The organism is Clostridium sp. UBA5988, assembly GCF_002435615.1.
In the GTDB taxonomy this organism is placed as follows: domain Bacteria; phylum Bacillota; class Clostridia; order Clostridiales; family Clostridiaceae; genus Clostridium_J; species Clostridium_J sulfidigenes.
Genome location: NZ_DJBA01000066.1, coordinates 1 through 111,554, shown reverse-complemented (window position 1 = coordinate 111,554; position 111,554 = coordinate 1). Strand labels below are relative to the sequence as shown.

Sequence of the window (111,554 nt, the reverse complement as noted above, 5' to 3'; positions counted from 1 at the left end):
TCGGTGAATAATTCAGGTTTATATAATTGATATGATTTAGGAGAAAAATATGAAGAAAATAAATAACTCAGAACTTATGAACACATATGTAGATAAATACAATATTAATGATATCTTTACCAATGATATGAGAGAATATATGGAATTATTTCACTTTAAGAGAAATGAATTTTTATGTAAGGAAGATGAGCCTATAGATTATTTATTCTTTTTTGTAGAAGGTAAGGCTAAAGTATATATTAGTTTAAAAAATGGTAAATCCCTTTTAATATGTTTTTATTATCCACTTATGGTACTAGGAGATTTAGAATTAATCAATTTTACAAAGGCAACTACAAATATGGAAGTTATAGAGGATGCTTATTGTATTGGGTTATCTTTTAAAAAGGTAAGAGAAAAGTTATTAAATGATGCTAAGTTTCTAAGATTTATATGCAGTTCCTTGGGAAATAAAATGGATACTTCATCTAGAAATGGATCAATCAATTTACTATATCCACTGGAAAACAGATTAGCAAGCTATATAATGGCAACAAGGGAAGAAGGAAATAGAGTTGTATTTAATGAAACATTAACAGAGATTGCTGAGTTGCTAGGAACTAGCTATAGACATCTATTAAGGACTATAAATAATTTAATAAATAGGGAAGTGTTAAAAAAAGACAATTACGGATATGAAATTATTAATGAAGAAATACTTAGTAGTTTAGCCGTGGATTTATATAAATAGGTAATAAAGATAGACATATAAGTATTTTAAATTATATAAAATTCTAAAAATGAAAAATATTTATAGGAATTTGTTATTTAATTATTTACAAATATGTATATTTGATGTATGCTTAATATATGTATTGATATTATAAATATATAAATCGAATTTGAGAGGAGTTGTTGTATTATGATGAACAGAGAAAGATTAATATTAGATGAAGTATATACAGCCGCTCCAAATTTAAGATTTAAATGTTAGTTTCAGTGGATTAATATTAATAATTATATTCAGTTTAAAACCTTAGAAATATAATAAGATTATAATCCTAATTTTATAACTATATTTAATTTGAACTTATGCCTTGGAGTAGCTTAATCCAAGGTTTTTTTGTATGCAAAAATAAAGTTTTTTAACCAGTAAGGTTATTATAAAAAAGCTAAAGGGCATAAGTTCAACGTTTTATTAAATGAAAATAAATTAAAGTATAAAGTTAGAAAGAGGGATTATATAGGTGAGAGAAAATAATATAAATCAACATCAAATAGGAAGAGTGTATGCTCAGCATAGAAATTTATATAAGATAATAATTGAAAAGGGAGAAATATCAGCTACCCTATCAGGGAAGTTACAATACGAATTAATTAATAAAAAGGACTATCCAGTTGTAGGGGATTGGGTTAATTATGAAGAGCTTGGTTATGGAGAAGGAATAATACATCAGATTCAAGAAAGAAAAACACTTATTTGTAGAAAGGTAGCAGGAGTAAAAAGTGAAGAACAGGCATTAGCTGCAAATATAGATAAGATTTTTATAACAATGTCTTTAAATAATAATTTTAACCTAAGAAGGTTAGAACGATATATTAATATAGCATGGGATAGTGGTGCTACACCTGTTATTTTATTAACTAAATTAGATTTATGTGAGGATTTAGAAGATAAGTTATTATCTTTAGACCAGGTGGCATTAGGTATAGATAAGATAAGTGTAAGTTCTTTAACTGGTGAAGGTGTAGAGGTAGTAAGAAATATTATAAAAAGCGATGATACTGTAGTTTTTATTGGGTCTTCAGGGGTTGGAAAATCTACTATAATAAATAAATTGTTAGAAAAAGAAGTACAAATTACTAAGGAAGTTGACGAATATGACAAAGGAAGGCATACTACAACCCATAGAGAATTATTTGTGTTGCCAACAGGGGGAGCTATAATAGACACTCCAGGAATGAGAGAACTTCAGCTAAGTCAGGGAGACGTAGAAGCCACCTTTAAGGATATAGAGGATCTTGCGTTGAAGTGTCACTTTTCAGATTGTAAGCATAAAAGTGAACCTAAATGTGCTGTTCAACAAGCCATTGAAAGAGGAGAATTATCTGAGGAGAGATTTATAAGTTATGAAAAAATAAAAAAAGAAATAGCTAATGAAGAAAAACGCAGAAGGGCTAAAGAAAGAATAAATGAAAGAAAAGCTAGAATAAGAAGATAGATGAAAATATGTATTTTGGAAGTTGATGAAATTTTCTAAGAGCATAAATAATTTTATTAATATATTCATAATAAAGAAATTTGCATTAATATATTTATTATTCTAAAATAACCATACATACCATGCACATTTGTAGAAATATGTATGGTTATTTTATATATGAAATATGGTATAATTATTTTATTAAATTGGATTAATACGGAGAATATTTATATGAAAATAACTACAGATAAGAAATTTTACAGATTACTTTTTAGTATATCAGTACCCATAGCTATACAGAACTTAATTACTTTTGCAGTAAGTATGATAGATACCTTAATGGTAGGATCTTTAGGGGAGGTCCAATTATCATCAGTAGCTTTAGCAAATAATTTATTTTTTATTTTGATGATTCTACTTTTTGGACTAGCTAGTGGATCAAATATTATGATATCTCAATATTGGGGGAAGAAAGATGTAAATTCTATTCATAAGATACTTGCAATTATGTATAGAGTTTGTACCGTTATAATAATTATATTTATATCCATAGCAGCTCTATTACCAACACAGTTTATGAGCATATTTTCTAATGATATGGCTGTTATACAAGGTGGGGCTAGCTATCTTAGAATAGTCTGCATAGGATACATATTCTATGGTTTAACAAACTGTACAATAATGATGCTTCGTTCTGTAAAAACAGTAAAAATTTCAATGTTAGTATATAGTGTGTCATTGTTAGTAAATGCTTTTTTTAACTGGGTATTTATTTTTGGAAAATTTGGATTCCCAGCCTTGGGCATAAGAGGTGCAGCTATTGCTACCGTTATGGCAAGAATCGCAGAGTTTATAATAGTTATAATATTTATGATTTATTTTGAGAAGAAGATAAAATTACGACCTAAGCATCTATTAAAGGTGGATAAGGTTATATTAAAGGACTATGTATCCACATGTACACCAGTACTATTTAATGAGTTGCTTTGGTCTACAGGATCCTCTATGATTTCAGTTATTGTAGCAAAAATGGGAACAAGTACAGTAGCAGCCAATAGTATAAATGGAGTTGCACAACAATTTGTAACAGTGTTTATATTTGGATTATCTAATGCTGCAGCTGTTATTATTGGTAATACCATAGGTGAAGGTAAAAAGAATAAAGCCATGGAATATGCCTTTACGATAGGTGTATTTAGTGTAGTTACAGGGCTTATTGCCAGCGGAATAATATATGTTATTAAGCCTATAATAGTAAACTTCTACAATGTTCCACAAAGTACAAAATTAATTGCTATGGAAATTATGAGTGTAACCTCTATTATTGTTATATTCCAAGCTTTAGGAAGTAATATGATGATGGGAGTTCTAAGAGGTGGAGGAGACGCAAGATTTGTATTATTAAATGACATTATATTTATGTGGTGTGTAGCTATTCCAGGAGGATTCATAGCAGTAGATATATTAGGGTTACCAATAGTAGCTGTATTTTTTATAATTAGGTGTGATGAGATAATAAAATCTTTGGTTAGTATAGTAAGAGTAAGTAGTGGGAAATGGGTAAGAGATGTTACTAGAGATTTTGCTATAAAAGAAGAGGAGTAATTAATACCTTATAACATAATAAAAATAGGGGGTTATGAAATCTATGTACAAAGATTCAAAAGAAGATGTACTAAATAGACTTAGGGAAGATTCAAATTACATAGACCAATTTATAGAGCATGTTAACGAACAGCTAGTAAGTAACCTAGACAATGCTAAAAGTATATTAGATGAAGGGTTAAAAATATGTACTGAAAATCAAAATATAAGAGGAATAGCTTGGTGTAGTGGAACTATAGGGTGGTATTTTAATTATTCAGGTACATACGAAAAGGGAGTACAGTGGTTATTAAAAGCTAATACATTATTTCAAAGCATAAGTGATGAAAAAGGGAAATTATATGTATCAAATGGTCTTATGAGTGCCTACTTTCAATTAGGATTATGTGAATTGAGTACAAAATGGGGAAAGATTGCATTAAAAATAGCAAAAAAATTAAAGAATGATAAGTTTTTTTTAGTAATATTAAATAATATTTGTGTTAATTATTTGAGTTTGGGAAAATACAATGAAGCTAAAAAAATTATAGATTCATTACAAGACATACCTTATGGTGATAATGATAATATGAAAATAAATATGTATCAAGTTATTGCTGAAATTGAATGTGAACTTGGAAATTTAGAAAAGGCCATGAATTTTATTAATGAGTCTATTGAAATTGGAGAAAAGCTAAATTATGAAATTATAAAAAGTGAAGCTTTAAGAATAAGGGGAAAAATAAATTTTAAGGCCGGTAAGCAAAAGGAAGCAGAAGAAGATTATTCAGCTGCATTAGAGCATGCCACTAAGAGGGATTATTATGAAGTTCAAGCTAGTATATTAGAGGCTTGGGCTCAGAGTGATTTAATTAATAATAAATATGATGAAGCTATTAATAAGCAAGTAAAGGCATTAGAAATATCTGAAAAAAATAAATGCGTACTAATTAATAGAAATATATATAAGCAACTGTATTTATCTAACAAGGAGATTAATAAGTATAAGGAAGCACTAGTGTATTATGAGAAGTATGTTGAAATAAATGATGAATTGAACTGTATAACTAGTGAATTAAGTCTTGCTGACTTAGAAAATGAAAAGAATAAGCAAGAAGCAGCTATATTTAAGTCATTATATGATGACATTAAAGTAATATCAACTATAGGGCAAAAAATAACTTCAGATCTTAATTTTGAGAATATATTAGAAAACATACATAAAGAAATATCAATGATTATTGATGCAGAAGTAGTTGGTGTTTCTACCCTTAAGGAGTCAGAAGGAATTTTAGATTATGCACTATTTATAGATAGAGGAAATAAGCTGAATTTAAAGAATGTTCATATAGAAGATGAAACTAGCATAGGAGCTTATTGTGTTAGAAATAGAAGCACTATTTTAATTAATGATCTGTATAAAGAATATAAAAAGTATGTACCAACCCTTAAGGTAAAAGTAAGTGATAATAATACTCAATCAGCAATGTATTGTCCTTTAATTCTAGAGGATAAGGTTAGAGGATTTTTAAATGTACAAAGTTATAAGAAAAATGCATATACAGAAAATGATTTAAACAAATTAAAGATATTAGCATCCTATGTCGCTATAGCTTTAGAGAATTCTTGCCTTTATAATAGAACTAAATATTTTTCTTCTCATGATTTTTTAACAGGATTACTGTCCAGAATGGAAATTTTTGAAAAAGGAGAAAAAGTATTTAAGGATTGTCAAAGAGAACGAAAGAAATTAGCTGTCATAATGATAGATATTGATGATTTTAAATTAATTAATGATAAGTATGGACATAGTTATGGAGATAGTGTATTAAAAATGGTTGGAGGCATAATTAGAAATAATGTTAAAAAGCATGGAATTGCAGGGAGATATGGTGGGGAAGAATTTTTAGTGATTTTACAAGGTATAAGTGAAAGAAAGATTTATTCAATCTGTGACAATATAAGAACATCAATGGAAAGAGCTAATATATATTATGGAGAAAAGTTTAAATTAAAAGTGACATCTAGCCTAGGTGTATTTATCTATTCAGGTAAAGAGAAAAATATTGATCAATGTATTAATTTTGCAGATGAAGCATTATATATAGCTAAAGCGGAAGGGAAAAATAAACTTGTAAAATATGAAAATTATTCTTAGTTATATAAATTTATATAAAGTTAGTTAATTAGAAAATGTACATAAAAATAAAAAAGTTATTCTATAATGATAAAAGGAATTATTATAGAATAACTTTTTATATTAAATAAATTTTGCACTAATGTAAAAAATGATTTTCTATAAATTTAAAGGTATCGGAAAGATCTAGATTGTCCACAGCATTTTTAAGTAATGGAACTTTTGAATAGTCATCAAGAGGAATTTTATATTTCAGTATAGGATTTATTCTAAAGTAGTTTGGACCGATAAGTTCTTTGCAATATAAGTCTTCTAGAGGTGTATCATTTAGTAGAATTGAAACCAAAGGTGTTTTAACATTACATTTCGGTCTGAGCATCCACTGGAGAGCACCCCAAGAAGATGTATCTGATTTTATTTGGTTAAGTGTGGAGCCGGTACCAATAGATAATATACGAAAATCAGATAGTGAATGTTTAGGTTTAAGGAGCTTCATTACGGAAATCATAGAGGCGGCTGTAGGATTATTTACAATTACACCTCCATCTATAAAGTTCTTGTATGAAGGAAAATAAGTAGGAGCGGCAGAGCTAGCTAAAGCCACATCTACAACCTTAGATGTGTATGTTGAACCACGAGAAAGGTTATTAAAAAATACAGATTGCCAGTTATCAGATGAAAAACCTTTTACATTAAAAGATGGGATGAATACATACTTTTCAAGATCTCCAAGGGTAAGGTCTTCTGTAAATACAGATAATATGACTTCTCTTAAGTTTTTATTATTAAATTTAGGTCTGAAAAGGTTAAGATGAGAAGGATAAAATATACTTTTTACAGTCTCATAGTTGTATAAGTTATCAACATAATTTCCATCCTTTCCAGAAGCTAGAGCTAAGGCTATTAAAGCACCTGTAGAAGTACCAGCAAATAAGTTTGTATACTTTAAGATATCAGGATATTTATTATAAATGCGTTTTAATATACGTGTGGATAGAGCACCACGAATTCCTCCACCATCAAATACAATAATTCTGAATGTAGACATTAGACACCTCCATTGTAGCTTATATGATTATTGTATTAATGATTATGTAGGTATGTGAATATGTTATTATCTGTTTTAAAATATCTTTGACTTATGAAGAAGCTAAGAACTCTGTTTATCCGATGACTACCAGCTCTAATACTCCCACCTTTTTCAAAGTGGGAGTAAAAGACCTGCTATGTCCCTGGATAACGATTTCTAAGCATCAAGAAGCTAAGAACTCTGTTTATGAAGGTTTTTGAGATTACCTGGGGAATATTTAAATATGCTAGATAATAATCAGATTAAATGAAAATAGTGAAGGATGGTGAAGATTAGCTATGTTAAGTATATATATAGTACATAGCTAGAAGAAATATGGAAGAAAGAAAAGTAAAAAATGTATTATTACCTAAAATTACAGCAATAAATGAAGAGGTATATTCTTTAGAGAAGAATATAGATGATGAAGATTATTTTAATAATGTAATGATGCTTAATTGTGACTTAAGTAATGAGAGTGCATCACATGTTGAATTTTCGGAAGTTATATTTAAAAATGTAGATTTTAGAAATATAAAATTTCCTCATATTGAATTAATAGATGTAAAATTTGAAAACTGTGATTTATCAAATTCTAATTTTAATAATGGAATTCTGCATAGGGTAGAAATGATAAACTGTAAGCTTATGGGTATAGACTTGACAGATACAAATATTCAAAATGTCACATTAAATCAGTGTAACGGTGACTATAGTAACATATCTTTCTCTACTCTTAAAAATGTAAACTTTATAGATTCATCATTTAATAATGTGATTTTTGAAAATAGTAAGCTTAATAAAGTAAACTTTGAAAATGTAAATATGAGACAAATTGACATATCTAAGGCTATGGTGAAAGGTATTGATTTTAGAAATAGTGATATAGAAGGACTTATTGGAGATGTAAGAGATTTATATGGAATAGTAGTTACTCCAATGCAAGCACTATCACTTTCGAGAATTTTAGGGATTGTAATTAAGGAATGAGTGTATTAATCAATGTGATATTACAAACGTAATTAATGGTGCATTAATTATAAAAAGTAGGGGATTACTAAAATATATAAAATAAAAACTTGTATTTTAAATACAAGTTTTTTTATTTAAAAATATTACAAGATGATAATAGGAGCAAATTATGATAATAGCTAATATATTAATTGTAATGACAGTACTTTTTATAATATTTATCAAAACCATAAATTGTTTATTTTATCATGCTACTCTTGGTAAAAAGCGTGATAAGATAGAAACCTTTAATAGTCTTTACACCATGGGATTATATTCTCTTGATGAGTATGAAAAGTTAAAATTGGAAGAGCTAATTGTACAAAGTAAAGATGGATATAAGTTAAAAGGATATTATCTAAACTGTAATTTACCTTCAAAAAAAATAATAATATTATTGCATGGATACTTGGTTGGCCATTACAGGTCTTGCCAATATATAAAGTTTTTTATAAAAGAAGGATTTAATATTCTTTTAGTAGATCAAAGAGGTCATGGTAATAGTGAAGGAACTTATGCTACCTATGGAAGATATGAGTGTGAAGATTTAGATTTATGGGTAAGCTGTATAAGACAAAAAGTTGGGGAAAAGTGCTTTATAGGTGTACATGGCCATTCTATGGGAGCTGCTACTGGTCTTATGTATTCAGTTTTAGGAAAGAATAAAATAGATTTTATAATATCGGAATCAGCTTATGCAAATGCAATAGAGGTTATAAAAAGAAAGTTAAATAAATACAAGATTCCTTTTTTCCCTTTCTATAATCTCACTAATCATAAAATAAAAAAAGTATGTGGCTTTTCTTTAGGAGAAATAAGTCCAATGGATATGGTAAATGAAAGCAAAGTACCAATTATGTTCATTCATGGAGATCAAGATGAATTAATACCATGTTATATGTCCATGGAAATGTATGAAATTAAAAAGGGAATAAAAAGCTTGTGTATAATTCCAAGAGCTAAGCATAATACTTGTTATGCCACTAATCAAGAGAAATATGAAAATGAAGTAAAAAACTTTCTTAAAATGATATAATAATAAAAAGTGATTAATAAATATTATAAAATCAAGATAATATTTTAATGGGGGATGAAGGGGAATGAGAGTAGGATTAGTATTATCTGGTGGAGGCGGAAAAGGAGCTTATGAGATAGGAGTATGGAAAGCTATAAAAGAGTTAAATATAGATAAATACATAAAAGTAGTTTCAGGTACTTCTATAGGTGCTATAAATGCAGCTTTATTTGCTCAAGATGATTTTGAAGAAGCTAAGAAAATGTGGCAAGAGGTTACTATAGAGAAGTTGTTACCAGTAAATAGTAAAGTCCTAATAAGGAAAGGCGTAACCCTTGCTATAGGTAGTAAAAATATGAATTTGGTAAAAAAGTATATGACAAAGAAATTAGAGCAGGGTGATATTCCTAGAGATGGAGCTAAGGATATAATTGAGAAATATATAAATTTTAATAAATTAAAGAAATCTGAAAAAATATTATATGTATCATGTACCGAAATGCCGGATTTCACTGCTAAATATTTTAGAATAAATGACTATGAAGAAGAAATAGCAAAAAGTATATTATTGGCAACGGCTTGCCTTCCTATGATATATGAAAGTGAAGAAATTGGTGGAAAGACATATTTAGATGGTGGATTAGTAGATAATACTCCTATAAAACCAGTATATGAAGAAGGTTGTGATATAATAATAGCGGTACTATTATCTAAGGAAGCTAAAATAAGAAGAGAAGATTTTCCAGATGCAAAAATCATAGAACTAATTCCTTCAGACATAGAAACAAAAATATTAGATGGATTATTAAATCTAGATGAAGAGTCTAAAAACAAGAGAATTCTAAGAGGTTACTATGACACTAAAAATCTTTTAGAACCTATTTTTGAAATGGCAAGATATCAATTAAAAGAAGAATTAGAAAGACAGGCTATGGAAAAGGAATTACAAGAACTTGAAGAAAAAAATAAGGAAAGTTGGATAGCTAGAAATACAAGAAGAATAAAGAGAAAACTTGGAATAAATAAATTTTAATAAATATTATGTAAAGTAAAAATATATAGATAAAAAGATAGATTCCTATAGGAGTCTATTTATTTTTAGTGGAAATAATATATAAATAAGTGTTATTATATATTAGTAAAATTTAATTAATGTATATAGATAATTTAGAAAAGGGTGAATTGCAGTGAATGAAATAGAGCAATGTAGAAAAGAAATCGATGAGATTGATAAAGAACTTGTAAATCTATTTGAGAGAAGAATGGATGTTGCTATAAGAGTAGCTAATTTTAAAAAAGAAAATGATTTACCGATATATGATGAGGAAAGAGAATCAAAGGTTATTAAAAAAAATGTAGACAATTTAAAAAATAAGAACTATGATTTATTAGCAAGAAGATTTTTCTTAAGTATAATGGAGTTAAGTAGAAGTTTGCAAGAGAGCATTATAAAAAAGCATAAGTAAAGTTATTTAAATTAATCATATATAAAGGAGTAATGTTATGGAATTTTACGGCATACTAGGTGAGAAATTAGGACATAGCTTATCACCGAGAATACATAAAATAATATTTCAGGCTATGGAAGTAGAAGGTGCATACAAACTATTTGAAATACCTAAAGGAAATTTAGAAAAATTCATAGATGCACTTAAACTTTTAAAAATTAAAGGAGCCAGTGTAACTATTCCTTACAAGGAAGAAATTATTAAGTATTTAGATGAGATATCACCAGAAGCACAAAGAATAGGCGCTGTTAATACAATATCACTAGAGGATAATAAACTATATGGTTATAACACAGATTACTATGGCTTTGGATATATGTTAAAGGTACATAATGTTAAGATACAAGACTCAATAGCTGTAATTTTGGGCAATGGTGGAGCTACAAAGGCTGCTATGTGTTATTTATTAGACAATGGAGCTAAAAATGTTTATATAGTAAGTAGGACACCAGAAAAAAATAAAGGAATAAATCATGAAAAAGTTGAACTAATAAGTTATGAGCAGTTAAAAGAAATTCAAGGAGATATGATAATTAATACAACTCCAGTAGGTATGTTTCCTAATGAAGATGCCACTCCTGTTAATGATACTATCATAAATAATTTTCAAACCGTTGTAGATATAGTATATAACCCATCAGAGACAAAATTTTTATCAAAGGGAAAAGAATTAGGAAAAAAAGTTGTAGGGGGATTATCTATGCTCATAGGACAAGGCGTAAAAGCACAGGAAATATGGCAAAAGAATTCTATTGATGACCAAGCAATTAAAGACATATATGAAATTTTAAATAGAGAGTTTAGTTAATTATAAGAGGTGATTGCTATGAAAATTATGGTTATAAATGGACCTAACCTGAATTTTTTGGGCATAAGGGAAAAACATATATATGGCTCAAAAAGCTTTGAGAAGATTGAAAATTACATAAAGGAATGCTCTAAATCCTTAGGACATGACATAGAGATGTTACAAAGCAATATAGAGGGAGAAATTATTAATTTCATCCAAAGGGCATACTATGAAAAATATGATGGAATAATAGTTAATCCAGGTGCCTTTACCCATTATAGCTATGCAATCTATGATGCTATAAAAAGTGTAAATATAGATACTGTGGAAGTTCATTTATCACAGATTTATGATAGAGAAGATTTTAGACAAAAATCAGTTACAGCCCCAGCATGTATAGGTCAGATATGTGGTTTTGGAGAATATGGATATATAATGGCTATGAATGCTCTAGAAAATAAAATGAAGATTTCTAGCTAAAGTAGGTTATAATACTAATTAAACAGTTGTAACCTAGGAGGAAGGGAAACTTATGGATGAGCTTAATAATAGGATAATAGACATCTATACAAGTCTTGCTGAAAGTGGAGTTAGATTTTATTATGAGGATGATGTTAATCCTTTTAGCGAAATAAAAGAATTGAGTTCTTGTAATGAAAAACACCTATGGTTCACAACTGAGGGAGAAAATGAAGTTAAAGTATCCATAGAAGATTTCAGAGTATATCATTCAAAGGAAAACATTAATCTTTATGATTGGGTTGAAATAAGAGAATTTGATAGGCTTTTGGAAGAATTAAGTGAGAACTAGTAGAATCAAATGAAAAATAAACAACTAAGGTGTTAATTGCTTAGTTGTTTATTATTTTTTTTAAAATTTATAAATTGTGGATAAAATAAAGTAAATTTTCAGAAAAAAGGGTGATAATCTAATATTTATCCACTTAGTGTTAATTATATTGTGGATAGAGTTGTGGAAAATGTTAATAATTACATTATTTTACAATAAGAAATATATAGTGTTTATAAAGTATTTTTTTTAAATAGTTAAAGTAAATTGTCTTTCTAGTATTTAGTTGAAGGTTAGTACAATTAATACTAGAAAGCTTTTATTATGGAATATACTTAGTATTACTAAACATGAAGAATATTAATATAAACATATTTTCATAAACATAAGGTATATTCAAAGGTTCATTATGAAAAAAAAATCATGAAAATATAAAAAAAATTTAATAAATCTATTGATTTATTAATAAAAAAAATATAGAATAATATTGTTTGTTTAGTAAATGTAAACTTAAGGTTTAGTATAATACATAAGATTGAGGTGGAATCGTGCAAATTGGAGAAAAGATTAAAAGTCTTAGAATCGAAAAACAGTTAACACAAGAAGAACTTGCAAACAGATGTGAATTATCCAAGGGATTCATCTCACAAATTGAGAATGATCTCACATCTCCATCTATTGCAACACTTATGGACATTCTTCAGATACTAGGCACAAATTTAAATGAATTCTTTAGTGAGAAGATTAATGAAAGAGTTAAGTTTACAAATGACGATATGTTTGAAACTGAGGATGAAGATCTAAAGTATAGATTAAAGTGGCTCGTACCAGATGCTCAAAAAAATCAGATGGAGCCTATAATGCTCACATTAGAACCAAATGGAAAATACAAAGAAGAAACTCCTCATGAGGGAGAGGAATTTGGACTTGTGCTTCATGGAATTGTAAACCTGCATTTAGGAGATAAGATATATAAAATACGTAAGGGAGAAAGCTTTTATTTTAAGCCAAAGTCTAATCATTACATTTCAAATACAGGAAAAACTGAGGCAACAGTAATATGGGTAAGTACACCACCGTCATTTTAAGTAGACAGATTTAATAAGGTGACACAAAGAGTATAATTAGCATTATGTTATAAAAGAGGTGTTTATGTTGGGTGATAATATAATTGAAATTAAAGGTATATCTAAAACCTTTGAAGACAATAAAGTTTTAGATAATATAACTTTAGGGATAAAAAAGAATGAGTTTATAACATTACTTGGTCCAAGTGGTTGTGGTAAAACTACTACATTAAAAATCTTAGCAGGCTTTGAAACTTGCGATGAAGGTGAAGTTATATTTGAAGATAAGAAAATCAATGACTTACCTCCATATGAAAGACAAATTAATACAGTTTTTCAAAAATATGCACTATTCCCTCATATGAATGTATATGAAAACATAGCTTTTGGGTTAAAAATAAAAAAACTTTCTAAAAGCGAAATTGATAAAAAAGTAAATGAAGTTTTGAAATTAGTAGATCTTAAGGGCTTTGAAAAAAGAAAAATTGAATCTCTAAGTGGTGGTCAGCAACAAAGAGTAGCGATAGCAAGAGCTATTGTTAATGAGCCAAAGGTATTACTACTTGATGAGCCTTTAGGTGCTCTTGATTTAAAGCTTAGAAAAGAAATGCAAATAGAGCTTAAAAGAATACAAAAGCAATTGGGAATAACTTTTGTATTTGTAACTCACGATCAAGAGGAAGCACTAACTATGTCTGATACTGTGGTAGTAATGAACAAGGGAGTCATTCAACAAATGGGTACTCCGGAAGATATATATAATGAACCTGAGAATAAGTTTGTAGCTAGGTTTATAGGAGAAAGCAATATTACAGACGGAATAATGTTAGAAGACTTTAAGGTTAAATTCTGTGGACGTATATTTGAATGTGTTGATAAAGGCTTTGATAAAGATGAAGATATAGATGTGGTAATAAGACCAGAGGACATAAAAATAGTAAATAAAGAAGAAGGAAACTTAAAAGGGATAGTAAAATCTTCTGTATTTAAAGGAGTTCACTATGAATTAGAAGTAGAGGAAGAGAGTATGAACTATATTCTTCATAATACTAAAAACTTTTCTATAGGTACAGAAATAGGAATGGATATTTATCCAGAAGACATTCACATAATGAAAAAGTCAGGAGAAGCGTAGAATGAAAAAGAAATCATATTTAGCTTATCCTTATGTATTGTGGAGCTCCTTGTTTATAATAGTACCTCTTCTTCTAATAGTATTTTTTAGCTTTACAGAAAAAGTGAGCGGAAGCTACCAATTCTCTATAAATAATTTTAAAAGATTAATGGATCCTTTATATATAAAGGTATTTACTAGATCTATTAGCTTAGCATTACAATCAACAATTTTATGTTTAGTAATGGGATATCCCATTGCGTATATGATATCAAGAAAACCAGAGAATAAACGTGGAATGCTTATAATGTTATTTATTCTTCCAATGTGGATGAATTTCTTGCTTAGAACCTATGCATGGCTTGCAATTCTAGGAAAGAATGGTTTGCTTAATAACTTACTTAATATCATTGGGTTAAACTCAGTAGATATACTATATACAAATGGTGCAGTACTTCTTGGAATGGTGTATAACTTTCTTCCATTTATGGTACTACCAATATATACATCTCTATTAAAGATGGATCAAGATTTAGTTAATGCTGCTTATGATTTGGGAGCTGGAAAAATTACAGCTTTTATGAAGATAATTTTTCCTTTAAGTATACCAGGAGTTATCTCAGGAATAACTATGGTATTTATGCCAGCGGTATCTACCTTTGTAATCTCGCAACTTTTAGGTGGTGGAAAGCACATGCTCATAGGTAATTTAATTGAGCAGCAGTTCACTTCTGTTGGAGATTGGAACTTTGGTTCTGCAATATCTATCCTTATGATGATATTAATTTTATTAGCTATGGGATTAACCTCTAAGTTTTCAGATGATGATGAAAAAGGAGGAGGTAGAGTATTATGGTAAAAGCAAAAAAAATATTTTCAAATATATATTTGATTTTAATATTTATATTTTTATATGCTCCTATTTTTGCCCTAGCACTATTTTCTTTTAATGATTCAAAATCTATGGCTAGATGGCAAGGGTTTACTTTTAAGTGGTATCAGCAATTGTTTCATAATGATAGAATAATTTCAGCTCTAATAACCACTGTAGTAGTAGCAATATTGGCATCTGCAATAGCTACAGTCATAGGAACAATAAGCGCTATAGGGATAGACAGAATGAGAGGGCCTAAAAAGGCAATGCTTCTCAATATAAACTATCTACCGGTATTAAATCCTGATATAGTAACAGCAATAGGTCTTATGATACTTTTTATATTTTTTAATATGAAGTTAGGGTTTTTAACTATGTTACTAGCACACATAACTTTTAATATACCATATGTAGTTTTATCTGTATTGCCAAAGTTAAAACAGCTTCCAGACAATGTAGAAGAAGCTGCTATGGATTTAGGTGCAAAACCTATTTATACCCTTAGAAAGGTAATACTTCCACAGATAAAACCAGGTATAATTTCAGGCTTTTTAATTGCCTTTACTATGTCTATAGATGACTTTATTATAAGTTTTTTTAACACTGGAAATGGAGTGACTAACTTATCAATTGAGGTTTATTCTATGGCAAAGAGAGGTATTAAACCAGAGATTAATGCACTGACTACATTAATGTTTATAACAGTATTAATACTATTATTATTATCTAACAGAAAGCAAGCAATGGTAGGGAAGGAGTAATAAGATGAAAAGATTAAAAAAAATTATAGCCCTAGTATGTACAGGGGTAATGGTGACAGCTATGCTTACAGGTTGTGGAACAAAATCCTCTAGTGATGTTTTAAATATTTATAACGTTGGAGATTATATAGATGAATCTCTAATAGAAAAATTTGAAGAAGAAACTGGTATAAAGGTAGTATATGAAACCTACGATACCAATGAAATCATGTATCAAAAGATAAAGAGTGGTGGATCAAAATATGATTTAATAGTTCCATCAGACTATATGATTGAAAAGATGAAGGATGAGAAATTAATCCAGAAGATAGATTATTCTAATATTCCTAATTATAAAAATATAGATGAAAGCTTTAAAAAGCCTAGCTATGATGAAAATGATGAATATAGTGTACCTTATTTCTGGGGAACTTTTGGTATTCTTTATAACAAAAATATGGTAAGTGATCCTGTAGATAGTTGGGACATTTTATGGAATGAGAAATACTCTGGAGAAATCCTAATGCTGGATTCAGTTAGAGATACTATGGCTATTGCCTTAATGAAGCTAGGATATTCTCAAAATAGCATAGATGAAAAAGAACTAGATAAAGCTAAGGCTGAATTAATAGCTCAAAGGCCTTTAGTTCGTGCTTATGTTAATGATGAAGGTAAAGATAGACTTTTAGGAGAAGAAGCTGCTATGGGAATAGTTTATTCTGGAGATGCAGTAACTCTTATGGATCAAAATGAAAATCTAGCCTATGGAATCCCTAAAACGGGTACAAATAAGTGGGTAGACGCGCTATGCATACCAACAGATGCAGAAAATAAAGATTATGCAGAGAAATTTATAAACTTTATGTTAGAGCCGGAAAATGCTGTCCAAAACATAGATTATATAGGATATTCTACACCAAATAAAGCAGCTCTTGAAATGCTTTCACAAGATGTTAAATCTAACCCAGTAGCTTATCCAGATAAGACTCTTCTTGATAAATGTGAATCATTCATAGACCTTGGTGACAACATTAAGCTTTATGATGAAAGATGGATTGAAATAAAATCTAAATAGTATAAAAATAGTAGCTAACCTATTTATGGTGAGCTACTATTTTTTATATCATAATGAAAATTCATTAAAGTTTTTCTTAAATTTAATAGACTTTACACAAATATAATTTGATTAGGGAGGAATTTTTATGTATCGAGTACAATTTTATTGTATAATATATATAAAGGCAACTAAAATTGGTAAAAAGTTTAGTTATAATAATTTTATTTAAAATAAACAATATAAATTAAGGAGGTAATATGCTTGAGTTAATGATTATATGTGGATTAGTATTACTAATTTGCATAACATCCAGTAAAGTATTATATAAGTTTGGTGTACCAATGCTGCTTATATTCATCATTTTAGGAATGTTATTTGGCTCAGATGGTGTAGTAGGAATATATTTTGATAATTATGAGCTTACAAGAGAATTATGTTCCTTTGGGTTGGTATTTATAATGTTCTATGGTGGGTTTGGTACCAATTGGAAAGAAGCTAAACCTGTTGCAAGAGAATCCATTTTAATGTCTACATTTGGAGTAATAATCACATCAGGATTGACAGGATTATTCTGTTATTTTGTCCTTAAAACAAGTCTTTTAGAAGGGTTGCTAATAGGCTCCATAGTTGGGTCTACAGATGCAGCATCAGTGTTTTCTATATTACGTTCACAGAAATTAAACTTAAAAGGAGAAATTGCTTCTATACTAGAGGTTGAAAGTGGAAGTAATGACCCCGTTGCATATATGCTAACATTAATAGTTTTAACATTAATGAATAATGGGGGGATCAGCTCAATAGTACCTATAGTAATTGGACAAATTATTTTTGGTATATTAATTGGGGTGATATTATCTAAGCTAACGGTCTATATAATGAGAAATGCAAATTTTGAAGTAGATGGATTTTATACAATATTTATAACGGCAATTGCTATTTTATCTTATGCATTAAGTGAATGGGTAGGCGGTAATGGATATTTAAGTGTTTATATAGCTGGTATTGTCATTGGAAATAGCAAAATTCCACACAAGAGAAGCTTAGTTCATTTCTTTGATGGAGTATCGTGGATAATGCAAATTATGCTATTTTTTGTATTAGGTTTATTAGCATTCCCTTCTGAATTACCAAGTGTTATAGGGAGCTCTATTTTAATATCAATATTTATGATAATAATTGCACGTCCAATCGCAACCTTTGGTGTTTTAAGTTGGTTTAAGATACCATTTAAACAACAGTTGTTTGTTTCTTGGGTAGGTTTAAGAGGGGCAGCTTCAATTGTTTTTGCAATATATGCAATAACATCAGGGATACCATTAGAAAATGATATATTTCATATAATATTTTTTATAGCTTTATTATCAGTAGCTATTCAAGGAACATTAATCCCTAAAGTAGCTAGAAAGTTAGATTTAGTAGATGATACAAAAACAGTATTAAAAACATTTACCGACTATCAAGAAGATAGGTCTACAACATTAATAGAGTATAATGTTGATTCTAAGAGTAGTTGGAAAGAAAAGACTATAATGGAAGCGGATATTCCAGAGGAGATACTTATTGTAATGATAAAAAGAGATAGTGAAATAATAGTTCCAAAAGGCTCTACACTAATTAAGCAAGGTGATATATTAGTTTTAAGTGGAAATAATATAGAATATTTATTAGAAAGAAATGCTGGAGCGTAAATTTTGTCCAAAGTGGCTATAGAACTTATAGTCACTTTGGTTTTGATATTTATATGAGGGTTAATGTAGTTATGAATTATTTTATTCTTAGATATTGTATTTTGAGTAAAATATTGCATATAAATAAATTAGCGCTATAATAGACTTATATACATTATTTTAATTTAAGGAGGGAGTTAATTGGACAATTTAAAAGTTACTCCTTTAAGAGGAGAATATGAGAAGAATGGTGGAAAAATTGTAGAGTTTGCTGGATATGAATTACCTACTCAATTTAAGGGGATTCTACATGAACATGAAACCGTAAGAGAAAGAGCAGGTTTGTTTGATGTTTCTCATATGGGTGAAGTACTAGTAAAGGGAAAGGATGCTGAAAAATTTGTTAACTATCTTTTAACAAATGATGTGAAAACACTAAAAAATGGAGATGTTATATACAGTTTCATGTGTTATCCAAATGGTGGTGTTGTAGATGACTTACTAGCTTATAAATTTTCAGAAGATTATTATTATTTAGTTGTAAATGCAAGCAATAAAGAAAAAGACTTTAAATGGATGTTAGATAACAAAGGTAATTTTGAGATAACCATTGAAGATATTTCTGATAGTGTAGCTCAATTAGCACTTCAAGGGCCAAAAGCTCAAGAAGTATTACAAAAATTAACACAACTTAATTTATCAGAGATAGGATTTTTCCAGTTTAAAGATGATATAGACATATGTAATAAAAAAGTTTTAATTTCAAGAACAGGATACACTGGTGAAGATGGCTTTGAAATATATGCAAAACCTGAGGATGTAGTAGTCTTATGGAGAGAAATACTTAAAGCTGGAGAAAATGAAGGTGTTGAACCTATTGGACTTGGCGCTAGAGATACACTAAGATTTGAAGCTACACTTCCATTGTATGGAAATGAAATGGATGAAACTATAACTCCATTAGAAATGGGTTTTGGATTTTTTGTGAAACTTAATAAAGAAAATTTTATTGGTAAAAATGTTTTAATAAAACAAAAGGAAAATGGAGTAACCAGAAAATTAGTAGGATATGAATTGATAGATAGAGGTATAGGAAGACATGGCTATATAGTAATTAAGGATAATGAAGAAATAGGACATGTAACCACTGGATATATGTCTCCTACCTTAAACAAAACAATAGGATTTGCGTTAATTGATGCTAAGTACGCAGCATTAGGTACAGAAATTTTTATAAAAGTTAGAAATAAAGAATTAAAGGCAATGGTTGTCAATAAAAAGTTTTATAGTAAAAAAACTCAAAAATAAGGGGGATTAATCATGTTAGTATTGGAAAATTTATTATATACAAAGAATCATGAATGGATAAGAGTAGAGGAAGATAAAGCTTATATAGGAGTTACAGATTGTGCACAAAAATTATTAGGGGATATAGTTTTTGTAGATTTACCATCAGAAGATGATGAGTTTTCTAAGGGAGAAGCTTTTTCAACAATTGAATCTGTTAAAGCTGCTGAAGAAATTTTCATGCCTGCAAGTGGTAATGTGCTACAAGTTAATGAAGAGTTAACTGATAATCCTATTCTAGTAAATGAAAATGCATATGACGCTTGGATGATTTGTGTAGAATTATCAAATAAAGATGATTTAAAAGATTTATTAAAAGCTGAAGAGTATGAAGAATTATGTAAAGATCTATGTAAAGAAGGTGAATAATATGTTTCCTTATATTCCTATTACAGAAAGAGAAAAAAATCAAATGCTTGATTTTATTTCTGTAAAATCAATAGAGGATTTATTTAAAGATATTCCGGATAATTTAAAATTAAATAGAGAATTAAACATTGATAAAGGTTTATCTGAGTTAGAAGTTGAGAAAATAATGACTAACTTAGCTAAAAAAAATAAATCTATAGAAGATTTTATTTGTTTTTTAGGTGCAGGCGTGTATGATCATTATGTTCCTTCTATATGTAAACATTTAACTGGAAGAACAGAATTTTATACAGCTTATACTCCATATCAACCTGAAATTAGCCAAGGAACTTTACAAGCAGTTTTTGAGTATCAAACTATGATTTGTAACTTAACAGGTATGGAAGTTTCAAACTCATCTATGTATGATGGGGCTACAGCAGCAGTAGAAGCTTCTGTAATGGCTATAGAAAATACAAAGCGAAATACCATAATAGTTTCTAAAACAGTACATCCGGACACAAGACAAGTTTTAAAAACTTATCTAAAATATAAAGGGTACGATTTATTAGAAGTTGATGAAAGTGATGGAGTTACAGATATTGAGAAGGTAAAATCATTATTAAATAAAGATGTAGCAGGAGTTATTATACAAAGTCCGAACTTCTTTGGAATTATAGAAGAGGTAGAGGAATTAGAGAAGGATATCCATTTAAATAAATCTTTACTTATTATGAGTGTGGATCCATTATCTTTAGGTGTTTTAAAAAGCCCTGGTGAATTAGGGGCAGATATAGCTATAGGGGATGGTCAAAGTCTTGGTGCTAATATTAACTTTGGAGGACCAGGTCTAGGATTTCTAAATACTACTAAAAAGCTTATGAGAAAAATGCCAGGTAGAATTGTTGGAGAAACTGACGACAGTCATGGTAACAAAGGATATGTATTAACACTTCAAGCAAGAGAACAACATATAAGAAGAGAAAAAGCTACCTCTAATATATGTTCTGATCAAACATTAATGGCAATAGGTGCTGCTGTATATATGGCTACCATAGGAAAAGAAGGTATAAAAGAAATTGGAGCTCAATGCATCAAAAAGTCTCACTATGCTTTTAATCAATTAATAGAGAGTGGTAAATATAAGCCTCTATTCAATAAACCATTTTTTAAAGAGTTTGCAGTAAAATCTGATACTTGCTTATGTGAAATAAATAACAAATTACTAGATAATAATATTTTAGGTGGATATATATTAGAAGAAGATTACCCTCAATATAAGAATTCTATGTTGCTTTGTGTAACAGAAAAAAGATCAAAGGATGAAATAGACAAATTAGTTAAAGTGATGGAGGAGATATAATGAAAAGTTATAATAAAGTTATCTTTGAACTATCATGTGAGGGTAAAGTAGGTTATACGCTTCCACAAATAGATGTGGAGGATATAAATATAGAGTCTGTTATACCTAAAAATATGTTAAGAGAAGAGGATGCATATCTTCCACAAGTAAGTGAAGTTGATGTAGTTAGACATTACACTGCTCTTTCTAATAAAAACTATTGTGTAGATAAGGGGTTCTATCCTCTAGGGTCTTGTACTATGAAATATAATCCTAAAATTAATGAAGATGTGGCTATGTTTTCTGGTTTTAGTAAAATTCATCCTAAAGAATCAGCAGAAAATGTACAAGGTGCATTAGAACTTATCCACGACCTTTCCTTAAAGTTATGTGAAATTACAGGTATGGATGATTTTACATTGCAACCCGCTGCTGGAGCTCATGGTGAATTCACAGGACTTTTATTAATAAAAGCATATCATGAAAGTAGAAATGATTTTAAACGTAAAAAAATAATAGTTCCTGACTCAGCTCATGGTACAAATCCTGCAAGTGCAAAAGTGGCAGGTTTTGAAATAGTTGAAATTAAATCTGATAAGGATGGATTGGTTTCAATAGAAGAACTAAAAAAAGTTTTAAATGATGAAATAGCGGGACTGATGCTTACAAATCCAAATACTTTAGGTTTGTTTGAGAAAAATATAGAGGATATAAGTAAGTTGGTTCATGAAGCAGGCGGACTTTTATACTATGATGGAGCAAACTTAAATGCTATTATGGGAAAAGCTCGTCCTGGTGATATGGGATTTGATGTGTGTCATTTAAATCTTCATAAAACATTTTCAACACCACATGGTGGTGGTGGTCCAGGAGCAGGTCCAGTAGGCGTATGTGGTAAACTTTCTAAGTTTCTTCCGGTTCCAATTATAAAAAAGGAAGAAGAGAAGTTTGTATTTGATTATGATAGACCTGATTCTATTGGAAAAGTAAGAAGTTTTTATGGGAACTTTGGAGTGTTAGTTAGAGCCTATACCTATATACTAACTATGGGAAGAGAAGGACTGAAAGCTGCTTCAGAGAATGCTGTATTAAATGCAAATTATATAAAAGAAGCTTTGAAAGATTATTATAAGGTAGCTATAGATGAGGTATGTAAGCATGAAGTTATCTTTGCTGGTTTAAAAGATAACCCAAATCATATATCAACTTTAGATGTAGCTAAAAGATTGATTGACTATGGTGTACATCCACCAACAGTTTATTTTCCGCTAATAGTTGAAGATGCTCTTATGATAGAACCAACTGAAAGTGAAAGCTTAGAGTCCATCAATGAGTTTGTTGAAGTTATGAAGATAATAGCTATAGAAGCTAAGGAGAATCCAGAAGTTTTACATGAAGCTCCTCAAAATGCTTTAGTAAGAAGGTTAGATCAAGTTAAAGCAGCAAGAACACCAATCTTAAAGTGGAGTAAGTAACTTTTTAAGAATTAAAATTTATAGGCATTAATATAATAATGTCAAAGATTATATTAATGCCTTTTTATAAAGATTTGTTAAAGTTTTAACTAAAATAAGCTTGTGTATAAAGTTGATATAGTAATTCAAACAGAACATATTAATACGAGGAGTGTAGTTATGAAAGATATAATTGTAATAGGTGGAGGACCTGGTGGTTATGTGGCTGCCATTAGAGCAGCGCAATTAGGAGCAAAAGTGTGTCTTATAGAAAAAGAAAATTTAGGTGGGACATGTTTAAATTATGGGTGTATTCCAACTAAAACCATATATAGAACTGCAGAACTTTTTAATAACTTAAGGCATATTGAAGACTTTGGTATTAAAGCAAATAATCCTGAAATAGATGTAGATAAAATTCAAGAAAGAAAAGGAAGCATTATAAAAACTTTAGTAACTGGAATAGAAGCTCTTTTAAAGGGAAATAATGTAGAACTTATAAGGGGTAAAGCTACATTAATTGATAAAAATACTGTAACAGTATGCAACGAAGAAGAAATAACTATTAAAGGCAAAAATATAATTATAGCTACTGGATCTCAAGCTGAAATCCCATCCATTGAAGGAGTATATGATAGTAAAAATATTATAACAAGCACTGAACTTTTAGATTTTAATCATATACCAAAATCCTTAGTAGTTATAGGTGGTGGAGTAATTGGAATGGAGTTTGCCAGCATTTTTAATGCTATGGGAAGTAAAGTTACAGTGATAGTTGCGAGAAATTCTATACTATACGATATAGATAAAGATATTTCAAAGAGATATTCAGCTATGGCAAAAAAGTCTGGAATAGAGATTCTTACTTCAACTAAAGTTATGAGTTTTAGAGAGGCTGAAGAAATAGTTATACAATGTCAGTGTAAGAAAGGTGACTTTGAAGTAAGAGGGGAGAAAGTACTTCTTGCAAAGGGAAGAAAACCTAATTTTGAAGGTATTGATGTGGATAGGTTAGGAATTGACACATATAAAAAAGGCATAGTAGTTGACGATAATTATGAAACTTCTTTAAAGGGTGTATATGCTGTTGGAGATGTTAATGGGATTTCACTTCTTGCTCATGCAGCTTCTCACCAAGGGGTAGAAACTGTGGAACATATATTATTAAATAAACCTTGTCATAAAGCAGTGATTCCTTCTTGTATTTTTACTTTTCCTGAAATAGCAGTAGTAGGAATTACAGAAGAAGAAGCTAAAGAAAAGGGAATAAACTATAAAAAAAATAAATTCTTGTTTGGTGCCAATGGAAAAGCTTTAGCTTTAGGTGAAGGTGAAGGTTTGGTAAAAGTTATAAGCGATGAAAATAATGTGATTTTAGGTGTGCACATTCTTGGACCCCATGGGTCAGATTTAATACTAGAAGGCACTATAATGGTTGAAAAGAAAATGACGGTGTCAGAGCTGAAAGAAGTGGTTCATAGTCATCCAACATTAGGGGAGGCACTACATGAAGCTGTCTTAGGATTAAATAAAGAAGCTATACACAGTATAAATAAGTAACTACTATTTTTAAAATATGCATTACATTATATTCAAAATAAAAAGGAGAAAAAATGAGATATATTGATAATAATTGCACAGATCCTTATTTTAATTTAGCTCTAGAGGAATATTTATTAAGAGAAGTGAATGGTGAATATTTTGTACTTTGGAGAGATGAACCGTGTATAGTTGTTGGAAAAAATCAAAATACTTTATCAGAAATTAATGAGGAATATATTAAAAAGCATGATATAAAAGTTGTAAGGAGACAAAGTGGAGGCGGAGCTGTTTTTCATGATCTTGGGAATCTAAACTTTACATTTATAGTTGAGGATGATGGAAAAAAGTTTAATAATTTTGAGACCTTTGTTATTCCAATCATAGGTGTATTAAATGAATTAGGAGTAAAGGCAGAGTTTTCAGGGAGAAATGATCTTTTAATAGATGGTAAAAAGTTTTCTGGAAATGCTCAATGTAAATATAAAAATAGAGTAATGCATCATGGGACTTTATTATTTTCTTCTGACATAGTTAACTTAAGTGATGCTTTAATTTCTAAACCCATAAAATTTTCAGATAAAGCAGTTAAATCTGTATCTAGTAGAATTACAAATATTAGTGAACATTTAAAGGAATCCTTTAGTGTTACAGATTTTAAAAATAAAATATTCGAGTATATCGGTAGAGAAGAAAAAGATAAGGTTATAACTACTTTAGATAATGAGGAAATTGAAGAGGTTAAAAATCTAGTTAAAACTAAATATGAAACTTGGCAGTGGAATTTTGGACAGTCGCCCAAATATAACTTTTATAATGAGAAAAAGTTATCTGCTGGTACTATAGAATTAAGTATTGATGTTGAAAAGGGTATAATGAAGCACATAAAAATTTTTGGAGATTTCTTTGGAGAAGGAAATATTGAAGATATTGAAAAAGCTCTTATAGGTAAAAAGCATAATACTGAAGAGATTCAGGGAGTTATAGATAATATTAATATAAAGAATTATTTTGGTAATATAGATAAAGAAGATTTTTTAGAATTGTTTTTTGTATAGGACTATATAATTCATAGAACCACTCATAAGATAAAATCACTTTTAATATATATACAATGTAGATAAATAATTAAGGTGGATATTATGAGTTATACTACTGAAAGACAACCACAAGGCATAGCAAAAAGTATTGAAGACTTTTTAAGAGAAGGACTTATTGCAGAAGTTGTAGCAATAAATGATTATAGTCATTTTATAGCAGTTACAGAAAACAAAGAACTTAAAGAATTATTTCATCATATTATGGAAGATGAAAAAAGGCATTATGCAATGTTTTTAAACGCTCTAAGATGTGTTGATCCAGAACAGGCGGAATTACAGGAAGAAGCCAAAGAACATGTAGATATATCATCTAAAGAGAAGTATAAAGACTACACTAATAAATATGATAAGGAAGTTAATCTGCTTGTAACTATTAGAGAAGGAATAAAAGGAGAGCTAGAGGCTATTTTACTTTATGAACAATTTGTGAGAAATATAAATAACGATACTTTAATTAAAATCATAAATGAAATAACTAGGGATGAAAAGGAGCATGTGGAAGAATTAACGAGAGCCTTAATTATTTTTGATAAAGATGAATATGGAACATTGTAAGAATGTATAAAATAATCTGCGCACCTTATTTGGGAATAAATATATTCTCTTTATAGGGATTCGCAGATTATTTTTTAGTGGGAAACTAACTTAGTATGGTTAGGTTAGTTTATGAAATAGAAAACTTTACAAAAAATATTTTTATAAACCCTTTAATAATTTATAGATGAATATTATAATATTTAGAGAGACTAAATTATATGACTATTATAATTATTTAGATATTTTAAAAATTAATTACTTTATATCTAAGATGATAGAATAATAGAAATATAAAATTTATATTAATGGGAGGGCGAAAAATGATAACAGTAAACAAAGAAAAGGTTTTAAATACAGCAAAAGAAATATTGCTTATTGATAGCCCAAGTGGATTTTGTTATGAAGTTATGGATAAAATCCAATCAATGACAGAAGAGTTAGGTTATACTTTTGAAAAGACTGTTAAAGGCTGTGGAGTTATAACTGTTCCTGGAAAGAGTAATGACAAAGTAATAGGGTTATCTGCACATGTAGATACATTAGGAGCTATGGTAAGATCTATTTCTAGTGAGGGTACTTTAAAGTTTACTTTAATTGGAGGACCAATAGTTCCTACTTTAGATGCTGAATATTGTAAGGTTAGAACTAGAGATGGAAAAATATATAATGGAACATTCTTAAGCACTAGTCCTGCTATTCACGTGTATGAAGATGCAAAATCTAAAGCTCGTGATCCAAAGAATATGGAAGTAAGACTTGATGAAGTTGTAAAATCTAAAGAAGATGTAGAAAAACTAGGCATATGCCCTGGAGATTTTATATTTATAGATCCTAAAACTACTATAACAGAAAGTGGATTTTTGAAATCTAGATTTATAGATGATAAAGGTAGCGTTGCATGTTTAATGAATCTTCTTCATATATTAAGTAGCGAAAAGATAGTTCCTACCTATACTACTAAAGTATTTATATCTGTTTATGAAGAAGTTGGACATGGTTCAGCTTATATACCATCAGATATAACAGAAATGATAGCTGTAGATATGGGATGTATTGGAGAAGATTTATCTTGTACAGAATATGATGTTTCTATCTGTGCTAAGGATTCTAATGGGCCATATGATTTTAATATGACTACAGACCTAGTAAATCTTGCTAAAAGCAACGAAATAAAATATGCTGTAGACATTTATCCAATGTATGGTTCAGATGTTGGAGCAGCACTTAGTGGTGGAAATAATATTAAAGGTGCACTAATAGGACCTGGAGTTCATGCTTCTCATGGAATGGAAAGAACTCACTACACAGCTTTAGAAGGAACAATAAAATTATTATATGCTTACTTAACAAGATAGTTATTAAGACTCAATTTATCATTAGATATGGTAGGTTGAGTCTTATTTTTAAAAGAAATTTTCCCCATGATTAAAGATATTGAAAAATATATAACAACATATAAGTAAAGCATAATTAGGTTTACATATAATTCAATATTAAGTATAATTTAGATATATTATGGATATGAATTTTACGATAAAAAGGGGGAGACATATTGAATTATAAAATAAAAAAAGAAATTATTATTACCCTTGCCTTTGTGATAGGATTTATCCTTTTAATAGGAGGAATGTACATATCATTGCCAGCTAATGAGAAAAGCTATATAGGCAAAAATTCTTCTAATATAGATTTTACTAATTATGAGGATTATTCTGCATTAGAAATTTTTGATAGCAGTATAAAAGATAAAAAAATAATTTTAACTAATGAAGAAATTGGAATAAAGGAGAATGAACAAATTCAATATAAATTTATATCTTATTTAATGGATACATGGAAATTAAAATATTTTTTAGTTGATGTAGGGTATGCAGAAGCTGCAATAATAAATGAATACTTGCAGACTGGAGATGAAGCCTTATTAGAATCGTATAATAATAGTTCTATGGGATATGCATTTATTGGAGATTCAAAGCAGGATATGCTAAAAAAATTATATCTAAAAAATAGCCAACTTAATGATAATAAAAAATTAAATATTGTTGGAATAGGTATAAGAGAATCCTATGAATTTATTGATTTATATTTTAAAAGGATAATTAGTAGAAATCCAGATTTAACAGAGAAGCAAATGGAAAATATAAATAATTTTTTGGAAAATTTAAAAAGTGAAGAGATTATAACAAATATAAGTAATGATGAGGAATTAGAAAAAAGAAATGAAATAATTTTAAAGCATATAGATAATTTTTATAGTGATATTAATGCCAATGAGGAAGAATATAAAGAAGCCTTAAATGATGATTTAAATAACATAAAAATTGTTTTAGATAATATAAAAAATTTGCAAGAAATTATGAAAACATATCATCAAGATGATTCAAATAATAAAAATGGAAATGAAAAATATTCTCAATATTTATATGATAATTTGAATAGTTTCTATAAAGATATGAATATGAAAAGATGTTATATTCATGTATACCAGGTATATAGCTATCAACATAAAGTTTTAGATGTAGACTTTTTAGGAGCAAAAATTGCAAAGGATAAGAAATTTAAGGATAAGATTTTAGGGATTAATGTTATATACCAAAAAGGTAAATTTGATTTTGATAATACACAAATACAAATAAATACAGCAAGAGAAGATTTAAATACGATTCTCGAAGAAATAAAGCTAGATAAAGAGGATATGGTAATAGATTTAAACAATTCAAGAAGTCCATATAGAAGAAAATTTACTCCTATATATTTTCCATTTCCAGATGATGCATTATATCCACAAGAAAATGTAGCTGGAGAAGAAATTGGAGGAATTATAGGAAAAAAACCAGGGGTAACTACTGATTATTTTCAAGGAGTAATTATCATAAAGAATCCTTCTATAGATGAAACTTATTATAATAGATTATATAATAATCAATAAATAATTGTTTTATTCAAGTCACTGCAATAAATGGCTTGAATTTATTATAATAAAGTATTATTCTAAAGATGGAATACTAAATTTAAATTTTCATAAAAATAAATGTAAAGGTTTAAAAATCTAACGGAAAAGATAGAATAATCTAATCTGAAAGAAAACTATAAAACCAGAACCATAGGTATTATTATATATTATGGGTCTAGCTTTCTTTCTATATTAAGATGGCTAGACTTTTATTTTAGGTTAAGGATATTATAGAATTATATTGTAAAGGGGAAAATTATGATAAGAGATTTAATAGATAAGTTAGCTTTAACTAATGATTTATCTTCAGAGGAGTTATTGCACATATTAGATAATTTGGATGAAGAAAGTAAAAAATATTTAATAGAAAAAGCTCATGAAACTAGGATGAAAGTATATGGAGATAAAGTATATATAAGAGGGCTCATTGAATTCACTAATTACTGTAGCATGAATTGTGTTTATTGTGGAATTAGAGCAGAAAATAAAAATGCTGATAGATATAGACTTACTCTAGAAGAGATATTAGAATGTGCAGACCTAGGAGATGAACTAGGATATAAAACTTTTGTATTACAAGGTGGAGAAGATCCATATTATACAGATGAAAGATTAGTACAGGTTATTAAAGCTATAAAAGAAAGATATCCTGAAAATGCTATAACAATTTCTTTAGGAGAGAGAAGTTATGAATCTTATAAGAAACTTTATGATGCAGGTGCAGATAGATACTTATTAAGACACGAAACTGCTACAAAAGAACTTTATGATAGATTTCATCCAGGTGCTACCTTTGAGAATAGAAGACAATGCCTATACAACCTAAAGGAAATAGGATATCAAATAGGGGCAGGATTTATGGTAGGGTTACCTGGACAAGAAAATAAGGATTTAGTTAATGACTTAAGATTTATAAAAGAACTATCTCCTCATATGTGTGGATTGGGTCCTTTTATACCCCATAAGGACACAGTATTAAAGGATTGTAAATCAGGTACTTTAGAAAAAACTATTACTATGCTAGCTTTAGTAAGACTTTTAGTCCCAAATATTTTATTACCTGCTACTACAGCACTGGGTAGTATTAATCCTTTGGGAAGGGAGATGGGAATTAAAGCTGGAGCAAATGTTGTTATGCCTAACCTATCACCAAGAAGTGTGAGAGAGAAATATTCCCTTTATGATGGAAAGATATGCACTGGAGATGAAGCAGCAGAATGTAGATATTGTATTGAAAATAGAATAAAAAGTGCAGGATTCCAGTTAGATATTACTAGAGGAGATAATCTAGACTGGATACGTAAGTAATGGATTAGAAGGAGAGAGAGAATGAATACTACACCTAATTCTAATAGAACTCATATAGCTATATACGGTAAAACTAATGTAGGAAAATCGTCATTATTAAATAAAATTCTTAGACAAGAAATTTCTATAGTTTCAGATGTAAGGGGAACTACTACAGACCCAGTTTCAAAGGCAATGGAGTTAATTCCAATTGGTCCAGTTCTATTTATTGATACAGCAGGACTTTGGGATGATACCAAGCTTGGAGCTGTAAGGAGTGAGAAAACTCTTGAAATAGTTAAGAGGACAGATTTAGCTCTATATGTTATGGATTCTGATGATATAGACATAAAAGCTTACGAAGAAGTAAAGATAAATTTTAAAAAGTATAATGTGCCACATATCCTTGTCATTAATAAGATAGATATTTTAAATAATAATAAAATAGAAGATTTAAAAAATGAGTTTTCCGAAGGAGTATTTGTATCTTCTATAACTGGTGAAGGAATTGAAACTTTAAAGGGAAAAATTATAGCTATGGTACAAGAAAATCAAGAGGAACTGCCCATAATAGGTGATTTATTACCTTATAATAGTAAGGTTGTTCTTGTGGTACCTATAGATTCAGAAGCACCTAAAGGAAGATTAATATTACCTCAAGTTCAATGCATAAGAGATTGTTTAGATTATGGAATAAAAAGTTATGTAGTAAGAGATACAGAATTGGAATCTGCTCTAGAAGATATCAAAGATATAGATTTAGTAATAACAGATTCCCAAGCTTTTAAGAAGGTAGATAAAATAGTTCCATCTAATATCAAATTAACTAGTTTCTCTATGCTCTTTGCAAGACATAAAGGAGACCTATCTGTATTTGTAGAGGGGGCAAATAAAATCAAAGACCTTAATGAAAATTCACGAATACTTATATCAGAAAGCTGCTCTCATAATGTGTCTCATGAAGATATAGGAAAAGTTAAGATTCCAAAGCTTTTAAATAAGCATGTAGGATTTGATCTTAATTATGAATATAGAGTTGGCCATGATTTCCCAGAAGACATTGAAAAATATGATTTGATAATTCATTGTGGAGCATGTATGATAAATAGAAAAACTGTTATTAATAGAATAAATCAGTGCAAAGATAAGAAGGTTTCTATAACTAACTATGGAGTTATACTTGCGTATTTAACAGGTATTTTAGATCGAACCTTATCAATTTATAAAATGTAAATTATTCCATATAGAATATAAATTTGACAATTCAAATAGCAAGGTATAGAATATCTATGGGTGTAAAGCTTATTTTGCACCCATAAATAATAGCATAAGCATTAGGCTTCAGAGGACGATAATCTTCCACTGAGGCTATGTTCGTTGCCGCGATACCCTACTTTAGTACTTATTAGTAGAAATAAGTATTAAAATAGAATATTGTTGAGTAAATAAAGCTAAAGTAAAGGATGGAGAAAAGATGTCACCAAAGATTTTTACTCTTATTAATGAGAAAAAAATTACTAAAGAGCAAGTAATGAAGGATGTTATGGCTGGAATTATAGTAGCTATAATAGCATTACCACTTTCCATTGCACTAGGTATATCTTCTGGAGTATCTCCGGAAAAAGGCCTCATCACTGCTATAGTTGCTGGATTTATAATTTCTTTTTTAGGTGGAAGTAGAGTGCAAATAGGAGGTCCCACCGGAGCTTTTGTAGTTATAGTTTATACTATAGTACAAATGTATGGTATTAATGGTCTTATAATAGCAACCCTTATGGCTGGAATTATGCTTGTTATAATGGGAGTATTAAAATTAGGAGATCTTATAAAGTATGTTCCGCATACTATAACTGTAGGTTTTACTAGTGGGATAGCTATAACTTTATTATCTACACAAGTTAAAGATTTTTTAGGGCTTAATATTAAAAATGTACCAGCAGAGTTTATACCTAAGTGGCAAAGCTACCTTTCTAATATAGGCACTTTAAATATTACTGCACTTTTAGTTGGAATTGGATGTATACTAATAATGGTGTTCTGGCCAAAGGTAAATAAAACTATACCAGGTTCCGTTATAGCACTTATTGTATCTACTCTAGCAGTTCAGTTATTTAATTTACCAGTAGAAACAATAGGTAGTAGGTATACACAAATATCATCTAGTATACCAGTGCCTTCAATTCCCATGTTTGAAATAGAGACAATAAAAATTTTATTTAAGCCAGCTATGACTATTGCCATATTAGCGGCTATAGAATCCTTACTATCAGCAGTTGTGGCTGATGGAATGATAGATGATAGTCATGATTCAAATATGGAGCTCATTGCTCAAGGTATTGGAAATATAGGTTCAGCTTTATTTGGAGGAATTCCAGCTACAGGAGCCATTGCAAGAACAGCAGCTAATGTTAAAAATGGTGGTAGAAGTCCAATTTCAGGAATGGTACATGCTATAACCTTATTATTAATAATGCTATTATTTATGCCGCTAGCTAAAATGATACCTATGACAACTTTGGCAGCAGTATTAATTGTAGTTTCTTATAATATGGGTGAGTGGTCAACCTTTAAATCCCTTCTTAAAGCACCAAAAAGTGATATTATAATTTTACTTTTAACTTTTGTATTTACTATAGTATTTGATTTAGTAGTAGCTATAGAGATAGGAATGATTCTAGCTATGTTCTTATGGATAAGAAGATTAGCTGAAACTACAGATATTAAAAAAGTTCAAGGAATAAAAAGCAAAAGAAATAAAGATGGAGAAGTAATACAGATTGATAATAATAAAATTTTAATATATGAAGTAAACGGACCTTTCTTCTTTGGAGTAGTTCAAGATTTTATTAAGATGATAAGTAAAATTGAGACTGCAGCAGAAGTATTATTATTAGACATGAGGCATACTCAAGCATTAGATGCCAGTGCAATTTCAGCGCTAGAAAGGTTACACAATCATTGTAATAAGCACAATATAAAACTGATAATATCCAATCTACAACTACAACCTAAAAAAGCACTTACTAAAATGGAGTTTGTAAAATCCTTAGGTGAAGAAGCGGTGTTTAATACGAGAGAAGAAGGATTAAAGGCTGCACATGAGTATATAAATATAGAAGAAAAGCTTTTGGGATAAAATTAAAGGTTCTGTATAAATAGTTTACTATTTGCATACAGAACCTATTTTTCTTATATAAGAGGACTTATATAAGAGGTTCTTTTACCTTTATTTATAAGCATTGATAGGCAGTCAGCAATTATACTCATGCCAACTTGAATTTCTTCTAAATTAGTGGCAGCATAACTAAGTCTTAAAGTGTTATCTATATTTTTATCTTTATTTACATAGAATACATTGCAAGGAACAATTAATACATCTTTTTTTGAACATTGAACATATAGCTCACTAGCAGAAACACCCTTAGGAAGTGTTACCCAAAAGTTAAGACCACCTTTAGGATCTATAAAATCTATGCCATATATTTTAAGCTTTTTTAGTTCTGCTTTCATGGCATCATATTTTATTTTATACATCTCTATCATATATTTTAGATGTTTTTCCCAGTAACCATTTTTAAAATAAAGTTGCAGTGCTCTTTGAATTAATCCAGAAGAAGAAATATCAGTAGTATGTTTTGCTGCTAAAAGTTCATCTTTTATGGCTTCAGGAGAAATTATAAATCCTATTCTAAGTCCAGGCATTAAAAGCTTTGAGAAGCTTTTGATATAGATAACCCTATTTTTACTATCCATAGATTTAAGGGTTTTGCTCTTAAAAGAACTATCATAGGACAGTCCAGATAAAGAATCATCCTCCACCAAATATAAATCGTATTTATCAGCTAAAGCTAATAGCTGATTAAGTTTTTCTTCAGAATAAGAGGCTGTAGTAGGATTTTGAAATTGAGTCATTACATATATTAATTTAGGTTTATATATTTTAATATTTGCTTCTAACAACTTTAAGTTTATGCCATCAGCTTCCATGGGTACACCGATGATATTAGCTCCTCTAGATTTAAATACTGCAACAGCTCCTGTATAAGTAGGATTTTCTGTAATAACATAATCACCAGGACTTAGTAGAGCTTTACCAATAATATCAATACCCTGTTGAGCACCAGAAACTATTTGAATGCTATCTGGAGTAGCACTTATTCCATACTCTTGAAGAAAATAATCACATAAAGAAGATCTAAGAGGTTCATAACCATTGCTTTCTTGGTATCCAAATGCGTAACCTTTATCCCTATCTAGGACTTCATTTAAAGCAGATTTAAAGGCTTCAAAAGGAAAGATACCTGGATCAGGAGTAGCACTAGCAAAGTTAATAGTAGTTGAAGACATAGCAATTTGACCATTAGACATAAGCTTAAAGTCCTCCTGGTAGTTAGGAGAAGCTACATAGGTATTATGTGAATCTAGATTTTCGGAATTTATACCTCTACTATTGGAGGGGGAGGATGAAATATCATAACTCATATAGATATTATCTTGCTCTGCTACATAATATCCACTTCCTTTTATAGCGTTAACATATCCGTTTATCTCAAGTTGTTTATAGGCATTAACTATAGTTACATTATTAACTTCTAATTCATTAGCTAATTTACGAATAGGGGGAAGCTTATCACCAATTTTTAAAGTGTTAGATTTTATTAATGCTTCAATTTTATTAGCTACTTGAAGGTACATAGGTATTGTTGAAGATTTATCTAATTCTATTGAAATAGAGTTCATTATTAATACTCCTTTCATTATTCTAAATATAATTATTGTATCGTTACAATAATTATATATTTAAGTAATGATATTGTAAAGAAAAGATTGAAGATAATTATAAGAAAAGAGCATTAATACTGCTTATAAATGTATTAATACTCCTTTTCTTGCTTATTATATTTTAGGAAGAATGCATTTTAAAAATATTTTAAGAGCATCTTTAAAGTAATATATTTTATAATCTACTGGAATAGTTGAAATTCATAGCCTTGTGCTTTGGCTTCTTTTAGTACAGAATCAAGGATTTCTGTGTTGGTCTTAGAAACTGCATGAACAAGAAGAATTGCGCCATTGTGTAAGCCGTTCATTATAGTATCTTTTGCTTTAACTGGATCAGGTTGTTTGTTTATATCCCAATCATGATATGCAAAACTCCAGAATAATGTTTTATAACCTAGATTTTTTGTCATAGCTAAAGATTTCTCGGAATATTCACCCATTGGTGGTCTGAAATAAAGTGGCATATTTTCACCAGTAATTTCTTTAAACTTTGATTCTACATCTGAAAATTCATTGTTGAATTTCTCCTCTGATCTAGTAACATCTGGCATAGAAGGATGATGATTTGTGTGATTACCAACAATATGACCTTCTTCTACCATTCTTTTTATAATATCTGGATTATCTTTTACATAAGGTGAAGTTACAAAGAATATAGCCTTAACATCATTTGCTTTTAGTATATCTAAAATTTTAGGGGTATATCCATTTTCATAACCTTCATCAAAGGTTAAATAAAGTACCTTTTTACTAGTATCTCCTACGTAATGAGCATCATATTTATTTAAATCAAACTTTAATTTTAAATTTACTTCTGGTGTCACATGTTGTTTATTTGGTTTAAACCACCATGCTATTTTTTCATTGCTAAGATTAGTAGTATCTATTTTTGAAGCTATTGGAGCAGGATCTTCATTAGATGGGTTATTAGAGCTATCAATGGATATATTTTCATCTCCCTCTGACGGCTTAACTGCTAAATCATCTTTTGAGGATGAAGGATTTCTCTGATTGTTTTGAGAAGCTCCCTTAATTATTTCATCATCAATTTCTTTCACAGTATTAAATACACTTTTATTTTCATCCTTGTCTGTAGTTGAGTTTGAGGTAGACCCTGTGTTAGAAGTACATCCAACAAACATAAAAGAACTTATAATTACAAGGACTAAACTTAAATTACGTATAAATTTTTTACTCATTTTAATCCTCCTTTTTAAAATATCATTTGTGACTTTAGTAATTAATATACGAATAGCATGTGTTTATAGTTAATAAAAAATACAAAAAATTTTTCTACTATAGTAATAAAAATATGTTTAACCTTTAGTAAGATTATCTTATAATGAAATGTAGAATATCGTACTATTTCCATAGTTCACTATTTAGATAGGTAAATAGGTAAATAGCCAAATAGCCAAATAGCTATATAGGAAACTATTTAACTATTTAACTATTTGTTCTATTCATGCGGGTTTCGAGGCATTTTTCATTTAAATAGTAAGATTGGAAATATATAAAATATGAATATTAATAATTGCTTTGTTAGTGAAAAATAAAGGTTTAAGGGGCAATGGGAATGATAAAGGTATTAACAGATACAACAATATATATTAAAGATGGAAAAATTGCAGACCATGGAGAGCCTTTAGTTATAGAAAAAGGATGTTACGCAGTACCTGGCTTTATAGATGAGCATACCCATGGTGGATATGGAATAGATGTCATGGACACTGATTATGAAGGCTTAAGAAATCTAACTAATAAATTGCCAGGAGAAGGAGTTACAGCTTTTCTTCCAACCACCATGACTGCAAGTTTGAAAAAAATAAGAGAAGCTATTGATAATACTTTAAAGGTTAAAAACCATAATGATAATAATGAAGTAGTTGGAGCAGAAATAATTGGACTTCATTTGGAAGGTCCCTTTATAAATAAAAAGTATAAGGGAGCTCAGGCTGAGGATTATATTTTAACCCCAGATAGTGAGATAATGAAGGAGCTTATAAAACATTCTCACAATAAAATTAAAAAAGTTACGTATGCTCCTGAATTAGACAATGAGTTTGAATTTATAAAATGTCTTACAAATAATAATATTATTCCATCAGTAGGTCATAGTGATGGAACTTTTTCTCAAATAGAAATAGCAGTAGAAAAGGGTCTTTCCAGTGTTACACATTTTCACAATGGACAAAGCCCTCATCATCACAGAGAGCCTGGAGTAGTTACTGCTGGTTTTACTTTTGATGAATTAGGTGTAGAAATAATATGTGATGGAATACATCTTCACAAAGATACTATAAAAGCTGTTTATAAAATAAAGGGAAGGGAAAAAATAATATTAATAACAGATTCTATGGAAGCTAAAGGGTTAAAAGATGGTGAGTACAAACTTGGTGGACAAAAGGTTATTAAAGTTGGAAATGAAGCTAGACTTGAAGATACAACCTTAGCTGGAAGTTGTTTAACTATGATAGATGCTGTAAAGAATATAATAAAATTCACTGGATGTACCTTAGAAGACGCTGTCACTATGGCAAGTACAAATCCAGCTAGGAATTTAAATATACTTCATAGGAAGGGTAGTTTAGATAAAGGCAAAGACTGTGATATAGTAATATTAGATAATAAGTATAATATTATAAAAACTCTATGTAAAGGAAAAGTTGTGTTTGAAAATAGATAAAAGTTTTAAGGATTAAGGAGGGAAAAATTATATTATGGCAAAGAAAAATAGTAAAAATAATGACTTTTTAAATACTCATAGAAATAGCTCATCACCTAAGATATATTCTCTTTTATTGAATTTAGTAAATGATGATAGAGAAGATTTAGCTAAAATTGTATTAAAGGTAGATTATTTGCTTCAATATACCAGTAATGCTATAAAACAAAGGGATTATGCAGAAGCAAAAGAGGCTATAGAAAAGGCTAGAGAAAGAATTGATAGTTTAAAGGCTGAAAATGTGGATGTAGAGTATTTAGAATACCTCTACCAAGGAATAATTAAAAATTGCAAGACAGTTAAATAATATAACTACATAATTTTATAGCTTTATTTTAGTAAAGAGTATATACTTAATTGGAATGAGCTAAGAGTTAGAACTCTGTTTATTCTATAGAGAATTTAACTAGTAGAGATAATAAAGGAGATTTTATGAGAAATTTAAAAATGGTAATAGAATATGATGGAACTAGATATAAAGGGTGGCAAAAGCAAAAGGATAATGTTGCTACTATACAAGATAAAATTGAAAATGTATTAAGTAAGATGACTAATGAAGATATTCAAGTTATAGGTTGTGGGAGAACAGACACAGGAGTACATGCTAAAAACTATATAGCTAATTTTCATACTAAATCTACCCTTACCAATGAAGATATTTTGAACTATCTTTATGAATTTTTACCAGAGGATATAGTTGTAAAATCAGTAACTGATGTTCACGAAAGATTTCACTCTAGATATAATGCAAAGGCAAAAACCTATGAGTATACTATAAACAATGGAAAATATAGAAATGTATTTAATAGAAAATTTACATACCACATTGAAGAAGAAATAAATTTAAATGCTATGATGGCAGCTGCAGATGTTTTGGTTGGTACCCATGATTTTAAGAGTTTTACAAGCTTAAAATCAGATAATAAATCCACTGTTAGAACTATAAATTATATTGATATAACAAAGGATGATGAGACTATTAAAATAGAGGTCAACGGAGATGGATTCCTTTTAAATATGGTTAGAATAATAGTTGGAACTCTTTTAGAAGTTGGGAAAAGTAAGTTAAAGCCAAGTGATGTTGCTAAAATTTTAGAGGCAAAAGAGAGATCACAAGCTGGACCAATGGCTCAAGCTAAAGGATTATGCTTAAAAGAAGTTGAATATAATTAATTTTAAGAGAGCAATAATGCTCTCTTTTTGTATAAGTATTGAAATTTTGTTTACCCTAAATAGAGAATGATTATTTAAGGTGGACATAAAATGGGTAAATTAAAGACGTTACAAATAATAAAAACATTTCCTAAAAATATACATATAATGGTGGCGAGCGAAGCTTTATGCGCTCTGGCCATGGGAATGTTTTTCTTCTTGCAAATTTTATATTATGATTTTATAGGTTTATCAGCTGAAGCTATAGGAACAATATTTTCTCTAGGCTCCCTATTTACTTTGACAGGCTTTTTTGTAGGACCATTTATTAAAATACTTGGAAGAAAGAGAATTTTATGTATAGGATTATTAATTTGTGCCATAGGAGTTGGGTTTCATATGGGGTTTAGAGCAATGATAATTCTTATGTTTGGTCAAATTCTTATAAATATAGGTACGTGTCTTATAAATGTTACAGAGTTACAATTGTTGTATTCATATACTATAGGAGAAAAGGAATGTTGTGCCTATAGCTATAAGTATTCTGTAAATTTAATAGCCGGAGCGGTAGGAGCACTAATAGCTGGAAATATAACAGGCATAGAATATTTTGCGAGAATAGGGTATAAAAAGTTATTTATACTAGCAGCCATAATTCTAATAGTGACTTCAACTATTAGATGCTTTTTGCTACCTAAGGATATAACTAATGTAGCAGAAAATGAAGAAGTAAAGAAAAGTATGAGAGAGACAATAGAATGCTTAAAGTCTGATAAGCAAATTAGACTTTTTTCTATGCTTTTATTTATTAATGCCATAGGATTTAGTGGTGTAGCACCTTATAATAATTTAATATTAAAGAATTATTTTGGCTTAGGAAATAATGTAATATCTTATATAACTTTTTCATTAACTATTTTAAGTATGTTTGGGCTTATTTTAATGCCTGGGATTATAGAACGGATGGGGGTAAAGAAATTTAACCTGACTGTATTTATAATTGCAATTATCAGTTGTCTTATGTTAGCAGTGGTTTCTAACAGTGAATTGTTTATACTTTTCTTAGTTATTAGAGGTATATCTGTTGGGCTTATAATTTACTCTTTAGATAGTCTGATGATGAGTAATATAGCCATAGAGCATCGAGATATATTTGCATCATTAAAGATGCTATCTAATGGATTCTCAGTAGCTATAGGGAATTTTCTTGGTGGAACTATTTTGAATAATTTGGGATATAGATATAATTATTTATACGGTTTTATTATACTTATTTGTGGTACTATATTTTTCTATCTTAAGGTTAGGATATATATGACAAGTACTACAATAAACAGATCTTGTTCCTGTAATTTTAAGGCTAGACATATTGAATATAAGAGATAGTAGAAATTGAAAAATAATTAACATAGACCATGTGCTTACTTCATAAATATTGGGGAGCATATGGTCTATTGTAGTTTAATAGAGTATCATATATAATATATTTATAGCTTAATAAATGACATAAAGTAGGAGGAATCTGTATGGGGGTTACAATAAAGGACATTGCGAAGATTGCCCAAGTGTCGGCAACTACGGTTTCTAATGTTATTAATGGAAAGACAGCAAAAACTACAGAGGAGACAAAACAGAGAATACTAAATTTAATTAAGGAGCTTGACTATAAACCGAATGCCATGGCTAGGAGTTTGGTTAATGGAGAAACTAAGCTTATTGGGGTTATTTTGCCGGATATTTCTAGTTTTTATTTTTCGCGAATAATTAAGGGTATTGAGGAAACGGCAGAGGAGCATGGATACAGCATATTAGTTTGTAGTACATATAATGATGCAGAAAATGAACATAAGTATATTAACCTAATGAGAGAGCACTGTGTAGATGGTATTATAATTGCGCCTAGTTTAATAAAAGAAAGTTGGCAATTTGAAGATTTATTACGAATTAAGTATCCTATGGTAGCTATTCATCGCAGCATTAGTAGTGGTGAAGACGTTTGCAATGTGTATCTAGATAGTTATAGTGATGGCTATGAAGCAACTAAATATCTTATTGAATTAGGACATAAAAATATAGGATGTATTAATGGGACACCTTGGTTAGCAAATTGTGGAGATGGCATGGAAGGGTATAGACAAGCTATGAAAGAGCATGGCTTAGAAATAGATGATGAATGGACATACTCTTCTATGCATGATGTAGAAACTGGTATTAAAGGAGCTGAAAAACTTTTAAATTGTAATAATAAGGTTACAGCTATAGTAGCTTGTTCTGATGTTATTGCTTATGGAGTTTATAAAGTTGCCAATAAGGTAAAGATATCTATACCATATGATTTATCTGTTATAGGCATTGATGATTTGGTTTTTTCTGAAATTATAACGCCAGCACTTACAACCTTTAAACAACCTATAAAAGAAATGGCTAGGAAAGCCACTGAAGAGTTGATATCTATTATTTTACGACAACCAAGGGAACAATCAGAGTATAGGTATACATCTGAATTAGTTATAAGAGAAAGTGTAGAAAGAATATAATTTGTTTTGGAAATGAGGTAGTATAAATGAAGTTGATTTCGTGGAATGTTAATGGCATTAGAGCTTGTGTTCAAAAAGGATTTTTAGATTTCTTTAAAGACGTAGATGCAGATATGTTTTGTATTCAAGAAAGTAAAGTTCAAGGCGGACAGATAGAACTTGATTTAGAAGGATATCATCAATATTGGAATTATGCTGAAAAAAAAGGTTATTCAGGAACTGCTATATTTACAAAGATAGAACCTATAAATGTATCCTATGGCATTGGAATAGAAGAACATGACAAAGAAGGTAGAGTTATTACCTTAGAGTTTGAAAAGTTTTATCTTGTAACAGTGTATACTCCAAACTCTAAGTCGGAGTTAGAGAGACTTGATTATAGAATGGTTTGGGAAGATGAATTTAGAAAACATCTTAAAAAGTTGGATGAAAATAAACCAGTGATAGTCTGTGGAGATTTAAATGTAGCTCACAAGGAGATAGATCTTAAAAATCCTAAAAATAATAGAAGAAATGCAGGATTTACTGATGAAGAAAGAAGTAAGTTCACTGAATTATTAGATTCTGGTTTTATAGATACCTTTAGAAGTTTCTATCCTGATTTAGAAGGTACATATTCTTGGTGGTCTTATAGATTTAAAGCTAGAGAGAAAAATGCAGGATGGAGAATAGATTATTTCTGTACCTCAGAAAGATTAAAGGAAAATTTAATTTCAGCTAAGATACATACAGAAGTATTAGGTTCAGACCATTGCCCAGTAGAACTTAAAATTAATATTTAACATTTAAAGTAATATTATTCCATAAACTTAAATATAATATATAAAATTATACTTAAGTAAATATGGAGGGGTTACTATGATAATAGATGCTAGTTTAAGAGATTTAAAAATTAAGGGAAGAAAATTTAGAAATGAAGGAAGAACTGTGGGAATGATACTTAGAAGTAATGGAGATGCTTTGCCAATTAGTATTAAACGTTCAGATATGGATAAATTTCTAAAAAGATATGGAGACCATAGTGATGTAACTTTAAGGGTTCATGGAGAAAATATTAATACATCTATAATAGAAGTACAAAGAGATCTATTACTTCATTATGCCCATAATGTGCAGTTTAAAGAAATTTAAATTATAGTTTGAAAAATCCCCAGTTAAATTGAGAATTCTCAACTTAACTGGGGATTTTTCTTATTTTAGTATCATTTATAGACTAAAGTGGTATTCTTGCAAGAACCATATGTTTATTTTTCATATTATATAACTGCTCCTTGGTAATTTCCTGAACAGTTGTAATTTTAGTTACATTGTGAATCATACCAACTCTAATTTTTGCATCTTCTAAGTCTCTTGCTAATAATGTTCCACAGTATCTAGCATCTTCAGTATCTACATTAAATAAGAATACATTTAATTTCTCTATTGGTACAACATCTTTCTTTAAAAATTCATCATCAAATTCAACTTCACTATCAAGAGAGATTAAACCTTCTCTAACTATAAGTTTATCCCACCCTTTATATTCACAAAGTCTACCCCATAGTCCTAAATTCATAATGCTTCTTACAGTAAGTTTTACCATCATAAAAATTCACTCCCTCTCAATTTTAACTTTCATATATTTTAATTATTATTGTACCATTATTTTGAAAAATATTCAATCAATTTACTGAATATTTAAAATTTTTATAGTTTATATATAATATTTATTGATTATACATTAATAAATATATTAAATTTATCAATAATTATGATTACCAATTTAAAAAGATTTATGTTATTAGATCTTTGGATATTTATTATAAAGTTTGTAATGAATTTTTTATAATAAGATTTTTATATATTAGAAAAAAATGAGTATAATTAATTATATCAATATTGAAATTAATTATATCAATATAATATCCGTTTAAAATTAATTTATTGAATAATAATATTAATTATTTTTAATGTATATATTTACAGTTAAAAGAATATGCTGTATAATTTTATTTAGGAGGTGACAAAAATGTATAAGGCATTAACAAGATGTCCTGTTTGTTCAGGAAAATTGAATATAAAAAGGCTACAGTGTGATGAATGTAATACTGTAATTGAAAATAATTTTACTTTTTCAAAGTTTGAGAAGTTAAATCATGATCAATTAAGGTTTGTAGAAACCTTTTTACAATATAGAGGAAATATAAAAGATGTAGAGAAGGCATTAGGAATTTCTTATCCAACAGTAAGGGGTAAGTTAGACGAAATAAATGAAGTATTAGGGCTATCTAGTAAAAAACAGCTTGAAATTGATAGAAAACATGTAATTACAAAGTTAGAAAATGGCGAGATAACTTCAGATGAAGCTATCGAACTTTTAAATAAAATATAAATTAGGGGGAGTAATCATGGAAGATAAGTTAAGAATTTTAAAAATGGTAGAGGAAGGAAAGCTTACAGGGGAGCAAGCAAGTAAACTTCTAGAAACCTTAGAAAAGAACGATGGGGATAAAGTGAAAGGCGAAGATGATGATGAATTCTTTAAAATACCAAAATCAACCAATGGAACTAGAATGCTTTATATAAGGATTAAATCTCACGATGGAGAAAATGTTAAAGTAACAATACCACTAGAGGTTATAAAAATAATGGCTTCAGCTGGTAGTAATGTAATTGAAAGTATGGACAAATATGATATTAAAATGGATATGATATTAGAAGCTATTGATAAAGGTGTTGTAGGACCAATTGTACAAGTAGATACAGATGAGGGAGATAAAATATTGATAGAAATAGCTTAAAATAATATATTAAGGGGATTTGAGTAAATGATTATTAATATAAAAGAACCAGGGGAAAATAAGAGTAAAAATATATGTATACCAAGGGTTTGTATTTCACTAGGAATATTTGTACTACCTTTAGCATTAAAATCCATGTATAAGAAAAAAAATAATAGTAAAACTAAGGTAGCAATCAATAATAAAGAAATGAAGAACTTAAAAAAAGCAATTAAGTATCTTAATAAAAATTATAAAGGCTTAGTTCTTGTAGATATAAAAACCAATGAAGGAGAAAGTGTAAAAATAGTTATATAGATAATATATGTATGTATTTTAAAGAGATTATCAGTTTGATTAAAGTCATTATGTAAAACTACATAATGACTTTAATACCTTTAGATTCAGCTTGTTTTATGAAATCCTCTAAATTTACAATATAACAATTTTTCATATTAATAGTTTTCAATGTAGGTATATCAAAAAGTTTAGAATAATCTGATATGTAAGCGTAGGATAGATTCAAGGTTTTTAGATTATTTATAACTTCTATTCCATCTACAATTAAAGGACCTTCTAAACATAGAGAGAATTCCTCTACATTAGGAAAATTTTTTAAGGTTGAAAGCTGAAAATCACTGCTAAAGTTAATAGTTAAATTTTTTACCTTTGGGAATAATGGCAGACTATTTATAGAATCAGTTTTAGGATATATAAGTTTAAAAGTATCTATTTTATCCAATAAGGCTACTTCACTTAAAACATTCAAGTTGCATCTGTGTATACTTAAGGTCTTTAAGTTATACAACTTAGTAATAGGTAAATAATCTAAAATTAATCCATTATCATTAATTTCCAAGGTTTTTAAATTTTCAATGTATTCTAAGCCTTTTAGATTAGATACATTTTTTATTTTAAGTATATTTACATTTGAAAGGTCAGTTTTATTTAAAGAATATAAAGAATATAAATTCATACCTATGGCTTTTTTTACAGTAATATTAAGGTTAGAATCTTTTATAATTCTCTTAGAATATATGTAATAATTAATTGAAAAGAAAGTACATATAGATAAAATCACCATAATAATTCTTAGATATTTTTTACTATGGAATTCTTTTGTAACTCTATAGATTATAGACATACTTAAAGATAATATAAGAATTATATGACTAGGTATGTATATGTATAATTTAAACAATAAATAATTTAAAATCATGGGAATGGTTATAATATAACTGATAATAATATAATTAGAAGAGTGAAGTTCATTAAAATTAGTAATAGTTATAACTGCAGTTATACATAATAATACAATCCATGGCAAAGGAAATTTACCATCTAGGACTAATAGATTTGAAAAGAATAGATTAAATATCATAAAAGCAATGAGAAAACTTATAGAAATAATATACCAAACATTACATTTAGATTCTTTAGGATATAAAGTAATAATATTATTTTTTACATTAGTTTTATAAGAAAAGTTTTTCATTCTGTCCTCCTAGTATAAAGGGTTATAATGCTATACAAATATTATATTTTAAAAATAGTTATATGTAAACGTATAATAGACTCGAGAAAATATAATATTTAACGGCAAATTTAGAGGATTTTATCATAAAAATTATTTTAATCAGAAAAATTTTTAATATTTATTAATATAAATAAAAATATTGTAGAAAATAGCAGTTTAAGAAATAAATATTATAGTGTAAAAATAAAATTAAGTTAATTAATAAGTTCACATTTAAATTAATTGAATATTTATTGACTTTTATTTTTTAAAATAGTATATTGAAAATATGTACAATGAAGTACTTAAAGAGCAGTGAAGCTCCATAGGATTATTCCTATGGAGCTTTTTGTGGTTGTTTTTAGGGTAAATTTAATAATGAATTTTCTTTTAATAAACTTACTGCATAAATAGTTAATTAATTTTAAAGACTATATTGTAAATAAGATAGTCTTGAAAGGAGTTTAAGATGAACAATTTTAAAATTAAAACTCAGATTTATTTTGGTCAAGGAGCTTTAGAACGGTTAGAGGAAGTAGGAAATAAAAAAGTTTTTGTAGTTACAGATCCTTTCATGGTGAAATCAGGAATGATTAATAACATAACAGAAAAATTAAAAAGTGCTAACATAACTATATTTAGTGATATAGTTCCAGATCCACCTATAGAGATCATAGTTCAAGGTATAGAAGAGCTTCAAAAAGTTAAGCCAGAAGTGTTGATTGCTCTAGGCGGAGGTTCTTCAATAGATGCAGCTAAAGCAATAATGGATTTTGCAAAGAAAATTACATCTGTTACAGATATGGAATTTATAGCTATACCAACTACAAGTGGTACAGGTTCAGAGGTTACATCCTTCTCAGTAATAACAGATAAAACTAAGGGAACAAAGTATCCATTAGTTTCAGATGACCTATTGCCAGATGTGGCGATATTAGATCCAGAACTAGTGAAAAGTGTACCTGGATCAATTACTGCAGATACAGGTATGGATGTAATAACTCATGCTCTTGAAGCTTATGTATCTACAAATGCTTCTGATTTTTCAGATGCTTTAGCTGAAAAAGCACTTATACTATCCTTTAAATATCTTTTAAGAGCATATAATAATGGTGAAGATATAGAAGCTAGAGAAAAAATGCATAATGCATCATGTCTTGCAGGAATTGCGTTTAATTCAGCTTCTCTTGGATTAAATCATGGGATAGCTCATGTTCTAGGCGGCAAATTCCATGTGCCTCATGGAAGAACTAATGCTTTATTATTACCTTATATAGTTGAATTTAATGCTGACATAGTAGGATATGAGAATAATGAATTTTCTAGAGCTGCTATTAAATATGCTAATATAGCAAAATTATTAGGATTACCTTGTAGTAATGCTAGAGCAGGAGTTAGAAGCCTTGTAAATGAAATTAAAAAATTACAAAAGGAAATGAAGATGCCTACCACATTAAAAGCTTGTGGTGTATCTATGGAAGAATTAGAAAAGCTTAAAGAAGAAATTGCAAACAATGCATTATTAGATGCATGTACTGCAACTAACCCTAAAATACCTACTCCTCTTAATGTTATTGAAATTATCGGAAAAATTAAAGAATAACATTAAAAAATGGGTTGACAGTATAAAATTTTGAATATATAATCGAAATATACACAAAGTAGTGTAATGGTTTTAAGCAAAGGGGCTTCTTGAAAATATTATGTTTTCGAGGAGCCTTTATTATTTTTATAAAATTATAGATTTATTTAAGAATAGTTGTTAAAACACAGGTAATACTAAGACTAATAATTTATATGAAAATATTATTTTAGTGTTGTCTCTAAATGCAAAGGTAAGGTGAGTATATGAGTGATGATAAGCAAAGGATCATACAGGAGTTTGTTCCAGGAAAACAAGTAACCCTTGCACATATAATAGCAAATCCTACAGAAGAGCTTTATAAAAAGCTAGGTCTTGTCGCAAGTACTAGAGATGCTATTGGTATTTTAACTATAACTCCAAGTGAAGGTTCTATAATTGCTGCTGATGTAGCTACAAAAGCTGCTGGAGTTAATCTTGGGTTTGTAGATAGATTTAGTGGTTCACTTGTTATAACAGGAGATATTAGTTCTGTAGAATCAGCATTGAAGGAAGTAACTTCTATACTTGAAGGATTATTACAATTTACCTCTACAAAAATTACTAGAACCTAGGAGGTAACATGAAAAAAGCAATATTTATAGGAAAGACTGGAAGTGGCAAGACTACTTTGTGTCAAAAGATTCACGATTTAGATTTAGAATATAAGAAGACTCAATCTGTAGAAATTTATGATGAGTCTATAGATACTCCAGGAGAATATCTAGAAAATAGGTCTTACTACAAAGCTTTGATAGTAACATCAGTAGATGCAGATGTAATTGCACTAGTATATGATTGTACTTCAGAAGAATCGTACATAGCACCAGGTTTTTGTAGTATGTTTGCTAAAGAATGTATTGGGATAGTGACAAAGATAGACATTGCTCAAAACAAAGATAGAATAAAACATGCTAAGGAAATCTTAGATGAGGCTGGAGTATCTAGAATATTTGAAGTAAATACTTTAGATGGAACTGGCATAGAGGAATTAATTAAATATTTAAGTTCATAATATAGAGGAGAATAATTAAATATGAGTAAAAAAATCATAATAGTCGACGATGAGCCTATTATTAGAATGGATATCAGAGATATCTTAGAAGCGGAGGGTTACAATGTAGTAGCAGAAGCTTCAGATGGGTTTAGTGCTGTAGAACTTTGTAAAGAGCATAAACCTGATTTAGTAATTATGGATATACAGATGCCTATACTTGATGGCATAGGAGCTAGTAAAAGAATTAGACTTGAGCATCTTGCAGGTGGAATACTTTTATTGACAGCCTTTAATGATACTGAATTTATAGAAAAGGCTAAAAGTGTAGGAGCATATGGATATCTGGTGAAACCTTTAGATGAAAAATCATTTATCCCAACAGTGGAAATGTGCTTAGCTAAAGTAGAAGAATTTGAAGAGTTAGAAAATAACCTGGAGAAAGTTACATCAAAGTTAAACGAAAGAAAATTAATAGAAAAAGCAAAAGGTATACTTATGAAAGAATTAAATTCCGATGAAGAAGAAGCTTACAGATACATTAGAAAATTAAGTATGGATAGAAGATGCTCTATGATAGATATTGCAAAAACCTTAATAGTGGCTTATGAATAAGATAAAAGAATTATGTAATATTTATACTAATCTTACTGATGAAGATGTTAATAAAATCATAGAGGTTTCTAGCTCTATTGAGTTAATAGCTAATTTAGAGGAATGTGATGCTTTTATAGATGTGCCATCAAAAAATCCAGAAGAAGCTATAGTTGTTTCAGAAGGAAGAAAAAAAGAATCTATTTATACTAATTCTGTAGTAGGGAAAAAAGCTTTAAGAATTAATGAGCCTGGTGTAATAAGAACTCTAAAAACTGGTGAGGTTTTTAAAGGAGTAAGAGCTTTAACACAAGAAAATAGATTTGTAAGGCAAAAGGTATACCCGATTTATAATAAAGAAAAAATAATAGGAGTAATTATTGTTGAGGATGATATAAGTAATGAGATAAAAGAAGATTTTACTATTCCTAATGATGGATCTAAAAGCAAAAGACAAAAGACACATCAGCTTATGAACTTGATAAATTCCAATAGATTGATAAATGATAACTTAGAATCTGCCATTTTAGTTTATGATGAAAATGGAATATTAAGAATTAAAAATAGAAAAGCTGATATGATTTACATAGGTAGAGGATATAATGAGCTTGAAGGAATGCATTATGATGATTTGTCCTTAGATAATACCCTATTTACTAATATTAATAAAATCTTAGAGATTACAGAAGATAATAAAGTAATAACAAAGGAAATAAAAGTTGGTAATTTTTATTATGGAATAAAAAGAATACTGATTAAGGAAGAAGATTTGAGAGTTATTGAAATAGTTCAAGATATAACAGATATAAAGAATAAAGAAGCTGAAATAATCTCTAAATCTGTTGCCATAAGAGAAATTCATCATAGAGTAAAGAATAACTTACAAACTGTAGCTTCACTTTTACGTATTCAAGGGAGAAGATGTGATAGTGAGGAAGCAAAGGTGAGTCTTCAAGAAAGTGTAAATAGGATTCTAGCTATTGCAGCAACTCATGAACTTTTGTCAAAGGATATAAGTGATGAGGTAAAGATTATGAAGGTTATAAATGCTATAGTAGATAATGCTAAAAGATGTTTTTTAAACATTCAAAAGGAAATTAACATAGAAGTATCCGGTGATGATTTTTATATTGATACAGATAGAATTACTGCAATATCTCTTATAATTAATGAGTTAATACAAAATTGTTATGATCATGCTTTTAATCATAGGAAATGTGGAACTATAAAAATTATTGTCATTGAGCAGGAGGAGTATAGAGAAATATCAGTAGCTGATGATGGAGTTGGTTTTGATACGTCCATAGATAAATCTTCTAGCTTAGGAATGTCTATAGTTAAAAACTACATATCTGATAAATTAAAAGGTGATATAGATATATTTTCCAATTATCGGGGGACTAGAATTAAATTTAGATTTCCTATAAAACTTGAATAAAATAGAACTACATTGAAGTAGTTTGATTTAAGCAAAGAGGCTTAAAGTTAAAAAAATTAATTTTCATATTTATTTGAAAGATTAATTTGATAGCTTTAAGCCTTTTTATATTTGTATTTGGAGGTGATTTAATGAGAGAAGAACTTTTAAGTGTTGGAATTGATATTGGAACTAGTACAACTCAACTTGTATTTTCGAAACTAATCATAGAAAACACTGCTTCAAGTTTTTCAGTACCTAGAATATCAATAGTTGATAAAGAAGTAGTTTATAGAAGTGATGTTTATTTTACGCCACTTAAATCTATGACAGAAATTGATGCTGAGAAAGTTAAGGATATAGTATCTTTAGAATATAAAAAATCAGGTATCAATAAGGATGAAATACAAACAGGAGCTGTAATTATAACAGGTGAAACTGCTAGAAAAGAAAATGCCAACGAAGTACTGCATACTTTAAGTGGATTTGCAGGAGACTTTGTAGTTGCTACAGCAGGTCCAGATCTCGAAAGTATTATAGCAGCTAAAGGTGCAGGAGCTCACATTTACTCCAGTGAACATTCTACAAGTGTAGTTAATCTAGATATTGGTGGAGGAACTACAAATTTAGCTGTGTTTACTAGAGGAGATTTGAAGGAAACTGGATGCCTAGATATAGGTGGAAGACTTATAAAACTCGATAAAGACACAAATAATATAGTATATATTGCACCTAAAATACAAAATATTATAAATCAAAATAATTTTGATATAAAAGTTGGATATAAAGCAACTAAAGAAATGTTGATTCCAGTTGTTGATGAAATGGTAAAGCTTTTAGAGGAAAGTGTAGGAATTAGGACTCAAACATCTACCTTTGAAATGATAGTTACTAATAAGTCTATTGCCTTAAATGAGGAGATTAAGTGTATATCTTTTTCAGGAGGAGTAGCTGACTATGTATATAACGAATCTCCTATAGAAGATTATTTTAAGTATGGAGATATAGGGATACTTCTTGGAGAAGCTATTAAAAACTCAGACTTATGTAAAAAACTAAAATTGGTGAGAGCAATAGAAACTATAAGAGCAACGGTAGTGGGAGCTGGCTCTCACACTATGGATATTAGTGGAAGTACAATTACATATACCCATGACAACTTCCCTATAAAAAATCTACCAATTTTAAAGCTCAGTTTAGAAGATGAGAATAGAGGTTCTGAAGTTTTAGAAAAAGCTATATCAGAAAAAATTAATTGGTTTAAATATGAAAATGAACTTCAGAGTATTGCCATAGCCCTACATGGAAAGAAGAATCCTTCTTTTGTAGAAATACAAGACATGGCAAAGGGACTAGTAGGTGGGATGAAAGAACTGATTGACAGAAAGCTTCCACTTATTATAATTGTTGAAAATGATATGGCAAAGGTATTAGGTCAGGCTATTTACTCCCTTTTACATCTTGATAAGGATATAGTTTGTATAGATGGTATCAAGGTTGAAAATGGAGATTATATAGATATAGGAAAACCAGTAGCGGAAGGTAAAGTATTACCTGTAGTTATAAAAACATTAGTATTTAATTAACCGAGAGGAGGATTATCATGATTTTAAAAACTAAATTATTCGGAAAAGTATACCAGTTTAATTCAGTAATGGAAGTTATGGCAAAAGCAAACGAAGAAAAATCAGGAGATAACTTAGCAGGAATAGCTGCACAGTCAGCAGAGGAAAGGGTTGCAGCAAAGGTTGTACTTTCTAACCTTACATTGTCTGATTTAAGAAATAATCCTGCAGTACCTTATGAATTAGATGAGGTTACTAGAATAATACAAGATGACGTAAATGAAAAAATATATGCAGAAGTTAAAAATTGGACTGTAGCAGAATTTAGAGAGTGGCTACTAGATGATAATACTACAGGAGCAGATATAAGAAGAGTTTCAAGAGGAATAACATCAGAAATAGTGGCTGCTGTTGCAAAAATAATGTCTAATATGGATTTAGTATATGCTGCTAAGAAAATAAAAGTTACAGCTCATTGTAATACAACTATAGGAGAACCAGGTACATTATCTGTTAGATTACAACCAAACCATCCAACAGATGATCCAGATGGAATACTTGCATCTTTAATGGAAGGATTAAGCTATGGTATTGGAGACGCAGTGCTTGGATTAAACCCAGTTGATGACTCTGTAGAGAGTGTAACAAAAGTCTTAAAGAGATTTAATGAATTTAAAGAAAAATGGCAAATACCAACTCAAACTTGTGTACTTGCACACGTAACTACACAAATGGAAGCAATTAGAAAAGGTGCGCCAGCAGACCTTATATTCCAATCAATTGCTGGTTCTGAAAAAGGAAATGAAGCATTTGGATTTACTGGTGCAACAATAGAAGAAGCAAGACAACTTGCACTTAAAGAAGGAACTGCTACAGGTCCAAACGTAATGTATTTTGAAACTGGTCAAGGTTCAGAACTTTCTTCAGATGCACACCATGGTGCTGACCAAGTAACAATGGAAGCTAGATGTTATGGATTTGCTAAGAGATTCCAACCATTCTTAGTAAATACAGTTGTTGGATTCATAGGACCTGAGTACCTATATGATGCAAAACAAGTTATAAGAGCTGGTCTTGAAGACCACTTCATGGGTAAGCTTTCAGGACTTCCAATGGGATGTGACGCTTGTTACACAAACCATATGAAAGCTGATCAAAATGATATAGAAAACTTAGCGGTATTACTTGCTACAGCAGGATGTACATACTTCATGGGAATTCCTCATGGTGATGACGTAATGCTTAACTATCAAACAACTGGATATCAAGAGACAGCTACATTAAGAGAGTTATTAGGAGTAAAACCTATTAAACCTTTTGAAGAGTGGATGGAAAAAATGGGAATTATAGAAAATGGCAAGTTAACCAGAAGAGCTGGCGACGCTTCAATATTCTTAGGATAAGGGGGACTACTGATGAACGAACAAGAATTAAAATTAATGGTTGAAAAGTTATTAGGAGAAATGGTAGAAAAATCAGGTAGTACTGACATAGTAAACGAAGTAGCAAATAAAATGAGTGCTGTAATAGGTTCAGTAGATGAAAATGGATGTATTCCAGATATTACAGAAATTGACCTTAAAAAACAACTTTTAGTTGAAAACCCTCACGATAGAGAAGGATACCTTAAAATGAAGGAAAGAACTCCTGCAAGAATAGGTATTGGAAGATCAGGCCCAAGATACAAAACCATAACTCAGTTAAGAGTTAGAGCTGACCATGCTGCTGCACAAGACTCCGTATTCTCTTATGTATCTGAAGATTTTATAAAAGAGAATAATTTAATACCAGTAAATACAATGTGTGTTGATAAAGATCAATATATAACTCGTCCTGACCTTGGAAGAAAATTTGACGAAGAAACTACTAAGTTTATAAAAGATAAGTTCTCAGGTCAAAAAGTGTTAGTAGTAGTTGGAGATGGACTTTCTTCTGCAGCTATTGAGGCTAACCTAAAAGATTCAGTTCCTTCAATTAAACAAGGATTAAAAATGTATGGAATTGAAATTGGAGATATATTATTCATTAAACATTGTAGAGTTGGAGCTATGGATGCTATTGGTGATGCAACAGGAGCAGAGGTTGTTTGTATGCTAGTAGGTGAAAGACCAGGTCTTGTTACTGCTGAATCAATGAGTGCTTATATAGCTTATAGACCAACAGCTAATATGCCAGAGGCTAACAGAACAGTTATATCAAACATCCATAAAGGCGGTACTACAGCAGTTGAAGCTGGAGCACATATAGCTGAACTTATAAAGACAATGCTTGATAAAAAAGCATCAGGAATAAACTTAAAAATATAATTTAGGGGGAATTTATTGTGATTAATGAAGCATTACGTCCAACCGTATTAAGCGTTAAAATAATTTCAAATGTAAGCCCAGAACTAGTTAAAAAATTAGAATTACAACCTCATCACAAAAGTTTAGGTATCATTACTGCTGATAGTGATGACGTAACTTACACTGCCCTTGATGAAGCTACAAAAGCTGCTGAAGTTGATGTAGTATATGCAAGGTCAATGTATGCAGGTGCTGCTAATGCATCTACAAAACTTGCTGGTGAAGTTATTGGAATAATAGCTGGACCAAGTCCAGCAGAAGTAAGAAGTGGTTTAAATGCTACTATAAACTTCATGGAAAATGGATCACACTTTGTAAGTGCTAATGACGATAACTCTATAGCTTACTATGCACACTGTGTTTCAAGAACTGGAACTTATCTTTCAAAAGTAGCAGGAGTTAAAGAAGGAGAAGCAATAGCTTATCTTGTAGCTCCACCACTTGAAGCTATTTATGGATTAGATGCAGCTCTTAAGGCAGCAGATGTTGAGATGAAAGAATTCTTTGGACCTCCAACTGAAACAAACTATGGCGGTGGATTACTTACAGGTAGTCAATCAGCATGTAAGGCAGCATGTGACGCTTTTGCAGAAGCTGTCAAATCAGTTGCTCAACAACCAGTAAACTTTTAGGCGAAGGTTTAGTAAGTGAGTAAAGCATTAGGTCTAGTAGAAGTAAGAGGATACGTTGCAGCAGTAGAAGCTGCAGATTCTGCTCTAAAGGCTGCAAATGTTACTTTGATTGGACTAGAGAAAATAAAAGGTGGAATAACCACTATTAAAATTATTGGAGATGTAGGAGCGGTAAAGGCTGCAGTTGATGCAGCCAGGGCTTCTGTAGAAAGTTTAGGTACTTTTAGAACTGCTCATGTGATACCAAGAGTAGATTCACAAGTTGAGGATTTATTCTTTGAAGGATATAAAAAATCACAAGTGGTATCTATAGAATCATCCAGTGAAAAAAGTGATACAAAAGATAAGGAAAAAGCAGAAACTCCCGTTAAGATAAAAGAAGAGGCTTTAGTCAAGGAAAAAATGGAAACTTCTGAATTTGAAATTATAGAAAAAGTTACAGAAGAAAAATCAGAAGCTAAAGAAGAAACCAAAGAAAAAAATAAGGAAGTAGAGCCTCAAATAAACAATATAGAAGAAATTAAAAAAAATGATTTCAAAGATAATATAGATTATAACTCTATGAAAGTAGAAGAGTTAAGAAGATTAGTTAGAACTTTAAAAATTCCGAATATGACAAATAAACAAATTAAATTTGCCAAAAAGGATGTGCTTATTAAAACTATACTAGAATATAACAAAGCAGGTGAAAAATAATGGAACTTACAGATAAAGATTTAGCGTCTATACAAGAGGTTAGAAATCTAATTAAAACAGCTAAAGCTGCTCAAGCAAAATTGGCTAAAAAATCTCAGGAAGAGATTGATAGAATAGTTAAGGCTATGGCTGAGGCTGCTGCAGCAAATGCAGAGAAGCTAGCTAAAATGGCAGTTGAAGAAACTGGATTTGGAATATGGCAGGACAAAGTAATTAAAAATATTTTTGGGTCTACATATATCTATGATTATATCAAGGATTTAAAAACTATTGGTATAGTTGCAGAAGATGAAGAGAAAAAAGTTATGGATGTTGCAGTACCTATGGGAGTAATTGCAGGATTAATTCCTTCAACTAATCCAACATCAACAACTATGTATAAAGCTCTTATATCATTAAAATGTGGAAACGCAATAGTATTTTCACCACATCCAAATGCTAAAAAAAGTATATTAGAAACAGTTAGAATTATTAATGAAGCAGCTGTAAAGGCTGGATGCCCAGAAGGAGTTATTGGATGCATTACAATTCCAACCCTTCAAGCTACAGATGAATTAATGAAAAATAAAGATACAGCTATGATACTTGCAACTGGTGGTTCAGCAATGGTTAGAGCAGCGTACTCTTCAGGTACACCAGCCCTTGGAGTTGGTCCAGGAAATGGCCCAGCATTTATCGATAAGAGTGCTGATATTAAAGTTGCGGTTAAGAGAATAATGGATTCTAAAACTTTTGATAATGGAACAATCTGTGCTTCTGAGCAATCAGTAATTATAGAAGAAGCTATTAAAGATAGAGTAGTGACTGAATTCAAAAATCAAGGAGCTTATTTCTTAAGCCCAGAAGAAGCAAAACAACTTGGTAAATTTATAATGAGAGCTAATGGAAGTATGAATCCACAAATAGTTGGTAAGAGTGTAGAAACTATTGCAAAACTTGCTAATTTAACTAACGTACCTTCTTCAGCAAGAGTACTTATTGCTGAAGAAACAGAAGTAGGACACAATGTTCCATATTCAAGAGAAAAACTAGCTCCAATTTTAGGATTCTATGTTGAAAAGAGTGTAGATGATATAGAAGCTAAGTGTAGAGAAATACTTATTAATGAAGGTGCTGGTCACACATTCTCAATGCACTGTGAAGATAAGGAGTTAGTAAAGAGATTTGCTCTTAGTATGCCGGTATCAAGAATACCAGTAAACACTCCAAGTACTTTAGGAGGAATAGGTGCTTCTCTAAATATAGTACCTGCTTTAACTTTAGGTTGTGGAGCTATTGGTGGAAGTGCAACATCAGATAATGTAGGACCACTTCACCTTGTAAATATCAAAAAAGTAGCTTATGGAGTTAGAGAAATTGAACATTTTAGAGGTGGAAGTAGCAATTCAGTTAATGGAAATAACAGTTCACTTTCATCTGCAGACACAGAAGAGCTTGTTAATTTACTTGTTAAGAAAATAATAAGTGAATTAAGATAATAAAATAAAATTCAAAGTATATAGGTTAAATTTAAGGAGGAATTTATAATGGCAAACGCAAATGCATTAGGAATGATTGAAACTAAAGGATTAGTAGCAGCAATAGAAGCTGCAGACGCAATGGTTAAAGCTGCTAACGTACAACTAGTAGGAAAAGAACAAGTTGGTGGCGGTCTTGTAACTGTACTTGTAAGAGGAGATGTTGGAGCTGTTAAAGCAGCTACAGATGCTGGAGCAGCTGCTGCTGAAAGAGTTGGAGAATTAATATCTGTTCACGTAATCCCAAGACCACACTTTGAAGTAGATACTGTTTTACCAAAAACACCAGAAACAGTTTAATTTAGATTTGTGTAGAGATGTATTGCTAAAATAAGCAATACGTCTCTTACATCTAATGAGGGATGTGAAGATATGTCAGTATTAACTGAAAGTGAAGTTAGAAGACAGTTAAAGGGAAAAGACTTTAAGGAATATACCGAATTTAGAGTTATAAAGGGACAGATAGTAACTCCATCTGCAAAATCATTTTTGTCAGAAAATAATATTCACTTAAAGTACGTGGATTCTTTAGAGGAAGTAGTACATGAAGTAAAAAAAGCAAAAGAAGAAGTACCTGTAAAGTTACAAACCATAGAAGAAAAAAATAAATATATAACTGTATTTGGTGCTGAATTAATGGAAAAACCTGAGCATATGACACATTTACATGGAAACTTATTAGTGTTTAAAGATCATAAGGTAATAGCACTGAGAGGTAAGTTAGATTCTCTTGAGTCTAAGATATTAGAAACTCAAGTTATTACTCATAAATTAGGAGCTTCAAAGTTAACAGAAGACCTTGAAGAGATTTTAAAGTTTGTAAGAGGTCTCCTTAGATGTGAAGTAGTTAATGAACCAGTAGGAGAATTTAAACTTCTTGGTATGACTCCAGAAGAATTGAGAGAAAAATCTCATTATCCAAAGAAATATTATGGGATTGGTCATGAGCCAGTAGCGTTTTCTATGGGTGAGGCTGTTGTGGCATTAAATTCTTGTAGAACAACTATAAGAGAAACTGAACTTTTAGCTTATACCGCATTTAAAGGGGAGTATGGTGATGTTCAAAGGCCGGATATAATAAAGGCATTAAATAGATTATCATCCTTGTTTTGGATAATGATATTTAAATATAGAACTGGAGAATACAGTTAAAGCAGGAGGATGAAATATGAATAATCTTTTAGTAGAAGATATCATAGATGAAGTAATAAAGAGAGTAAAAAAAGAAGCTTTTATAGAAGTTGAAGCCTCAGGAAAACACGTTCACCTATGTGAAGAACATATAAACATATTATTTGGACGTGATTATCAGTTAAATAAGGTTAAAGACTTATCACAACCAGGTCAATATGCATGTAAAGAAAGAGTTACTATAACAGGACCTAAGGGTTCACTAAAGAATGTTGTTGTTCTTGGACCTGCAAGGAAATCTACACAAGTAGAAATTTCATTAACTGATGCAACAGTTCTTGGAATTAAGGCTCCTGTTAAAGAGAGTGGTAAAATAGAAGGTACTCCTGGAATTACAATTTCTACAGAACGAGCTACTCTTACAATAGATAAAGGAGTAATTGTTGCTAAAAGGCATATACACATAACTCCAGAAGATGCAGAGAAGTTTGGTGTTAAAGATAAAGAAATCATTCAAGCAAAGGTTTATGGTAATAGACCCCTAATATTTGATGATGTTGTCATAAGAGTAAGCCCAGACTTTAGAACGTATATGCATATAGACTATGATGAGGCTAATGCTTGTGGATTTACGAAGGGAACTCTTTGTAGAATAGTTAAGTAGGCCTCAAAAAGGAGGTATATAAATGAACTATGATAAACTTGTGGACTTAATAGTAAAAGAAGTTTATAAAAAGTTAGAAGAAACAAATAAAAATACTGTAAAACATAAGATAGCTGTAATAGTTGGAGATGTAGAGTTGGATCCTATTACTAAATCTAATTTAGATGAAGAATATACTGTGACTTCATATAATGAAGAACAACTAGAAGCTGACATAGCTATAGTTTCTACACTATCTATAAAGTCCATGGCAAATATAGCTACGCTAACTGGTATTAATGAAGAAGAAAACTTTATCATTAATATGCTATTAGCAGGTAAGAAGGTATATGTCCTTGAAAATGGTCTAGAGTATAGAAAGTATAAAAATACTGCTCCAAGAGCATTATATAATAAGTATTTAAGCTTTGAAAGAGAGCTTAAAGTGTATGGAATTGATATAGTTGAGTTTATTGAAAAAGTTGAAGATAAAACCACAAGAAAAGAAGAGTATAAAAAAATTGAAGATATTAGTATATTAGAAACTTCAAATTTTATATCAGAAGAGATGAGCTTCGAAATTAGAAATAAGAAACTTATTAGTGAGATGGATCTTAGGAAGCCATTTATGAATGGAATGAAATCTGTGGTAATAGATAAAAAAAGCATAATCACTCCATTGGCTAACGACTTTATAAGAATTCATAATCTGAAAGTCAAAAGAGTTTAGCGGAGGATAATATGGTTATTGGTAGAGTTGTTGGTAGATTATGGGCAACTAGAAAAGATGAAAAGCTAAATGGTCAAAAGTTTTTAATAGTGAGGCTACTTAAAGATATAGATGTAGAAGAAACAGGCTTTTTTGTAGCAACGGATAGTGTAGGTGCAGGTACTGGTGACAATGTACTTATAACTAGAGGTGGTTCAGCTAGAGTTTCACTAGGAGAAAGAGATGTACCTGTGGATGCAACTATAATAGGAATAATTGATTCAATAGAGGTGGAGAATGAGTAAAAGTATTGGAACAATTGATTTTAAAAGTATAGCAAAAGGCATTGAAGTTGCAGATGAAATGGTGAAAAAAGCTGATGTTGATGTACTATATCTTAAAACTATATGTCCTGGAAGGTTTTTGGTTATATTAACAGGAGATGAAGGTGCTATAAGAACAACCCTTGACCACGGGATTATCTCTGGTCAGGGGCATATCATAGATAGCTGTATTATAAATAGTATCCATAATAATATTATACAAGCTTTGAAAAGTAGAGTTGTAGCTAAGGCTAATGGAGCCATAGGAGTAATGGAGACCAATAGCGTAAGCAGTGGTCTTAAAGCGTTAGATATTGCTCTTAAGGGAGCCAATTTAAATTTAGTAAAACTACAAGTAGCATCTGGAATAAGTGGTAAACTTGTTTATATTATTTCTGGTGGGCTTAGTGATGTAGAGCATGGAATAAATATAGCTAAAGAAGCTATAGAAGAAAAACGAATTGTTCATGCATCAGTAATACCTTCGCCAGATGAACTTATCATTAAGTATTTAACATAAAAGCTTAAACTTTAGTTTACACAGTTAACAGTATAAAGAAATTGATTAAATAAAGAATTAACTTATTAAGGAGATGAAACAATGGGAATTAACGAGATAATCGTATATATCATGGTTGTATTTATGGCCCTTGGAGCCATAGATAAATGTTTAGGAAATAAGTTTGGACTTGGAGAAAAGTTCGAAGAAGGTTTCATGGCTATGGGTTCTCTTGCAATTGCAATGATAGGAGTTATCTGTCTTGCACCAGTACTTGCAAATATATTAGAACCAGTAATAGTACCAGTATTTAATTTCTTAGGAGCAGACCCAGGCATGTTTGGAGGTACATTACTTGCAAACGATATGGGAGGAGCTTCACTTTCTCAAGCTCTTGCAGTAGATTCTCAAGCAGGAATGTTTGGCGGATTAATAGTTGGTTCAATGATGGGTGTTACTATAGTATTCACAATTCCAGTTGCCCTTGGAATAATAGAAAAAGAAGATCATAAATTCTTAGCTATGGGAGTATTAGCAGGAGTTATTACAATTCCACTAGGAGCTTTTGTTGGTGGTCTTGTAGCTGGGTTCCCAATAATTATGGTACTAAAAAACTTAATTCCAATAGTTATAATTGCAGCACTTATAGCATTAGGACTTTGGAAATTTGAAAATGCGATAATTAAAGGTTTTACTGTTTTTGGAAAATTTGTAGTTATACTTATAACTTTAGGATTAGCAGCAGCAGTAATTGAAGAATTAACAGGTCTAGTTATAATTCCAGGAATGGCACCAATTTCTGATGGTATTGAAACTGTTGGAGCAATAGCAATAGTTCTTGCTGGAGCATTCCCACTAGTATATGTAATTACGAAAGTATTCCAAAAACCATTAATGGGATTAGGTAAAGTTTTAAAAATGAATGATATAGCAGCAGCTGGTATGGTTGCAACTCTTGCTAATAGTATTCCAATGTTCGGCATGATGAAGGATATGGATAACAGAGGTAAAATAATTAACGTTGCTTTTGCAGTATCTGCAGCCTTTGTATTTGGAGATCACTTAGGATTTACAGCAGGATTTAATTCAGAAATGATATTACCAATGATAGTTGGTAAATTAGTTGCAGGAATTACAGCAATATTTGTAGCTATATTTATTGCAAACAATGCAGTTAAAAAGGAGGAGGCTAAGTAATTATGGAAAATATCGATAAAAGCTTATTAGAAAAATTAGTTAGACAAATAATAGAAGAAAAGCTTACAGGAGCTTCTAATGATTCTGTAGATTTTGTAAGAAATAAAGATGCAAGCGGAATTATCTCTGTTAAACTACCAACAGTTAGAGTAGATGAGTCAAATAGACTTGATACTGGAAATAGCAGTGATATAGTATATACAAAAGATTTATTCACTCTTGAAGAAAGTAAGAGATTAGGTTGTGGAATAATGGAGATGAAAGAAACAACCTTCGATTGGACTTTAAACTATGATGAGATAGATTATGTTATAGAAGGACATCTAGACATAGTAATAGATGGAAGACTCGTATCAGCAGATGCTGGAGAATTAATTTTAATACCAAAAGGAAGTACAATTAAATTCTCAGTTCCAAACTATGCTAGATTCATATATGTAACATATCCAGCAGATTGGGCAACTCAAAACTAATAAATTAATTAACATACAAATACAGACTATATCCAAATTTTATTTAGATATAGTCTGTATTTTTAGTTTGAATATACAGTAATAAAATATTTAATATTCTATTACTGTAATTTCTAACAGAGTTTATTACTAATATAGATGACTATGTTAAAGTTTATGTCTACCATTAACTTTAATATGAATAATTATTGTTATTATGCTACTCAGTAATAGAAATACATAAAAACTAATTACACGGCTTAATAGCATTGCAGAAAGTAATAATTCTTTTGAAAAGAATATTTTAAATAATATCATAAAGCTACTTTCAGTAGCACCTACTGCACCAGGCAAAGGCAAAGAAGATACTGCTATAGTCAATAAGGATTGTATAGAAAGTACATCTATAATGCTATAAGTACTTAATCCAAAAGATTTATATATGAAATATGGAACTAAATACATAGCCGTTATTTGTAAAACTGTAACTATTAAAACCTTAACAATTAGTAAAGGATTATTTTTAATATAATTAGCACCATTAGTATATTCATCAAGGTGAACATCAATTTTAGATAGAGTATATTCTGTATTTTTTATAATCTTAAATTTTGATAAGAGTTCAACAATAAATTTAATAAATTTACCAACTAAATTTTTAGAAAATATAGCTGCAAATATAAAACCTATTATAAATACATTTATTATAACTCCATAAATTAAAAGCCATTTAATGCCACGTACATTATTTATTATAAAAGTATATTTAAAAAAATACATAAGTAGTCCATATAAAAGCATTACTGATTGATAGACTATGGAAATTATTAATAAAGTTAAAGAAGAATAGGATATATTTATATTATCCTTTTTCATATAGTATACTTGTGCTGGCTGACCACCTGATGATGAAGGAGTAATAGAACTAAAGTAAAATCCAATAAAGGAATAACCAATACATTTTTTAAAAGGTACTTTTTTATTTAAATTTTTAAGTATAATATAAATAACATAAGCTTCAAAAATTATAAATAGACACATCATAGAAAATGCTATGAATAAGTAAAATGGATTAACTGTGTTTATTACAGTAATTAGTGAAGTTATCGAAGTATCTTTAAAAAGTAAGTAAAAAGTAATAGCAATGAGTAAGAACATAAAAATTAAACTTCCATAGTAGTTGTTAAACTTCTCTTTTTTTATAGAATTTTGCACAATTATTGTCCTAACCTTTCTGGAGTTATAAATTTATAACCTACTAATTTTAACTTAGGTAAAACTGTAGATAATGCTTCAATGGTTTTTAGAGGAGCATTGAAGGCACCCCCTGAATTCTCGCCTGCATCATGTAGACATATAATAGAATTTCTATCAGTGCGTAGTATTAACTTTGAAGATATAGAATCTACTGTAGCGTATTTATTCCAATCTTCTGCCATAACATCCCATAAAATCATTTTTAAATTATATTTTTTAACAAAAAAGTTTGTAAAGATATTACTATGTCCCCAAGGAGGTCTATAATAGTTGATTTGATAATTGAAGTTTTTCATGATTTCCATACTATTTTTAAAATCTTTTTTCGTATATTTATAGCTATAAAAGAGAGCATTTTTATGGGATAAAGAATGTAGTGCTATAGTGTGCCCTTCTTTATGCATACGATAGATTATTTCAGGATTATTCTTAGCATTCTCTGCAACAACAAAGAAAGTAGCTTTAATTTGATTTTCTTTAAGCACATCTAAAAGATTATTAGTATATCTTTCATCAGGGCCATCATCAAAAGTTAGCATTATTTCATTATCTTTATTAGTGAGTTTAATAATATTTGAATTTATATATTTGTTGTATAAAGTTGGTATAATTGAATGAATTAGAAAAATAATTATAATAATAGCTATTAAAGTAGTAAAGTACATTAAGCACACGCTCCATCCATATTAGGTTCTAAAGTAAGTAATACTTTTTCAATTGATGTACAATCAAATTGTTTTTTGAAATTTTTTATATTATTAGAAAGATTATCTAGTATTGCATCATCAAAAATAATTTTTTTTATTTTATCAAAACATTTATCAGGACTTGTCTCAAGAACCTTTCCAATACCATTGTTTAATATAAAGTTAGTATTATTAATTTCTTGTTGAAGAAAAGGCTTGAAGGCAATTAAAGGTGTTTCTGAGAAAATACTTTCAAATAAAGTTATTCCACCAGGTTTAGAAAGTATCAAATCTGCTTTTTGCATATATTTATAAACCTCATCAGTATATCCAAGTACATTAATATTTTCGTATTTTCCATAAAGCATATTATAGATTTCAGTATTATTTCCTGTAATAACTGTAGTCTTTACATTTTCTAAAGAATTAAGCTGGTTATAAAATTCCATAGACTTGGGTAATAGCCCTAATCCACCGCCCATGATAAGGAGCTGTTTATCATTAGAAGAACTATTAGTTATAGAATTTTTAAATTCTTCTTTTACAGGTATTCCATTAATAAATATTTTGTTTTCAGGAACGCCTTTTAAAATTAAGTCCTTTTTTAAAGAGTTACTTCCAACTAAATAACAATTAGTATTATCATTAAGCCACTCTGAATGGCTACTAATATCCGTTATGCAAGTTATAAGCGGAAGAGATGGATTATATTTCATCTTATATCTTGATATTAATTGAGAGCAAAAGGGTAGAGTAGAAATAATAATATTAGGTTCTACATCTTTAATTAGGTCATCAAGCTTAGGAAGAAAGTATTTTGAAAATATAGGATTCATATTATACTTTTTATTTTCCGTAATTTTATATACTTGATTATAAAATACACTACCTTTATTCACCATAACATTAAAAGCCCTATAAATTGCATTAGAATAAGTTGGTAATGCATAATCGAAAACATCCTCTATAACTACTGATGCATTAGGATGATTAGACTGAATTTGTTCACATAAGGATTTAGATACTGAATAATGTCCCATACCAAATTTCCCTGTAAGAATTAATATTTTCATATTTTAAAACCCCCCATTAATTCTACATAATTTTTACTATGGTTTTATTTTACATGGTAAATCTTAAGAAATACCTTTAATAAATCTTAAGATTTATTAAAGATTTGGAGGAAATAATTAAGCTAAACATAAATTTAAAATAAATTACTATATGAAATAGAGAAAGAAAGACCTTAGATACATAATAAAAAGGATTGTCTCAAAAGAATTAACTTTGAGACAACCCTTTTAAAAATATTATTTAAGGTTATCTAGTTTTTTATTGTACACAAACATGTAAAGTGAAGCAGAAAATATAACTATGTATCCTAAAATACTTATGATATCAGGGGATTGGTTAAATATTACCATGCTTATAATAGCTGAAAAGATTATATTAGAGTAATCAAAAATTGATATTTCTTTTGCAGGTGCATACTTATAGGCTAGAGTAATTCCCAATTGTCCTATAGTTGCAAAGATACCAGCTAATATTAAGTAGGTAAATTGAATCAAAGTCATAGGTGTATAAGAAAATATCATAAATGGGAAAATTGTTACTACAGAAAAGCAAGAAAAATAAAACACCACAGTATAATGCTTTTCACGGTTTCCAATGGCTCGAAGGCAGGTATAGGCAGAGCCAGCAAATATAGCAGAGGAAAGTCCTATGAGATAAGGAATTACATCTACACTAAAAGCGGGCTTTATAATAAGTAGTGATCCAAGGAAGCCAACAGCGATGATAATAATATGCCTTAGTTGTAATCTTTCCTTTAAAAATATAGCAGAGAAAAGTATTACAAAGAAAGGGCTTAGCTTATTAAGCATATTAGCATCTGAAAGAATAAGGTGGTCTATAGCATAAAAGTTTAATATTACTCCTAATGTGCCTAAAGCGGATCTCATAATAAGAAGCCTTTGGCTTTCTTTTTTGCCAAAGAAACTTTCTTTGTGATATATAATCATACCAAGGGCTATGACAAAAGAAACTATGTTTCTAAAAAAAGCCTTTTGCATAGAGGGTAAATCTCCAGATAGCTTTACAAAGGCAGACATCATTGCAAAGCCAAAGGCAGACAAAATAATTAATATTATTCCTTTAATTCTATTACTCATAGTACGTCTCCAATCTCAAGTTAATTTTTATAAACTATTTTAAAATACAGTTTATGTATTATAGTAAAGTTATAAATGCAATTCAAATGATATTACTTATCAATTATAATTATCCACTATTTCATAAATTTTTCAAGGGAATAGGGATATTTACGAATGTTATGTAAATTTAATTTATATTTATAGTTAATAACCTAAAGTTATATATGTATTATTCAATATGGAGTCCATAAAGATTGTTGAATAAGTTATGCTAGTAGTATATAATTTAAGTTAAATGAATAATAGTTTAAGGTACATTAAGTTTAATAGGGAAAGTGGTTAAAAGCCACTGCAGCCCCCGCTACTGTGTACGGATACAAGTCATGATACCACTGGTAATTCACTGGGAAGGGAATGATGAGGATAAGCCGTGAGCCAGGAGACCTGCCTAAAACTTTGTTAGTTGAGACCTTCGGAGGGAAGAGTATATCAAACTATTTTTTAGTTTAATAAATTTAGTTATGTGTATTAACACCCTTATCTTAGAGGATAAGGGTGTTTTTAGTTATAATAAAACTATTTAAAGAATAAATTTAGATGGAGTGATAAGAGTGGATGAATTAAAAAAGTTATTAAGTGATATTGAAGAGGTAAATAGAGAAGTAATGAATAATTCTAAGAATTACATAGATCATTTAAGCAAGCCTATAGGAAGTTTAGGAGTCTTAGAAGAGATTGTTGTAAAACTTAGTGGTATTAAGGGTGAGCATATAAAAGAAATAAAAAAGAAAAATATAGTTATAATGTGTGCTGATAATGGAATTCAAGAATCAGGGGTTTCTTCATGCCCAAGAGAGGTAACAGCTACAGTTACAGAAAATTTTGTAAAGGGTACTACTGGAGTGTGTATATTAAGTAGATACTACAATAATGATACTACTGTGGTTGATATAGGAGTGGATAAGGAATTTACTGATCCTAGAATAATTAACAGAAAGATTAGATATGGTACAAGTAATATGACTAAAGGTCCTGCAATGACTAGGGAAGAAGCTATGAAAGCTATAAAGATAGGAATTGATATTGTTAAGGAGTTAAAAAATCAAGGATATGATTTAATTGGAACTGGTGAGATGGGAGTAGGTAATACAGCTACTTCTGCAGCTATAATAAGTGTATTCTCTGGAATTGATAGTGATTTAATAGTTGGTAAAGGCTCAGGTCTAACAGATGATGGATTGTCCCATAAAAAGGCTATGGTAAAAAAATCTATTGAAATAAATAAGCCTAACAAAAATGATGTAATAGATGTGCTTAGTAAGGTAGGTGGATTTGATATAGCTGGCCTTTGTGGAGTATTTTTAGGAGGTGCTATATATAAATTGCCAGTGGTAATTGATGGGCTTATATCATCAGCTGCAGCTATTTGTGCAAAGGAATTAAGTTCAAAGGCTTCAGGGTATATGTTTGCATCTCACCTATCAGCAGAACCAGGAGCACAATATGCAATGAAAACTTTAGGACTTGAACCTATGTTTAGTTTAGGAATGAGATTAGGTGAAGGTAGTGGATGTCCAATAGCCTTTGGAATAATAGAGAGTGCTGTTTTTACTATGAATAATATGGATTCCTTTAATGAAGCTGGCATAGATAAAAAGGATTATATAGATATAAGAAAACAATAGAATATGAACCGGTGTAGATAGGTTATTGATATACAGCTTTTTATAAAGGAGTGTAGTAATTGAAAATATATATAGTTAGACACGGTGAAACAGAAGAAAATATAAAAAAGACTTACTACGGAGATATAGACTGTGAGCTAACAGAAAAGGGAATTAAGCAAGCAGAATTGGTAGGAGAAAAATTGAAGCATATAAACTTTGATAAAGTGTTTTGTAGTGAAAAAAAAAGAGCAAAGCAAACCCTTAAAAAAATATATGAAGGAGAAGGAGTTAAAGTAGATTCTAGATTGAATGAAAGAAACTTTGGAATCTTTGAAGGAAAAAACTATAAGCAGTTACAAGATTCATTTAAGTTAGAATATGATACTTGGACAAATGATTGGAAGGAGTATTCCATAGAGAATGGAGAGAGCTTTATAGAGGTTTATAATAGAGTGAAAAGCTTTATGGAAGAACTAAAAAAAGAATCAGTTGAAAATATACTTATTTGTACCCATGGAGGAATTATAAGAACAATATATACTTATATATTGGAAGGTAGTTTAGATAATTATTGGAGGTTTAATTCTAAAAATGCAGATTTGTCCATAATTAAATTAGAATACGGGTACTTTTATATTGATAGTATAATTCCAGTAGAATTTTAATATTAATTAATTTGTTTATGAGGATAAAGGAAGAGGAGAAAGAAAATGAGTAAATTAACTTTAGTTACTGGTGGATGTAGAAGTGGGAAAAGCAAATATGGAGAAAATCTACTTAAACATACTGATGATGTATTATATATAGCAACAGCTATAGTAACAGACGATGAAATGAAGCACAGAATAGAAAAGCATAAGGAAAGCAGAAATAAAAAGTGGAAAACCTTAGAAAGTTATAAAGACTTACATAAAAAAATAGAGAGATTTACTGAAAGATATGTTTTTTTAGATTGCGTTACTATAATGACTACAAATTTAATGTTTGAAATCACTACAAATTACGATGACATAAGCGATGAAGAAATAGATAAAATATGTGATAACATAAAAAATGAATTTACATTATTCTTAGAAAAGTGTAAAGAGTTAGATAAGGAAGTTGTATTAATTACCAACGAAGTTGGATGGGGATTAGTGCCTGAAAATAAATTATCTAGAATTTTTAGAGATATTCAAGGGTTTATAAATCAACATGTAGCAAACATTTGTGATGAGGTATATTTAGTTTGTTGTGGACAAGGACTAAAAATAAAGGGATAGACGAGGAGCAGTGTTATGATTAAAAATTTGATAATTTTAGCTATAATAGCTATTATGGTATTAGGAGCCATAGGAAAAGAAAAGATTTTCTTTAATAATTTTCTTTTGCTATTTCAATTTATAACTAGAATACCAGTAAATATATCTTTGGCTTGTGAGAAAGAAAACTTTAAAAAAGCTACTTTATATTTTCCCGTAGTAGGAGCCATTCTTGGGGCTATTGAATATTTAATTTTTTATATTACATCTATATGGCTGCCATTACCTATGGTTGCTATAATTACAGTTATAGTTGGAATATTTATTACAGGTGGACTTCACATGGACGGACTAGGAGATACCTGTGATGGATTCTTTTCTTTTAGAAGTAGAGAGCGAATAATTGAGATAATGAAGGATAGTAGAGTAGGTTCTTTTGGAGTATTAGCTATGATTATAGATATAGCAGTTAAGGCTTTAGGAATATATTATATAGGAACAAAATCTATAGGTTATATGATAATAGTAGTACCTATGATAAGTAGATTATTTACTGTATTTATTGCTTTAATAGGAAAGTCAGCTAAGAAAGAAGGTACTGGTAATTTTTACATTGGAAATACAAATGGTGTATATTTTACAGGAGCATTAATGCTTACTTTACTTATTGGAAGTTTATTCTTTAGTATTAAATATATAATTATACTTTTACTTGGTGGACTTATAGTTACTTTAATATTTAATTTGTTTTGTAATAGCAAAATAGGAGGGCATTCTGGAGATACCCTGGGTGCCAATAATGAAATTGTTGAGCTAGCTTTATTTATACTAATCAGTAGTATGATTTTTTAAGAAAATAATGGTTATCTATATATTTTTAAATCTGGTATTGATATAATTATAATATTGTTTAGAAAATTGTATATAATTAATATTGTAGTTTGCATCTTGAATTCAAAATTTAGGATGCAAACTTAATTTAAATATTATATTACTTAAATGTTAGCTTTGTAGAGAGTTTTATATTTTTGAAAATTAGAATATTATATTACAATTAAATATAATATAAAAATAAATATTAATTATGATTATAATTAATAATAAGCATATAATTATTGTTATTTGGAGGCAAGATTTATGAGTATAAAAATAATAACAGATAGTACTAGTTATATACCAAAGGAGCTCATAGAAAAATATGATATTACTGTAGTTTCTTTAGGTGTTGTTATAAATAATATAGCTAATAAAGAAGTAGAAATTGAAAATGATAAGTTTTATAAAACCTTGGAGAAGTTAGATAGTATACCTACTTCATCTCAACCAAGTGTAGATGATTTGTTTAATAGCTTTGACCAGGTTATAGGTGAAGGACATGAAGCATTAGGAGTTTTTATATCCTCAGAAATGAGTGGTACATATGCTACTTGTAATCAACTAATAAAAACAATGATAATGGACAAATATCCTAAGGCTAGGATGGAAGTTATAGATTCAGCATCTAACTGTATGCAAATGGGGTATGCAGTTTTAGAAGCAGCAAAACTGTCTGAGGAAGGTAAATCTATGGAGGAAGTTATAGCTGGAGTAGAGGCTATAAAGAGTAAGAGTAGGTTTTTATTTGTACCAGATACTTTAGAATATTTGAAAAAGGGTGGTCGTATAGGAGGAGCAGCCGCTTTATTTGGAGCACTTCTTCAAATTAGACCTATACTTACTGTAGAAGCTGGAAAGACTTCAGTTTTTGATAAAGTTAGAACAAAACAGAAGGCAATACTTAAAATTATAGAAAAATTACAAAAGGATATAAAAAATAGAGGACTTGGACAGGTAATAGTTCATCATATAAACTGTGAAGAAGAAGGAAGGGCTCTAGCTAATAAAATCAAAGAAATATTAGGTATAGATGTAGATATACAATGCATTGGGCCTGTGATAGGCTGTCATGTAGGACCTAAAACTGTAGGAGTTGTTTATTATACTGAAAAATAAGATTGATATTTAAACATTAATAAAATTTATTTTATAAGGAGATGTTAAAGTGGATATTAAATCAAGAATTGAAAGTTTAAGAAGTTTAATGAAAGAAAGAAGTATAGACGCTTTTATTATTCCAAGTTCAGATAATCATGGAAGTGAGTATGTAAGTGACTATTTTAGAGTGAGACAATGGATTTCAGGATTTACTGGATCTGCTGGAACTGTTGTTATAACGGAGAAAGAAGCTCATTTATGGGTGGATGGAAGGTATTTTCTTCAAGGGGAACAACAAATTCAAGGTACAGAATACATACTAGAACGTATGGGGGAACCAGGTGTTAAAACCTATACACAATGGATCTGTGATAATGTGAAAACAGGAGGTACTGTCAGCTTTAATGGAAAGGTATTTACGGTTTCTCAGCTTCATGATTTAGAAGAATCTTTTAAAGAAAAGGGGATTAAAACAAAACCTGAAGAAGATATTTTTGATATTATATGGAAAGATAGGCCAACTATGCCTAATAAAAAAATATTTATTCATGAAGACTCTTATGCAGGAAAAACTGTAGAAGAAAAATTAACTTTAGTAAAAGAAGAAATGAAAAATATTAATGTAAATAACTTATTATTAGCATCTTTAGATGATATAGCATGGCTTCTAAATTTAAGAGGCGGAGATGTGGAATGTAATCCTGTATTTTTAAGTTATTTCTTAATTAGTGATGACAAGTACATTCTATATGTAGATAAGGAAAAATTAAATGAAAAAATTATAAATCTATTAAGTAGCAAATCAATATCTATAAAAGATTATAATGACATAGTATCAGATCTTAAGTTAATTAAAGGAAATATAACCTTTGATCCAAGCAAAACTAATGTATGGCTTAAGGAATCTATAAATAAAGAAGTTAACACAATAGAAAAAAGGAATATAACTACGGATTTAAAAGCTAGAAAAAATTCTGTAGAACTTAAAAATATAGAAAATGCCCATATAAAAGATGGAGTAGCTATGGTAAAGTTCATAAAGTGGGTAAAAGAAAATGTAAATAATGAAGAGATAACAGAAATATCAGCAGCTGAAAAACTAAAAGAACTTAGAGCAGAAGGTGAGGATTTTATAGATATAAGCTTTGATACCATTGCGGGATATGGTCCTCACGGAGCTATAATTCACTACAAAGCATCTGAAGAGTCTAGTTTAAAACTACAACCAAAAGGATTGTTCCTAGTAGATTCTGGAGCTCAATATTTAGATGGAACTACGGATATTACAAGAACTATAGCCCTAGGTGAACTTACAGAAGAAGAAAAGGAAGATTATACTTTAGTTTTAAAAGGACATCTAAATCTGTCTACAGCAATATTCTTGGAAGGAACTCCGGGATGTAGTCTTGATGTTTTAGCAAGAAGAGCTCTTTGGAGCAAAGGATTAGACTTTAAACATGGAACAGGACATGGAGTTGGTTATTTACTTAATGTACATGAGGGTCCACAGGGTATAAGAAGAGAATTAAATCCAATTGCTTTAGAAGAAGGCATGATAGTATCTAATGAACCTGGAGTTTATAAAGCTGATAAACATGGTGTAAGAATTGAAAACTTAATAGCTGTTCAAGAAAAAGAAAAAAATGATTTTGGAAAATTTATGTGCTTTAAAGATTTAACTTTATGTCCATATGAATTAGATGCAATAAACATATCTTTGCTTAATGAAGATGAAAAATCTTGGTTAAATGATTATCATAAAAAAGTATTAGAAAAGTTAAGTCCCTATTTATTAGAGGATGAGGTTTTATGGTTAAAAAATGCAACCAAAGAGATCTAAAAAAGTAAGAAACCACAATGGATATTTGTGGTTTCTTATTTTTCTTACATATTTATTTTATTATGGTGAAAAATAAAATAAGATTACTTATTTAATAAGTAATTAGATAAAATTAAGTTTTTAAACTTAATTTAGCTACAAAGGAGGAAAAATAATGTCATCAAAGAAAGGTAGTACAGAAAAGTTATCTATCACAGCACTGATATTAATGATTTTTACATCTGTATATGGCTTTAATAATATGCCCAGGTCATACTATTTAATGGGGTATGGTTCAATACCCTTCTTCATTATAGCTGCAATATTATTCTTTATTCCATTTGCATTTATGATGGCTGAATATGGAGCCGCATTTAAAAATGAAACAGGAGGAATATATTCATGGATGGAGAAGTCTGTAAATGCTAAGTATGCATTTATAGGGACATTTATGTGGTATACGTCAACGGTAATATGGATGGTTAATGTATCTTCTGGAATATGGGTAACTTTATCTAATGCAATTTATGGTACAGATACAACTAGTACATGGAGTATATTTGGTTTTGGAGGGCGTCAAACTCTTGCCATACTTGCTGTTCTTTGGATTATATTTGTTACCTTCGTGTCAACTAAGGGGATAGAAAAAATTAAAAAAATTACTTCAATAGGAGGTACAGCTGTAGCAGCACTTAATATATTGTTAATATTAGGTTCCATAGTTATATTAATAGGAAATGGTGGAGAATTAGCGCAACCCATAGTTAATGCTACAACTTTCATATCATCGCCTAATCCGGCTTATCAAAGTTCAATATCAATATTATCATTTATGGTATTTGCTTTATTTGCCTTTGGTGGTATAGAGGTAGTTGGAGGATTGGTTGATCAAACGGATGAACCAGAAAAAAACTTTCCTAAAGGGCTTGCTATATCTGCTATAATCATAGCTGTTGGATATGCAGTAGGATTATTCTGTGTTGGAATATTTACAAATTGGGATGCTATACTTGGAACAAATGGTAAGTATGGAGATATAGTTCACATGGGAAATGTAGGTTATCTTATAATGAATAACTTAGGTTATCAATTTGGAGTAACCTTTGGAGCAACTGAAGCTATTTCAGTACAAATTGGTAACTGGATAGCTAGGTTTGTTGGATTATCAATGCTACTTGCTCTTACAGGTGCATTCTTTACTTTAACATATGCCCCACTTAAGCAATTAATAGCAGGAACTCCTAAGGGATTATTCCCAGATTCAGTTGCAAAAATGAAAAAAGGTATGCCTGTAAATGCAATGATTATTCAAGCTATAGTAGTAATAATTATGATTTTATTAGTAGGATTTGGTGGAGAAGCTATGGAAGAATTCTTTAGTATTCTTGTAGCCATGACTAATGTAGCTATGACAATTCCATATATGTTCTTGTCTGGAGCATTTATATCATTTAAAAGAAGAGATGAAATACAAAAACCTTTCCAAGTTTTCAAAGGTAAAGGATTTGTAATACTTGTAACTATTGTAGTAACGGCTACAGTTGGATTTGCAAACTTTTTCTCAATAATCGAACCAGCTATGAATGGAGATATGGCTAAAACTATATGGAGTATTGCAGGACCAATATTCTTTTCAATAGTTGCCTTAGTACTTTTTGCTAGATATGAAAAGAATTTAAAGAAAAATAATTAAGATAAATTTGCAATAAAGAATATGTTCTAAAGATTATAAAGTTCAGATAAATAATATCTGGACTTTATTTTATAAAAATATTTGAATCTAAAATTTATTATTTTAGAAGTTTTAATATGTCTTTTATTTTGGTAAAAATTTTATAAACATTTATTTATATTTATCAAATTTATTTATAAATTATAAACTTAGCTAGACAATGCTTAGGTATTGAGTAATAATATTAATATCAAGTGAAACTTAGCTAAGAGGGAGTTTTATCTCCATTGAAGTTTAGTTGAACATATACTCCAATAGTAAGTAACTCTAGTTGATGACATTAATATTCCTTACATGGTGGCTAACCACAGTGTTAAAGCAGCTAGGCTCTAGATAAAAAGTTAAATTAAACAAAGAGGTGGAACGGTTGAATAAAATCATAGGAAGCAAAATTAAAGAACTTAGAACTAATAAAAAGATGACATTAAAGGAACTAAGCGAAAAAACATCTTTATCTACTGGGTTTTTATCTCAATTAGAAAGAGGTCTTACCAGTATAGCTACAGATTCTTTACTTAATATAGCAGAAGCTTTAGATGTTGAATTATCTTACTTTTTACTATCAACTAGTAAGAGGAGAGAAAGATTTATACAAAAGAGTTACGAAAGAGATATATATAAAATAGATAATGCCCTTCATATTAATTATGTATTATCAAATAATCCTGAAGATAAAACTATATTGCCTAGATTAATTGAAATATTGCCTACCAATACAGAGGAAAATTTAAATACTTATCAGCATGAAGGTGAAGAATTTATATATGTATTAGAAGGAATTATAACTTTATTCATAAATGATGAAAAGCAGTATCTTTACCCCGGTGATTCAGCACATTTTAAATCTTCTATTAATCATAACTATGCAAACTATACTAATAAAATATGCAAAATTTTAGTTGTAAGTGCTCCTAATCCTACAGCAGCTAGCAAAAAATAACATCATATAAAATATAGACAAATGTCATGTATGACTAAATAAAACAAGGAGAGTGAATGAATTGTCTTTAAAAAAACAGATGAAATTCCTTCAGCAGTGTGAAAACAACTTAGGTAAATTGAATTTTTATCTAGATATTACAGACAGTAAGATTACCTGTGAACCCTGCTTAATGATAAAGCATTATTATAACTGGTGTGTTAAAAATATATTTAGAATAGATGTAAATGAAGTAAATCTTACTGAGTTTTTAAAAAAAATCATAGAAAAGTTAGATTATAAAGTCATTGGGAATATGGAGTATGAGGATTTTAGAAATCTTATAGTATCATATTACTCACTAGGAGAAATATATTTTGAAAAAAACGAATTTGAATTATCAAAAGATTACTTTTCTAAAGTAATAGAGGTTATGGAGGAATTCTTAAAAAGTGGAAATAAATTCCAAACCGAAGAAATTCAATGTAAAAGTGGAGTAGTATTTTTTGAACTATTAATGTGGGCAAGAAAAAATCTTGGTGATATGGTTGAAGTTGAAGAAGCTTTATACCTATATGAAAGTATAATTGGAGAAGAAGAAATATTATACATACAAAAAAACTATTGCGTATATAGAGCAAGTAAAGAATTAAACCTTATAGATAAAGCTAATGAGGCAGCTAGAAATGTAATAAAAATATTATCTTCATTTAAAGGAATAAATATAGATGTTGTAGAGTATTTTACAACAGAAAAATCTTACTCTAATGCCATAGATATCTCAATAGAGGAATATTGTAAGGATAGTATCCCTCATTGGATAAATGCAATGAATATTATATGCACAAAAGCACAATCCCTAGATATAGAATGTGTAGATAAGATTATAAAATTCTGTAATATATTAATGGAGGATCTTAAAATTGTAGAATGGAGTACTTTAATTTTAAGCTTATACAAAGGTATCAGACAAGAGGAAGAACAACTTATTAAAGTATTAAATTATCTAAGACAAAGTTTTAATATTATAGATTATAAACACGGAGATTTTATAAATTGTTCTCAAGCTGTATGTGTGTTAAATGAAATTTATGAAGATATAAGAATAAGAAAGTATAAAGAAGTATTTTTAAGAGAGTATGAATTTGACTTTACATTTTATTTAATGAATGCTGCGGTTCAAAACAATAATTATGAAAAAGCAATTGAAACATCAACTAAGTTATCTTCCATAATCAATATATTTAATATAAATAAGGAGCTACTTAATTATATAGAAGGATGTAAAGAAATATCTATAGATGGAACCAAAAAGGAAAACTATAATTTAAGAGAGTATCCTTGGCTATACTTATATAATAATGCAAAAGATATATGTACAAGTTATGGTATTGAATCTAAATTTGATACTAGTGACTTTATTAGAAGTAGTAGTAAAAAAACAATAATAGGTATTAATGCAATTCAAGATAGAGAGATAGAAGAAACTTTAAACAATATTATTGGAGAAAAGATCTTTTTACAAGATAAGGATATTGTGTTTATTAGCAATGAACAACTAGAGCTAAAATCATATATTAAAGATTATTATAGTTGTGAAGTTATTACAAAGAATAATTTATTAAGAGATCCTAATAAGTGTATTATAACTTATGATAAGTCTATTCATGGTAGAATGGCAGATAAAAATATTATTGTAATAGATGGTCATAAAGAGTTAAGGGATATTGATGTAACTTATATTAAACATATATTGGAAGATTGTAATAATTCTATATTGGCTATTCTTATTAATACAAAAAATAGTGACTATAAGGCTGAAGCATTAAGTTATAATAAAGCTTTGTTGGAAAATATGCTAGATTATAAAAAAGAAATTATATTATTTGACCAAAAAGACTTTTCTAATTCGAGAGAGTTATTAGAGACACTTATAGGACAAACTTCAGAAAACATAATAAATATGAAATTTAATGACTTTAAGAACAATATAAATAAAACTTTAGATGGAATTAGAGAAGACATAAAATTTAAAAATGGAGTTTATAAGGAAAGAAGATATACCCTTAAGGAATGTATATCAGAATATATAAACCTAGCAGATGAAGTTAAATCAAACTATAATGAATTTCTTACTAAAATTCAGGGTGATATAGAGTTTTTAGGAAAATATGCGGAAGAAAAGATATCAATAATTATCCCTGATCTTATAGAGAAAAAACTAGATGCTATAGATGACTTAGAGGAAACTTCAACACTAAAGGATAAGGCTGAAAATATATTTAGTGAAACTATTGTGAATTGGTGTAATAAAAATATATATGATTTAATGTTAGAACAATTTGAGGTTTATATAACTAAGTATTCAAAGCTCTATGGATACCATCAAGAGACTATAGAAAAGATAAAGGATAATAGAGATACTGTAATATCTGCCTATGGTGATTTTACAAGTAAAATTAAACCTATAGATATAAAACCACTTGAAGAGCTACTGAAGGAATTTTTAATATTACATGATGAATTCTTAAATAGTATTAATTATGAAGTTACTGTAATACCAAATGAGAAATTCTTAAGTACAGTAGCTGGTGGAATTAAGGTAATGTTTATGAAGTCAGAAGAAAAGGCGGAAAGTACTAGAATAAAAATTAAAAATCAAGTAATAGAAAATAAGGATAATATTGCTGCTATATTAAGCAATAATATAATGGAAAACTTAAGAGGACTTTCAGACAAGTTAAAGGAAAAAATAAAAGATATATTTGAAGGAACTCTAAATGATATTACAATAGATAAAAATATAGTAGAGCAAGCAGAGATGGATATGACAAAATCTCATGAAGAGATTACTAAAAAGAATGAAGAATTAGAAGTTCTTATGAAATTTGTAGATGTAGAAGTATTAAAATATATCAAACAACTTGATCATAATATGGTATATAATAATAGTAAATGCTATAAATTAGTTTAAAATAAATGGCTATGGGACTACCATAGCCATTTATTATTCTTTTATTTCATAATTATTATTTGTAAGAGTAAATGCTTTTTTAAAGCCATTAGTTAGGTATAGTTCATGGTTCTTAGTTATAAAAAGTGCCTCAACATCATCTAATGAGTTAATAAGTTTTAAACCTTCATCTACCCCAAGGGCAAATAAAGTAGTTGATAGAGAATCACCATCTATAGAGTTATTAGATAATATAGACACACCTAAGATGTTGTTGTCATATGGATAACCTGTATCTGGACTTAGAATATGGTGATAGTTTTTACCATCTTGCTCAAAGTATCTTTCATACACTCCAGAGGTTACAATAGATTTATTACTAACACTTACAAATCCAATAGTATCACTACCGGATTTTTCAGGGTTTTGAACTCCTACCTTCCAAGGGGTACCATCTATCTTGTCACCGAGTACATAAATATTGCCACCTAAATCAATAATTGCACTGGATACTTCAGCATTTTTTAGAATTTTAACTATTTCATCAGCAGCATAGCCCTTTGCAATTGCACCTAAGTCTATAATCATATTGGAATCTTCTAAAAATATACTTTTTTTTGATTCATCTATTTGAATTTTATTATAATCGATTAAAGCTTTTTTTTCATTAATTTCTTTTTCTGAGGGAAGCTTAGCATTGTCTGTACCAATTCCCCATAACTTTACCAAAGGTCCAATAGTGATATCTAGTGAACCACCAGACAGTTTAGAATATTCCAGTCCTTTTTTTACCACATTAAAAGTATCATTACTAACCTCAACAGGTTCTATTCCTGCCATATTATTTACTTCATCCAATTCGGTATTAGACTTACTTATACTTAATATATTTTCTAGTTCTCTTAAACGAGCAAAAGATTCATCTATTATAGTTGTATCACTTTTATCATATATGGTTATGGTACACACTGTACCAATGACTAGCTCTGTTTTACTAATTGGCTTAATAGGTAATCTTTGATTTGCACATCCTGCAACAATAATAGTTATAAATAAAACTAAAATGCAAGAAAGTTTTTTAAAAAGTTTCATAGGGACCTCCTTAGTTATATGCATAGTAATATAAAGCTTTAATATTTAAATAAAAAAATTTATATATTGTTAAAACATTATTAAAGTGAATTATATCTTTATATTAATAATAACACTATATTTTATTAGGTGAAACTTTTAAATATAAAATACATAGAATTTTTTAAACTAGTAATAACTATATAAATATGGAGAAATAAATATAAGACTTCAGGATATCCTAAAGTCTTATTACTATACTATTTATGAAAATACTATTTTTTAGCTGTAACTACTGCAGTTTCAGTTTTACCATCATTTGCATGTTGGATAGCTGCATCGGCTAAAAGTTTAAAATCATCTCCAGAAGTAGTTGCTCCAGTTATTGCATCAACTGTTGCAGGGTCTTGTTTCTCTACAAGAGCTTCTGCATATTGAGTTGAGAACTCAACAGGGCCAATTCCAGATACTTTTGTCATTTTTTCTTGATATTCGGCATCTTTACTCTTTAGATCTCCTGATTCATTTACATAGTCGAATTTAGCATCAGTGATTTTTCCATCAGCAACTGTAATTTCAACTTGTCCTTTCCAACCGTGATCATCAAAAGTGTCAAATTCAGATTTATAGCTTCCATCTTTCATTCCTTTTGAACCACAACCAACTAACATTCCAGCAGTTAAAACTACTGATGATAATAAAGCTAGAACTTTTTTATTCATTAATGTTACCTCCTAAAAATATTTCTAGTTTAAAAAACATACTATTTTTATGATTTAATTATAAACTAAACTAAAATAATAGTAAATATATTTACAGGAAATTTGTTAAAAAATTATTTACAATTTATGATTAAAGTTAACATAAATAACATAAAAATACATTGGTGTATGTATATTGTTATTATAGGTTAAAGATTATTTTTCTGAAATTTTTTAATCACTAAGGAATTTAGGTGAACATATTGATATAATAACAATAAAAGATTAAAATTACTTTGTTTAAACTATTGTTGGATAGGAGAAGAATGAATATGAAATTAATGAAGAGAATGGATATAGTAATAATTGTAGTGTTACTAATAGTGTCATTTATACCTTACATTATGCTAAAAAATTATCAGAGTAATTATAAAGGAATAAATTATGCTGTTATTTCTATAGATGGCAAAGAGACAAAGAGAGTGGAACTAACCACAGGGTTAGATGAAGAATTTACTATTAAATCTTCCTATGGATTTAATCGAGTTGTAATTCATGATATGAAAATAGGAATTGTAGATGCAGATTGTAAGGATGAAATATGTGTAAATGAAGGATTTATAGGAGCAGTTGGAGAAAGAATAGTATGTCTGCCTAATAGGTTAATCATTGAAATAGTAGGGGAACAAAAGAGTAGTGAAGGGGAAGATGTAATTTCTCGTTGAGGTGAAGAAAATGAATAGTAAAGAAGCTAGTAAAAATATTAGAAAAATGATATATATATCCCTATTAGTAGCAATGTCCTTGGTGCTACACATATTTGAAAATATGATACCAGTACCATTTATAACTCCAGGCACAAGACTAGGTCTTGCTAATATTATTACGGTAATAGCATTATACACCTTAAGTTATAAAGAGACTTTTTTAGTCATGTTTTTAAGAATTTTGCTTTCTGTAATGTTTGGAGGAAGTATATCTAGATTAATGTATAGTTTATCTGGTGGGATTTTAAGTTATATATTTATGGTATTTGCAAAACACCTTGGAAAAGAAAAGATAAGTATTGTAGGAGTAAGTTGTGCTGGGGCAGTATTTCATAATGTAGGACAATTACTTGCAGCATCACTAATAGTAAAAACCATGAGTGTTATGCTCTATTTACCTGTTATGAGCGTGGCAGGGATAGGGACTGGCATATTTGTTGGAATTACAGGCAATTTTGCAGTAGAACATTTAAAAAAAGTTTTTGGTGTAAATAACAATTGGTTTTAAAATAAGTTTGATTAAAATAGCTCAAATGGATATAAATATATTAAATAAGGATATAGTTACACTTAATAGATAGAAACATAAAATAATGTATTTTATTTAGGAGGAAAAATATATGAGAGTTGATGAAGAAATACTCAATTTTGCATTTAATAGTTTAAATGAATACATTGTAGTAGTTAATGAAGATGGAATTATAACAATGATGACAGATGGATACAAGAAGTTTTTAGGTTGTAAAGAACCAGAGGGTAAACATGTAACTAAGGTTATTCCAAACACGAAATTACATCTTATAGCTAAAAATGGATTTAAAGAAGTTGGAGATATTCAAGAGGTTAATGAACATAAAATGATATCTATGAGAGTTCCTATAATAATTAATGGAAAAATTAGAGGCGCCATAGGTAGAGTTATGTTTAAAGATATAGATAATTTTAAAATATTAAGTAGTAAGATATCCCATTTAGAAAAAGAGGTTCAATTTTACAAAAATGAACTCACTGTAGAGAATAAAGCAACCTATACTTTTGATAAAATAATCGGAAATAGCTCAAGTTTCTTAACTGCTATAAAATTTGCTGAGAAGATTGCAAGAGGAGATTCATCTGTATTAATTACAGGTGAGAGTGGTACAGGAAAAGAATTAGTTGCACAGTCCATACACAATAGTAGTAAAAGAGCCAGAAAACCCTTTGTTAAAATAAATTGTGGAGCTATACCAACAGAACTATTTGAATCAGAAATGTTTGGCTATGAAGAAGGAGCATTTACAGGAGCGAAAAAAACAGGAATGAAGGGTAAATTTGAGCTTGCAGATGGAGGAACTATTCTTTTAGATGAAATAGGAGATATGCCTCTTTTTATGCAGGTGAAGTTATTAAGAGTTCTTCAAGATAGAGAAATTGTAAGAGTGGGTAGTAATGATGTAAAAAAGATAGATGTTAGGATCATAGCATCTACAAACAAAAACTTATTACAGTTAACTCAAGAGGGTAAGTTTAGACAAGATTTATACTATAGATTAAATGTTATGCATGTTAAGCTTCCAGCACTAAGAGAAAGAATTGAAGATGTGGGACCACTTGCAGAGGCATTAAGAGTTAAGCTATGTAATAAGTATGGAATATATAGTGAAGGTATATCAGAAGAAACCTTGGATTATCTAAAATGTTATAACTGGCCAGGTAATGTTAGGGAACTAGAAAATGTTATTGAAAGAGCAATAAATTTACTTAATACAGAGCTGAAAATATTACCAGAGCATTTACCAGCAAAGATATTAGATTGTAACAAAAGAAAGGTTGATTATGAAAATAAACAACTTAAAGACATAGTAGAAGAAATAGAAAAGCAGGTAATTACAGAAACTTTAGAGAAACTTAATGGTAATAAAAATGAAACTGCTAAGGTTTTGGGTATTAGTAGGCAAGGTCTTTATAAGAAAATGAAGAGATTTAATATGGAACTTTAAAAAAGTGTAAACTAAAACACACATGTAAACTAAGTTTACATGTGTGTTTTACTTTGGAGAATTAACCCTTTAAATAGATTAAATGTATTAATAAATGATGAAAAAAATCTGCTAATTACTGATTTTGCTTTAGGTGATTTATTTAACATTGAAGTTATAATATTAACAAAGATTTGTTTAAGGAAAAACCGTAAACTGTAGTTTACGGTATTGTTTTCCCTAATTCACGAGAAAGTAGATATTTAGGGGATTGTAGAAGTTGGCATGGAAACTGCTATATAAATAAGAGTAATAAACATAGACTTTGTAACCCTATGTAGATATATAAGCAGGGGATAAAATAGTTTCTAACGTAACGAATTATTTAAAGAAAAAATTTTAAAGAAAAGGATGGAGTTAAAAATGAAAGAAGTTGTTATTGTAAGTGCTGCTAGAACAGCAGTAGGATCATTTGGAGGTTCATTATCAAAATTATCAGCAGCAGAAATTGGTGCTGTAGCTGCAAAAGAAGCAATAAAAAGAGCAGGAATAGATCCAGCTATTATAGATGAAGCTATTATAGGAAATGTTATAAGTGCAGGACTTGGACAAAATGTTGGAAGACAAGTAGCTTTAAAGGCTGGTTTAAAAGAAGAATCTACAGCAATTAGTATTAATAAAGTTTGTGGTTCAGGAATAAAAGCTGTAACATTAGCAGCTCAAGCAATTAAATCAGGAGATGCAGATGTAATCCTTTGTGGTGGAACAGAATCAATGAGTAATGCACCATATGTATTACCAACATCTAGATGGGGACAAAGAATGGGTGATTCAACAATGGTTGACACTATGATTAAAGATGGTCTTTGGGATGCGTTCTATGATTATCATATGGGAGTTACTGCAGAAAACATAGCTGAAAAATGGGGTCTTACAAGAGAAATGCAAGACGAATTTGCTTTAAGTAGTCAATTAAAAGCTGAAAAAGCTGTAAAAGAAGGAAGATTTAAAGATGAAATAGTACCAGTTGAAATACCTCAAAGAAAAGGAGATCCAATTGTATTTGATACAGATGAATTCCCTAAATTTGGTTCAACAATAGAGAAATTAGGAAAACTTAAGCCAGCTTTCAAAAAAGGTGGAACAGTTACTGCTGGTAACGCTTCAGGAATAAATGATGGAGCTGCTATGTTCATAGTTATGTCTAAAGAAAAAGCTGAACAACTAGGAGTTAACTATCTTGCAACTATAAAATCTTATGCATCAGCAGGTCTTGATCCACAAATAATGGGATATGGACCATTCGAAGCTACAAGCAAAGCTTTATCAAAAGCTGGATTAACAGTTGAAGATTTAGATTTAATAGAAGCTAATGAAGCTTTTGCAGCACAATCATTAGCAGTAGCTAAAGATTTAAAATTTGACATGAATAAAGTAAATGTTAATGGTGGAGCAATAGCTATTGGGCACCCAGTTGGAGCATCTGGAGCTAGAATATTAACTACTCTTATCTATGAAATGATTAAGAGAGATAACAAAAAAGGTCTTGCTACACTATGTATAGGTGGCGGACAAGGAATCGCAATAGTAATAGAAAGATAAGTGAGAATCCAAATTTTATATTTGGGTATTCGAACTTACTCATTCAAACGCATGTGAGAAGGAGTGTCCTTACGAGCAAAGCGAGAAAAGAAAATCTTTGGTTTAACATTTCGAACGCATGTGAGAAGGAGTGTCCTTACGAGCAAAGCGAGAAAAGAAAATCTTTGGTTTAACATTTCGAACGTATGTGAGAAGGAGTGTCCCTGCGAGCAAAGCGAGAAAAGAAAAATATTAATTAGCTATAACTTTTTAAGGATAAACAGAGTTCTTAGCTTCTTTGAAGCTTAGAAATTGTTATCCAGGGACGTACCAGCTCTTTTACTCCTACTTTGAAGAAGATGGGAGTATTAGAGCTGGTAGTCATCGGATAAATAAAAAAATCAGTTCATTGTAAATTTACAATGAGCTGATTTTTTATTTTAGCTAGAATATTTCATGAAATACTACACAAGCTAATTTAAATACCATGAGAGGAGAATTTTATATGGAAAAAAGAAAGCAGAGAAGAAAAGGAAATAAAAATATTTTTATTATTATTATTGCTTTAATAGTTGTTTTTATTGTAGTGTATTTTCTATTTTATTACGGATATATGAAGCGTACCGTAGGTAGTTATGCAGATAAAATTTATCCTCAAGTTTTTGTAGAAGGAATTGAAGTGGGAGGTAAAACTAAGGAGGAATCTATAACGCTTTTAAATGAAAAAAACAAAGAACTTATCAATAATGATATTAAGGTAAAAGTAAAAGATAAAGAATATAAGATTGATTATGAAAGCTTAAATATAAAAAGCAACTTACAAGAAACTCTTATGGAAGCTTTGGATTATGGAAAGGATTTATCTGTAAGAGAAGGTTATAAGTTGATAAAAGATCCTAAAAAAATAGATTTTGATATTGAGTATAGTTATAATACAAATTTTGTAGATTCCTTGTTGGATGAAATTGAAAAAACTCTCAACAAGGAAGTTAAAAATGCAACTATCATTAAGGAAGATGGAAAACTAAAAGTAAGTGAAAGTTCTTCAAAAGAAGAAATAAATAGAAAAGATTTTATTTCTCAGGTTGAAGAAGTTGTAAAAAGTAATACTGAGAATAATAAAGGTGATGTTGATCTCAAATTACCTATTAGTATTGAAAATCCAGAAATAAAAACTGAAGATTTGAAAAGGATTAATATAATAATATCTAGTTTTAGTACAAACTTTGTAGATGATGTTAGAGCTACTAACATTAAAGTAGCAACTGAAGCAGCAAGTGGTATAGTTTTAATGCCAGAGGAAGAATATAGTTTTAATAAACTAGTAGGTGAAAGCACTAAAGAAAAAGGATATGTAGAAGCACCTGTTATAAAAGATAATAAACTTCAACCTGAATTAGGTGGAGGTATTTGTCAGGTATCTACAACTCTTCATAATGCTATAATAAGAGCAGGAATTCTGCCTATGGAGAGAACGCATCATTCTATGCCAATAGGGTATGTTGATAAAGGAATGGATGCAACCATTTATTATAATGTTGTAGATTATAAGTTTAAAAATACTTTACCATATCCCATTTATATAGATGGTATAGTAGAAAATAATAAATTAATATTTAATATATATTCTTATAAAGAATTAGAAAATATAAAGTATGAGGTCATTAGTAAAGTCTATAAAGAAATACCTCAAAAGATAGAATACAAAGAGGACATAACCTTGGATGAGGGGGAAGAAATAGTTGAGAATCCAGGTAGTAAAGGTTATAAGGTAAAGGTTTATAGAAAAACCTTAGAAAATAAGAAGGTAGTAAAAGAAGAGGTAATATATGATGAAATATATGAACCTGTAAATAAAATCATCAGAAGAAATGGATAGAGGTATAGGAAGGAATTGCATATATACAATATTTATGTTAAAATTTTACAATAGAAAATTATTATGTAATGAAATCGTAATAATAATATAAATGAAAATATGATTAACATATGATATAATTTATATGTTAAATCAATTTTTTAATTGTAAAATGAAAGGAATGTTACTATGGATATGAATCTAGAAAAGGGTGAGAATGGATCAAAGCTTTCACTAACCCCGGGGAATAAAAAACCTAATAAAAAAGCTAAGATCATAGCAATTTCTTCCGTAATAACTATAGTTCTTTTAGTATTTATAGGTACAACAACATACATCCATACTACTGTATCAAAATATGAGAATTTAATTATGCCAGGTGTGCAAGTTGAAGGAATAGATGTAAGTGGTAAAGCCAAGGACCAAGTTGTGCAAGAACTAAATAGTAAATATAACGACGAAATTGGGAACAGAAGCATTAAAATTAAAGCTGGAGATAAGGAGTATGCTATTAACTACACTGACTTACATGTAGAGTTTAATATAGATGAAACTGTAAATGAAGCTTTTAACCATAATAGAGATCTTGGATATTTAGACAAGTTTAAAGCAATAAAGAGTTCTGAAAAAAAAGACTTTCCAATAACATTTACCTATAATAACGAAATTATAAATACTGTTGCTAAAAAAATGGAAAGTGAAATTAATGTTGCTAAAAAGGACGCTACTATATCGAAATCAGGTTCAGGATTTAACATTACTGAAGAAGTAGTTGGTAAGACTTTGGATGTACAAGCATTAGTTAAGGATATAAATGCTAAGGTATCAGAAAGTAAAGTAGGAAACATAGAAGTAACTGCAACTATAAAAAAAGAGGTACCTACTAAGACAAAAGAAAAATTATCAACCATTAACACTAGAATTGGAACCAAAACTACTAACTTTGGAAGTTCAGATTGGAGCAGAAGCACCAATATATCACTAGGAGCCCAAACTGTAAATGGTATAGTACTAATGCCAGGAGAAAGTTTTAGTTTCAATACTACAGTGGGTGACACTACAGCAGATAAAGGTTATCAACCAGGAGGCGTTTATGTAGGAAATAAGGTGGAGATTGGATATGGAGGAGGCATTTGCCAAGTATCCTCAACACTTCACAATGCAGTATTAGACTCAGGAATTCTTCCAGATCAAAGATTAAATCATAACATGGCAGTAGGATATGTTCCATTAGGACTTGATGCAACTATTGCGTATGGAGGAATAGATTATGTATTTACAAATCCATACAAATATCCAATATATATTGAAGGATATACTGGTGGTGGAAATGTAACCTTTAATATATATTCTAACTCTGCAGCTAAGGGTGGAAAAACTTATAGCTTTAACTCAGAAACCTATGAGACCATTCCTGTAACAGTAAAATATGAGGATGATCCAACTTTACCTATAGGAACAGAAAAGGTTACTCAGAATGGATCTCAGGGATATAAGGTTAAGGCATATAGAACTACTTATGAAAATGGTAATGTAGTTTCAACAGAGCTTATGAATACTGATACTTATGTACCGCTACCTAAAATAATAAAAAGAGGTACTAAAAAAGTAGAACAAGCTCCTGTTACAAAACCAGCAGAAAAACCGGCAGATAAGCCGGCAGAAAAACCTATTACAAATCCTGAAGGGGATAAAAAGGAAGAATCAACTACCCCATAATAAAAGGAAAATTAAAGGTGTTTATACCTAAATAATTAATACCCTATGTATAGATGAGCTAATTTATCTATACTATAGGGTATTTTAGTTAGATTTTAAAAATTGGTTACAATATAATGTTAATAAAAATATATTGTGTATAACAGCATAAGAAAAAGTTTCATGACCTATTATATTAATAGGAAATATTATATATGTAAATAATATTAATTATATAGGTATGATAAGAAGGGAGAAAAGTTAAATGAATTATTTTGAAGAATTTACAAAGCATCTTTTAGAAGATGAAAAGCCATCCATATATTTTAATAACTTAGTAGAAAATAATGGTTACCCAGATATATATCCCTATAACATGGTTTTAAAGTTAAAAGATGTGGAGCAAAATCCTAAACATCACCCAGAAGGCAATGTTTGGATTCACACTATGATGGTTATAGACGAAGCTGCTAAAAGAAGAGATAGAAGCAAAGAACCAAAGGGATTTATGTGGGCAGCATTTTTACATGACATAGGTAAGTTAACTACTACAAAGTTAAGAAGAGGCTACCTCACTGCCTATGACCATGATAAAGTTGGAGCAAGAATGGCAGAAGAATTTTTAACCCATTTAAAGCTTCATGAAGATAAAGGATTTTATGATTATGTAGTAAATCTAGTTAGACTTCATATGCAGATTCTTTTCGTAGTAAAAAATAATGAGTTTGCAGATCTTAATAGAGTTGTTAAAAGTGGATACATTGAGGATATAGGACTTCTTGGAATATGTGATAGATTAGGGAGAGGGCCAAAGACGGAAGAGGAAGTAAGAAAAGAAGAGAGAAATATTGAAATTTTCTTAGAAAGATGCCAAAATTATATTGATAAGAGAAAAAGAATGGCAGAGACATATAATTTGCCTGAGAAATAAGAAAGCTTAGGAAGGTAAGTATTGAATGAAGAAGAAGATATTGAATATACTTAGAAAAAGTAAGGATGAATACATTTCAGGGGAAAGACTTAGTGAAGAATTAGGAATTACTAGGGCTGGAATATGGAAGCATATAAAAAGCTTAAAGGAAGCAGGATACGTTATAGAATCAATTTCCAATAGAGGATATAAACTGGTAAGTACTCCGGATATTATAGATGGTGAAGAGATTTTACATCTTCTTACAACTAAGTATATAGGGAGAAACTTCATTCATTTTGATGAAGTAGACTCTACTAATGTTCAGTGCAGAAGAGAGTGTAGTAATAATCCTATAGAAGGAATGGTAGTTGCTGCAGAGGAACAAACTAGTGGTAAGGGGAGATTGGGTAGAAGCTGGATTTCACCTAAAGGAACAGGAATATGGATGTCCATAGTATTAAAACCAAATATATCTCCTATGGTAGCACCTAGAACTACTTTAATTGGTGCAGCAGCAGTTTATACTGCTCTAAAGGAGATGGGCATTTCTGTAGGAATAAAGTGGCCTAACGATATAGTCATTAATGGCAAAAAGATATGTGGCATATTAACTGAGATGAATGCAGAAATAGAAAGAGTAAATTATGTCATCATGGGAATTGGTATAAATGTTAATATGGAATCATTTCCAGATGAGTTAAAGGAAAAAGCCACATCCCTTAAAAATGAATTAGGAAATGAAGTTGATAGAAAAAAACTTGTAGCTAATATATTGAATAATTTTGAAGTGTTTTACGAAGATTTTAAAAATACAGGAGATATAAGTAGAGTTATAGAAATTTGTAGAGAAGGCTCATTACTTATAAATAAAGAGGTAAGAGTAATTAATGGAAATAATGAAGTCATATGTACGGTAATAGATATTGATGATGAAGGAGAATTAATAGTAAAACATAAAGATGGTACTATTAATAGAGTAATATCTGGAGAAGTATCTGTAAGAGGAATCTATGGATATGTTTAAACTAATAAATTAAAAGGATTGAAGTCTATTTTATAGGCTCAATCCTTTTACTCTATGGAATAATGAATTTTTTAGCTATTTAAAAAAGTTTACTGAAGCTGATATGGGACAATTTTTATTAAGCTCTAAAATTATATAAGAAAACCAAGGTTCTTTTCTTTTGCTAGTAGACGATCCAGGATTTAAATACATTGTTTTTCCTTTAGTAAAAATACAAGGTTTATGGCTATGACCATATATTATTATATCAAGCTTATCCTTCTTAAAAGTATCAACCACATTATCTATAGTTTGCTTTTTAGTACCATCCCCGTGACAAATACCAATTTTATAACCTTCTAAAGTTAATATGTGTTTTTCCGGAACTAAACTTCTTAAATTAGATTTATCATTATTTCCATAAACACCTATAAATTTTGATTTTTCCTTAATCATAGATATTACTTCAGGGGAGGTATAATCTCCTGCATGAATTATTAAATCTACATCTTTTAACTTATCATCTAGTATATGTTTTAGCTTTGAATAATGTTTATTCATGTGAGTATCAGAAATAATTCCGATTTTCATTTTAAGCTTCACCTCCACTTAAAAAATATATATACATTATTAGTATAAGCATAAAATTTTATTTGTGTAGTTTATATTTAAACAGTTAATTGAAACTTTTCTTAAAAAAGTAACACAAGTTAAAAATACTGATAAAATTAAAATGTTACTTAAAAAGGTAATGTAATCAATAATTATTATTCATTAAATAGTAGAAAAAACTCTTATATTCGGGTATACTATAATTAAGATAAATTTATTATAAACATTGCATTATTGTAATAAAGTATGGCTTAATTATATTTAGTTTATGTATATAGTTAAGCAGGAATAACATAATAATATTTACTTAATTTCAAAATGTCATAGGAGTGATAAAATGAAAGATAGTATAATGAATATTATTAAGGACAAGACTTTAACTTATGAAATGAAAGTTTTAAATTTAGCTAGGGAGTCAGAAAATAGTTTAGATGTATTAAATAAATCTGACAAAACAAAAATGTATGAAAATGCAGGTGTTATATGTGACCTTAATGAAGGTAACGCACCCTATAGACCTAGATACATTGTACCTGACTATGAAAAGTTTATGAAAAATGGAAGTAAGTTTTTAAGCCTAACTCCTGCAGAGGATATATGGGATGCAGTAAACAATTTACTAATTCTATATAAGCATGTACCATCAGTTACATCTTTCCCAGTATATGTAGGTAATATTGATACTCTTTTAGATCCATATATAGAAGATGAGAAAGAAGCATATAAAGCAATTAAGTTTTTCTTAAAGCATATAGACAGAACAATAACTGATTCATTCTGTCATGCTAATATTGGACCTAAGGATACTAAAGCAGGAAGAATAATTTTAGAAGTAGAGAGAGAACTTCAAAATGCTACTCCTAATATAACCTTAAAATACTCAAAGGAAACTAGTGAAGAATTTGCAGTTGAAGCAATAAAAACAGCTCTTACTTGCGCTAAGCCAAGCTTTGCTAACCATGAAATGTTTAGCTCAGAACTAGGAGAAAAATATGGAATAGTAAGTTGCTATAATGGACTTAATCTTGGTGGTGGAAGTTATACATTAGTGAGAATGTTACTTTCAAAACTAGCTAAGATGGCGTATAATGAAGAACACTTTTTAAACACTGTATTACCAGATGCTGTAGAAGCAATGCTTGATTATATGGATAAGAGAGTTAAATTCATAGTAGAAGAAAGTAATTTCTTTGAGTCAAGTTTCCTTGTAAGAGAAGGTTTATTATCAAGAGATAGATTTACTGCTATGTTTGGATTAGTTGGTCTTGCAGAATGTGTAAATACGCTTCTAGGAGCAACAGATGAAAAGGATAGATTTGGATATGGTGAAAGAGCTAACAAGCTAGGTGAAACTATTATAAATAAAATGTATAACATGGTTAATGCTCATGAAAATAAATATTGTGAAGTTACAGATAATCATTATCTACTTCATTCTCAAGTTGGAATTGATTCTGATACTGAAACAAGTCCAGGATGTAGAATTCCAATAGGCGAAGAGCCATCATTACCAGAACACTTGATTCAAAGTGCAGTATTCCACAAATACTTCCCATCTGGAATTGGTGATATATTTAAATTTGATGAAATGGCTAAGAAGAATCCAAAGTCAATTTTAGATATAATCAAAGGTGGCTTTGCACTAAATATGAGATATTTCTCCCTATACTGTGATGATTGTGACGTTATAAGAATTACAGGATATCTTGTTAAGCGTTCTGATATAGAAGCTTTAGATAGGGGAGAGCAAGTACTTCAAGATACAGTAGCCCTTGGATATGGAGCAGTTAAAAACTCCAAGATTCTTGAAAGAAAATTAAGAAGTTCTGATAAATAGAATTCTTAACATTAGAGTTGTTAGTCATAGGATTAAAAGGATTTTTATAATAAAGGCCGCTTCGATACAATTGTAGCAAAAGCTTATAGTATTGGAGCGGTTCTATATTATAAGGGAATGAAAATATATGAGCACTGGGGGAAGAAGTATGAATGATAAGCAAGAAACTATAGGTTATGTTAATAAAATAATACCTTTTAGTAATGTAGATGGAGAAGGCAATAGAATGGCCATATTTCTTCAAGGATGTAATTATAATTGTCTTTATTGTCATAATCCAGAAACTATAAATAGATGTGTTAATTGTGGTGAATGTGTGCCAGCCTGTGAATATGGAGCCCTATCAATGGTAGATGGTAAGGTTGAGTATGATATTGATAAATGCGTTAACTGTGATGCTTGTATTGCTACTTGTAAGAAAAATAGTAGTCCTAAGATAACAAAAATAACTGCCTCAGAACTAATGAAGAAAATTGAAAAGGTAAAGTTTTTTATATCAGGAATAACGGTTTCAGGAGGAGAATGTACTCTTCAAAGGGATTTCCTAAAGGAGCTATTTACAAAAGTAAAGAGTCTTGGTTTAACAACTTTTATAGACACTAATGGGTCCACACCTATATATATGGATAAAGAACTATTAGAATTAACAGATAAAACTATGATAGATTTAAAAGCTTTTCATCCAGAAGAAAATAAGATACTTACAGGTCTCACTAATGAAACAGTAATAAAAAACATAAGAGAGCTTGGAAAACTTGATAAGATATATGAAATTAGAACAGTAGTAGTACCAGAAGTTCTTAATAATAATTATACTGTAGACATGGGAAGTAAGCTATTAGCTGAAATTAATCCTAATATTCAATATAAGCTTATTAAATATAGACCTATGGGAGTAAGAAAGGAATTACTTGAAACTACAGTACCTACTAATGATTATATGAAGGAATTAGAATCTATATCTAGAGCTAATGGATGCATCAATACCATAATAGTTTAAAGAATGGAAATTTAAAAAGTAATCTATATAAAAGGGGAAAGCTACAATTCAACAATTTTGAATTGTAGCTTTTAAAGTATTTAATAATTTACTTTAGGGACATATTTGTATTTAAGAAAGTATTTCAGCAATGTTAACAGCGTGGTCACCCACTCTTTCAAGGTTACTAATAAGATCTAAGAATATAGTACCTACAATTGCATCACAAGTACCATTATTTAATCTTTTGATATGTGATATCTTTAAATCTTTTTCTAAAGTATCTATTTTTTCTTCTAAGGTCCTTACATCCAAAGCCTTTTTATCACTATAGTCAGAGAAACATTCTATGCTATGCTCCAAAGCTTCTATGCAAATATTCACCATTACTTTAAGTTCTTCAATGGCATCTTTAGAAAACTTAACATTCTTAGAAAGTTTATCTTTAGCCAGGTCAGCAATATTTTCAGCATGATCTCCGATACGTTCTATATCATTAACTACATGGAAATATGAAGCTATAGTAGTTCTTTGCTCATCTCCAATATCAGAATTGGATAGTTTAACTAGATATCTAGTTATATCTGTTTCTAATAGATTTATTAAAGCTTCATTCTTATATACTTTGTTAATTGAATCTTCATTATTATCAGTAAAGCCCTTTAAGGCTGTTTCTATATTTTCCTTAGCTAAAGTACCCATTCTAATAATCTCATTAGTAACTTGACCAAAGGCTATAGTTGGAGTTTCTAAGAGTCTGTCATCTATATACTTAACTCCATCAACTTCTTTTTCATCTTCTCCTGGAAGTATGAAATTAACTAAAGTTACTAAGTATTTTGTAAATGGTAATATTAATATAGTGTTAACTACATTAAACATTGTATGGGCATTAGCAATTTGTTTTGCCACAATTCCTCCAGTTACACCAGGGGTAAGAGTTGTTACTGTAGTTAATAGTAATTTAGAAACTGGCGGAATTAGGAATATTATACTACCTATTACATTAAAGAATAAGTGAATTAATGCCGCTTTTTTAGCAGTCTTATTAGTTCCTAAACAAGAGATTAAAGCAGTAACACAAGTACCAATATTAGTTCCATATAACATTGGTATAGCTACATCAATTGGAAGACTTCCAACAGAAGCTAAAGCAACTAAAATTCCAGTAACTGCAGAGGAACTTTGAATTATAGCAGTCATTCCTATTCCTAATAAAAGGCTTAAGATTACATGTCCTTTTAGACTTAAAATAAGTTTTGTGAATACTGGTGACTCTCTAAGAGGAGACATAGCATCAGACATTAAAATAAGACCTAAAAATAAAATACCAAAGCCTAGAATTATATGACCTAATTCTTTAGGATTTTTCTTTTTGGTAAATAATACTAAAAACGCCCCTATTGCAATAAATACTGGAACTATAGCATCAAAATCAAAGGTAATTAATTGAGCTGTTATAGTTGTTCCAATATTAGCACCCATGATTACATAGGCTGCCTGAGATAAATTCATAATACCTGCATTAACAAATCCAACTACCATAACAGTTACAGCACTACTGCTTTGAATTATAGCAGTAACTATAGCACCGGTTGCTACACCCTTAAGGGGATTAGAGGTAATTTTATCAAAGATACCCTTTAACTTTTCGCCAGCAAGGTTTTCAAGACCATCTCCCATGATCTTCATACCAAATAGGAATACTCCAAGACCTCCTAAAAGGTTAATAATTAAAAATAATGATTCCATAGTGTTAAACCTCCAATAAATAATATGTATTCAAATAATATTCATTCTAAAGACACAATTAAAGATACAATAAATTTAACTTAATAGTAACACAAAAACCTTTTATTTAACAAAGAGTAGAAAGTTTTAACAATAGATAAAGAAAAATTAACATGGATTTAACAAAGGATAAAGTTTCAAAAGCCTTCATTAACTTATTCTGTGTATTTTTGTGAAAAATAATGTATATAATATAGAAGGAATGTTTAAAGAAGCCTAGAATTATATAATATAAGAAAGGAAGTGGGCTTATGGAATTTAAAGAAATAATAAAAAGAGTTAAAAAGACTGAATATTTAGGATATTTTGATGTCATCGAACATAGAGAGTGCATTAAAAATCTAGTTATTTTTGAAAGTGAAGCTGATAACCTTGAAAAAGATATTCCTGAACCATGGTTTGTGAGGAAAAAGGAGTTTGATCGTGCAAAGGATGATTCACCAACCTTAATTAAAATAAATATATACAATAGAGTGGCAGATGCCATAAATGACATGGTTATGTATGATAATATAAATGAAAGTGATATAGAGCTGCTAAGGGAGTATCCAGACATTACAAAACGAATTATAGAAAGAAAGTATGAAGATTTAGATAAAAGTATTAGTAAAATTAAAGAAGATAAAAAGGGTAAGTTAATTCCAATAATGAATAAAGCAAAAGCTTGCCTCGAAGAAATTGGAAGAAGACTTAATTAATCATATAAAAATTCTAAAGGATATTTTAGAAGAAAGAAAGCTGAGAATTTAATTCTTGGCTTTTTTTATGTTCACAATTATATATTAGTATTAACTATATAATATTTATATATGGAACTATATAAATATAAAACTAGGATAATATTTAGCAATAAAACTATATAACTATTTAACTATTTGTTGTATATATGCGGGTTTCCGGGATTTTCATGTTGAAATAATATTATTAAAATATATAAAAGAGCATGGACTTCCTCAAAGGAGCGGTTCAATTGTAGATTATCAAACCTCAGGATGAAATATTAGTGGACAAGGTAGTCATATGAATGTAATAGAAAATCCTATATAAAAGAAGATATACCTTATACAGTTTCAAAGGTAGAAATAGTAGAAATTTTTAAAAATGATGGCACATTAGAAAAATTATTCTAACAAAATTTCTAACGAAAAATATAGAAAGTATCAATATTACATGAGAATAAATAATAAAATAAATCTTCTGAAAGTCTATGAAACACTTGAAATTCAACACTTTACATTATATAATGAGATTGAACAAAATAAGAGTGACAGTTCGTAAGCCTCCTGTCTTTAAATAAAACTACGGCATTGAAATCTTTTAATTAGCTCATCATAAAAAGGTAGAGCTTTATTTATGTACAAGGATTACAAGGCTGTCATTTGGATGACGGCCTTTATTTTTTCTATGAGATATATAAATATATATTATAGAAGTATATAATTTAATCACCAATAAGTATAGGTGGTATTTTTTAGATAAAGAAAATGCTGAGTTAAAGATAGGTGCGGAGCTAGTGAGGTGACATAGCTAGACTCATTATTTTATTAGTAGGTTTGTATGGGGTTAAATAGATCAATATGTGAATCTAGTAAGGCTAAGAGCTTACACTATTAAAAAATGAGGAGGGTATTATATTTATGAATACTAGCAACAAAACTAAAAAATTATTAAAGATGGCTCTAATTATAGCTACTTATGTAGCGGTTACTGCTGTTATCGCACCCTTTGCCTTTGGAAATATTCAATTTAGATTATCAGAGGTAATGGTACTTTTGGCATTTATAGACCCACTATATATTCCAGCCTTAACTATAGGATGTGCCATTTCAAATTTTCTACTAAGCCCTATGGCAATAGTAGATATGATATTTGGAAGCTTAGCTAGTTTAATAGCTCTAGTTTTAATTTGGCAAACAAAGAAGGTTTTAACTAAAAAAGAAGGCTATAATAAAACACTTGTACTATTTATAGCATCTTTATGGGCAACTATATCCAATGCTTTAATTATAGGAGCAGAGCTTTACTACATGATAAATTTACCATTTTGGCTTTCTGTATTACAAGTTGCCATAGGAGAATTTGTAGTAGTTTCAATTATAGGAGTATTAGTATTTAAATTTATTGTTAAAAATGAGAATTTAAGTGATATATTAAAGCTTAGCTAGGATAACCTATAATCGGATAATTATTAAAATTTTGAGAACCATATATTATTATAATGATGAAAAAACCTAAGTATATCTATGCTTAGGTTTCTTTATGTGAAGGGAAGTTTTTTAGAAACGTAAGGATTTTGTAACCAAATATTAAATTTGTTGTATTAGAATGATTAAGGAAGATAAATATTAGACAGAAGAGGAAGATAACATGAAGATAAGAAGTTTTCGAATTATGACAATTATAGGAATAATATTAGTAGTGATAATAACAGCAATAGGTATACATACCTTTATAGATAATAAAAAGGTTCAGATGAATGAAAAGCAAAGAGTACTATTAGGGAGAAAGCACTTGAAAGATTTAGAACAGGCTGATTTAAGTGTAATCCAGGATAAGATAGAGAAACATCATACTCCTGAAGTTGTGGTAGAGGATAAAGAAGTTGATTTTTATAAATTCTATGAGAATACAGTGTTTATGGGAGATTCTATAACAGAAGGTCTTATGGAGATGGAACTAGTAAATCAATATAATGTAATAAGTAATAAAGGAGATACTGTAGTTAAAGGAAAAGAAAATATAGATAAAGTTGTATCTTTACAGCCTAAGAATGTAGTACTTTTATATGGAATGAATGATGTAATAGAATTTGATGGAGGTGGACCTGGGGGTCCAGATAAATTTAAGGCTCATTACATAGAATTTATAAATGATATTAAGACAAAATTACCTAATACCAATATATATATACAAGCACCTCTACCAGTTATGGATAGGGCTATAGAAACTAATGGAAGGCTTACGAATACTAACTTAGATGAGTTTAGAAAATTAGCGTATGAAGTAAGTGAAGAAACGACAGTTAATTATTTAAATATTGATGTATTGGTAAGGGATAAGGCTGAGCTCTATGAGCAAGATGGAATACACTTAAAATATGATTTTTATTTAAAATGGTTATCTTATTTACACCAAGGATTTACATCAAATAATTAGGAGATAAATATGAAAAATTATAAAAATTATTATTATATATTAATAGCAACAGTATTAATTACATTTATATCCCTGTACCAAGTTCTTAAAGTTAAGGATGCAGATATGGATAGTTTAAGAAAGAATCTTTCACAGGTTATAGATGATGAACAGATGGATATAGGTGATAGTTCAAAGCTAAGAAAGCTATATTACATAAGTAAAAATGAAGTAGAAGATTTTATTTTATACGCACCTAAGAGTAATATGGATGCTAACGAAGTTCTTGTATTAAAAGGGAAAAGTGAAGAAGTTATACAGCAGTTAAAGGTTAAAGTTGAGGGAAGAATAAAAAAACAATCCGATAGCTTTAATAGCTATAGACCCGAGGAATATGACATAATAAGTAATCGTGTATTAGATATAAAAGGAAAGTACTTAATATTGATCATTTCAAGAGATTCGGCAACCATAGAAGCAGCAATAAATAAGGAATTTAAGTAGTAACTATATTTTAATTGGAGTGATTAATTTGGTTTTTAGTAGTTTGATATTTTTATTTATGTTTTTACCAATTACCTTAATAATTTATTATATATGTCCTAGGAAATTTAAAAATCTAGTAATTCTTATAATGAGTTTGATTTTTTACGCTTGGGGAGAACCTATATATATCTTCTTAATGATAGGTTCTATAATAATTGATTATATAGGTGGCCTTATGATAGAGGCAAATAAGGAAGATAGTGAAAAAAGAACAGCTATATTTATTACAGTAATTGTACTGAATTTAAGTTTTTTATTCTTCTTCAAGTATTATGGATTTTTAATTGATAATATCAATGGAATTTTTGGTTTTAATCTTCAAATAAGGAATTTACCCTTACCACTGGGAATATCTTTTTATACATTCCAGCTCATATCCTATGTAGCAGATGTATATATGGGAAAGGTGGTTGCACAAAGAAACATTATAAATTTCGGGGCATACATTACTATGTTTCCGCAACTAGTAGCTGGACCAATTGTCCAATATAATGATATAGAAGATCAACTTAATAACAGAAGTGAGTCTATAGATAAATTTGGAGAAGGGGTAGAAAGATTTATTGGAGGTATGGGAAAAAAGGTTCTTATTGCTAACAATATAGGCATGATTTGGACTTCTATTAAGGGGCTTCCTATTGAAGAATTATCTATATTAACAGCTTGGATAGGTATAATTGCCTTTACACTACAAATATATTTTGATTTTAGTGGTTACTCTGATATGGCAATAGGTCTTGGAAAGATGTTTGGATTTGAATTTTTAGAGAACTTTAATCATCCCTATATGTCTAAGAGTATCAGTGAGTTTTGGAGAAGATGGCACATATCCTTAGGTTCATGGTTTAGGGATTATATATATATTCCATTAGGAGGAAATAGAAGAGGGAAGGCTGTACAATTTAGAAATTTACTTATAGTATGGTTTGCCACAGGACTATGGCATGGAGCTAGTTGGAATTTTGTAATTTGGGGCTTATATTTTGGAGTATTCATATTTCTTGAAAAATTATTTTTAGGAAAAATTCTTAATAAAGTCCCTAATGCTATTGCTCATATATATACTGTAGTTTTAGTAATTATAAGCTGGGTATTCTTTGATACATCAAAGGTTAATGATGCTCTAAATTACATAAAGCTTATGTTTGGAATGGGAAAAAATATATTTATGGATAATATGGCTAAATATACTTTGAAAACAAATGTAATACTTATAGTAATAGCAATTATTTGCTCTACGCCTTTGATTAAAAATTTAATTGCATATATAAAAAAGAAGTATAAGTTAAAGGGCGTATATATAATTATAGCTATGAATATGTTAATTTTAATTTTATCTATAGTTTATTTAGTTAGTGAAAGTTATAATCCTTTCCTATATTTTAGATTTTAAAGAAAGCAGAGTGAGAGAAATGGATAAAAGTAACAAGGTAAATAGAAGGCTAATGGCAGTAGTATTTCTCTTATTTATAGCTATAATGTCTGTAAGTAATATATTAAGAAGAGAAAAAACATTTTCGGAAGTAGAAAATAGAAATCTGGCTAGTAGACCAGAGTTTTCTTTAGGAACACTTCTTAGTGGTGACTATATTAAACATTATGAGAGTTATATATCAGACCAATTTCCAGGAAGAGGTTTATTTATAAATGCTAAGGCTAAGGTAGATAAACTAATGGGTAAAAGTGAAAGTAATGATGTATTTATAGGAAAGAATAATCAACTTATTGAAGACTTTGAAGAGAGAGCAAAGGAAGAAACTGACCATAAGGTTTTAGCTATTAATGAGTTTGTAAAGAAACATGAAAATATAAATACAAGCTTTATGCTGATACCAACAGCTACAGAGATTCTAAAGGATAAGCTACCTAAGTACGCGCCAGTGGATAATCAGTTGGAATATATGAAGTACATAGAAGGAAAGTTAAGTTCTAATGTAAAATATATTAATCCCTATAATGCACTTATAAATAATAAGGATAAGTATCTATACTATAGGACAGATCATCACTGGACTAGCAAAGGGGCTTATCTTGCCTATGTGGAATTTTGTAAGAGTTTGGGGCTGGAGCCTAAAAAAGAGGGAGATTTTCAGGTTGAGTTAGTTGCTAATGATTTTTATGGAAGCTTAACTTCAAAAATAGGAGATAAGAGAGGAAAGCCAGATTGTATAAATGTATATATACCTAAAGAAAATGGGGAAATGGTAGTTAATTATATAACTGAGCAAAAGAGAACCAGTACCTTATATAGTAGTGAGAATTTAGATAAAAAGGACAAGTATGAAGTGTTTACAGGAGGAAATCATCCACATATTAATATTAAAACTTTAGGAGATCCAAAGAAGAAGCTATTAGTAGTTAAAGATTCCTATGCCAATAGTTTTTTACCTTTTCTAATTTCACACTATGGAGAGATAGACGTGGTAGATCTTAGGTATTACATGGATAATATGGAAGAGTTAATTGAGTCGAAGGATATAACAGATATGTTATTCTTATACAATGCAAATACCTTTAATTCTGACGATTCTATATTAAATCTTAATTAATAATAACTTAATTAATAATAAATAGGAGCTTAGATATATTAATATCTAGGCTCCTTTATTTAATTAAGATTTTGTATATATTCTAAGTATATTATTCAAGTTTTTTGCTTCCTCTAATTATTCTTGTCATAAAAAAGGCAAGTGTACCAAATACAGCAATTAAAACTATAGGAGTAAATAAAGCACTTAAAGAACTTTCAGTTGCTGAACATATTGTCATATAAGCAAAATCAGAAACTAAGATTAATTTTATAACTATCAGCATAGTTTTTAGATTAGTATATACAAAATTCTGATTTTTTTCTGTGATTTCTACAGGCACGCTCCATATATTAGGAAACAGTGTTAGGGTTGTAAGTCCTGTGTATAAAATTATTGAAATTATAGGCATTATAAGCAGCATACCTTTCCCACTCCAGTTGGTAACAACTCCTTTAGCATTATAATGAGAAGGGATAGTATCAGGAAGGGTGCTCCAAATGAATATTAGGTAGATTATTGAGCTTAGTAAGATTAATAGAGAGAGAGTTTCAAGGAACTTTTGAAATTTAGTAAAAGGTACTTTTTCTTTCATAGAATATCCTCCAAAAATATAAATAATTAATAGATATTAAGCTATAATATAATATTATAACAAATGTTAGATTATAACAAATACAAAATTTTTCACCAATAGTTGACATTCTAAAATCATGCACATATAATAATAGATAACAAGTGTTTTGAATAAATAATATAAATTTGAAAATACTAGTTAATAGGTTTAAATAAAGACTGTGATGAGAAGAGTAGATATGAGAAGTAGTTAAAGCGAGTTGACGATGGTGGAAGGTCAATATGAAGCTCTTATTGAAGAACATCTCGGAGTTTCTAACCGAAATCTTAGGAGAGTAGACTTAGACGGAATCTCACCGTTAAAAGGGAAGAGTATCAAGAGAGATCTTTGTACTTGTTGAGTTGATCAATATGATAATTTGGGTGGTACCGCGGAATGTATCCTTTCGTCCCTGTTTTTTAGGGAAGGAAAGGTTTTTTTTATTGTCTTAAAATAGAATCATATTACCTCAACAGGCAATAATCAAATTATAAAAGGAGGATTTTATTATGAAAACAGTCTTAGTAAAAAGTCTTTACAGAGAAAGTGAAAAATACGCAGACCAAGATGTTTGTATTTCAGGATGGATTAGAACTTTAAGAAGTTCTAAAGCTTTTGGTTTTATAGAAGTTAATGATGGTAGCTTCTTTAAAAACCTTCAAGTTGTATTCGAGGATAGCCTTGATAACTTTAAAGAAATAGAAAAGTTAAGTATTAGCTCATCTATAATAGTTGAAGGAAAGCTTGTGTTAACTCCAGGAAGTAAGCAACCTTTTGAAATTAAAGCTACAAAAATAATAGTAGAAGGTGAATCAAGTAATGATTATCCACTTCAAAAGAAGAGACACACCTTTGAATATTTAAGAACTATAGCTCACTTAAGACCTAGAAGTAATGCTTTTTCAGCAGTATTTAGAGTACGTTCTTTAGTTGCTTATGCAATTCATAGCTTCTTCAATGAAAGAGGATTTGTTTATACTCACACTCCAATAATTACAGGAAGTGACTGTGAAGGTGCAGGAGAAATGTTCAGAGTTACAACTATGGATCTTGAAAACATCCCAATGACTGAGGATAAGAAAATAGATTATAAAAATGACTTCTTTGGTAAGGAAACAAACCTTACAGTTAGTGGTCAGCTTGCAGCAGAAGCATATGCTCTTGCATTTAGAAATGTTTATACTTTTGGACCAACCTTCAGAGCTGAAAACTCTAACACTGCAAGACATGCGGCAGAGTTCTGGATGGTAGAGCCAGAGATAGCTTTTGCAGACCTTAAGGATGACATGACATTGGCAGAAGATATGATAAAGTATATCATAAACTATGTTCTTGAAAATGCTCCAGAAGAAATGGAATTCTTCAACAGCTTTGTAGATAAGGGATTACTTGAAAGATTAAACCACGTAGCAACTTCTAACTTTGGTCATGTAACTTATACAGAAGCTGTAGAATTATTAAAGAAAGCGGATAAAGAGTTCCAGTACCCAGTAGAATGGGGTTGTGACCTTCAAACAGAGCATGAGAGATATCTTACTGAGGAAGTATACAAAAGACCAGTATTCGTTACTGACTATCCAAAGGAAATCAAAGCTTTCTACATGAGAATGAACGATGACAACAAAACTGTAGCAGCTATGGACTTATTAGTTCCTGGTATAGGAGAAATCATCGGAGGAAGCCAAAGGGAAGAAAGATATGATCTTCTTGTAGACAGAATCAACGAATTAGGATTAAACCCAGAGGACTACTGGTGGTACCTAGAATTAAGAAAATTCGGTGGCACAAAACACGCTGGATTTGGTCTAGGCTTCGAAAGAATGATAATGTACGTAACTGGAATGAGCAACATCAGAGACGTAATACCATTCCCAAGAACTACAGGAACAGCAGAGTTCTAGGATAAAATTTAATAGAATAAATATGAGGGTAAAACGAAAGTTTTGCCCTCTTTTGCGTTTAAGCATATATAAACTAATTTAATAGCACAGTCTGATTTATAAAAAAATTTAAAGTTACAATCTTAACTATATAAAATTATAACTATATTAATATTTTTATAGGAAACTAGCTTTATATTTAACAATAAAACTATTTAGCTAGTTAACTAGTTGTAGGCGCCATGGGGGTTTCAAGGATTTTATTACATATTAAAAGAAACTGAAAATATGTAAGGTAGAGTTAATTAAAGATTCAAAGGCTTCACCTAAGTTTTATGGAGAATAGATAAAAGTATTTAAATGATTATGTTTATGATAAAATGATAATGATTAATTTAGGACATGATATTATAAGATCTTTTAAAAATGGTAAGATAAATCATATGACATTATAGGTTTTATATAATATAAGGGGTGATTTTTTGAATTTAGATGGAGAAATAGTAGATTCAATTATAGCTATATCAAAAAAATATAAAGGTATAAACAAGGTGGTACTTTTTGGCTCAAGAGCTAGGGGTGATAATGAACTAAAAAGTGATATAGATTTGGCTGTATATGCTGATTGTGATATATTTGAGTTCATAGAAGAGATAGAAAATACCAGTCCAACTTTATTAGAGTTTGATTTTTCAAATATGAGAAGAATAGATGATGAGCTATTTATAGAGCAAGTAGAAAGGGAAGGGGTAACCTTATATGAGAAGTATAGAGTTTAAATATATGAACTTGAGAAAGGCATATGGAAAATTAAATAGAAGATAGAAATTCCACTTCTCATATTTATAATGAAAATTTAGCAAATGAAGTTGCAGATAGAATAATAAAGGATTATGTTAATGCAATAGGTGAATTGGTGGAGAATTTGGAGAAGTTACTATAATAGATTAATATTAAAAAAGAGTATTTCTAGTATAAATGCTCTTTTTTTATGTGTAAAATTCTATCTTAAATTTCTACTTTAAAACTTAATTACAATAGTGGAATTTATTAAAAGTAACCTATATCATTATATAAGTAGTAATTATTTTAAATTTAAAATAAAAATGTCAGAATTGTAAGTTCTCATTCGTTATGTTTAGTAAGAGGACTCTTAAACAGCAAGGAGTGATTAGGTGGAGATTTCATCGGATGAAAATTTTAAAAATAATATGCTAGCACAGCTTTATGATGCCTATGAAAATAAGATGTATGGTATTGCATACTCAATTTTAAATAATGTAGAACAAGCAGAGGATGCAGTTCAAGATGCATTTATAAAGCTAATTCCATATCTGCCAACTATTCATGGGGTAGAAAGTTTAAAAACTAAGAGATTGGTTGTATATACAATAAAAAACATATCCATTGATTTATATCGTAGAAATAGGAAAGAAACTCAGTTATTCACTAAAGAGGTAGAGGAAAAAGTGACAAGTGAAAACCAAAAGGGGGTTCCTTCTGTAAAAACAGTAGAAGATAGACATATGATTACACAATTACTTTCTAAATTACCATCAAAATATCGTGAGATAATTCAGTATCGTTGCTTTTATGAACTTAGCTATAGAGAAATATCATCATTACTACACATTAGTGAAGATGTTGCAGCAAAAAGATATGAACGTGCCAGAAAGATGGTAAAAGAAATGATAGGAGATGAATTGTATGGATAATAAAACAGAACTTGATAAATTGATGTATCTTTTAGGGCAAGAAAATGCTGTAGAAGAGTTAAAACACACTATTGAGCCTCATGAATTTTCTCAAAAATATAAAAATCAAAAGGTTAACATCATTGAAAATCAAGATTTTATTCAAAGTGATAATAATACAGACTCTATTCAGAGTATTAATAAAAAGGGGAAAAAAATTATGAAGAAAAAGATAATAGTACTTATTGCAGCTATTACGGCTACATTAGCAATATCTGCAACAGCCTATGGTGCAGTTAAACATTATTTAGTTACAACAAGTAAGAATGAAGAAACAGGAACACTTACTTGTGATATTCAAACAGAATCTGCTCCTACTAAAGTACCTGCAATGAAGGTGGTTCCTGGGTATATTCCAGAAGGATATATAGAGACTGCAAATGCCCTCGGAAAATATCATCCCAATGGTGACCATAGTGTAGGGGGAATTACTATTTGTCCACCTGTATATACTACGCATTTTGAAGAAATTTACGTAAGTGATGTAGAAGAAACTACCCTTGGTGGCATAAAGGCACAAATTCTTACAAGGGAAGGATTGGAGTACAACCATATTATCAATATGTTTTATGAAAAGGGTGGATATGTTGTTACAATTTATGGTGCTGACAATACTTCTTTAGAAGAACTTAAAAAAGTAGCAGAAAATATTAAATGTGAAGAGATTCCTGGAGAATTTATTGTGGTTCCTGCATTTTCAGATGAATTAAAAGATGTAGTAGATAATGATAAAGAAGAGATAGAATATGTAGAACCTGGAATTTCAACTGATCATGTATTTAATATTGATGAAGAAATAAGTGATGAAGGGTTCCCAGATGAAAACCCAACTTTTACTGTAAATAATATTGAAGTATTAGATAAGTTACCTGAATTAGATAAAAATAAGTTCTCTGACTATAATGAGTATCTTACATTTATAAATGAAGATGGAACACTAAAGGATTATGAAAGAGTTAACCAGGAAAAATGGGAAAATAATAAAATGAATACTATTACTGAAACAGTAGGAATGAAGTATGTTTATGTAACTCTAACCATGAAGAATCCTTTTGATAAAGAACTAAAAGATATAAATATTTATCCGAGAATTAGGTTTATGAAGAAAGCATCAAATGGTAATATCCAATTTCTAAATGATTATTGGGGAAATGGTAATAACCTTCAAATGGATAATGCACCAATATACTTTGATAAATCAGATTATGAAGGAAAAAGCTTTTTCTTCACTGATTTTTCACCGAATGAAACAAAAGAAACTCATTTAGTTTACGCAGTAGATGAAGATAAAATTGACAATGCTTATATTAGGTTTGAGCAAAGTGGAACTACGTCTTTTGTTGGAAATTATATTAAAGTAACTAAATAAAAATTTAAAGGACTATCTCGAAATATTTTTTGAGATAGTCCTTTTTTAGATTAATAATATAACAGAGTCATTGATAGAATAAATAGATTTAATTAGGATGGGAATATATGTCTGAAAATTCAATCTTAAGTCTCTCTGATCTAGAGTCTATAACTTTATTATAAAAATAATTAACTTTACTATCTTTTTCAGAGATTATAGGTAAGTAAAAGATAAACTCTGAACCTTTGTCTATAGTCTTATTTACCCATATTTCTCCACTATGAAGTTCAATAAAGGATTTTGCTAAGGGTAATCCAATTCCACTTCCTTCAGCTCTTCTTATGAATAAATTATCCACCTGTTTAAATCTTTCAAATATAATATCATAACTATTCTTTGGTATACCTACACCATCATCCTTTACAGAAATATATAGTCTATCCTCGTCCCAGTTAGTTGTTAGTGTAATCCATATGTTGCCATTAACTTCTGTGTATTTTATGGAGTTAGAAATTAAATTTAAAATTACTTTTTGAATTTTTTCAGGATCACAATCCAGAAATACTTCCTCTTCATTAGTATCAAATATTATATTTTTACTCATTTTCTTTATATATTGAGAAACTGAGTCCACCACATCTTCAAAATATGAAATAGCATTAACATTTTCTTTGTATAGCTTTATATTGTTGCTATCAACTTGAGTTACATCAATTAGGTTATCAACTAATCTAAGAAGTCTATATGAGTTTTGTTTTATCATGTTAAGACGATTATAGTAAATACTATTATTATCATTTACACTATTATAACCATTAAGCTCTAACTGAATGCTTGCTAATATTATATTTAAAGGAGTTTTAAATTCGTGGGAGATATTTGCTAGAAAATCTGTTTTAAATTTTTCGCATTCTACTTTTTCTTCTAAAGAGGCAACTTTTTCTTCAAGTTTTGAAAAGCTAGTTACATCTTTACCTGTAATAAATATTTCCTGTGTTTCTTGTTGGTGATAATAATACCATTCAATTAATTTGAAGGAATTGTTTTTACATTTTACTTCACATATTCCACCATAAAATTTTTTGTTATAGGTATGCAAAATATCTTTAAAATTTATACTATTATTTGTTGATTTTATTAGTGTCTGAATAGGAATTTTTTTCAAATCATTAAAGTCCCAGCCCAATATGAAAGGTATATTAGAACTTATTTTTTTAATATATCCATTAGTATCAATAATCGCATATAAATCAACTGCTATATTAAGAAACCTACTCAATTCATTTTCAAGTTTAATCTTTTTTTGCAACTGATATGTCAATTGGGTAGATAAATATATATTTTTTAGGAATAAGGCTAATCGCTTAGAAGTCCTTACAATATATTTAGCATTAGATTCTGTGTCAAATGACTCATTATAATATAAATTTAAAACACCTAGAAGTCTGGAGTTATTATAGACTATAGGTATAACAATTATATAATTATCTTTAAGAAAATACTTATAGCTTTGACAAAAACCATTATTACAATAAAAATTTTCACAGTTTTTTAAAGGTGTGGGTGAGTTTATTTTCGTAGAAATATTTATTAATTCGTCTTTATAGAAATCACTTATAGAAAAGGTATCATTGCCAGATATATTTTCATTAATGCCTAGTGACATTTGTTTTATTAACATCTTTTTAGAATCATCATAGATCCAAAGGCTTGTACCATTTATGTCTAGGGTTTCATATATATCCATAAGATATTCATGAACTTCTTCATAAGAAACTTGTTCACGTTTTTCTTCACTTTCAGTAATGAGATTACACAGTGTTTTATATTTATTGTCTATAATAAAATTGTTATAGTATAGTTCATCTGTATTAATAACTTGTCCAATAGCTAAAAAGGAGTAACAGCTATTGTCAGAGTTTATGATGGGAATTTTGTGAGTTTGTAAAATAACTTCTCTACCTTTTATATATAAATATTCATTCATAATACTTTTTTTCTTTTTATTAATAACATTTAAATCATCTTTAATGACAAATTTAAAACTAGAGTAGTCGAAGATATCAAGACCGTTACTATGCAATAAAGTGTTTTTATCCTCCCCTAGAAGATTACATAATGCGTTATTAACTGCTAGATATTCTCCATTTATATTTTTTATCCATATACAATCATCAAATTCATTTAAAATAGGGATTAATACATCTATAGTTTCTTGATTTAGGTGTGTTTTATTGAAAAGACTATTATACATAGCAATCACTCCTATTTAAGAATATATATTATGTTTCTTATGTTTCAATTATAAATGGAAATGGTAAAAAATGAAACAAATTTTACAAAAATAGTCATAAAATACTATAAAAATACAATAATTTTTTATAAGAGGAATAAGTTAAAAGTCAAAGTCATATAGACAAATATCTATATGAGAGATATAATAGGGGTATAAAATATCTATAAATAAAAGATTAGGAGATAGAATTTAATGAAATATGATTATGCAGAATATGTTCAAATGTTTAAAGCATTGGCAGATGAGACGAGACTAAAAATTATTAATATGCTTACAGAATCAGAGGAATTGTGTGCATGTAAAATTCTTGAGAATTTTAATATTACTCAACCTACCTTATCTTATCATATGAAGATTTTAACAGATAGTGGATTAGTTCTTGGTAATAAGGATGGCTCTTGGATGAAATATACATTAAATTCAGAGAGAATTACTGAATTGAGAAGTTTTTTAAACTCTAAAAACTAAAAAATCTAAGGATATTTCTTTATATTATTAATTTACAGGAGGGCAAGTCATGGAGAAAAAAATTAATTTATATGTGCTAACTGGATTTTTAGGGTCAGGTAAAACTACGGTACTTTTAAGGCTATTAGATGTGTTAAAGAGCAATAAGGTTGGAGTTATACAAAATGAATTTGGAAAGCTAGGCATAGATGGAACTATACTTAAAAGGGATAATATTGAGATGGTAGAGATTAATAGGGGATCTATCTTCTGCTCATGTTTAAAAATATCCTTTGCTCAAGCTTTAGCTGAAATGAGTAAACAGGATTTAGAGTATGTCTTTGTAGAGAGTTCAGGACTAGCAGATCCATCAAATATAGAAGAAATACTTGAAGGTGTAAAGGTTTTATCACCTGAAGTAACTTATGACTTAAAGGGAGTATTATGCTTAATTGATGGAATAAACTTTAGAGAGCAATTAGAAGATTTAGAAACAGTTAATCGTCAATTAAAGCATTGTCATATGGCTATTATAAATAAAGTAGATTTAATTGAAGAGGAAGAGCTAAAGAACGTAATTAAAGAAGTTAGACAGGTAAATCCAAAGTGTGATATAGAAACTTGTTCCTTTGGAGAATTTAGTATGGACTTTTTAGATAAGGATCTATTATTAAATCAGTGGGCTGAAGGAGAAGAGTCTACAAATACTGTGGAAAATAAGCCTAAAAGCTTAACTATGAATTTCAGTAGTGTTGTGAGCAAAAATAAAATGGAGGAATTCTTAAATTCTATAAAGAAGGATAGCTATAGAATAAAAGGCTTCTTTAACTTAAATGATGGATGGCAACAAATAGATGTAGTAGGAAAAAATATAGATTATAAGCCATGTGAACCAAAGGAAGTTTCACAACTAGTGTTTATATCTAAAATAGGACCTAATATAATAAAGCCTATAATTAATAATTGGAATGAAATTGTAGGAGAAAAGATGGAACTTAAAAATTAAAGTTTTAAATTTTAGGAGGAGTTCATATGGAAATTAAGGTTTTAGGAGAAGGGTGCTCTAAATGCACTAAACTTTATGATAATACTTTGGAAGCTTTAAAGGAGTTAGGTATAGAGGCAGATGTAACTAAGGTGGAATCTTTAGTAGATATTATTTCATTAGGAGTTATGACTACTCCTACCCTCATGATAGATGGTAAGCCAAAGGTTATGGGACAAGTTTTATCTACTAAGCAAATAGTGGAGTTAATAAAAAAATCTATATAGTAAAAGTTTTAGAATAAGTAACTAGATATTAAATTTAGTTACTTATTTTTAGTTAGGCTCTGTTGAAAATTACAGTGATAGAATATCCATGCTATGAGAATATTGGTGGACGTCCCTTAAAGTTCGTGCTGAAATAAGGTTTTTTGCCCCTAAAAAATATAGGCGTAGCCTCATATTCTGACTCTATGTATTTAAAAAGAAACATATAATTACTAAGGTACTTAGTTGAAACACCTTTAT

The 111,554-nt window shown here is 29.4% G+C and carries 106 protein-coding genes, 1 riboswitch and 1 other annotated feature; of the genes, 91 read left to right on the top strand and 15 right to left on the bottom strand.

What is annotated here, in order from left to right; translation table 11 throughout:
- The first annotated feature begins 49 nt into the window (after window positions 1-49).
- The 4 genes from yeiL to B3J31_RS14685 all read left to right on the top strand — a co-directional run bounded on the left by yeiL (window position 50) and on the right by B3J31_RS14685 (window position 5,925).
- On the top strand, window positions 50-730 hold the full coding sequence (gene yeiL, locus B3J31_RS14700; RefSeq protein ID WP_150846356.1) for a transcriptional regulator YeiL: 681 nt from the start codon (window positions 50-52) through the stop codon (window positions 728-730).
- Between the two features lie 496 nt (window positions 731-1,226).
- On the top strand, window positions 1,227-2,201 hold the full coding sequence (rsgA, locus tag B3J31_RS14695) for a ribosome small subunit-dependent GTPase A (RefSeq protein ID WP_346868528.1): 975 nt from the start codon (window positions 1,227-1,229) through the stop codon (window positions 2,199-2,201).
- Between the two features lie 213 nt (window positions 2,202-2,414).
- Window positions 2,415-3,788: an MATE family efflux transporter gene (locus B3J31_RS14690; RefSeq protein WP_346868529.1), complete on the top strand. Its 1,374-nt coding sequence runs from the start codon at window positions 2,415-2,417 to the stop codon at window positions 3,786-3,788.
- 43 nt (window positions 3,789-3,831) lie between these two features.
- The gene (locus B3J31_RS14685) at window positions 3,832-5,925 is read left to right on the top strand and encodes a diguanylate cyclase (protein ID WP_346868530.1); all 2,094 of its coding nucleotides are present in this window, start codon (window positions 3,832-3,834) and stop codon (window positions 5,923-5,925) included.
- 118 nt (window positions 5,926-6,043) lie between these two features.
- On the opposite strand, the gene B3J31_RS14680 is transcribed toward B3J31_RS14685, so the two are convergent.
- Window positions 6,044-6,952 (bottom strand): patatin-like phospholipase family protein, encoded by a 909-nt coding sequence (locus B3J31_RS14680; RefSeq protein ID WP_150846168.1) that lies wholly within the window; start codon window positions 6,950-6,952, stop codon window positions 6,044-6,046.
- Window positions 6,953-7,309: 357 nt separating this feature from the next.
- Between B3J31_RS14680 and B3J31_RS14675 the strand changes: the two genes are divergently transcribed.
- The 25 genes from B3J31_RS14675 to B3J31_RS14555 all read left to right on the top strand — a co-directional run bounded on the left by B3J31_RS14675 (window position 7,310) and on the right by B3J31_RS14555 (window position 33,649).
- A complete protein-coding gene (locus tag B3J31_RS14675) occupies window positions 7,310-7,963 on the top strand; it encodes a pentapeptide repeat-containing protein (protein WP_150846167.1) in 654 nt (217 codons plus the stop codon).
- Window positions 7,964-8,114: 151 nt separating this feature from the next.
- Entirely contained in the window at window positions 8,115-9,020 is a 906-nt protein-coding gene (locus B3J31_RS14670; protein ID WP_346868531.1) for an alpha/beta hydrolase, read from the top strand.
- Window positions 9,021-9,084: 64 nt separating this feature from the next.
- Window positions 9,085-10,032 (top strand): patatin-like phospholipase family protein, encoded by a 948-nt coding sequence (locus tag B3J31_RS14665; RefSeq protein WP_346868532.1) that lies wholly within the window; start codon window positions 9,085-9,087, stop codon window positions 10,030-10,032.
- A 154-nt stretch (window positions 10,033-10,186) separates the two neighbouring features.
- Window positions 10,187-10,465 (top strand): chorismate mutase, encoded by a 279-nt coding sequence (locus tag B3J31_RS14660; protein WP_167403149.1) that lies wholly within the window; start codon window positions 10,187-10,189, stop codon window positions 10,463-10,465.
- Window positions 10,466-10,502: 37 nt separating this feature from the next.
- Complete coding sequence (aroE, locus tag B3J31_RS14655) at window positions 10,503-11,315, top strand: shikimate dehydrogenase (RefSeq protein ID WP_150846163.1); 813 nt, start codon at window positions 10,503-10,505, stop codon at window positions 11,313-11,315.
- Between the two features lie 18 nt (window positions 11,316-11,333).
- A complete protein-coding gene (gene aroQ / locus B3J31_RS14650; RefSeq protein ID WP_346868534.1) occupies window positions 11,334-11,777 on the top strand; it encodes a type II 3-dehydroquinate dehydratase in 444 nt (147 codons plus the stop codon).
- A 52-nt stretch (window positions 11,778-11,829) separates the two neighbouring features.
- The gene (locus B3J31_RS14645) at window positions 11,830-12,108 is read left to right on the top strand and encodes a hypothetical protein (RefSeq protein ID WP_150846161.1); all 279 of its coding nucleotides are present in this window, start codon (window positions 11,830-11,832) and stop codon (window positions 12,106-12,108) included.
- Between the two features lie 527 nt (window positions 12,109-12,635).
- On the top strand, window positions 12,636-13,175 hold the full coding sequence (locus B3J31_RS14640) for an XRE family transcriptional regulator (protein WP_346868535.1): 540 nt from the start codon (window positions 12,636-12,638) through the stop codon (window positions 13,173-13,175).
- Window positions 13,176-13,239: 64 nt separating this feature from the next.
- Entirely contained in the window at window positions 13,240-14,289 is a 1,050-nt protein-coding gene (gene potA / locus B3J31_RS14635; protein ID WP_207656798.1) for a spermidine/putrescine ABC transporter ATP-binding protein, read from the top strand.
- 1 nt (window position 14,290) lies between these two features.
- Window positions 14,291-15,127, top strand: coding sequence for an ABC transporter permease (locus B3J31_RS14630; RefSeq protein ID WP_035130173.1), 837 nt, complete (start codon window positions 14,291-14,293; stop codon window positions 15,125-15,127).
- Window positions 15,121-15,903, top strand: a complete 783-nt coding sequence (locus tag B3J31_RS14625) for an ABC transporter permease (protein ID WP_346868536.1) — start codon at window positions 15,121-15,123, stop codon at window positions 15,901-15,903. Before B3J31_RS14630 ends, B3J31_RS14625 begins: the two co-directional genes overlap by 7 nt.
- Window positions 15,904-15,907: 4 nt before the next feature.
- Entirely contained in the window at window positions 15,908-16,957 is a 1,050-nt protein-coding gene (locus B3J31_RS14620; protein ID WP_346868537.1) for an ABC transporter substrate-binding protein, read from the top strand.
- Window positions 16,958-17,196: 239 nt separating this feature from the next.
- Window positions 17,197-18,627: a potassium/proton antiporter gene (locus tag B3J31_RS14615; protein ID WP_346868538.1), complete on the top strand. Its 1,431-nt coding sequence runs from the start codon at window positions 17,197-17,199 to the stop codon at window positions 18,625-18,627.
- A gap of 180 nt (window positions 18,628-18,807) precedes the next feature.
- On the top strand, window positions 18,808-19,914 hold the full coding sequence (gene gcvT / locus B3J31_RS14610) for a glycine cleavage system aminomethyltransferase GcvT (RefSeq protein ID WP_035130181.1): 1,107 nt from the start codon (window positions 18,808-18,810) through the stop codon (window positions 19,912-19,914).
- Window positions 19,915-19,926: 12 nt separating this feature from the next.
- Entirely contained in the window at window positions 19,927-20,322 is a 396-nt protein-coding gene (gene gcvH, locus B3J31_RS14605; RefSeq protein ID WP_150846155.1) for a glycine cleavage system protein GcvH, read from the top strand.
- A 1-nt stretch (window position 20,323) separates the two neighbouring features.
- On the top strand, window positions 20,324-21,664 hold the full coding sequence (gene gcvPA / locus B3J31_RS14600; RefSeq protein WP_346868539.1) for an aminomethyl-transferring glycine dehydrogenase subunit GcvPA: 1,341 nt from the start codon (window positions 20,324-20,326) through the stop codon (window positions 21,662-21,664).
- On the top strand, window positions 21,664-23,118 hold the full coding sequence (gcvPB, locus tag B3J31_RS14595; RefSeq protein WP_150846153.1) for an aminomethyl-transferring glycine dehydrogenase subunit GcvPB: 1,455 nt from the start codon (window positions 21,664-21,666) through the stop codon (window positions 23,116-23,118). Before gcvPA ends, gcvPB begins: the two co-directional genes overlap by 1 nt.
- A 159-nt stretch (window positions 23,119-23,277) precedes the next feature.
- Window positions 23,278-24,657: a dihydrolipoyl dehydrogenase gene (gene lpdA, locus B3J31_RS14590; RefSeq protein ID WP_346868540.1), complete on the top strand. Its 1,380-nt coding sequence runs from the start codon at window positions 23,278-23,280 to the stop codon at window positions 24,655-24,657.
- A gap of 53 nt (window positions 24,658-24,710) precedes the next feature.
- A complete protein-coding gene (locus B3J31_RS14585) occupies window positions 24,711-25,694 on the top strand; it encodes a lipoate--protein ligase (protein ID WP_346868541.1) in 984 nt (327 codons plus the stop codon).
- Window positions 25,695-25,778: 84 nt separating this feature from the next.
- Complete coding sequence (locus B3J31_RS14580) at window positions 25,779-26,291, top strand: ferritin family protein (RefSeq protein ID WP_346868542.1); 513 nt, start codon at window positions 25,779-25,781, stop codon at window positions 26,289-26,291.
- A gap of 302 nt (window positions 26,292-26,593) precedes the next feature.
- Entirely contained in the window at window positions 26,594-27,628 is a 1,035-nt protein-coding gene (locus B3J31_RS14575; RefSeq protein ID WP_346868543.1) for a M42 family metallopeptidase, read from the top strand.
- A 197-nt stretch (window positions 27,629-27,825) separates the two neighbouring features.
- Window positions 27,826-29,202 (top strand): hypothetical protein, encoded by a 1,377-nt coding sequence (locus B3J31_RS14570; RefSeq protein WP_346868544.1) that lies wholly within the window; start codon window positions 27,826-27,828, stop codon window positions 29,200-29,202.
- 282 nt (window positions 29,203-29,484) lie between these two features.
- Entirely contained in the window at window positions 29,485-30,534 is a 1,050-nt protein-coding gene (gene hydE, locus B3J31_RS14565; protein WP_150846147.1) for a [FeFe] hydrogenase H-cluster radical SAM maturase HydE, read from the top strand.
- A gap of 21 nt (window positions 30,535-30,555) precedes the next feature.
- Complete coding sequence (gene hydF / locus B3J31_RS14560) at window positions 30,556-31,746, top strand: [FeFe] hydrogenase H-cluster maturation GTPase HydF (RefSeq protein WP_150846146.1); 1,191 nt, start codon at window positions 30,556-30,558, stop codon at window positions 31,744-31,746.
- A gap of 241 nt (window positions 31,747-31,987) precedes the next feature.
- A complete protein-coding gene (locus tag B3J31_RS14555; protein WP_150846145.1) occupies window positions 31,988-33,649 on the top strand; it encodes a sulfate permease in 1,662 nt (553 codons plus the stop codon).
- Between the two features lie 53 nt (window positions 33,650-33,702).
- Here B3J31_RS14555 and B3J31_RS14550 read toward each other — a convergent pair whose 3' ends face one another.
- Entirely contained in the window at window positions 33,703-35,253 is a 1,551-nt protein-coding gene (locus B3J31_RS14550; RefSeq protein WP_346868545.1) for a PLP-dependent aminotransferase family protein, read from the bottom strand.
- 224 nt (window positions 35,254-35,477) lie between these two features.
- The gene (gene pdaA / locus B3J31_RS14545; protein WP_346868546.1) at window positions 35,478-36,494 is read right to left on the bottom strand and encodes a delta-lactam-biosynthetic de-N-acetylase; all 1,017 of its coding nucleotides are present in this window, start codon (window positions 36,492-36,494) and stop codon (window positions 35,478-35,480) included.
- A gap of 377 nt (window positions 36,495-36,871) precedes the next feature.
- On the opposite strand from pdaA, the gene nagA reads away from it, so the two are divergent.
- From nagA to B3J31_RS14510, 7 genes are all read left to right on the top strand, one after another.
- The gene (gene nagA, locus B3J31_RS14540) at window positions 36,872-37,981 is read left to right on the top strand and encodes an N-acetylglucosamine-6-phosphate deacetylase (RefSeq protein WP_346868547.1); all 1,110 of its coding nucleotides are present in this window, start codon (window positions 36,872-36,874) and stop codon (window positions 37,979-37,981) included.
- A 34-nt stretch (window positions 37,982-38,015) separates the two neighbouring features.
- Window positions 38,016-38,327, top strand: a complete 312-nt coding sequence (locus B3J31_RS14535) for a hypothetical protein (RefSeq protein ID WP_150846142.1) — start codon at window positions 38,016-38,018, stop codon at window positions 38,325-38,327.
- 125 nt (window positions 38,328-38,452) lie between these two features.
- Window positions 38,453-39,193 carry a tRNA pseudouridine(38-40) synthase TruA gene (gene truA / locus B3J31_RS14530; protein ID WP_207656797.1) on the top strand — a complete coding sequence of 247 codons (741 nt, stop codon included), beginning with the start codon at window positions 38,453-38,455 and terminating at the stop codon, window positions 39,191-39,193.
- Window positions 39,194-39,283: 90 nt separating this feature from the next.
- Complete coding sequence (locus B3J31_RS14525; protein WP_346868548.1) at window positions 39,284-40,558, top strand: MFS transporter; 1,275 nt, start codon at window positions 39,284-39,286, stop codon at window positions 40,556-40,558.
- A gap of 140 nt (window positions 40,559-40,698) precedes the next feature.
- A complete protein-coding gene (locus tag B3J31_RS14520) occupies window positions 40,699-41,709 on the top strand; it encodes a substrate-binding domain-containing protein (RefSeq protein ID WP_346868549.1) in 1,011 nt (336 codons plus the stop codon).
- 26 nt (window positions 41,710-41,735) lie between these two features.
- The gene (locus B3J31_RS14515; protein WP_346868550.1) at window positions 41,736-42,491 is read left to right on the top strand and encodes an exodeoxyribonuclease III; all 756 of its coding nucleotides are present in this window, start codon (window positions 41,736-41,738) and stop codon (window positions 42,489-42,491) included.
- A 76-nt stretch (window positions 42,492-42,567) separates the two neighbouring features.
- Window positions 42,568-42,840 (top strand): hypothetical protein, encoded by a 273-nt coding sequence (locus B3J31_RS14510; RefSeq protein WP_346868551.1) that lies wholly within the window; start codon window positions 42,568-42,570, stop codon window positions 42,838-42,840.
- Between the two features lie 82 nt (window positions 42,841-42,922).
- Here the strand turns inward: B3J31_RS14510 and B3J31_RS14505 are convergent, their stop codons facing one another.
- Window positions 42,923-43,294, bottom strand: coding sequence for a hypothetical protein (locus B3J31_RS14505; RefSeq protein WP_150846138.1), 372 nt, complete (start codon window positions 43,292-43,294; stop codon window positions 42,923-42,925).
- A 423-nt stretch (window positions 43,295-43,717) separates the two neighbouring features.
- Here B3J31_RS14505 and B3J31_RS14500 point away from each other — a divergent pair, with 423 nt between their 5' ends.
- The 3 genes from B3J31_RS14500 to B3J31_RS14490 are packed head-to-tail and all read left to right on the top strand — an operon-like array spanning window position 43,718 to window position 44,786.
- Window positions 43,718-44,080, top strand: a complete 363-nt coding sequence (locus tag B3J31_RS14500) for a DUF2089 domain-containing protein (RefSeq protein ID WP_346868552.1) — start codon at window positions 43,718-43,720, stop codon at window positions 44,078-44,080.
- Between the two features lie 16 nt (window positions 44,081-44,096).
- Window positions 44,097-44,489, top strand: coding sequence for an SHOCT-like domain-containing protein (locus tag B3J31_RS14495; RefSeq protein ID WP_346868553.1), 393 nt, complete (start codon window positions 44,097-44,099; stop codon window positions 44,487-44,489).
- 27 nt (window positions 44,490-44,516) lie between these two features.
- Window positions 44,517-44,786 (top strand): hypothetical protein, encoded by a 270-nt coding sequence (locus B3J31_RS14490; RefSeq protein ID WP_346868554.1) that lies wholly within the window; start codon window positions 44,517-44,519, stop codon window positions 44,784-44,786.
- A 58-nt stretch (window positions 44,787-44,844) separates the two neighbouring features.
- Here B3J31_RS14490 and B3J31_RS14485 read toward each other — a convergent pair whose 3' ends face one another.
- On the bottom strand, window positions 44,845-45,963 hold the full coding sequence (locus tag B3J31_RS14485) for a hypothetical protein (protein WP_346868555.1): 1,119 nt from the start codon (window positions 45,961-45,963) through the stop codon (window positions 44,845-44,847).
- Window positions 45,964-46,453: 490 nt separating this feature from the next.
- Here B3J31_RS14485 and B3J31_RS14480 point away from each other — a divergent pair, with 490 nt between their 5' ends.
- From B3J31_RS14480 to B3J31_RS14390, 19 genes are all read left to right on the top strand, one after another.
- Window positions 46,454-47,587, top strand: coding sequence for a 1-propanol dehydrogenase PduQ (locus B3J31_RS14480; protein WP_346868556.1), 1,134 nt, complete (start codon window positions 46,454-46,456; stop codon window positions 47,585-47,587).
- A gap of 245 nt (window positions 47,588-47,832) precedes the next feature.
- Window positions 47,833-48,180, top strand: a complete 348-nt coding sequence (gene eutS / locus B3J31_RS14475) for an ethanolamine utilization microcompartment protein EutS (RefSeq protein WP_150846133.1) — start codon at window positions 47,833-47,835, stop codon at window positions 48,178-48,180.
- 8 nt (window positions 48,181-48,188) lie between these two features.
- Entirely contained in the window at window positions 48,189-48,620 is a 432-nt protein-coding gene (locus B3J31_RS14470) for a EutP/PduV family microcompartment system protein (RefSeq protein ID WP_346868557.1), read from the top strand.
- 21 nt (window positions 48,621-48,641) lie between these two features.
- A complete protein-coding gene (locus B3J31_RS14465; RefSeq protein WP_035130570.1) occupies window positions 48,642-49,214 on the top strand; it encodes an ANTAR domain-containing response regulator in 573 nt (190 codons plus the stop codon).
- Entirely contained in the window at window positions 49,207-50,631 is a 1,425-nt protein-coding gene (locus B3J31_RS14460) for a sensor histidine kinase (protein WP_346868558.1), read from the top strand. Before B3J31_RS14465 ends, B3J31_RS14460 begins: the two co-directional genes overlap by 8 nt.
- A gap of 131 nt (window positions 50,632-50,762) precedes the next feature.
- Window positions 50,763-52,196, top strand: coding sequence for an ethanolamine ammonia-lyase reactivating factor EutA (eutA, locus tag B3J31_RS14455; RefSeq protein ID WP_346868559.1), 1,434 nt, complete (start codon window positions 50,763-50,765; stop codon window positions 52,194-52,196).
- Window positions 52,197-52,213: 17 nt separating this feature from the next.
- On the top strand, window positions 52,214-53,578 hold the full coding sequence (locus B3J31_RS14450) for an ethanolamine ammonia-lyase subunit EutB (protein WP_150846129.1): 1,365 nt from the start codon (window positions 52,214-52,216) through the stop codon (window positions 53,576-53,578).
- Between the two features lie 12 nt (window positions 53,579-53,590).
- On the top strand, window positions 53,591-54,481 hold the full coding sequence (gene eutC / locus B3J31_RS14445; RefSeq protein ID WP_150846128.1) for an ethanolamine ammonia-lyase subunit EutC: 891 nt from the start codon (window positions 53,591-53,593) through the stop codon (window positions 54,479-54,481).
- A 17-nt stretch (window positions 54,482-54,498) separates the two neighbouring features.
- On the top strand, window positions 54,499-55,152 hold the full coding sequence (gene eutL, locus B3J31_RS14440; RefSeq protein WP_346868560.1) for an ethanolamine utilization microcompartment protein EutL: 654 nt from the start codon (window positions 54,499-54,501) through the stop codon (window positions 55,150-55,152).
- 15 nt (window positions 55,153-55,167) lie between these two features.
- On the top strand, window positions 55,168-55,848 hold the full coding sequence (locus B3J31_RS14435; RefSeq protein WP_346868561.1) for a BMC domain-containing protein: 681 nt from the start codon (window positions 55,168-55,170) through the stop codon (window positions 55,846-55,848).
- Window positions 55,848-57,326, top strand: a complete 1,479-nt coding sequence (locus B3J31_RS14430) for an acetaldehyde dehydrogenase (acetylating) (RefSeq protein WP_051823906.1) — start codon at window positions 55,848-55,850, stop codon at window positions 57,324-57,326. The genes B3J31_RS14435 and B3J31_RS14430 overlap by 1 nt, the downstream gene beginning before the upstream one ends.
- 48 nt (window positions 57,327-57,374) lie before the next feature.
- Window positions 57,375-57,665: an ethanolamine utilization microcompartment protein EutM gene (gene eutM, locus B3J31_RS14425; RefSeq protein WP_150846126.1), complete on the top strand. Its 291-nt coding sequence runs from the start codon at window positions 57,375-57,377 to the stop codon at window positions 57,663-57,665.
- A 72-nt stretch (window positions 57,666-57,737) separates the two neighbouring features.
- On the top strand, window positions 57,738-58,517 hold the full coding sequence (locus B3J31_RS14420) for a cobalamin adenosyltransferase (protein WP_150846125.1): 780 nt from the start codon (window positions 57,738-57,740) through the stop codon (window positions 58,515-58,517).
- Between the two features lie 16 nt (window positions 58,518-58,533).
- The gene (eutD, locus tag B3J31_RS14415; protein WP_150846124.1) at window positions 58,534-59,160 is read left to right on the top strand and encodes an ethanolamine utilization phosphate acetyltransferase EutD; all 627 of its coding nucleotides are present in this window, start codon (window positions 58,534-58,536) and stop codon (window positions 59,158-59,160) included.
- A 22-nt stretch (window positions 59,161-59,182) separates the two neighbouring features.
- Window positions 59,183-59,869: a TIGR02536 family ethanolamine utilization protein gene (locus B3J31_RS14410; RefSeq protein ID WP_150846123.1), complete on the top strand. Its 687-nt coding sequence runs from the start codon at window positions 59,183-59,185 to the stop codon at window positions 59,867-59,869.
- Between the two features lie 11 nt (window positions 59,870-59,880).
- Entirely contained in the window at window positions 59,881-60,153 is a 273-nt protein-coding gene (locus B3J31_RS14405; protein ID WP_150846122.1) for a EutN/CcmL family microcompartment protein, read from the top strand.
- The gene (locus tag B3J31_RS14400; RefSeq protein ID WP_150846121.1) at window positions 60,146-60,691 is read left to right on the top strand and encodes a BMC domain-containing protein; all 546 of its coding nucleotides are present in this window, start codon (window positions 60,146-60,148) and stop codon (window positions 60,689-60,691) included. The genes B3J31_RS14405 and B3J31_RS14400 overlap by 8 nt, the downstream gene beginning before the upstream one ends.
- An 81-nt stretch (window positions 60,692-60,772) precedes the next feature.
- Complete coding sequence (gene eutH / locus B3J31_RS14395; RefSeq protein ID WP_150846120.1) at window positions 60,773-61,867, top strand: ethanolamine utilization protein EutH; 1,095 nt, start codon at window positions 60,773-60,775, stop codon at window positions 61,865-61,867.
- Window positions 61,868-61,869: 2 nt separating this feature from the next.
- Window positions 61,870-62,340, top strand: coding sequence for a cupin domain-containing protein (locus B3J31_RS14390; protein ID WP_035130623.1), 471 nt, complete (start codon window positions 61,870-61,872; stop codon window positions 62,338-62,340).
- A gap of 147 nt (window positions 62,341-62,487) precedes the next feature.
- Here B3J31_RS14390 and B3J31_RS14385 read toward each other — a convergent pair whose 3' ends face one another.
- The 4 genes from B3J31_RS14385 to B3J31_RS14370 form a co-directional block, all read right to left on the bottom strand.
- On the bottom strand, window positions 62,488-63,534 hold the full coding sequence (locus B3J31_RS14385; protein WP_346874182.1) for a lysylphosphatidylglycerol synthase transmembrane domain-containing protein: 1,047 nt from the start codon (window positions 63,532-63,534) through the stop codon (window positions 62,488-62,490).
- A gap of 2 nt (window positions 63,535-63,536) precedes the next feature.
- Window positions 63,537-64,241 carry a polysaccharide deacetylase family protein gene (locus tag B3J31_RS14380; protein WP_346874181.1) on the bottom strand — a complete coding sequence of 235 codons (705 nt, stop codon included), beginning with the start codon at window positions 64,239-64,241 and terminating at the stop codon, window positions 63,537-63,539.
- Window positions 64,241-65,335 (bottom strand): MGDG synthase family glycosyltransferase, encoded by a 1,095-nt coding sequence (locus tag B3J31_RS14375; protein ID WP_346874180.1) that lies wholly within the window; start codon window positions 65,333-65,335, stop codon window positions 64,241-64,243. Before B3J31_RS14375 ends, B3J31_RS14380 begins: the two co-directional genes overlap by 1 nt.
- A 237-nt stretch (window positions 65,336-65,572) precedes the next feature.
- On the bottom strand, window positions 65,573-66,433 hold the full coding sequence (locus tag B3J31_RS14370) for a DMT family transporter (protein ID WP_346874179.1): 861 nt from the start codon (window positions 66,431-66,433) through the stop codon (window positions 65,573-65,575).
- 275 nt (window positions 66,434-66,708) lie between these two features.
- A riboswitch (cobalamin riboswitch) is annotated at window positions 66,709-66,881 on the top strand.
- A 145-nt stretch (window positions 66,882-67,026) separates the two neighbouring features.
- Between B3J31_RS14370 and cobT the strand changes: the two genes are divergently transcribed.
- The 9 genes from cobT (at window position 67,027) to B3J31_RS14325 (ending at window position 78,741) form a co-directional block, all read left to right on the top strand.
- Window positions 67,027-68,100 (top strand): nicotinate-nucleotide--dimethylbenzimidazole phosphoribosyltransferase, encoded by a 1,074-nt coding sequence (cobT, locus tag B3J31_RS14365; RefSeq protein ID WP_346874178.1) that lies wholly within the window; start codon window positions 67,027-67,029, stop codon window positions 68,098-68,100.
- Between the two features lie 59 nt (window positions 68,101-68,159).
- A complete protein-coding gene (cobC, locus tag B3J31_RS14360) occupies window positions 68,160-68,747 on the top strand; it encodes an alpha-ribazole phosphatase (RefSeq protein WP_346874177.1) in 588 nt (195 codons plus the stop codon).
- 45 nt (window positions 68,748-68,792) lie between these two features.
- On the top strand, window positions 68,793-69,344 hold the full coding sequence (cobU, locus tag B3J31_RS14355) for a bifunctional adenosylcobinamide kinase/adenosylcobinamide-phosphate guanylyltransferase (protein WP_150846114.1): 552 nt from the start codon (window positions 68,793-68,795) through the stop codon (window positions 69,342-69,344).
- A gap of 15 nt (window positions 69,345-69,359) precedes the next feature.
- The gene (gene cobS / locus B3J31_RS14350) at window positions 69,360-70,175 is read left to right on the top strand and encodes an adenosylcobinamide-GDP ribazoletransferase (RefSeq protein ID WP_150846113.1); all 816 of its coding nucleotides are present in this window, start codon (window positions 69,360-69,362) and stop codon (window positions 70,173-70,175) included.
- 285 nt (window positions 70,176-70,460) lie between these two features.
- Window positions 70,461-71,315 (top strand): DegV family protein, encoded by an 855-nt coding sequence (locus tag B3J31_RS14345; protein WP_346874176.1) that lies wholly within the window; start codon window positions 70,461-70,463, stop codon window positions 71,313-71,315.
- A 49-nt stretch (window positions 71,316-71,364) separates the two neighbouring features.
- On the top strand, window positions 71,365-73,137 hold the full coding sequence (locus tag B3J31_RS14340) for an aminopeptidase P family protein (RefSeq protein WP_346874175.1): 1,773 nt from the start codon (window positions 71,365-71,367) through the stop codon (window positions 73,135-73,137).
- A 154-nt stretch (window positions 73,138-73,291) separates the two neighbouring features.
- Window positions 73,292-74,809 (top strand): glutamate/gamma-aminobutyrate family transporter YjeM, encoded by a 1,518-nt coding sequence (gene yjeM / locus B3J31_RS14335; protein ID WP_346874174.1) that lies wholly within the window; start codon window positions 73,292-73,294, stop codon window positions 74,807-74,809.
- 406 nt (window positions 74,810-75,215) lie between these two features.
- Window positions 75,216-75,788 (top strand): XRE family transcriptional regulator, encoded by a 573-nt coding sequence (locus B3J31_RS14330; protein ID WP_346874173.1) that lies wholly within the window; start codon window positions 75,216-75,218, stop codon window positions 75,786-75,788.
- Window positions 75,789-75,849: 61 nt separating this feature from the next.
- A complete protein-coding gene (locus B3J31_RS14325; protein WP_346874172.1) occupies window positions 75,850-78,741 on the top strand; it encodes a hypothetical protein in 2,892 nt (963 codons plus the stop codon).
- 33 nt (window positions 78,742-78,774) lie between these two features.
- On the opposite strand, the gene B3J31_RS14320 is transcribed toward B3J31_RS14325, so the two are convergent.
- Window positions 78,775-79,812: an FAD:protein FMN transferase gene (locus B3J31_RS14320; RefSeq protein WP_346874171.1), complete on the bottom strand. Its 1,038-nt coding sequence runs from the start codon at window positions 79,810-79,812 to the stop codon at window positions 78,775-78,777.
- Between the two features lie 254 nt (window positions 79,813-80,066).
- Window positions 80,067-80,513, bottom strand: coding sequence for an FMN-binding protein (locus B3J31_RS14315; protein WP_346874170.1), 447 nt, complete (start codon window positions 80,511-80,513; stop codon window positions 80,067-80,069).
- A 311-nt stretch (window positions 80,514-80,824) separates the two neighbouring features.
- On the opposite strand from B3J31_RS14315, the gene B3J31_RS14310 reads away from it, so the two are divergent.
- The 8 genes from B3J31_RS14310 to B3J31_RS14275 all read left to right on the top strand — a co-directional run bounded on the left by B3J31_RS14310 (window position 80,825) and on the right by B3J31_RS14275 (window position 90,291).
- Entirely contained in the window at window positions 80,825-81,217 is a 393-nt protein-coding gene (locus B3J31_RS14310) for a NusG domain II-containing protein (protein WP_346874169.1), read from the top strand.
- A 10-nt stretch (window positions 81,218-81,227) separates the two neighbouring features.
- Window positions 81,228-81,767: a Gx transporter family protein gene (locus tag B3J31_RS14305; protein ID WP_346874168.1), complete on the top strand. Its 540-nt coding sequence runs from the start codon at window positions 81,228-81,230 to the stop codon at window positions 81,765-81,767.
- Between the two features lie 112 nt (window positions 81,768-81,879).
- Complete coding sequence (locus B3J31_RS14300) at window positions 81,880-83,238, top strand: sigma-54 interaction domain-containing protein (protein ID WP_051824230.1); 1,359 nt, start codon at window positions 81,880-81,882, stop codon at window positions 83,236-83,238.
- A 402-nt stretch (window positions 83,239-83,640) separates the two neighbouring features.
- Entirely contained in the window at window positions 83,641-84,819 is a 1,179-nt protein-coding gene (locus B3J31_RS14295; RefSeq protein WP_346847420.1) for an acetyl-CoA C-acetyltransferase, read from the top strand.
- 484 nt (window positions 84,820-85,303) lie between these two features.
- Window positions 85,304-86,677 carry a VanW family protein gene (locus B3J31_RS14290; RefSeq protein WP_167403146.1) on the top strand — a complete coding sequence of 458 codons (1,374 nt, stop codon included), beginning with the start codon at window positions 85,304-85,306 and terminating at the stop codon, window positions 86,675-86,677.
- A gap of 168 nt (window positions 86,678-86,845) precedes the next feature.
- On the top strand, window positions 86,846-88,375 hold the full coding sequence (locus tag B3J31_RS14285; protein ID WP_346874167.1) for a VanW family protein: 1,530 nt from the start codon (window positions 86,846-86,848) through the stop codon (window positions 88,373-88,375).
- 244 nt (window positions 88,376-88,619) lie between these two features.
- Window positions 88,620-89,285, top strand: coding sequence for an HDIG domain-containing metalloprotein (locus B3J31_RS14280; protein WP_346874166.1), 666 nt, complete (start codon window positions 88,620-88,622; stop codon window positions 89,283-89,285).
- 25 nt (window positions 89,286-89,310) lie between these two features.
- Complete coding sequence (locus B3J31_RS14275) at window positions 89,311-90,291, top strand: biotin--[acetyl-CoA-carboxylase] ligase (RefSeq protein WP_346874165.1); 981 nt, start codon at window positions 89,311-89,313, stop codon at window positions 90,289-90,291.
- A gap of 75 nt (window positions 90,292-90,366) precedes the next feature.
- Here B3J31_RS14275 and B3J31_RS14270 read toward each other — a convergent pair whose 3' ends face one another.
- Window positions 90,367-90,861 carry a metallophosphoesterase family protein gene (locus tag B3J31_RS14270; protein ID WP_346869172.1) on the bottom strand — a complete coding sequence of 165 codons (495 nt, stop codon included), beginning with the start codon at window positions 90,859-90,861 and terminating at the stop codon, window positions 90,367-90,369.
- Between the two features lie 358 nt (window positions 90,862-91,219).
- Here B3J31_RS14270 and B3J31_RS14265 point away from each other — a divergent pair, with 358 nt between their 5' ends.
- Together B3J31_RS14265 and B3J31_RS14260 are read left to right on the top strand one after the other, a co-directional pair.
- Window positions 91,220-92,719, top strand: coding sequence for a YjjI family glycine radical enzyme (locus tag B3J31_RS14265; RefSeq protein WP_346874164.1), 1,500 nt, complete (start codon window positions 91,220-91,222; stop codon window positions 92,717-92,719).
- Window positions 92,720-92,867: 148 nt separating this feature from the next.
- Window positions 92,868-93,719, top strand: a complete 852-nt coding sequence (locus B3J31_RS14260) for a YjjW family glycine radical enzyme activase (protein ID WP_346874163.1) — start codon at window positions 92,868-92,870, stop codon at window positions 93,717-93,719.
- Between the two features lie 111 nt (window positions 93,720-93,830).
- Here B3J31_RS14260 and B3J31_RS14255 read toward each other — a convergent pair whose 3' ends face one another.
- Window positions 93,831-95,450, bottom strand: coding sequence for a Na/Pi cotransporter family protein (locus B3J31_RS14255; protein WP_346874162.1), 1,620 nt, complete (start codon window positions 95,448-95,450; stop codon window positions 93,831-93,833).
- A 290-nt stretch (window positions 95,451-95,740) separates the two neighbouring features.
- Here B3J31_RS14255 and B3J31_RS14250 point away from each other — a divergent pair, with 290 nt between their 5' ends.
- From B3J31_RS14250 to B3J31_RS14225, 6 genes are all read left to right on the top strand, one after another.
- Window positions 95,741-96,187: a hypothetical protein gene (locus tag B3J31_RS14250; RefSeq protein ID WP_150846093.1), complete on the top strand. Its 447-nt coding sequence runs from the start codon at window positions 95,741-95,743 to the stop codon at window positions 96,185-96,187.
- A gap of 939 nt (window positions 96,188-97,126) precedes the next feature.
- On the top strand, window positions 97,127-97,654 hold the full coding sequence (locus B3J31_RS14245) for a QueT transporter family protein (RefSeq protein WP_346874161.1): 528 nt from the start codon (window positions 97,127-97,129) through the stop codon (window positions 97,652-97,654).
- A 202-nt stretch (window positions 97,655-97,856) separates the two neighbouring features.
- Window positions 97,857-98,645: a GDSL-type esterase/lipase family protein gene (locus tag B3J31_RS14240; RefSeq protein WP_346874160.1), complete on the top strand. Its 789-nt coding sequence runs from the start codon at window positions 97,857-97,859 to the stop codon at window positions 98,643-98,645.
- A 9-nt stretch (window positions 98,646-98,654) separates the two neighbouring features.
- A complete protein-coding gene (locus B3J31_RS14235) occupies window positions 98,655-99,128 on the top strand; it encodes a DUF4358 domain-containing protein (RefSeq protein WP_346874159.1) in 474 nt (157 codons plus the stop codon).
- Window positions 99,129-99,156: 28 nt separating this feature from the next.
- The gene (locus B3J31_RS14230) at window positions 99,157-100,563 is read left to right on the top strand and encodes an MBOAT family O-acyltransferase (RefSeq protein ID WP_346874158.1); all 1,407 of its coding nucleotides are present in this window, start codon (window positions 99,157-99,159) and stop codon (window positions 100,561-100,563) included.
- Between the two features lie 19 nt (window positions 100,564-100,582).
- The gene (locus B3J31_RS14225; protein WP_346874157.1) at window positions 100,583-101,719 is read left to right on the top strand and encodes a DHHW family protein; all 1,137 of its coding nucleotides are present in this window, start codon (window positions 100,583-100,585) and stop codon (window positions 101,717-101,719) included.
- Window positions 101,720-101,810: 91 nt separating this feature from the next.
- On the opposite strand, the gene B3J31_RS14220 is transcribed toward B3J31_RS14225, so the two are convergent.
- Window positions 101,811-102,293, bottom strand: coding sequence for a DUF1648 domain-containing protein (locus B3J31_RS14220; RefSeq protein ID WP_150846087.1), 483 nt, complete (start codon window positions 102,291-102,293; stop codon window positions 101,811-101,813).
- 193 nt (window positions 102,294-102,486) lie between these two features.
- Window positions 102,487-102,731: a binding site (T-box leader), on the top strand.
- Between the two features lie 92 nt (window positions 102,732-102,823).
- Between B3J31_RS14220 and asnS the strand changes: the two genes are divergently transcribed.
- From asnS to B3J31_RS14200, 5 genes are all read left to right on the top strand, one after another.
- A complete protein-coding gene (gene asnS / locus B3J31_RS14215; protein WP_346874156.1) occupies window positions 102,824-104,215 on the top strand; it encodes an asparagine--tRNA ligase in 1,392 nt (463 codons plus the stop codon).
- Between the two features lie 461 nt (window positions 104,216-104,676).
- The gene (locus B3J31_RS14210) at window positions 104,677-104,973 is read left to right on the top strand and encodes a nucleotidyltransferase domain-containing protein (protein WP_346874155.1); all 297 of its coding nucleotides are present in this window, start codon (window positions 104,677-104,679) and stop codon (window positions 104,971-104,973) included.
- A 35-nt stretch (window positions 104,974-105,008) separates the two neighbouring features.
- A complete protein-coding gene (locus B3J31_RS17035) occupies window positions 105,009-105,137 on the top strand; it encodes a nucleotidyltransferase substrate binding protein (protein ID WP_414632873.1) in 129 nt (42 codons plus the stop codon).
- Between the two features lie 232 nt (window positions 105,138-105,369).
- A complete protein-coding gene (locus B3J31_RS14205) occupies window positions 105,370-105,909 on the top strand; it encodes a sigma-70 family RNA polymerase sigma factor (protein ID WP_150846084.1) in 540 nt (179 codons plus the stop codon).
- A complete protein-coding gene (locus tag B3J31_RS14200) occupies window positions 105,902-107,317 on the top strand; it encodes a hypothetical protein (protein ID WP_346874154.1) in 1,416 nt (471 codons plus the stop codon). Before B3J31_RS14205 ends, B3J31_RS14200 begins: the two co-directional genes overlap by 8 nt.
- 88 nt (window positions 107,318-107,405) lie before the next feature.
- On the opposite strand, the gene B3J31_RS14195 is transcribed toward B3J31_RS14200, so the two are convergent.
- Window positions 107,406-109,553: a PAS domain-containing sensor histidine kinase gene (locus B3J31_RS14195; protein WP_346874153.1), complete on the bottom strand. Its 2,148-nt coding sequence runs from the start codon at window positions 109,551-109,553 to the stop codon at window positions 107,406-107,408.
- Window positions 109,554-109,787: 234 nt separating this feature from the next.
- On the opposite strand from B3J31_RS14195, the gene B3J31_RS14190 reads away from it, so the two are divergent.
- From B3J31_RS14190 to B3J31_RS14180, 3 genes are read left to right on the top strand one after another with little or no spacing between them, the layout of a single operon-like run.
- Window positions 109,788-110,063: an ArsR/SmtB family transcription factor gene (locus B3J31_RS14190; protein WP_035133162.1), complete on the top strand. Its 276-nt coding sequence runs from the start codon at window positions 109,788-109,790 to the stop codon at window positions 110,061-110,063.
- A 49-nt stretch (window positions 110,064-110,112) separates the two neighbouring features.
- Window positions 110,113-111,048 (top strand): GTP-binding protein, encoded by a 936-nt coding sequence (locus B3J31_RS14185; RefSeq protein WP_346874152.1) that lies wholly within the window; start codon window positions 110,113-110,115, stop codon window positions 111,046-111,048.
- Window positions 111,049-111,074: 26 nt separating this feature from the next.
- Complete coding sequence (locus B3J31_RS14180) at window positions 111,075-111,314, top strand: MTH895/ArsE family thioredoxin-like protein (protein ID WP_150846080.1); 240 nt, start codon at window positions 111,075-111,077, stop codon at window positions 111,312-111,314.
- Window positions 111,315-111,554: the final 240 nt, after the last annotated feature.

Excerpts from the sequence above, each read along its gene's own strand:
- yeiL (WP_150846356.1), top strand. The coding sequence starts at position 50 with ATGAAGAAAATAAATAACTCAGAACTTATGAACACATATGTAGATAAA.
- B3J31_RS14690 (WP_346868529.1), top strand. The coding sequence starts at position 2,415 with ATGAAAATAACTACAGATAAGAAATTTTACAGATTACTTTTTAGTATA.
- B3J31_RS14685 (WP_346868530.1), top strand. The coding sequence starts at position 3,832 with ATGTACAAAGATTCAAAAGAAGATGTACTAAATAGACTTAGGGAAGAT.
- B3J31_RS14680 (WP_150846168.1), bottom strand. The coding sequence starts at position 6,952 with ATGTCTACATTCAGAATTATTGTATTTGATGGTGGAGGAATTCGTGGT.
- B3J31_RS14675 (WP_150846167.1), top strand. The coding sequence starts at position 7,310 with ATGGAAGAAAGAAAAGTAAAAAATGTATTATTACCTAAAATTACAGCA.
- B3J31_RS14670 (WP_346868531.1), top strand. The coding sequence starts at position 8,115 with ATGATAATAGCTAATATATTAATTGTAATGACAGTACTTTTTATAATA.
- B3J31_RS14665 (WP_346868532.1), top strand. The coding sequence starts at position 9,085 with ATGAGAGTAGGATTAGTATTATCTGGTGGAGGCGGAAAAGGAGCTTAT.
- aroE (WP_150846163.1), top strand. The coding sequence starts at position 10,503 with ATGGAATTTTACGGCATACTAGGTGAGAAATTAGGACATAGCTTATCA.
- aroQ (WP_346868534.1), top strand. The coding sequence starts at position 11,334 with ATGAAAATTATGGTTATAAATGGACCTAACCTGAATTTTTTGGGCATA.
- B3J31_RS14645 (WP_150846161.1), top strand. The coding sequence starts at position 11,830 with ATGGATGAGCTTAATAATAGGATAATAGACATCTATACAAGTCTTGCT.
- potA (WP_207656798.1), top strand. The coding sequence starts at position 13,240 with ATGTTGGGTGATAATATAATTGAAATTAAAGGTATATCTAAAACCTTT.
- B3J31_RS14630 (WP_035130173.1), top strand. The coding sequence starts at position 14,291 with ATGAAAAAGAAATCATATTTAGCTTATCCTTATGTATTGTGGAGCTCC.
- B3J31_RS14625 (WP_346868536.1), top strand. The coding sequence starts at position 15,121 with ATGGTAAAAGCAAAAAAAATATTTTCAAATATATATTTGATTTTAATA.
- B3J31_RS14620 (WP_346868537.1), top strand. The coding sequence starts at position 15,908 with ATGAAAAGATTAAAAAAAATTATAGCCCTAGTATGTACAGGGGTAATG.
- B3J31_RS14615 (WP_346868538.1), top strand. The coding sequence starts at position 17,197 with ATGCTTGAGTTAATGATTATATGTGGATTAGTATTACTAATTTGCATA.
- gcvH (WP_150846155.1), top strand. The coding sequence starts at position 19,927 with ATGTTAGTATTGGAAAATTTATTATATACAAAGAATCATGAATGGATA.
- gcvPA (WP_346868539.1), top strand. The coding sequence starts at position 20,324 with ATGTTTCCTTATATTCCTATTACAGAAAGAGAAAAAAATCAAATGCTT.
- gcvPB (WP_150846153.1), top strand. The coding sequence starts at position 21,664 with ATGAAAAGTTATAATAAAGTTATCTTTGAACTATCATGTGAGGGTAAA.
- lpdA (WP_346868540.1), top strand. The coding sequence starts at position 23,278 with ATGAAAGATATAATTGTAATAGGTGGAGGACCTGGTGGTTATGTGGCT.
- B3J31_RS14585 (WP_346868541.1), top strand. The coding sequence starts at position 24,711 with ATGAGATATATTGATAATAATTGCACAGATCCTTATTTTAATTTAGCT.
- B3J31_RS14580 (WP_346868542.1), top strand. The coding sequence starts at position 25,779 with ATGAGTTATACTACTGAAAGACAACCACAAGGCATAGCAAAAAGTATT.
- B3J31_RS14575 (WP_346868543.1), top strand. The coding sequence starts at position 26,594 with ATGATAACAGTAAACAAAGAAAAGGTTTTAAATACAGCAAAAGAAATA.
- hydE (WP_150846147.1), top strand. The coding sequence starts at position 29,485 with ATGATAAGAGATTTAATAGATAAGTTAGCTTTAACTAATGATTTATCT.
- hydF (WP_150846146.1), top strand. The coding sequence starts at position 30,556 with ATGAATACTACACCTAATTCTAATAGAACTCATATAGCTATATACGGT.
- B3J31_RS14555 (WP_150846145.1), top strand. The coding sequence starts at position 31,988 with ATGTCACCAAAGATTTTTACTCTTATTAATGAGAAAAAAATTACTAAA.
- B3J31_RS14550 (WP_346868545.1), bottom strand. The coding sequence starts at position 35,253 with ATGAACTCTATTTCAATAGAATTAGATAAATCTTCAACAATACCTATG.
- pdaA (WP_346868546.1), bottom strand. The coding sequence starts at position 36,494 with ATGAGTAAAAAATTTATACGTAATTTAAGTTTAGTCCTTGTAATTATA.
- nagA (WP_346868547.1), top strand. The coding sequence starts at position 36,872 with ATGATAAAGGTATTAACAGATACAACAATATATATTAAAGATGGAAAA.
- B3J31_RS14535 (WP_150846142.1), top strand. The coding sequence starts at position 38,016 with ATGGCAAAGAAAAATAGTAAAAATAATGACTTTTTAAATACTCATAGA.
- truA (WP_207656797.1), top strand. The coding sequence starts at position 38,453 with ATGAGAAATTTAAAAATGGTAATAGAATATGATGGAACTAGATATAAA.
- B3J31_RS14525 (WP_346868548.1), top strand. The coding sequence starts at position 39,284 with ATGGGTAAATTAAAGACGTTACAAATAATAAAAACATTTCCTAAAAAT.
- B3J31_RS14520 (WP_346868549.1), top strand. The coding sequence starts at position 40,699 with ATGGGGGTTACAATAAAGGACATTGCGAAGATTGCCCAAGTGTCGGCA.
- B3J31_RS14515 (WP_346868550.1), top strand. The coding sequence starts at position 41,736 with ATGAAGTTGATTTCGTGGAATGTTAATGGCATTAGAGCTTGTGTTCAA.
- B3J31_RS14510 (WP_346868551.1), top strand. The coding sequence starts at position 42,568 with ATGATAATAGATGCTAGTTTAAGAGATTTAAAAATTAAGGGAAGAAAA.
- B3J31_RS14505 (WP_150846138.1), bottom strand. The coding sequence starts at position 43,294 with ATGATGGTAAAACTTACTGTAAGAAGCATTATGAATTTAGGACTATGG.
- B3J31_RS14500 (WP_346868552.1), top strand. The coding sequence starts at position 43,718 with ATGTATAAGGCATTAACAAGATGTCCTGTTTGTTCAGGAAAATTGAAT.
- B3J31_RS14495 (WP_346868553.1), top strand. The coding sequence starts at position 44,097 with ATGGAAGATAAGTTAAGAATTTTAAAAATGGTAGAGGAAGGAAAGCTT.
- B3J31_RS14490 (WP_346868554.1), top strand. The coding sequence starts at position 44,517 with ATGATTATTAATATAAAAGAACCAGGGGAAAATAAGAGTAAAAATATA.
- B3J31_RS14485 (WP_346868555.1), bottom strand. The coding sequence starts at position 45,963 with ATGAAAAACTTTTCTTATAAAACTAATGTAAAAAATAATATTATTACT.
- B3J31_RS14480 (WP_346868556.1), top strand. The coding sequence starts at position 46,454 with ATGAACAATTTTAAAATTAAAACTCAGATTTATTTTGGTCAAGGAGCT.
- eutS (WP_150846133.1), top strand. The coding sequence starts at position 47,833 with ATGAGTGATGATAAGCAAAGGATCATACAGGAGTTTGTTCCAGGAAAA.
- B3J31_RS14470 (WP_346868557.1), top strand. The coding sequence starts at position 48,189 with ATGAAAAAAGCAATATTTATAGGAAAGACTGGAAGTGGCAAGACTACT.
- B3J31_RS14465 (WP_035130570.1), top strand. The coding sequence starts at position 48,642 with ATGAGTAAAAAAATCATAATAGTCGACGATGAGCCTATTATTAGAATG.
- B3J31_RS14460 (WP_346868558.1), top strand. The coding sequence starts at position 49,207 with ATGAATAAGATAAAAGAATTATGTAATATTTATACTAATCTTACTGAT.
- eutA (WP_346868559.1), top strand. The coding sequence starts at position 50,763 with ATGAGAGAAGAACTTTTAAGTGTTGGAATTGATATTGGAACTAGTACA.
- B3J31_RS14450 (WP_150846129.1), top strand. The coding sequence starts at position 52,214 with ATGATTTTAAAAACTAAATTATTCGGAAAAGTATACCAGTTTAATTCA.
- eutC (WP_150846128.1), top strand. The coding sequence starts at position 53,591 with ATGAACGAACAAGAATTAAAATTAATGGTTGAAAAGTTATTAGGAGAA.
- B3J31_RS14430 (WP_051823906.1), top strand. The coding sequence starts at position 55,848 with ATGGAACTTACAGATAAAGATTTAGCGTCTATACAAGAGGTTAGAAAT.
- eutM (WP_150846126.1), top strand. The coding sequence starts at position 57,375 with ATGGCAAACGCAAATGCATTAGGAATGATTGAAACTAAAGGATTAGTA.
- B3J31_RS14420 (WP_150846125.1), top strand. The coding sequence starts at position 57,738 with ATGTCAGTATTAACTGAAAGTGAAGTTAGAAGACAGTTAAAGGGAAAA.
- eutD (WP_150846124.1), top strand. The coding sequence starts at position 58,534 with ATGAATAATCTTTTAGTAGAAGATATCATAGATGAAGTAATAAAGAGA.
- B3J31_RS14410 (WP_150846123.1), top strand. The coding sequence starts at position 59,183 with ATGAACTATGATAAACTTGTGGACTTAATAGTAAAAGAAGTTTATAAA.
- B3J31_RS14405 (WP_150846122.1), top strand. The coding sequence starts at position 59,881 with ATGGTTATTGGTAGAGTTGTTGGTAGATTATGGGCAACTAGAAAAGAT.
- B3J31_RS14400 (WP_150846121.1), top strand. The coding sequence starts at position 60,146 with ATGAGTAAAAGTATTGGAACAATTGATTTTAAAAGTATAGCAAAAGGC.
- eutH (WP_150846120.1), top strand. The coding sequence starts at position 60,773 with ATGGGAATTAACGAGATAATCGTATATATCATGGTTGTATTTATGGCC.
- B3J31_RS14390 (WP_035130623.1), top strand. The coding sequence starts at position 61,870 with ATGGAAAATATCGATAAAAGCTTATTAGAAAAATTAGTTAGACAAATA.
- B3J31_RS14380 (WP_346874181.1), bottom strand. The coding sequence starts at position 64,241 with ATGTACTTTACTACTTTAATAGCTATTATTATAATTATTTTTCTAATT.
- B3J31_RS14375 (WP_346874180.1), bottom strand. The coding sequence starts at position 65,335 with ATGAAAATATTAATTCTTACAGGGAAATTTGGTATGGGACATTATTCA.
- B3J31_RS14370 (WP_346874179.1), bottom strand. The coding sequence starts at position 66,433 with ATGAGTAATAGAATTAAAGGAATAATATTAATTATTTTGTCTGCCTTT.
- cobU (WP_150846114.1), top strand. The coding sequence starts at position 68,793 with ATGAGTAAATTAACTTTAGTTACTGGTGGATGTAGAAGTGGGAAAAGC.
- cobS (WP_150846113.1), top strand. The coding sequence starts at position 69,360 with ATGATTAAAAATTTGATAATTTTAGCTATAATAGCTATTATGGTATTA.
- B3J31_RS14345 (WP_346874176.1), top strand. The coding sequence starts at position 70,461 with ATGAGTATAAAAATAATAACAGATAGTACTAGTTATATACCAAAGGAG.
- yjeM (WP_346874174.1), top strand. The coding sequence starts at position 73,292 with ATGTCATCAAAGAAAGGTAGTACAGAAAAGTTATCTATCACAGCACTG.
- B3J31_RS14320 (WP_346874171.1), bottom strand. The coding sequence starts at position 79,812 with ATGAAACTTTTTAAAAAACTTTCTTGCATTTTAGTTTTATTTATAACT.
- B3J31_RS14315 (WP_346874170.1), bottom strand. The coding sequence starts at position 80,513 with ATGAATAAAAAAGTTCTAGCTTTATTATCATCAGTAGTTTTAACTGCT.
- B3J31_RS14310 (WP_346874169.1), top strand. The coding sequence starts at position 80,825 with ATGAAATTAATGAAGAGAATGGATATAGTAATAATTGTAGTGTTACTA.
- B3J31_RS14305 (WP_346874168.1), top strand. The coding sequence starts at position 81,228 with ATGAATAGTAAAGAAGCTAGTAAAAATATTAGAAAAATGATATATATA.
- B3J31_RS14300 (WP_051824230.1), top strand. The coding sequence starts at position 81,880 with ATGAGAGTTGATGAAGAAATACTCAATTTTGCATTTAATAGTTTAAAT.
- B3J31_RS14295 (WP_346847420.1), top strand. The coding sequence starts at position 83,641 with ATGAAAGAAGTTGTTATTGTAAGTGCTGCTAGAACAGCAGTAGGATCA.
- B3J31_RS14290 (WP_167403146.1), top strand. The coding sequence starts at position 85,304 with ATGGAAAAAAGAAAGCAGAGAAGAAAAGGAAATAAAAATATTTTTATT.
- B3J31_RS14285 (WP_346874167.1), top strand. The coding sequence starts at position 86,846 with ATGGATATGAATCTAGAAAAGGGTGAGAATGGATCAAAGCTTTCACTA.
- B3J31_RS14280 (WP_346874166.1), top strand. The coding sequence starts at position 88,620 with ATGAATTATTTTGAAGAATTTACAAAGCATCTTTTAGAAGATGAAAAG.
- B3J31_RS14275 (WP_346874165.1), top strand. The coding sequence starts at position 89,311 with ATGAAGAAGAAGATATTGAATATACTTAGAAAAAGTAAGGATGAATAC.
- B3J31_RS14270 (WP_346869172.1), bottom strand. The coding sequence starts at position 90,861 with ATGAAAATCGGAATTATTTCTGATACTCACATGAATAAACATTATTCA.
- B3J31_RS14265 (WP_346874164.1), top strand. The coding sequence starts at position 91,220 with ATGAAAGATAGTATAATGAATATTATTAAGGACAAGACTTTAACTTAT.
- B3J31_RS14260 (WP_346874163.1), top strand. The coding sequence starts at position 92,868 with ATGAATGATAAGCAAGAAACTATAGGTTATGTTAATAAAATAATACCT.
- B3J31_RS14255 (WP_346874162.1), bottom strand. The coding sequence starts at position 95,450 with ATGGAATCATTATTTTTAATTATTAACCTTTTAGGAGGTCTTGGAGTA.
- B3J31_RS14250 (WP_150846093.1), top strand. The coding sequence starts at position 95,741 with ATGGAATTTAAAGAAATAATAAAAAGAGTTAAAAAGACTGAATATTTA.
- B3J31_RS14245 (WP_346874161.1), top strand. The coding sequence starts at position 97,127 with ATGAATACTAGCAACAAAACTAAAAAATTATTAAAGATGGCTCTAATT.
- B3J31_RS14240 (WP_346874160.1), top strand. The coding sequence starts at position 97,857 with ATGAAGATAAGAAGTTTTCGAATTATGACAATTATAGGAATAATATTA.
- B3J31_RS14235 (WP_346874159.1), top strand. The coding sequence starts at position 98,655 with ATGAAAAATTATAAAAATTATTATTATATATTAATAGCAACAGTATTA.
- B3J31_RS14225 (WP_346874157.1), top strand. The coding sequence starts at position 100,583 with ATGGATAAAAGTAACAAGGTAAATAGAAGGCTAATGGCAGTAGTATTT.
- B3J31_RS14220 (WP_150846087.1), bottom strand. The coding sequence starts at position 102,293 with ATGAAAGAAAAAGTACCTTTTACTAAATTTCAAAAGTTCCTTGAAACT.
- asnS (WP_346874156.1), top strand. The coding sequence starts at position 102,824 with ATGAAAACAGTCTTAGTAAAAAGTCTTTACAGAGAAAGTGAAAAATAC.
- B3J31_RS14200 (WP_346874154.1), top strand. The coding sequence starts at position 105,902 with ATGGATAATAAAACAGAACTTGATAAATTGATGTATCTTTTAGGGCAA.
- B3J31_RS14195 (WP_346874153.1), bottom strand. The coding sequence starts at position 109,553 with ATGTATAATAGTCTTTTCAATAAAACACACCTAAATCAAGAAACTATA.
- B3J31_RS14190 (WP_035133162.1), top strand. The coding sequence starts at position 109,788 with ATGAAATATGATTATGCAGAATATGTTCAAATGTTTAAAGCATTGGCA.
- B3J31_RS14185 (WP_346874152.1), top strand. The coding sequence starts at position 110,113 with ATGGAGAAAAAAATTAATTTATATGTGCTAACTGGATTTTTAGGGTCA.
- B3J31_RS14180 (WP_150846080.1), top strand. The coding sequence starts at position 111,075 with ATGGAAATTAAGGTTTTAGGAGAAGGGTGCTCTAAATGCACTAAACTT.